The sequence below is a fragment of the Campylobacter sp. GTC17093 genome, assembly GCF_055397635.1.
Map to the genome: position 1 here is coordinate 1,211,103 of NZ_AP038832.1, position 115,343 is coordinate 1,326,445.

A 115,343-nucleotide genomic window follows, 5' to 3' on the forward strand; every position below is an offset into this window, starting at 1 on the left:
ACTATTTCCTACAAGTCAATATGTTCTTCTTGTGTGTTTTGTATATCTAGCTTAACTTTGGAACTTACAGCTTTATTATCTTGAAATACATACTCCACGTTTTTAGCCCCAAAACTTCTAGCTATTGCGCTTAGTGTATCTGTTGCGGATTTGTGAATTTTAGTTTCTAGATTTTTTATCATTGAAAGAGATAGAGCTTTTACTTCATTTTTAGCTTCATCTATGAGTTTATTTTTATCATCTTCACTAAAAGATACTCCCAGTAGTCCATTTATAGAATCAGGAAGTAAAAATGGTAAAAATTTAGAGTTTTTCTCATCATAAATTTTCATATCAGTTATGCTGTATTTATATTTGCATGGAGGCATTGTGATTTTATAGTCATCATTTTGAAATTCTTCTATCTTAAATTGGGAACTTCTTAAATCATAAATAAAGTTTATCTCAAAACCAAAAATAATGGCAATTTGCTTTTTAGAAAGTGACCAGCCAAGAAGAGGTTTCCATAAACCGCTCATTCCATCTGATTTTTTGGTAACTATTTCTTTGCTATAAATTTGAAAAACATTTAGCTCGCCAATGCTTTTAAAGTCTACTATTTTAGATTCAACTTGCGGTTTGTTTTTATTCATAGCTTTAAGTTCTTTTGATTGTCTATAAACAAAAGTTAGACTTAAAACAAGTAAAAAAGCAACTATAATTGTTAAAATTTCCATAATTTTCTCCCTTAGTATTTTTGTGTAAATTCATATCCAGCATCATGTAGCTTGCTTGTAACTAGATCTTGATGAGTTTTGCCTTTTGTCTCAAGCGTTATTGAAATTCTAGCATCGCCATAATCAAGCTCAGTTGAAAATCTATCATAATCAATCTTTACTATATTCGCATTTGCTTTTTTTAAAACATCTGTTAATCCCATAAGAGCTCCTGGTTTATCAACAAGAGTTACATTTATATACATTTTTCTGTAAGACTTTATAAGACCTTTTTCGATAATAATATTTAACATTTGCACATCTATATTTCCGCCACTTAAAATTATACCAATGTTACTACCTTTTTTGTATTTAAATTTTTCGCTCATTATAGCAGCTACTCCAACAGCACCTGCACCTTCAACAATTATTTTTTGTTCTTCAAGTAGATAAAGTATGGCGTTTGCTATCTCTTCGTCATCAACTTGAACAAACTCATCTACACACTCTAAAATGTGGTTTAATGTGATATTGCTCGCATCTCTTACGGCGATACCATCAGCTATTGTTCGCACACTTTTTGAGTTTATCTGTTTTTTTGCCTTGAAGCTATCAAACATAGCGGGTGCACCTTTTGCACCAACAGCTATAACTTTTATTTTTGGATTTATCTGTTTAACACAACTAGCAACTCCGCTTGCAAGACCACCTCCGCCAACAGGAAGAACTAAAATATCAAGATCGCTAACATCTTCAAGCATTTCTAGCGCTATGGTTCCTTGTCCAGCTTCAACAAATTCATCATCAAAAGGATGGACAAAAATTAGTCCATTTTCTTTTGCATATTGTTGTGCATAAGCATAAGCCTCATCGAAATTATCGCCTTTTAATATAACTTCAGCTCCAAGTGATTTCGTACCACTAACTTTAAGAAGGGGGGTTGCTTCTGGCATAACTATAACAGCTCTCATATCAAAGCTTTTTGCGCTTATAGCTACACCTTGTGCGTGATTTCCTGCACTTGCTGCGATAACGCCTTTTGATTTTTCATCTTGTGTAAGATTTGCTATTTTATTATATGCGCCACGAATTTTATAAGCTCCAGTTCTTTGAAGATTTTCTTTTTTTAGATATATATTGGCACCATATGTTTGACTTAATTTTGGCGCTATAGCACATGGAGTTTTATTTATAAATTTATCAATAGTTCTTTTTGCTTGTATTATTTTGTTTAAACTTACCATTGTTTTCCTTTTATTAGTTTGTGCTCTACCATTATACATCTATCTTCTATAAAATTTATGTCATTTTGACTAGCTATTTCCCTAGCTTCTTTGTTTGTTATACCAAGTTGTAGCCAAAGAGTTTTTACTTTATTTTCAATGCACTCTTTTATTAAATTTTTTGCATATACACCTTTTCTAAACATAACTACTATATCTATATGTTCTTTTATTTCATCTAGGCTTCTATACACTTTTTGATTTAGAATTGTTTCAAATTTGGGATAAATTGGAAAAACATTATAATTTTCTTTTATAAGATATCTGCTAATCATATTGCTTGGCTTGTCTTCATCTGGAGAAAGTCCTATGATAGCTATGTTTTTTGCACTATCTAAAATTTGCTTTATATCCATAATTTTCCTTTTGAATACAAATTTTATCATATTAAAATTAATTTAATTTAAGCAAAATATGACTTATAGATATAAATTATAAAAAGATATTTTTTTGTTTTAAATTTTCAAGGCACTCTTTTAAATATGATTTATCGTGTTCATTATAGATTGGATGAGGCGAGTTTGGTGGAATTTCTAATGCTAGATAGGGGGCAGATTTTTTACCACGATATGTTGGGTCTAGCCATTTTTTGTCTATATTATAACCTCTTTTTGTCATTTATGACATCACTAAAGAGTGATATAAAAATAGCTTATTTGGATTATATCTAAATACATACTCTACAGTAGAGTGTTTTTTACCCCAGCCATTTCCCCTTAATGCGCAACACTCTCTATGTTGTCCTAAAAGTTGAGCTCTTGGTAAAACATGGATTAATTCTTCGTGCCAAAGTCTCATTAATTTATCTTTTATAAAAATCAAAAATACTTGAGTTTTTCAAATACTCATTTGGATAAACAGTAAGAAGTTCTTGTAAAAAGTAAAAAACCTCGCTTTTATTTATTTTAGAGAGTTTGTATTCACCAAGTAGAAAGAAAAATTTATTCTTCTCATCTGGTTTAGCTTGCTTTTTAAAATAACCCCAGATATGCTCCAAAGAGTTTAATATTTGGGATTTATCTTCTTTTAAATTTAAAGCTAAAGAAATTTTATTTTTTAAAATTTCTAAATTTACATCATCTGATTTAAGATACTCTCTTATATCATTATAGATTTTTTGGGATTTGCTTAATACTAAATACTTTTGTGTTGCCCAAAGTTTTTCGCATTCTTTTTTCATGATTCAAGAATAACTCCACATTCTATATGATCTGTGTTTGCAAATTGATCAAATATTGCAAATTTGAGTATTTTATGAGTTCTAGATAGTTTTAGAATATCTCTTTTTAGGGTAGTTGGGTTGCAAGAGATATAAATTATATTTTTAAATTTGGTCCCAAATTTGCAAACTTCATCGCTAAGTCCAGCGCGAGGTGGGTCAACTAAAAGATGAGAGAAATTAAACTCATTTAGGTTTATGTCTTTTAATCTATTGAATTTTCTACCATCAAATGCATCTATTAGTTCATTTGCATCTAAGCGAACAAAATTTATATTTTTTGCACTATTTAACTCACAATTTGTTATAGCATTTGCTATAGATTTTTTAGAAATTTCAGTGGCTAAAACCTTTTTAAATTTCAAGGAAAGAGGAATTGTGAAATTTCCGTGTCCACAATACATCTCAAGAAGATCTTGCGTGTTTTTTACATTATTCATAGCCCAAGAAATCATTTTTTGATTTACAATTTTATTGGGCTGTAGAAAAGCACCTTCGCTTAGGTTATATAAAAATGCTTTATTATTTATTATAAGCTCTTCTTGTAATATCTCGCCATTAAAAACTAGTTTTTTCTTTCTAGATCTTGCAATAATTGAAATTCCAAGCTCATTTGCAAATTTTTCAAGCTCGCTATTTATTGTAAAAATATCTTTATGATAGAGTAAAATGGCTTGAGTTTGAAATTTAGTTGTTATAAACTCTATTCCAAAAAGCTTTGTCCTTAAATTTTCATTTTGATTTATAATATCAAGGATTTTTGGCATTAAATCAGCTATCTTGTTATCAACCTTTTGACATTTATTTATTATTAAAAAACGCTCATTTTTGCCATTCATTGCATAGTTTGCTTTATTATTTTCATGATAGATGCTAAATTCGGATCGTATTCTATAGCCAGCTTTTGGCGATGAAAAAGATTCTATTTCATCGCCGTAAAGGTCGCTAAAGTAATTTTTTATATATATTAATTTATCTTCGAGTTGCTTTTCATAAGGTTTATTTTTTGTGCAACTACCACACTCTCCAAAATATTTACAATCCAAATTAAACCTTTTTGCCAACAAATCTTACTAATAAAATTACACTTATTGATCCTAATAGTAAAGTTAGCCAAACATTTAGACCAAGTGCTGTTACTATATAGGCAACTATACTTATCGCACAAACGCTAATTGCGTATGGAAACTGGGTTGTTATGTGCTTCATTAAATCACAATTTGATCCCATAGCAGAGAGTATACTTGTATCTGATATCGGGGAGCAGTGGTCACCAAATATAGCTCCTGTCAAAACAGCACTGATGTTTAAAACCATATATGTATGTAGCGAGACTGTTTCAAAGCCACTAGCATTTCCAATAGCAGATGCTAAAGGTATGGCAAGAGGCATCAAAATTCCCATAGTTCCGTAGCTTGTGCCAGTAGAAAATGATATAAAGCTTCCTAGTATAAATATAAATACAGGCAAAATAAAATGCGGAGTATGTCCACTAAGAATAGATACTAGATAAGCAGAAGTTCCAAGCTCTTTTATAACTGAACTTAAAGACCATGCAAGGAGCAATATTACTATAGTTATAATCATGCTTTGCCAACCTTTTATCCATGTGTCTATTGCTTCTTGGATACTAAATATTTTTCTATATATCCCCATAAAAATAGCTACAACTGATGCAAAAAGAGCTGATTCAAAAAGCACTACAGATGCATCGGCTGCTCCAAATGTCTCTCTAAGAGCAAAAAAGCTAAATGGAGCATTTTTTACTTTTTCTAAAACTTCCCCTTGTAGTGAACTTAGACCATTTAGATAAAAGCCTATAAAAGAACCTAATATCAAGATAAGTACAGGTATTAGTGCATTTGATATTTTAAGATCTATGCCACTTTTTGCTTCTAATGTTTGATCGTCTATGTTTGATATTTTGTATTCTTTTTGATCTATTAGTCCTTCTTTTGCCCTTCTTTCTGCTTTAAGCATAGGGCCGAAATCTCTACCAAAATATGCTATACAAAACACAAAAAATAACATGAAAATATTGTAAAACCTATATGGTAAGGTTTGAACAAAAATTGTAAATGCATTTATATTTGTTATACCTATTATATGGTATGCATCTTTTATAAGAGAAATTTCTAATCCAACCCAGGTTGAAACAACTGCTATTCCAGTAACGGGAGCTGCGGTTGAATCTATTATAAAGGCTAGTTTTTCTCTTGAAATTTTAAATTTATCCGTAACTGATCTCATAATAGGACCAACGATAAGTGAATTTGCATAATCGTCAAAAAATACAAAAAGTCCCATAAGCCATGTTGAAATTTGTACAGAAGATCTATTTTTTGATTTTTGGCTTAACCAAATGGCAATAGCTTTAGTTCCACCCATTTTTGTAACAAGTGCTATTAGTCCACCTATGCACAATACTTGTAGCATAATTCCTGCATTCCATTTATCGGCCATTGAGGTAATAATTCTCATTGATATGTTACCAAATGCTGATACAAATGATTTTATGATAGAGTTATTGTTTAGTGCTATTAGGTATCCACCACTGAAAACGCCAATAAATAGTGACAAGGTTACATTTTTTGTTATAAATGCAAGTCCTATGGCTAGTAATGGCGGTAATAATGTCCATGCGCCATAAAGTTGTGCATTTTCATTTGCAAAAGCAAAAATTGGGAGAATTGCAAATAAAAAAACTTTTTTCATATATAAAACCTTTTGATATAAATTGTGTTGGTTTTTTCTCTTTTGATAAGTGTAGAGATTAACGTTATTTCGATATTTTGCTTGGTTTTTATTATTTATATGCCAAGTATTTTTAAAATTACGAAATTAAATTATCCTTTTTTATGGCTTTAATTTTGCTTAAAATTTGATTTATTACAAATATAAATTTATGTTTATTTTATTTACAATAAAGGTCCAATAAGTTTAAAAATCGAGTTTCTGATTTTTCCAAAAAAACGATCTTTTTTAAGATTATTAGTAGTTAGTTGTGTGCACTCTTTTAAATCTTTGTAAAATTGTGTTTTTAGTTCAAAGTTTATATTTTTATCATAAAAAATAGTATTGATTTCATAATTTATATTAAAACTTCTATTATCAAAATTGCATGTTCCTATTGTACTTAAATCATCATCGCATATTAAAACTTTACTATGTAAAAACCCTTTTTTATAACTATAAATTTCTACACCACATCTTAGTAGTTCTTCAATGTAAGTCTTTGTAACCCATTTTGTAACAATATTATCGGTTTTGTCCGTAATCATAATTTTTACTTTTTTTGATGATAATGCTGCTATTTTAAGCTGGATTAATATGCTATCAGTTGGTATTAAATAAGGAGTTTGGATAAGAATTTCATTTTTTGTATCGTCTATAATTTTTGTGTATAAATATTTTAAACTAGGGTAGTTGCTATCAGGACCACTTGAACTAACTTGAGCTAAAAATCCATCTTTTCTTTCATTTTTTTTTCTCTTTATTAGATCTTCGCTTAAATGTGCAAAATTTTTCTCTCCGCCACTGTTTAGCCAATCGGTCATAAAAATCGCAAGATAATAAGCAAAAATATCGCCACTTAATCTTATATTTGTATCTCTCCACTTCTCAAAATCATCACCGCCATTTATATACACATCAGCTAAGTTCATTCCACCCGTATGAACGATATTGTGATCTATAATAGTCATTTTTCTATGATTTCTATAATTTAGTTTTAGTATGGATGTTTTTATATCTAAAAAGTATAAAAATTCAACTCCAGCACTTTTTAATTCATCTCTATAAATTTTACTTATAGTTCTAAATGAGCCAAGGCCGTCAAAAATAAGTTTTATTTCTAGTCCTTCTTTTGCTTTTTCCAATAATATATTTTTAATTTTTGTGCCAAGTTTATCTGAATGCCAAATATAATATTCCATATATATTGATTGAGAAGCATTTTTTAAATCATTTATAAGGCTAGTATATGCGTCTTTTCCACTGTAGTAAATTTCATAACTTTGATTATAACAAGGAAGAGTTTTTTCGCATCTGTAAAGCAATCTTATGATAGATTTGTTGTTTTCAGATAATGTTTCATCGTTTTGAAATTTTTGTAAATCCTTTTTTTGTGCTGAATTTTTAGAAAAAATCATTTCACTATCATATTTGCTAAAATTTGCACTTAATATAGAAATTGTATCGGTTTTATTTTTTTTCCTTTTTTTGTTTATAAACTTTCTTTGTCTCCAGTTTATACCAAAAAGTAAATAAGCAATTATCCCAAAAACAGGTATAAGACAAATAGCTAAAAGCCAAGCAGCAGTATCTCCAGAAGATTTATTTGATATCAAAATGGAGAGCGAAAATATAACTAATATAACCATATAAATATGCTCAAATGAAAAAAGCCATGGGATAAAATTTTCCATTAACTATCTCCTTAAAAGATATTTTACTATGTTAGATATAATAAGATATGAACTATGATTTACACATGCATTCAAATTTTTCTGATGGCAAGGCAAATGTTAGAGAAATTTTAAACAGAGCTAAAGAGCTAAATATCGGTATTTCTATAACAGATCACAATGAACTAAGGGGTAGCATAATTGCTTCTCGTATAGCAAAAAAAGCTAAAATTCCTTTTATTATTGGTGTGGAGCTTGGTACAAAAGAGGGTAAAGAAATGCTGATGTATTTTAAAGATGAAAATTATGCAAAAGGGTTTTATGAAAACGAGATAAAGCCATTTAAAACTTCTAGAATGACTCGCATAAATAGACATATGATTGAGTTTTTAGACATAAATTTAAAGCATAAATATGGCATATTTTTAGCTATCATACCGCATCCTTTTGGAGTTTTGTATAAAAATATTTTTAGTGATATAAATCTTGGTGAAAAAATGCTAGAGTTTTGTGATGGTTTAGAGTGCATAAATGCCTCTCAAAGCAAAAAGTCAAACATTTTAGCGCATATTCTTTGCAAACAAAAAAATAAACTTGCATTTGCATCAAGCGATGCACATCTTATAAAAAATGTTGGCAAACTAACTACAAATTTAACTTTTAATGAAAAAGACATTGTCAAAACAGATATTTCTCATAACAAATATAAGGATAGTTTTTTAACTATAGTTCAAAGTTTATATCAAATTTCAAAGCGAAATTTTTATAACTCATTTTTAAAGAACAAAATGAGTTGATGCTCAAATTTGAGCATCTTAAATTTATAACCAGATTGGTTTTGTATTTTCTATTATTATGCCACCTGTTGCTGTGTATTGTGTAAGGCTATTTTCTTTAGCTTGTATGCAGATATATTTTATACCTTTATTTCCAGCTTTTATACATCTTTGCCCGTTTGGAGAGATTTTAAAAATATCATCTGTTTTTATGTCTAGCTCTTCGCCATCTATATATAATTTTCCATCACCTTGCAAAACCATATAAACTTCCTCATTTTGTTTATGAGTATGAACAAATGGAACACTAGCATTGCTTGGAAGTTCATTTATAGAAACTTCACAGCCTGTTGAAGCTTATTTTATCTTTTAACTCTATTCTATTATCGTGAGGTATAGAAAACAACTTGTAATTTGGCATTTTTTCTCCTTATAAAAGTAATTTTAGAAATTATAACTTATAAAAACAAACATTTATTTGACATTTTGATTTACAAAATTTTTCTAAGTTAAAGTGTGTTTTATAATATAAATACTTTTTTATATTAGATGTGATAAAATCATAAAATTTAATGTAGGATAGATATGAAAAGATTAGCAGTTGCATTTTCTGGACCTTCAAATAGTGGAAAAACTACACTTATAATAAAAGTTGCAAAGATTTTTTTAGAAGAAAAATTAAAAGTTGTAGTTATAAAACATGATCCAGCGGATAAAGCTAGATTTGATGTAGAAGGTAAAGATAGTTATAAATTTAGCGAAATTGGAGCAGATGTTGTAGTGCTTAGTCCAACAAGAAGCACTTATTTTTCACAAGAAAAAAAAGACCTAGACGATGTTATAAAAATGCTAGGGGATTTTGATATCTTGATAGTTGAGGGGTTAAAGACTCTACCTTTACCAAGAATATCTGTCTTTAGAGATAAAATAGATGAGAGCTATCTATCTTTTTCGGATGTGATTGTAACAAATGATATAAAATTTGATACCAATTTGCCGAATTTAAACATAAATAACGCTGAAGAAATTTGCAGTTGGATAAAAAATAATGCAAAAAAAGTTTGAAAAGATAAGGAAGACATATGCAAGAAATTTTTGACACTATAAAAAAGGCAACAATTCGTATAGGAGATGCTTTAAAATACTCGGATCTTGGCTATACTCACAATCAAAACTCGACAGGTGATACACAGTTAAAATTAGATGTTTTAAGTGATAATATTATAACAGAAGAATTTTCAAAAATAAATATAAAATCTTTAGTAAGTGAAGAAAAAGATGAGGCTTTAAGCATTAATGAAAATGGCAAATTTATTGTTGCTTATGATCCACTTGATGGAAGCTCGCTTGTAGATGTAAATTTTGCAGTTGGATCTATTTTTGCCATTTATGAAAATGAAATTTCTCCAAAAAATCTAAAAGCCGCAGTTTATAGTATATACGGACCTAGATTGGAGCTTGTAATTGCAACTGATAAAGTTAAGTTTTATAGACTTAACAAAGACTCGGAGTTTGTTTTTATAAAAGATTTAGTACTTGGCGAAAAAGGCAAACTAAATGCAACAGGGGCAACACAAAAAGGTTGGAGCGATACTCATAGAAATTTTATCAAATCACTATTTGATGAAGGGTATAGGTTAAGATATAGTGGCGCTATGGTTAGCGATTTGCACCAAATTTTGCTAAAAGGTGGCGGACTTTTTAGTTATCCATCTACAAGTGATACGCCAAATGGGAAGCTAAGACTTACTTTTGAAGTTTTACCTTTTGCTTATATTTATGAAAAAGCTGGTGGAAAAACAAGCGATGGAAAAAATAGCTCTTTATTAAATTTAGAAGTTTTAGCTATTCATCAAACAACCCCATGTTTTTTTGGCTCAAACTATGAGATAAATAAAATGCATGAGTATTATGGAAATTAGTGTATGGGTGAAGAAAACAACAATAAAAAGGACATTTATGAACAAAATTTTGAGGAAAAGCTCAAAATTTTAAAAGAGTGTCAAAGTTCTAAAAATCTTGATAGTTGCATGAAATGTGATAAAATGTATGAGTGTCAAACTAGAAAAGATTATGTAGATGCAACTTATCAAAGTATGATAAAAGGACAAAGCGGCGGCTTTGATTTTTAGGAGAAAAAATGGAAAAAAGATACATTACAACGCCAATTTATTATGTAAATGATGTTCCGCACATTGGGCATGCTTACACTACGATAGTTTGTGATACGCTAGCTAGATTTTATAGACTTCAAGGCCATGATACATATTTTTTAACAGGAACTGATGAGCATGGACAAAAAATAGAACAAGCTGCTGAAAAAAAAGGTTTTACGCCTAAAAAATACGCAGACGAGATAAGTGCTAATTTTAAAGATTTATGGGATTATTTTGAGATAGAATATGATCATTTTATAAGAACAACTGATGATTATCATATAAAAACTGTTCAAAATGCTTTTAATAAAATGTATGAAAAGGGTGACATTTATAAGGGCGAATACGAAGGGTATTATTGTGTTAGCTGTGAGGCGTTTTTCCCACAAACTCAGCTTTTAGATGATGAGTGTTGTCCTGATTGCGGTAGAAAAACAAGTCTTGTAAAAGAAGAAAGCTACTTTTTTAAACTCTCAAAATACCAAGATGAGCTTATAAAATGGTATGAACAAAGTGAAGATTGCATTATCCCAAAAAACAAAAAAAATGAAATTATAAATTTTGTAAAAGCTGGATTAAAAGATTTATCAATAACAAGAACGAGTTTTGATTGGGGCATAAAATTACCGCAAAATATCAAAGATGAGAAACATGTGATGTATGTTTGGCTTGATGCTTTGTTAAACTATCTTTCGGCTCTTGGATACAGCTTAAATAATGAAAAGATGGGATACTGGGATGAGGCTTTACATGTTGTTGGAAAAGACATACTAAGATTTCACGCAGTTTATTGGCCTGCGTTTTTGATGAGCCTAAATTTACCTTTGCCAAAGCACATTGCAGCGCATGGCTGGTGGACAAGAGATGGCGTAAAAATGAGCAAATCTTTAGGAAATGTTGTAAATCCAAAAGAAGTTGCAGATGCTTATGGAAAAGAGTGTTTTAGATACTTTTTACTTAGAGAAGTGCCATTTGGACAAGATGGAGATTTTTCTCAAAAAGCATTGATAGATCGGATAAATAGTGACCTTTCAAACGAGCTTGGAAATTTACTAAGTAGAATTGTGGGAATGAGCTCAAAATATAGTGATTATGATATCAATTCAAAAGATGTTTTGAAATTTTATAAAGATGAGTTTGATAGCATAGATAGCTTCGTAGAAAATGCAATTGCAGCTCTAAATGAAGTTGCAACCAACAGATACTTAGAAGAGCTTTGGAAAATATTATCTGTTGCAAATGGCGTTATAGCAAAATATGAGCCCTGGAATCTGATGAAAAACTCTAAAAATGATGAAGCGTTAGCTTTGGTTGCACTTTGTGCTAATTTACTTGCAAAAGTTGCAATTTTGCTTTACCCTTCTATGCCAAAAAGCGCTCTTAAAATAGCAGAAGTTTTGGGTTTTGAGATAAATACAAAAACTTACGAAAGTGTTATAAAATCTAAAAATTTACTAAATTTTAAAGCTAGAAAAACCGATCCACTTTTTGTAAAGGTTGAAAATGAGCTTTTAGCTAGACCAGAACCAAAACAAGAAGCCCTAGAACAGCAAAAAGATGATTTTATAGAGATAGATGATTTTAAAAAATGCGTTATAAAAGTTGGAACTATATTGGAATGTGATAATATTGAAGGTAGTGATAAATTGCTTAAATTCGGCATTGATTTAGGTGAAGAAAAACCAAGACAAATCATTTCAGGTATCGCAAAATATTACAATCCAAAAGATTTGATTGGAAGGCAAATTTGTGTTTTAGTAAATTTAAAGCCAAGAAAGATTTTTAAACATCTATCCGAGGGAATGATATTAAGTGCAGAAGATGGAAGTTTAACACTCCTTGGAGTTCATGCAAAAGTACAAAATGGTGCAGTAGTAGGATGAATATAGTAAATCTTTGCGGACTTTTAAATGCAGAGCTTTTAAATAAGCCCAAAATTTCAGCCGTAAATGGCTTTTGTTTTGATTTAAAAGAGTGTAAAGATCAGTGTGCTTTTATAGCAACAAACAATAGCGATGAAGATATAAAAAAAGCTATAGAATGTGGCGCTTATGCTATCATTTGTGAGTACGACACTGCTGTTGCAAATGATGAGATTGCTATCATGAAAGTTGGCAATTTAAAAACCGCTCTAACTAGGCTAATTCGCTTTGTAGCGTGTTATAAAAAGCTTAAATTTAGCGTTTTAAATACAGTTCAATACGCCACACTTTGTAAAATTTCGTTAGATAAAAAAGCTAAGATTTTAAAAAGCGATTTTAAAAAGCGATTTTTGGATATTATGAACGCAAATGAAAGTGATATATTTTTTAGTGATGATGAAAAGCTTCTTCAAAAAACTACAGCTTTTTATGATACGGTTTGGAGCGATGAAGATGCCCAAAATGTATCTGAGAACTCTCTTTTTTATCTAAGTTTTGTTTGCGATGATGTGTATTATCAAAACATAACATATCCTAAAGTTTTTCTAAGGTCACTTGCAGGGCTCATAAAATATTTAAATAAATTTGAAATTTCTTTTAAAATCCCAAAAGATCTGAGCATAGATGGGCATTTTGAGCCTATATTTGTGGATAAATTTTATAATATTAAGCCTTTTGGTGATAGTTATAGAGCTTTTATCGTTGAAAACGATCCATTTTTGTTTGAAATAGAAGCTAATTTTTTACGCTCTAAATTTAGTGGAAATATAATTATATGTGCACCCCATAATCTTGGAACAAGTATAGATGTTGATTTTCGCTTTACATCATTAAATGCTTTACAAAATTTAAACAACTTTTACTATGCTTTGGTGTATTGCGAAAAAAATGATTTGATTGATTCTTTAAATCAAAAAAATGATCAAAATACACTATTTTAATTCTACTAAAATAAGGAGAAAACCATGAAGGGAACAGCTTTTATAACAGGAGCAACCTCAGGCTTTGGTGAGGCAATATCAAGACTTCTTGCTAAAAATGGCTATAAACTTATACTTTTAGGAAGAAGAGAAGAGAAACTAAAGGCTCTTGCAAATGAACTTGGATATGAAAATATTTATACCATGACTCTTGATATACGCGATAAATCCCGTGTTTTTGAAGCTGTTAAAAGTATCCCTGAGAAATTTAGCGACATAGAAATTTTAGTAAACAATGCTGGTCTTGCTTTAGGGCAAGATAGTTTTATAGATGCGTTACTTGAAGATTTTGAAACTATGATAGATACAAATATAAAAGGACTTATTTATATTACCAAAGCAGTTTTACCTATCATGAAAGATAGAAAAAGTGGTTATGTATTTAATCTTGGATCAGTTGCTGGAAACTGGCCATATCCTGGTAGTAATGTTTATGGTGCGACAAAATCTTTTGTTAGACAGCTTAGTTTTAATTTAAGAAACGATTTAAAAGGTACAAATATAAGAGTTACAAATATTGAGCCAGGTATTGCAAAAACAGAGTTTAGTATGGTAAGATTTAAAGGTGATCAAGTAAAAGCAGATAGTGTGTATGAAAATACTGAATATTTAAGAGCCGAAGATATAGCTACTATTGTGCTAAATTGTATAAATATGCCAAGTAGGGCAAATATAAACTCTGTTGAGGTTATGGCTACAACTCAAACTTGGGCAGGACTTTTTATCGATAAAAAGTAATTTTTATGAGCTTTTGGCTCCTTATGGCATTTTTAAGACTTTAATTATCTCTCCTTTTTTAAGACCATCTGTTTTTTCTAATGGGCAAATAAGTAAAGCTGCATTATCATTTAAGTTGTTTACTATAGCACTTGAGCCACTTTTTTTATTTTGTACACTTGCATAAACTTTGCCCTCTTTATATATTAAATCGCAAGCACTAAATTCTAAAAACTCTGTTTTTTTAGGATAATCTTCGCACAAAATAGCTTCAAACTCATTTCTTTCGTCTATACATAAAAGCTTGTTTATAACAACTCTTACATATAAAACACACATTACCATGGCAGAGTAAGGAAAACCTGGCAGTGCAAATATGTATTTATTGTCAAATTTAGCTATCTTTATATGTCTACCTGGTTTTATAGCTGCACCATCTACTATAATTTCGCAGTTTTCTTTAAGAGATGATTTTACAAAATCATAATCCCCAACGCTAACTCCTCCAGTTGTTATAAGCATATCGCAGCTTTTTATGCCATTTATTATAGCTTCTTTAACTAGGAGTTCATCATCTTTTACAATTGGCAAAATAACAGTTTCACATCCCATGAGTTCAAGCATGGAAGCAATTGCTATATGATTTGAGCTATGAATTTGAGCAGCAGTTTCAAGTGGTTCCCCAAGGTCTCTTATCTCGCTTCCAGTTGCCAAAACGCCTATTTTTGGGCGCATGAAAACAGATACATGAAACTCTCCAAGCTCAGCAAGTAGAGCGATTTCTGAGTAGCTTAGTTTTGTACCTTTTTTTAACAAGGTATCATTTTTTTTATAGCTTTCACCAATTTTTCTTACAGCAAAACCTTGCTTTACACTTTTATTTATGATGATATATCCGTCTTTTACATCTACATTTTCTATAGGTATAAGTGTATCGCTATTTTTGCACATTAGTGAGCCAGTGAAAGTTTTTATGCACTCACCATTATTTAAACTTATATCAGAGATATTTGTTCCAGCTGGAATGTCTCCTAGAATTTTAAGTTTTCCAAGATCTATATCACTAAATTTGCAAGCATATCCATCCATTGCAGATGTTTCGTTTGTTGGGTAATTGTCTTTGGCAATTATATCTACTGCTAATATTCTATTTAGCGCTGAAGTTATACTAACTTTTTGTATTTTATTCCAAGGTTTGATAGAATCTTTTAGCTTATTTAGTGTTTCTTCATATGATTTAAATTTCATTTTATTCCTTAACTTAAAAGTCCAGCACTTGGCAGTTTATGAGATCTTTCTTGGGCATAAATTCTATTTCCATTTATAACATCGTATTTCCAAATTGGAGCGTTTGCTTTAAAGTCTTCAACAAAGTCATTTATTAATTTTAGTCCAAATTTTCGTTGCTTGCTTACAACACCGCTTATGTATGAACACTCATGAACTTTTACATCCCCAAGAGAATGTGCAAAAAGCACATATGCATCTTGAGCGCTAGCCATCTCTACCCATTTTTGATACCAAGATCTAAGGATTGGCTCATATATATCAAAACTAAGAGCGGATATTCCGCCTTCATCTCTGACAATTCCAGTAAATGTTATGAGTGCACCGTAGTTTGCATCTTTAAATTTATCATACCAAGTGTTATAAATTTTAGAGCTATCCAAATTTCCATTGTAAATTTCTATATCAGTTATAATTTTTTGCATATTTTTCCTAATTATCCACCACAAACTGGCGGTAAAATAGATATTTTATCTCCATCTTTTAACTCTATATCTAAAGAGGTTACCATTTTATCATTGACTGCAACGCTTGAAATTTCCAGCCACTCTTTTAAGCTTTTTTCTTTTAATAAAACTTCTTTCAATTCTTTTAAGCTTGATATATCTAAGAATATTTTTTCTTGTTTTATAGGACCTAGAAACTCAACTTCTACCATAATATTCTCCATATTTTAAATTAAATTATTTTAGCTAATTTTTCTAAATTTTAAATAATGTTAAAAGAGATATCATTTATTTTATTTTTATATAATAACAAAAAATAAAATTTAAAGGAAAAATCATGGCAAAAGGTTTGATTATATATGCATCAAAAGCAGGTGCTACTAAGACGGTTAGTGAGATAATAGCAAGAGAACTTGATTTTGATATATTAAATGCAAAAGATCTTACATCTGAAGTTTTTAGTAAGTATGATAATTTTATCTTTGCATCTTCAACTTACGGAGATGGTGCCTTAAATCCTGATTGGCGAGATAAACTTGATATTTTAGAAGATGCAACTTTAGAGTCAAAAACTGTAGCGCTTGTAGGTATTGGAAATCAAGAAAGACACGGAGAGCATTTTTGCGGTGGCATGGCTGAGTTTTTAGAAAAGATAAAAGGCGCAAATGTTATAGGACAAACAGAGCTTAATGGCTATAAATTTAATAACTCAGAATTTTATAAAGATAACAAATTTTATGGGTTAGCTGTTGATTTTAATGGAGATAAAGAGTATGAAAAAAGAATTATTAATTGGGCAAATAGTGTAAAATCTTATTTTTAAATCTTTCTTGAAACCTCTTATTTGGGATGTATCAAAGTTTTCTTAAATTGAATATTTAGTTTAAAAATGCTAGTATTTTATTAAGTTAACTAAAATACTTAGGAGATTTTATTATGAGTGGGACTTATCTTTTTATAGCGCTTTTTATAGCTATTATTCTTATTATCTATATGATAGCAAAACTAAAAATACATGCTTTTTTATCTTTAATGTGTGTATCTTTGGTTTTGGCTATTGCAGTTGGAATTCCTTTAGACAAAATTCCTAGCATTATTGGAAGCGGATTTAGCGCTATATTTTCAAGTATTGGTATAGTTATTATTTTGGGTGCTCTTATTGGAACTATACTTGAAAAAACTGGCGCTGCTTTAAAACTAGCTGATATGGTTATAAGTTTGGTTGGTGAAAAAAGACCAAATTTGGCAATGATGATAATGGGCTGGATTGTTGGAATACCGGTATTTTGCGATAGTGGATATGTTGTTTTAAATCCTATTAGAAAAGCAATATCACAAAAAATTCTTAGTGCAAATCCAATTGGTATGGCTGTTGCATTAAGTGGAGGACTTTATATATCGCATGTTTTAATACCTCCTACTCCAGGCCCAATAGCTGCTGCTGGAGCTTTAGGTGCAGGAGATAACTTGTTAATGGTTATTTTGGTTGGTATCATGGTAAGTTTACCTATACTTTTTGTTTTGTACTTTTTTTCTAAATTTATAGATAAAAAAGTATTTTTACAAGAAGATAAGCAAGAACTTATAAAGACTTATGATGAGCTAAAGAGAGAATTTAAACATTTACCAAGCGGATTTAGCGCTATTATGCCAATCTTAGCACCAATTTTATTCATGACACTTGGTTCACTTGCGGCTATTTTAAAGATAGATGGATTTATAGGAGAACTTCTTAAATTTTTAGGAGCTCCTATCATAGCTTTAACGGTTGGTGTTTTATTTGGTGTATATCAACTAGCTGAAGCTAAAAAGCTTGATGAGTTTAGTTTGATAACAGAAGAGAGTTTAAGAGTAGTGGGTCCTATCATTTTTATAACTGCAGCTGGAGGAGTTTTGGGTAAAGTTATATCTGAGGCCGGATTTGTTACTTTTATAAAAGAAAATGCGCTTTATATAAGTTCCATTGGTATCTTTTTTCCGTTTATTATAGCAGCTGTTTTAAAAACAGCACAAGGCTCATCAACAGTTGCGATTATAACAACTGCATCAATTTTGGGCTCATACCTTGATCCAAATTCTGTTATGAATGTTTTAGGATTTACTACAAGCATGAGCGCAGCACTTTGTGTAATGGCAATAGGTTGCGGTGCTATGTGTATTTCTCATGCAAACGATAGTTATTTCTGGGTTGTTACTAATTTTAGCGCTATGGATACAACAAGAGGCTATAAAACTCAAACGCTCATGACATTTGTTATAGCAATAGCTGGAATTTTAAGTATTTATATATTTAGTCTTTTTTTAGTGTAAGGCTTGTATGAAAAAAGTTGTAGTTGCTATTGATTCATTTAAAGGATGTATAAGTTCTCTTGATGCCGGACTTGCTATAAAAGATGGAATAAATGATTTTTGTGATGAGATTGTTGTTGTGCCTATAGCTGATGGAGGAGAGGGCAGTGTTGAAGCTATGAAAGATGCTTTGAATGCCAAATTTATACATGTAGATACTTGTGATCCCATGTTGCGTCCTATAAAAGCAAGTTATGCTACTAATGAGAGTATAGCTATAATGGAAATGGCTAGCTCTTGTGGGCTAGCATTACTTAAAGAAATTGAGAAAAATCCTAGAAAAACTTCTACCTATGGACTTGGCTTAATGATAAAAGATGCTTTGGAAAGAGGTATAAGAGAGTTTATAATAGGTATTGGCGGAAGTGCTACAAATGATGCAGGCACTGGAATGCTTGAGGCGCTTGGTTTTGAGTTTTTAGATATGCATGGTAAAAATCTAAATATGTGCGGAGAAAACTTAGCTAAAGTTTGTGCTATTAGTTCTAAAAATGCATTAAAAGAGCTTAAAGATTGTAAATTTAATATAGCTTGTGATGTTACAAATCCTCTATATGGTAAAAATGGCGCAGCTTATGTTTATGCAAGACAAAAAGGTGCAAATGATGAGATGATTAGTTTTCTTGATAACGCTCTTAAAAATTTTGCAGATGTAGTGTAAAAATTTAATGGTAGTGATTTTTCAAATTTACAAGGAAGCGGTGCAGCTGGGGGGCTTGGCTTTGGATTTATAAGTTTTTTAAATGCTAAGCTAAAATCAGGTTTTGATATCATAGCAAATGCTTTAAATTTGGAAAATATCATAAAAGATGCAAATCTTGTAATAACTGGCGAGGGTAAAATCGATTTCCAAAGCTCCATGGGTAAAACCCCCACAAGAGTTGCTACTCTTGCAAAAAAATATGGTATCAAAGTTATAGCTTTTGCTGGCGCAATAAGTGAAGATGCTAGAAATTTAAATGATAAAATAGATGCTTATTTTTGTATACAACAAAGTGCTATACCAATTGAAGATGCAATGAAAAAAGAAGTTGCAATAAATGGTTTAAAAAGCGTTTCAAATCAAGTTATAAGACTTTTGGTTTAAGACCCATTTTTGGGCCTTAAACTTATTTTACAAGCTCAAGAGTAGCTAGAGCTATTGCAAGTTCCTCATCCGTAGGTATTATCAGTGTTTTTACTTTGGCATCTTTAGAACTAATATCTCTTGGTTTTTTTTCAAAAACTTTATTTTTAGTTTTATCTATCTCAATTCCAAGAATTTTCATATCTTTACAAACAGTTTCTCTAGTAAGTGCATGATTTTCTCCAATACCAGCTGTAAATATAATAGCGTCAACTCTGCCTAGTGCTGCATAATAAGAGCCAATATATTTTTTTATGCGGTAGCAAAACATATCAAAAGCAAGCTTTGAATTTTCATTTGTTGCCATAGTTTTTTCTATATCTCTTATGTCGTTTGTTCCACAAATTCCAAACAGACCGCTTTTTTTGTTCATTATGTTGTCCATTTCTTCTACATCTATATTTGCCACTCTTTTTAGATACGGAAGAATTGCTGGATCTATATCTCCACATCTAGTACCCATTATAAGTCCAGCAAGCGGTGTTAGTCCCATGGAGGTATCAATACATTTTCCATTTTTTATAGCACTTACGCTAGCACCATTACCAAGATGAAGTGTAATGCAGTTAAATTCTTTAATGTCTATTCCAAGAAATTGGGCTCCTACATTGCTTACATACTCATGAGAAGTACCATGTGCACCATATCTTCGGATTTTGTATTTTTCATAATACTCATGAGGTAGTGCATATAAGTACGCATGTTTAGGCATTGTTTGATGAAATGCTGTATCAAAAATAGCTACATTTTTGACATTTGGGGCTTTTTTTATAACACTTCTTATGCCTATGGCGTGCGCAGGATTGTGAAGCGGTGCAAGGGGTATAATATCTTCTATATCTTGTATAACTTTTTCATTAACTAATGTGGGTTTAAAATATTTATTTCCACCATGGACTATTCTATGTCCTATACCGCTAAGTTCACTAAAATCATTAATTGTACCGCTTTGCTTAAAAAGCTCTTCCATAACCTCAAGGGCATCGCCATGGTCTTTTATTGGCTTAGATATTTCAAATATTTTTTCATTATTTTCTACTTTTAGCTTTGCTAAAGATGAATTTTCGCCTATTTTTTCTACTAATCCACTTGATATAACAGTTTTATCATTCATATCAAAAAGTTTGAATTTTATAGAGCTACTTCCTAAATTTAATACAAGTATTTTCATTTGTTATCCTCTGATTGAATTGCTGTTATTAAAACTGTATTTATAATGTCTTCTACCAAGCAACCGCGACTCAAGTCATTAACTGGTTTTTTAAGACCTTGTAAAATAGGTCCAATGGCAACTGCTCCAGATGTTCTTTGAACTGCTTTATAGCAGATATTTCCACAGTTTAAATTTGGAAATATAAAAACATTTGCGTTTCCTGCTACTTTTGAATTTGGCATTTTTTTGCGAGCTACTATCTCATCAAATGCAGCATCAAACTGAAGAGGACCATCTACACTGTTTCCTAGTTCACTTTCTTTTGCTAATTTTGTAGCTCTTTTTATGAAGTCCACATCATCCCCGCTTCCACTTTCACCAGTGGAGTAGCTAAGCATAGCAACTTTTGGTTCAAGTCCAAAGTTTTTAGCTGTTTTTGCACTTGATATAGCAATTCCAGCAAGTTGTTCTTCTGTTGGATTTGGCGTAATTGCACAATCTGCAAAAACAACAACCTCACTATCTAGGCACATTAAAAATGATCCACTTACAGTTGATACACCTGGTTTCATTTTTATTATTTGAAGTGCAGGGCGGATGGTTTCTGCTGTAGTTGTAGAAGCACCGCTTACCATGCCACTTGCAAGCCCAGTATAAACTAGCATTGTGCCAAAATATGTTCTATCTTTTACTAGTTTTGTTGCATCTTCTAAGCTCATGCCTTTTGCTTTTCTAAGCTCATAAAGAGTATTTGCAAACTCTTGTAAATACTCATTGTCTTGCGGATTGATTATTGTTATATTTTGTAAATTTAGATTTAATTTTGAAGCATCTGTTAAAATTTGTTCTTTTTCTCCTAAAAGGATCAGTTTTACTGCTTTGCTTTTTGCAAGAATATCAGCTGCTTTTAGAATTCTTTCATCATTGCTTTCTGGTAAAACTATAGTGCTATTTGCATTTTTTGCCATTTTATATAATTGTGTTTCAAATTTAAGCGGTGTTGTTATATTCTTGCGTAGTTTCGAGCATTCATCAAGTTTTGAAAATAGGTCTTTTATATCTTTTATATGTATAATGCATAAATCATCTTCATTTTGACTTTTTAAAATACTACTTTTTAACTCATTTGTACAAACTATAGGTAGATTTAAATTCTTTGCTATATCTATATCTAAAAAGCAAAAATTTGGATTTGACATAACGGCTATATTGTCACTTTGTGAAATTTGGCTAAATTCAATTATGATTTTTTTTAAAAATTCATTTTTTTTATCTGAAATAATCATATTTTTTGCTTCATCTTCGCTAAAAATCCCATTATGTTCATTGGAGATTGGATAAAAATATGTTATGTTTGTTGGTAGTTTTTTTAGCTCATCTTGTGAGTTTATAATAAAGTAAAAACTTTTTTCGTACATTACGATTCCTTTTATTGTAATTTTGGAACTATATTTGCTATAATTTATTATAGCATAAAATATTTTAAGGTTTTAATGATGAGAAAAAATTTTGTTTTGCTTTCTAGTGCTACGATGATACTAACTGGATGCACATATACAGTTGATCCTAAGATATCAATGGAACCACCCGTTTATGTTGAACAGCTTCCTCCAAAGCAAGTTGGCAATGATCTTCAACATCCAGGCAGCCTATTTGGTAGAGGTGAAAATCCTATTTTTTCTGATAGAAAAGCTATGAATATAAATGACTTGGTTACTGTTGTTATAAGTGAGAAAACAAATCAAAGCTCAAATGGCAAAAAAACTACAGGAAAAGATTCAACAACATCTTTAACTGGCGGCATTATAACTGCTGATTCGCCGTTATCTGGTGTTACAAATCAAATAAATAAATTTGGACATGTAGGTTTTTCTGGTGGTTCTAAAACCGGATATACTGGAAATGGAACAAATACTAGAACAGAAGCATTCAACACTACAATTTCAGCAAGGATAGTTAAAATTTTAAATAACGGTAATTACTTTATAGAAGGAAATAGAGAACTTCTTATAAATGGCGAAAAACAAATAATACAGCTTAGTGGAGTTATAAGACCTTATGATATTTCTAGTAACAATGAAATAGATTCAAGATACATTGCTGATGCCAAAATTTCATATAAAACTGAAGGCGATATCAATAAAGCAACAACAAAACCTTGGGGAACAAAGATCTTAGAGAGTATTTGGCCGTTTTAGTTTTTAAACTCACCTGTATGTTCAAGAGCATCTTTTGCTCTTTTGTACTCTTTTTTGCTTATAAATATTTTAGATACATTTTGGCATGCAAACTCTATATCGTTTTTACATGCCATTGAATAAAATTTTATAGCTTTATTTATATCTGGATTTTTGGCATTTTCATATACATATCCAGCATTTGCACATCCTTCAAAACTACCGTAGTCACAAGATAGTTTGTAATATTCTAATGCCTTTTTCATATCTTTAGCTATACCATCACCACTTTCAAACATCATACCGGTGTTATCGCATCCTACCGAGTTTTTTAATTCACACGCTTTTTTATAATATTTAAACGCTTCTTTATAATTTTGTGCTACACCTAAAGCTTTATCATTATAAAAACCTACAAAAACACAACCTGTACTATCTTCTAGCAAGCATGCTTTTTTAAAATAACGCATGCTTTTTTCTAAATCAATATCCACGCCATCAGCTTCTTTGTATATACTGCCTAAATTTAAACATGCTAAAGAATCGTTTCTATCGCATTGTTTTTCAAAAAGCTCTTTTGATTTTGTATAATCTCCAGCATTAAATGTATCTAGGGCTATTTTTGTTAAATTTTGATCATTTTGTGCGTATATTAAATTTATCATTAAACAAAACGGGATAAGATATTTTAACATAATTAATCCTTTTTATATAATAATATGTTTCAAAAATAAACAATATTATAGCATAATTGATAAAAGTGCGATTATACTATAAGTATATAAACTAGTTCAAATATTGATAGAGATATAATAAATAAATTTTTTTATAAAGGGTTTATAGTGAGAGAGATAACAGGTTCGCAAATGTTAGTAGAGGCTTTGCATCTAGAAGATGTTAAAGTTGTATTTGGATATCCTGGTGGTGCTGCACTAAACATTTATGATGAAATTTATAAACAAAAATACTTTAAACATATACTAGTAAGGCACGAACAAGCTGCTGTTGTAGCAGCAGATGGCTATGCAAGAGCAACTGGAGAAGTTGGCGTTGCTGTTGTAACAAGTGGTCCAGGTATTACAAACGCACTTACTGGTATCGCAACTGCTTACATGGATTCCATACCAGTAGTTATAATAAGTGGTCAAGTTAGTTCAAATCTTATTGGAACTGACGCATTTCAAGAAATAGACGCTATTGGAATGAGTAGACCTTGTGTAAAACATAACTTTCTTGTAAAAAATATTAAAGAAATACCAAAGGTTTTAAAAGAGGCATTTTATATAGCAAAAAGTGGTAGACCAGGACCTGTTCATGTAGATGTAGCAAAAGATGTAACTGCAGCTAAAGGTGTTTTTAAATACCCATCTTCTATAAATATGTTAACTTACAAGCCAAATTATAAAGGTCATGCTGGTCAGATAAAAAAAGCTGTAGATATGATTTTAAATTCACAAAGACCATTGTTTTATTTAGGTGGCGGTGCTGTTAGTTCAAATGCGAGTGAGGATATAAGAGAACTTGTAAAACTTACAAATATACCAGCGGTTGAAACAGTAATGGCTCTTGGTATTTTGAGTTGTGAAGACAAAAATTTGATAAAAATGGCTGGAATGCACGGAAGCTATGCAGCAAATATGGCTTTAAGTGAATGTGATTTACTTATTTGTCTTGGCGCAAGGTTTGATGATAGAATCACTGGTAATACAAAAGAATTTGCCAAGCATGCAACTATAATACATGTAGACATTGATCCAAGTTCAATTTCTAAAATCATACGCGCTCATTATCCTATAGTAGGAGATATAAAAAGCGTTGTAACTGATTTAATTAATGAGCTAAAACAAAATAAAATGAAAAATTATAAAGAGTGGCATAGCACTATAAAAACATATGATAAATTGCATCCACTATCTTATAAAGACAGCAATGAAACTATAAAACCGCAATGGGTTATAGAAGAAAGTGCAAAAATACTTGGCGATAATACAATAATATCAACAGATGTTGGTCAACATCAAATGTGGGTTGCGCAGTTTTATCCTTTTAAAGAGCCAAGAAGATTGCTAACAAGTGGTGGACTTGGAACAATGGGATATGGGTTTCCTGCAGCAATTGGTGCTAAGGCTGCATTTAAAGATGTAAATGTTGTAAATTTTAGTGGAGACGGATCTATATTAATGAACATACAAGAACTTGCAACTGCTAATGAGTATGGCATTCCTGTTATAAATATTGTTTTAAATAATGGTTTTTTAGGTATGGTTAGGCAGTGGCAAAGTATGTTTTATGAAGAGCGTTTTTCATCAACAGATTTAAAAAATTTGTCCCCTGATTTTGTAAAATTAGCAGAAGCGTTTGGTGGAAAAGGATACAGATGTGAGAGTAAAGAAGAGTTTAAAAAAGCTCTAAAAGATGCGATAAAATCAAAAAAAGTTGCCATTATAGATGTAGTTGTAGATAGATTTGAAGATGTTCTTCCCATGGTTCCAGCAGGTGGAGCAATCTATAATATGATACTAGAATAGGTGGATTTATGAGTGAAAGAAGAGTAATTTCTGTAGTTGTATTAAATGAACACGGGGTTTTAGCCAGGATTGCTGGGCTTTTTGCTGGAAGAGGATATAATATAGATAGTCTTACAGTTGCTCCTGAGCCAGAGAGTCAATTTTCAAGAGTTAGCATTGTAACAAACTGTGATGAAAGAGTATTTGAGCAACTTGTAAAACAGCTTTATAAACTTATACCCACATATAAGGTTATAGAAACTGATAATTTTAGTGAAAAGGAATTGGTTTTAGTTAAGATTCCTCTAAAAGAGGATTTTAGTGGACTAGATGCGATTTTAAAGTCATATAATGGTATAGTTGCAAATGCAAATGAACAGTATATAATAGTAATGGCGTGTGATGATGCAAAAAGGATAGACTGTTTTATAAAAGTTATGAAAAAGTACAATCCAATGCAGATTGTTCGTGGCGGTTCAGTTTTAATGGAGATGTGAAATGAAACTTAGTAGAATATTAAAAATTTTAGATTTAAAAATAGATATAAAAAATGATATTGACATCAAAAGCATAAACTCACTTTTAGATGCTAAATTTGATGAAATAAGTTATTGCGATGGCGCTAAAAATGAAGGCGATATAGCAAAAACTAATGCAGGGGCCGTTCTTGTTAGTAAGAATTCGGCTCACCTTGTAAGTGGAAATACACAAGCTTTGGTGTGTGAAAATCCACATCTTGCATTTGCTATTTTAAGTAAAGAGTTTTCAAATCCTCTTTTTTATTCAAAATCAAGTTCTTTTATAGATGTAGGTGCAAATATTATGCCAAATGTCCATATTGGATCAAGCTCAAAAATAGGCAAAAGTGTAGTAATGCATGGAGTTTATATAGGGGATAATGTTGTCATTGGTGATAATTGCATAATTCATCCAAATGTTGTCATTTACAATAATACAATTATAGGAAATTATTGTCACATACTCGCAAATGCTGTTATAGGTAGTGATGGTTTTGGATATGCACATAAAAAAGATGGATCGCATGAAAAAATTTACCACAACGGAAATGTTGTTTTGGAAGACTATGTGGAAATTGGTGCATGCTCTACGATAGATAGAGCAGTTTTTGGTTCAACCATCATCAAAAAATGCACCAAAATAGACAATCTTGTTCAAATTGGCCATAACTGTGAGCTTGGAGAAAATTGTCTTATAGTTTCCCAAACAGGTCTTGCAGGCTCAACCATACTTGGCAGAAATGTCATAATGGGTGGACAAAGCGGAAGTGGCGGACATATAAAGATTGGAGATTTTGCCCAAATTGCGGCTAGAGGAGGCATTTCAAAAAATTTAGAAGGTGCTAAAAAATACGCAGGCTATCCTATACTTGAGCTAAACGAGTGGCTTAGATTAAATGCTAAAATAACGAGATTTTTTAAAAAACAATAATATATGAAAACAATGGTGTTTCCACTAATAGCTAGTTTAATTTTTGTTTTTATAAATTTATATTCATATAAGAGATTTTTTAAGAAAATTTCTATTTTTTCTAGCGAAAAATGGTATGTTGTTGTTTTTATGATTTCTGTTTTAGAGGTATTTTATTTTTTTAATCTAAGAATGCAATTTTTAAATCAAACGGTGCAAAATTTTGCAGCTTTGCTAATTGGAATTAGTTTTATTGTATTTAGTTATGCTGTAATTTATGATGGTTTTTATATTTTTGTAAAAACTATAAAACTTGATGTAAGCAGACAAAAGAGGATAAAAAGTATTTTTAATGCTTCATTTATTATTCTTATTTTTGCATCTATTGTCATAGGGATGATAAATGCGCTTCATAAACCTACAATAAAAAACATTGATATAACTTTGCCAAATTTAAAAGAAAATTTAACTCTAGTTCAAATAAGTGATATTCATATAGGTGATTTTTTGGATTCAGAGTTTTTAAAAGAAGTTGTAGATTCTATAAATACATTAAATCCAGATATAGTTGTAATTACTGGAGATTTGATAGATATAGATCCAAATTTAATAGAACAAAAACTAAGCTCCCTAAATGATATAAAATCAAAATTTGGAACTTATTTTGTTGCAGGAAATCATGAATATTATATGGGAATTGAAAAGAGTTTGAAAAACTTAGGCAAATTAAGGTTAAATATTTTAGAAAATAAATCCTTTGATGTTGGTGGCATAAATATAGTTGGTGTAAATGACTTTTCTGGGTATAGATATGGATTTTACGAGCCTGATTTTAATAAAGCTATAAAAGATATAAATAAGCAAAAACCCACTATTTTGTTATCTCATCAGCCAAAAATAATAGAAAAGTTAAGTGATGAGGATTTATCAAAAGTAGATCTTGTATTGTGCGGGCATACTCATGCAGGACAAATTTTTCCATTTGGCATACTGGTAAAAATAGTGCATAAATATCTTTATGGAATGTATCAAAAAAATAATACTAAAATATATGTAACATCTGGAACTGGATTTTGGGGACCCCCAATTAGGTTTTTGACATCTAGTGAAATAGTTAAATTTAATCTAAAAGGGAAATAATGAGAAATTTGATATCACAACTTTTTGGCTATATTGCGGCTATGAATTTTGGTTCTTTGCAAAAATATATTAATAAATTTTATATAAATCTTTTCAAAATTGATATGAGTGAGTTTAAAAAACATGATGAATACAACAGTTTGAACGATCTTTTTACTAGAAAGCTTTTAAAACCGCGAGTTTTTAGTAGTGATAAAAAAGATTTTATAAGTCCAAGTGATGGGTTATGTCTAGAATGTGGTAAAAGTGTAGATAGCACAGCTCTTAGCATAAAAGGAAGAAGTTACGACATAAAAAGACTTCTTGACATGAGCTATCAAGATGCAGAGTTTGATTATATAAATATCTATCTTTCACCAAAGAATTATCACTGCTATCATGCACCTTGCGATATGCAAATTTTAAGTGCGCTTTATATACCAGGGGACTTAAAAAGTGTAAATCAAAAATCCTTGCTTCGATTTGAAAATATATATGAAACAAACGAAAGAGTTGTGCTAACTTGCAAAGCGGATTCTGGGTTTAGATTTTATCTAGTATTTGTTGGGGCACTAAATGTTGGAAGAATGAAATTTGTTTTTGATACAAACATTCAAACAAATGCAAAATACATGGATAAGGCACTTTATGAGTATGAAAATGTATTTTGCAAAAAAGGTGAAATGCTTGGAAATTTTGAGCTTGGCTCAACCATAATTGTTTTAAGCGAAAGCGGAAAAATGGAGCTTAAAATTCAAGCAGGAGAAGAGATCAAGTTTGGCGATACTATAGCTAAACTTTTATGATATCGGTACTGATGTTTTTGTGAGTTTTGTAAATTTCACGCCTTTTAAGCCGGCTATATCGTTGCTAAATTTTTCTATGTCTTTAGCTTCTCCTTTAAGACAGATTGTCTCTAAGCAGTTATCGTGATTTATATGGATATGAGTAGTGCAAGTTATGTCAACTTTTGCGTCGTGTTCTATTTGCATCATTTTTGATAAAACATCGTTTTGATGATGATTGTAGATTATCGTTAAAACGGCTATTAGCTCGCCTTTAGCTTCTTGCCATTCATCTTTTATGATCTGTTCTCTTATAAGATCTCTTATAAATTCACTTCTTGAGGCATAACTTTTGTTTTCGACCTTTTTATCAAGTTCGTTTAGTAAATTTTCAGGCAGTGATACGCTAAATCTTATTATATTTTCCATTTCGCTTCCTAATTATGTAATAAATTTATATTATATTTTATTATCTTGGGCTTTAAAATTACTTAAAAACCACTGCATCTGTCCGAGTGCTATAGAGCTATCATTTGGTGGAAATTTTGGGATATGATAAGTTATATTTTTATTCTTAAGGAGCTTAATAGTTCTATTTAGCAAGGTTTTGTTTTGAAAAACCCCGCCACTAAAGCAAATTTCAATATTATAATTTTCTGCTATGTTTACTATAAGATTACTTAGAGAATTTATAAAGGCAGTTGCAGCTGTTATTTTATCATCTTTTAGAGAGTTTATTAGTGTATTTTTGTAACAAATTTCATCATTTTGTATATCAAACTCATAGCTTACATCTAAAGTATCATCATAGAGTGCTTCTAATCTCATTCCAGCTTCGCCCTCATAACTTATCTGATTTAGCGAGCAAATAATACTTGCAAAAGCATCAAAAACCCTGCCAACTGAGGTTGTAAGGGGTGAGTTTATATTTTTTTCGTGCATAGCTTTTAAGCTTTGTAGTTTTGTGCTATCAAATTTAGCCAAAAAATCACTAGCCTCGTTTTGTAAATTCTCACTCAAAATAAGACTATAAGCTATTTGCCAGATATTTTTTATACTGCTTTCTCCTCCAAGAAGTTTAAATTCTTTAAAATGCAAAACTCTTTTTAGATTTTTGTTTTTATATAAAAATACCTCTCCACCCCAAATTTTAGAATCCTCGCCATATCCTGTGCCATCAAAACAAAAATCTAAGAACTCTCTATTTTCTAGCCCAAACTCATAAATATTTGCATAAGTATGTGCTTTATGGTGTTGTAGTTTTTCTATTTTAAATCCAAGTTTTTCAAAATATTTAGTGTGCAAAAAATGTGGATGTAAATCCCCGATGATATGATCAAATTTAAGTTCATAAGTTTTTACAAACATTTCAAGAAGAGAGTTAAAACGCTCAAATGTTGCAATATTTTTTAAATCTCCTATGTAAGGCGAGATAAAAAGTTGGGAGTTTTTATATATGACAAACTGGTTTTTTAGCTCTGCGCCAAGTGCTAAGAAAGTTTTTTCATGTCCAAATTTACTACTAAGCATCTTTGGATTTACTCCTCTACTTGTGCGTAAAAACATGGTTTTGTCATCTATGACTTGAACTATGCTGTCGTCTCCTGGATTTAAGATATCTCTATCATGATCAAGATAAAAATCAAAAACATCATTTAACTTTAAAAGTAAATTTTTTTCATCATATATGATAGGCTCACCACTTATATTTGCACTTGTTGCAATTATGGGATTTTTAAAATATTCAAAAAGTAAAAGATGAACACCTGTATTTGCTAGGAAAATCCCAACTTTATTTAAGTTTGGAGCTAAATTTCGAGGCAAAGAGCTATTTTTGTTTGTATTTAAAATAACAATTGGTTTTAGATTTGAGGCCAATTCTTTTTCTTCATTTGGATCTATAGTTGAGTAATGTTTTGCCATATTTAAATCTTTACACATTATAGCAAATGGCTTAGATGGACGTTTTTTTCTTTCTCTAAGCAAATTTATAGCGTTTTTATTTAGCGCATCAACACATAGATGAAAACCACTTAGTCCTTTTATAGCCACTATTTTACCATTTTGCAAAGCATTTGCTACTATTTTTATGGTATCATCTCCACTTGCTATGATGTTGCCAAGTTTATCTTTTAGGTATAATTTGGGGCCACATTTTGGGCAAGATATCGGTTGTGCATGATAGCGCCTATTTGTAGGATTTGTATACTCGCTTTTGCAAAACTCACACATCTTAAACTTGCTCATTGTTGTGTTTATTCTATCATATGGTAAGTCTTTTATAATGGAAATTCTTGGCCCGCAATTTGTGCAGTTTATAAAAGGATAGTGATATCTTGGATTGTTTTTATCATAAAACTCGGCTCTACATTCATCACATATCGCAAAATCAGGCAAAATAGGAGAAGTTTTTTGTGTAGATTTTGAGCTTAAGATACTAAAATTATCATAACTTTTCTCAAACTCATCAATTTTTTTTATGCTATCTATCCTGCATAAAGGTGGTAATGTAGCATAGAAAAGCTCAAAAAAATTTTCTATATCATCTTTGCTGGCTTGAAGTGTGAGTTTTACTCCCTCGCTATCATTATAAATTTCGCCCTTTAAATCTAACTTGGATGCTATTTTATATACATAAGGCCTAAATCCAACACCTTGAACTAAACCTCTAATGTCAAATTTATAGCATAACTGGGAGTTCGTCATCAAAGCCTGTGTTTAGATGTAAATTGAAAAGTGTACATAATGATTTACATTCTAAAAGTGAACCCAAAATATCTATATCAAAAATATTGTACTCTTGTTTTGCTATATCATATTGCTCATTTATGAACATAGTAAAAGATTCTATATATCCAAAACTTAGAGTTTTTTCATCAACTCCTGCAAGTTTAAAGCTCATACCGCTTCTAATAAATTTAATAAGATTAAATTTACCATTTTCATTAATTTTATAATCTATCATAGGGCCTTTTTTACCGCTATACGCATCAGCATTTTCCAATATATTTAGGCTAAAACCCAAGATATTTTTAGCTATATCAAAAAGTGTAAAAAAGTTTTTAGAACCTTTTATTTCTCCACTTGGTAAAGAAAATTGCTCTTTGAAATTTTTAAGAAGTTTTTCGCCATTTTCTTCTTGCTTAATGGTTTCAAAAATTTCTTCATAACTGCTTGGCAGTTCTATTTGAAATAAATTTATACTATTTTCATCGTCTAAAATTATAAATTTATCATCTATATTTTTATTTAATAAAACAAGTAAATTTTGTTTAGATAGTACACCTTTTTTATTTATATGTATAGCATATATAAGAAGTTCTGGGTGATCTTGTTTTGGTGCATTTAACATTTTTTGTATTTGATCGTTTAGATAATAAGTTGATGATAGTACAACTTGTGAATTTTCTAAAACAAAAACTTTAAAAAGTTCATTTGTTTTATTTAAAACATGTATATTTAAAAATGTTATACCATCTTTATGCAACTCATCGCACAAAACATATGTAAAAAGATCTCTAGCACCCTTTACCCAGAAATTGTGGGGAGCAATTTCATGGTTTTTTCTATAAATTGCATTTATTCTAAGATTTATAACAGGTTTTTCAAAACTTGCTATGCTAAATTGCGCTTTATCATCTGCTATAAAAATTTTATTTATATCTTTTAAATTTGTTGGCATTAAAAAATCACTATCAAAGCTTACGCCATTGTTTATTTCAAAAGTTCCAAAAGCGTCTTGAAGTAGTATTTTTTTAGATTCTTTTAAAGTGTTTAGACAAAATTCCAAAAGCATGAAAAAGTTGTTTTCATCTACATTTATAAATTTATTATCTATAAAGACCGAAATTTCACTTAAAATATCAAATTCGTTTTTTGAAATTTGAGATGAAGCATTATAAATTTCTGCAACCCTTGGGGTAATATTTGGATATTTTTTAGCTTCTAGAATGGTACCTTTTTTTACACTATCACACACTTCAACTTTAAAATCTTTTAAAAATATAAAGTGAGGAATTTTTGGCATCGATTCATCATTAAAAGCTATAATATCACTTTCTTGCCCTTCAACAAAAAGGATAGTCTTATCATCTTCTTCGCAAATTTCTATTTTTAAGTTGTAGTTTTTTGCATAAAAACTTAAAAAATAACTCAAAATATGATTCGAACTTTTGTATAAAAATTCATATCTTAAAATCATAATTCGCCTTTAGAAAATAAATTCGCGATATCTTGTATATCTTTATCGTCTTGTTTAATTATATCAAATTTAAACTTATCTTTTAAATGTTTAAGAATGGTTTTTTCAGCTAGATTTACACCATCTTTTATTTCGTTTGAAATTTCAAAGCTCAAAGGTTCTATCCTTTTGGGGATGATTCCTAAAATTTGAGTCTGAGGCATATCTCCTAGAAGTTCCATGTATTGTAGTGTTTGAAGCATTTCTACTTCGTGAGCGGAGCCATTCCATTTTATTTTTTTTGGCATATCATTATAATCAAAAAAGTACACATCACCAATATTTCCACCATTTGCATCTATGCAATCTATAATGATAGCATAATCGTATGCTACAATAATGGGGATAAGTTGCATTGCAAGGGTGCCACCATCAATAAATGTAATAGCATGTTTGTCTGAAACAAATTTGTAGTTATTTTCAAGAAGTTTACAAAGATGAACTCCGACACCTTCGTCGGAGAACATCACATTTCCTATACCAAGAATAAGAACTTTCACTAGTGATTATTTTCTTGTGGAAATTTATAACCACTAATAATTGCATCCATTGCTCCATTTTTACCTTTTACTGCATTAAATACAGCCATGTAAACATGTATTGGAACAAAAATCATAATAATCCACATACAAATATGATGAATTTCTCTTACATTTGCAAGACCACCCATCCATACCTCAACAACTCTCATTGGCTCATAAAATAGTCCACCAAGTCCATCGTGGTATACATGGATATATAAAACCATACCTGTTAAGCATATAACAAATACTACTACATAAAACATTAAATATGCTATGAATTGCAAAGGATTGTATACACCTCTTAAATGTGGATGCTCACCTAAAAATATGTAATATTTAATTTGTGCTATCCATATTTTTATGTTTAAGAAGTCATGCATACTAGCTAGCTCTTTTCTACTTAGTTTATCAAAAATAAATAGATAAAGTTTAAAAAATAGCACAGCGATAAGTACAAATGCTGCTATCATATGCACTGCTCTCCACTTTGCATTCATAAAGTTTACTGGTTCACTAGTAATAACTGGGCTTACGGATACATACGCTATGTAAAAACCACTAATTACTAGTATGGTTATAGCAAAAAATCTCACCCAATGAGTGAATCTATAGCCAATGGAGAACTCATATTCTGCAATACGATCTACTTCATTTTTCATAGATTTCTCCTTATAAATTTGGATTTACTTTATATTCGCTTATTTCATTTCCTTTTGTATCCATAACATGAACTGCGCACGCAATACAAGGATCATAAGAGTGAATTTTGCGAATAATTTCTAAAGGTTGTGTTAAGTCTGCAATTTTAAGTCCAATTAAGCATGCTTCATAGCTTCCCATTGTACCCCCAGCATCTTTTGGACTAGCATTCCAAGTTGATGGGACAACTGCTTGCCAATTTTTAATAACTCCTTTTTCTATTCTACACCAGTGGCTTAGTGTACCCCTAGGAACATGGCCAATGTATCTACCTTTATATTCTTTGTTTTTATCAATAACATATTTTGCACAAGTTTCTGTATCGCCTGATTTGATATTTTCTATTAAGCTATTTAGGGCCATTAAACCATTGTCTGCCACAATTTTTGCCTCTATCATACGGCAAGCTGTTCTTCCAAGTGTTGATAAAACTGCGCCCAAAGGAAGACCAGTATCTTTTAAGAATTTATCAACTACAGGAACTACGTATTTATTGCCTTTTGCATAGTTTACAACTATATTTGCTAAAGGTCCAACTTGCAATGGTTTACCGCCATATCTAGGAGATTTAATCCAAGAGTATTTTCCTGCTGTATCAAGAACTTTTGTATCTACCATCTCGCCTTTTGCATTTAAAGTTTTTTCATCTTTAAAGCCTGTATAATTTGGTTCTTGTTCACCATCATAAGGGTGAAGTGGAATGTTGTTTTTATACCATGAGTGAGTTGCTTCTTCTGTGATTCTACTCTCATCAAGTTCTTCAACTTTGCTTAAATCACCATTCATAATGATTCCGCTTTGGAATAACCACTCATTTTTTGCAACTTGGAATTCTTGGTGGGTAAATAAATTTGCAACACCAACATCATTCAAAACACTTTGTTCATTAGCGTAAGCTTTTCCAGCCATTACTAAGTCTGCATAGTAAGCACGATTTACGAAATCTTTAACTTCGTTAAATTTTGTCATATATTCGCCAAGTCTTGCTGGGCTTAGTATATCCATAACACAAGTTACTCCACCGACTGTTAAACTTTGAGGGTGAGGCTGTTTTGCACCAAAAATCGCCATCATTTGAGCCGCAGTTCTTTGAACCCTTAAGCATTCTAAATAGTGGCTAAGTGCTATTAAGTTTTGCTCTGGAGTTAATCTGTAAGTTTTGTGTCCATAATATGCATTTGCAAATGGTCCAAGATTTCCTTTATCAACGAAAGCTTTTATTTTTGTTTGAACTGTTTTTAAATGATCAGCGCCACATGCATAAGGGAAGTCTGTATATTTAAATGCTTCATCTTGGGCTTTAAATGGATCAGCACTTAATGCGCTTACTATATCAACAAAATCAAGACCATGGAGTTGATAAAAGTGAACTGGATGATCGTGTAGGAAAAGAGCATTGTTCATAAGTGTTCTTGTAAGTATAGCATTTAATGGAGGAGTTATACCAAGAGCATTCTCAACAGCCATGATACCAGCTTTATAGTGAGAAAATGTACAAACGCCACAAATTCTTTGCATTAAAAATCCAGCATCCCTTGGATCTCTTCCTTTTACTATAGTTTCTAAACCTCTCCAAAGTGTTGATGAGCTGTAAGCATCTGTTACAACATTATTATCATCTACCATAACTTCTATTCTAAGGTGACCTTCTATTCTAGTTATTGGATCTATTACTATTCTTTTGCTCATAATTCTTCCTTATTTATTTCTTGCTTGAAGCAATAACTGCATGAGCTGCAATAGCAACGCCTGCGATTGCTAAAATTCCTATGCCTATTTTATCAGCTGTAGCATCTGCGCCTAAGCCGCCAAATGTAGTTTTATAAAGCCTGTCTCCAAGCGGAACTTCAAATGGACCCATTTCATCCCAGAAATTTGGCTCGCTACACCCTATGCAGCCATGTCCTGCTTGGATTGGCCAGCTTGTATGAGAGTTGAATCTTTCTCTTGAACAGTTGTTGAAAGTATAAGGTCCTTTACAACCAACTTTATATAAGCAATATCCGTCTTTTGCGCCTTGATCTCCAAAATGTTGAACAAACTCACCAGCGTCAAAGCGACCTCTTCTTTCACAAAGGTCGTGAATTCTTAGCCCATAAGCCCATTTTGGTCTATTGTAAGCATCTAGGCTTGGCAATGTTCCAAAAAGTAAATAGTTTAATACGTTTCCAACTATATTTTTCTCGCTTGGAGGACATCCAGGGACATTTATAACTGTTTTATTTGTTATTTTACTAAGAGGTTGGGCATTTGTTGGATTTGGATGAGCAGCTTGAACGCCACCAAAACTCGAACAAGTTCCTATAGCAAATATAGCTAATGCATTTTCACTTGCATGTCTGCAGTGTTGCGCTCCTGTTGTTCCAACTGGTCCTACTGTTAGATAAAATTCACTTGATCCTTCAGGAATTCCGCCTTCAACCATAAGGACATATTTGCCTTTGTATTTTTCTATAGCGCCTTCTAAATTTTCTTCAGCTTGCCATCCGCTTGCTGACATTATAGTTTCGTGATATTCAAGTGAAATGTAGTCAAATATCAAGCTGTCAATAGTAGGTGTGTCTGTTCTTAGTAGGCTTTCACTACATCCAGTACATTCTGCCATATGCAACCAAATAACTGGCAATCTATCTGCTAACTCAGCAGCTTTTGCAACTTGAGGCATAAAAGATGCAGGAAGTGAAAGCATAGCAGTCATTGTTCCAGCCCATTTCATAAAATCCCTTCTGCTAAATCCGTGCTCTTGTAATTTTTGCATAATTGAACCATTATGCATTTTTGGCATATTTTGAATTTCGTCTAGTCTAGCACTGATTTGTGAGACAAGATCCTCTTGTTTCATGAATTCTCCTTTTTGGATTTATTTTATATTTATCTTATATATATTTGCAAATGAATATTAATTTAAAATTAAATAAATATTCAATAATAATGAGTTTACAATTATTTAAATTAAAAATACATTAGAAAATACGTCTAAAATAGGAAAATACACTAATAATATTTATATAAATTTAGTAATACAAATTTATAATTTTTATATGGATTTTTATAATATTATAATATCAACTATTTGATTGTATACTATAAATTTTATTAATATAAATTCTCATATTTGCTAAATAAAATTTATGAGGTGCATATAATATTTTGAAAAAACCGCTATGTAGGTGTAGGGGTTGTTTGTGGCTAAAGAATTTAATTATAATAAGGCCAATACTTATAATTTTTGATAATTTAGAAAATAAAGTAGGAACTTATGCCACAATGAGCGCGACAAATCAAAAAAATTATGAGGATAGTTTTTGTAGATTTATATCCAGATATTTAACTTTTCAATAGCAATTAAACTTCGCATAAGCTTTAGTGTCATAGATATACAAAAGCAAATCAAATTCTTAAGAAGTAACCAAAAGAAACTTTTTTCATTTTTTTTACTTCTTATTGTTTCCAATTTTCATCAAACAAAGTATTAATTATTTTTACATTCTTTGGCATTTGATTTTGCATATATTCTATGCTTTGCACATCTAATACAAGGCCATTTTCTATCTCTTGTTTTTTTGCAATTTTTGATAATAAATCATCATATATTGCCATATCTATATTGGCACTATTTTTAAAAGAGTTAACATATGCCTCATACTCTCTATCTGTATAAAAATCAAAAGTATCTCTACTGAGCAAAGAGCTAGTATCGCTCATATATTTTGCCAGCTTTTGTGTTTTTACAACTTGCCCATTTTTTAGGGATAGTCTTGCTGATTCCCAAAACTCGCTTCCAAAAATTTCCATATTAAAAAAGCTGCTTTTTAAAGCTGTAACCAATTTATATCTTGTCTTTTTATCTTTTATCTGATAGAGAATTTGCCAAATTTGATCGTGCATTTCCTTGCTTGCATATTCGTCATTAAGTGCTTTTTGTGTTATAGTAATTATATTGCTAAAGTCAATCTTTTCTATATTGTCCTCGAGTATATATTTAGTTCCAAATTTCGCTACGCTATAAGCTGTAATGCAAACCATAATACTTAAAAATGTTTTTAGAATTTTAATTATTTTTTCTTTTTTCAATGCTAGCTCCAGTTGTGTAATTTTGTTGTAAACTTAGTTCGAATATGCCTATAATCATAATAGTAAAATAAATTGTAACCATAAAATTTTAATGCTATTATTTATACAAAACTGTCAACTAAACACTATAAATTAATAGTATATAATATTTACAGATCCATTACTATACAAAATAAAATTTATCTTAGGATGTAACTCACAAGCATATATGATACGACAAAAGCTATTATAAATAATACCCACTTTACAATATTATTTTTATTCATTTTAAATTCCTAGTATTTTATTTTTATATTGTTTATAATATCTATAATTTGATTAAACATAAATAAACTTATTCTAAATACTGCTAATATAATAAAAAAATGAAATATAAACCAGTATTTAACATATTTTTCCACTAGATATGTTTTATTTTTTTATGTAGGCGTTATAAGCAAATAATGGATGCCCTAAGAGGATTCGAACCTCTGTTAGCTGATCCAGAGTCAGCAGTTCTACCGCTAAACTATAGGGCAATAATAAAATTGGGATTATAAATCACTAAACCATAAATTTAGCTAAATTTGGTTTATATGATTTAAAAAATCCTTAGAAGATATGAGACCTACTATCTGTTTTTCCTTTAATTCTATGCCATTTTTAAAAAATATAAGAGCAGGGGGGCCATAAATTTGAAATTCTTTCATCATCTCTTGGTCATCACTACTGCTATTTGTAACATCTATCTTTATTAATTCAAAATTTGAAAGTTTTTGTTTTACACTTATATCTGAAAAAACATTTTCTTCTAATTCTTTGCAATTTACGCACCATGATGCCCAAAAATCTATCATAACTGGTTTTTTAGAATTTTGTACCATACTTTTTAATTCTTGTAAATTTTTAGCATATTTAAAAGATAATTGACTATTATTTAGTGACTTAGTTGCTATATCTGATGAACCTATATTTTGTAGTGGTTTGGATAAATTTGTAGCTCCGCTTGCAAAACCTATGATTAAAAATATAGAATAAATAAAAACCAAAATACAAAGAGATTTTTTAAATTTCATAAAAACACTTTTTTCTATATCAAATATTCCCATAAAAACAGCAAAAAACACTCCAGCTATACCATAAAGAAGCATGGTTAAGTTTGCACTTATTATTCTAGAGAGCATCCAAATAGCCATAATTATCATTATAAAGCCAAAAAATTTGTTCACCTCTGTCATCCAAATACCAGGTTTTGGCAAAAATTTATTTCCACCAAATCCTATTAAAAGCAAAGGAATTCCCATTGCAAAACTCATTACAAAAAGAGCAGATCCGCCAAGAATAATATTGCCGCTTTGTGCTATAAAAAGAAGAGCTCCAGCAAGAGGAGCAGCTATGCATGGTCCAACTATAAGAGCTGATAAAAAACCCATTATAGCAACTCCTAAAAGACCATTTTTATCTTTTGTTTTTGAGCTTATAAAGTTTTGCACAAAAAGAGGCATTTCAAATTTAAAAACGCCAAACATTGCAAGGGCAAAAAATAAAAAAATAAGACTAAAAGATATGATAATAATAGGAATTTGAAAAAGTCCTTGAATTCCCATTCCAAAAAGACTTGCCAAAATTCCTGCTATAGTGTAAGCTATACTCATAGAAAATACATATATAAAACTTATTAAAAAACTATGATGTTTGCCAACTTCTCCTTTTGATACAATTATACTAGAAAGTATAGGGATCATTGGTAAAATGCATGGCGTTAAAGCAAGTAGTAGACCATATCCAAAAAATGTTATTAGACTAAAAAATATACTGTTTTTGGATAAATTTCCAGCTATATCTTGATGTGATATTTGGCTAGAAGAATTGTTTGTCTGAGTTTTTTCGCCTGAAGTTGGTGGTGAAAAATTTTTTAAATCGATTTGATAAGTTTTTATGTTGTAAGTATTGCCATTTTTTTTAGCATCAATTTGTTTTGCCATAGGCTCATAGCAAAAGCCATCATATGCGCAACCCATGTAATCAACTCTTAAAGAAAATTCATCTTTTGAGCTTATAAGCCCAAGCGGTATCAAAATATCAAATTTACCATCATAGATATGATAATTTTTATACGGTTTGCTTTGTGGAAAATTTAGAAAATTTGTTAAATCTTTATTTTCTGGTAGAATTTTAATTTTGATTTTATCTCTATACAAATATGTGTTTTGACTTATATTGAACTCTAAATTTAATCCAACTCCATCTAGAATTTTTCCTTCTAGGTTAAATGGTGTATTTGCAAGAAGGGAGGTAAAACTTAAAAATAAAAAAAATAAAAATTTATATAACATTTAAAACATCCAAAATATTTATAATTTATGATTTTATGATTATACTAAAACTTAATTAAGATTTTATTTATAGTGTTATAAAATAGTTTCAAATTTTAAAACAAAGGACTAGAAATGTCTGAAGATAAAAAAATGCAAAAAGATAAAAAAAACAATAAAGAAGCTAAGAAAGCATACAAAGAAGAACTCAAAAGACTTCAAGTTGAGCTTTTAAAAATGCAGTATTATGTAAAAGAAAAGGGGTTAAAACTTCTCATTATTATGGAAGGAAGAGATGCTGCTGGTAAGGGTGGAACTATAAAAAGAATAACCGAGCACTTAAATCCTAGAGGATGCATAGTTGTAGCACTTCCAAAACCTAGCGATGTCGAATCAACTCAGTGGTATTTTCAAAGATATGTTGCCCATCTTCCAAGTGCTGGAGAGATAGTAATATTTGATCGCTCTTGGTATAATAGGGCTATGGTTGAACCAGTTATGGGATTTTGTACGCCAGAAGAGCATAGAAATTTTTTGCAAGAAGTACCTGCGTTTGAGACATTATTAAGTAGATCAGGAATTGTGATATTTAAATTTTTCCTATCTATCAACAAAGATACCCAAGCAAAGAGATTTAAAAGCAGAAAAACAAATCCACTTAAGAGTTTTAAGATATCCCCCGTTGATGATATGGCACAAAATCTTTGGAACCAATACTCAATAGCTCAAAATAGCATGTTTTTACAAACAGATACAGATACAAATCCTTGGATTGTAGTTGATTCAAATAGTAAAAAACAAGCGAGACTAAATACTATAAAATGTATATTAAGCAAAATTGAATATTTTGATAAATGCTCTAAAGATAAGCTAAAAGTAGATAAAGAAAAAGTTAGAAGCGCTAGCGAAGAACTAAAAATGTTAGAAGATGCTATAAAAAAGATTAAAGTAACACTAGAGTAGTTTACTGCTCTTGCGGCTTTGGCATTATTGGAGCCATTTTACTAAAGTTTATAAGGTCGTAAGTTGTGATGATGTTATCTGGTATAAGATTAGCGCAGTGTTTGAAAATTTTTCCAGCAGATATGGCGTCATTCATTGCTCTATGATGAGAGTTGTTTATTTCTAGCATCTCTTTTAAATGCTCAAGCCCATACTTGCTTGATGATATAGTTCTTTTTGCAAATTCTATAGTGCAAATTCTTGGATTTAATAGTATCCCAAGTCCAATTTTTTCTAAGCTATGACTTATAAAATTATAATCAAATCTAACATTATGTGCTACGAATGTAGAGTCTTGTAAAAACACTTTAAATCTCTCTAAAGCTACTTTTAAATTTGGAGCATCTTTTAGGTTATGCGCATAAATACCTGTGAGTTGAGATATATTTTCTGGCACAAAAGGAGCATATACGAATGTCTCAAATTTGTCTATAATTTTAAAATTTTGAAGTTTTATGGCTCCTATTTCTATAATTTGTCCATCTTTTATACTTCCGCTTGTTTCTATATCTACAACACAAAAAATTTCATCTTTTATCGAAGTATATTTAAAAGTCGGTACAACTCTATTTAGATAATCTCTTTGCAAGTTTAGTCCAAGGGCATCCCATTCGCATAGATTTTTTACATTTATAAGATTATTTATCTCTTTAATACTACTTGCAATATTTACAAAATCTTTGTAATACAATGGGTTTGCTATAAAAAATTTTATAAAAGCGTCTAGTTGCAAGATTAAAGCTTTAGTGATTTTATGGATGTTTTATAGTCATTTGATGAAAATATATAGTTTCCTGCCACAACTATATCAGCTCCTGCAATATCTATATCTGCTACATTTAAGCCATTTATACCACCATCAACTTCTATCATGCATTTTATGTTATTTTTGTCGATAATTTTTCTTAATTTTGATATTTTATCTAAAACAAGCGGCATAAATGTTTGTCCTCCAAAACCAGGATTTACGCTCATTAAAAGCACCATATCTACTTTATCAATTATGTGTTCTATCATGGTAATTGGTGTATGTGGATTTAAAACTATACCAGGACTAATATTATGACTTCTAATATATTCAATCATTCTTAAAGGATGCTTTTCTTCTTCTATATGGAATGTTATAAATTTAGGCTTTATATCCAAAAAAAGATCTACAAAAAACTTTACATTTTCTACCATTAAATGTATATCAAGCGGTATGCTTGAAGCTTTTGCAGCTGCTTTAACAACCGCTGGTCCTATAGTTAAATTTGGCACAAAATGCCCATCCATAACATCTACATGTAAAAGGTCTGCCCCTGCATCGCAAACTTTTTTTATATCACTGCTTAAATTTCCAAAATCAGCTGAAAGTATACTTGGTGCTACATACATAATTTTTCCTTTTATTTGCTTAAAAACAAAATACAGCTTTTAGAGTTTACATCGAGCTCTAAAAATGCCCCTTTACTTTGATTTGCTTCAAATTCTTTTATATTTGTTATGCTTCTTGACATTGTTAATTCTACCTTATGCTTTTTTTCATTAAACATTATAAGTATATTTTCGCCTATAATATTCATAAATTCACCCAAAGCTGTAGCTATATCATGTCTAGAAATTTCTTTAGTTTCATCTAATAAAACTTTACAGATATCTTTGGCGCTATCTTCGCTCATGCATAGGAGTAACTTCCCATCTATATCTCCATAAAATGCTATATAAGCGCCAATATAATCTTCAAAACCAGTAGCCTTAAAGGGCATTAGGGATGCTTGTTTTTTTGTTATTTGTGTTTTTAATATCGAGGATATAGATGAACTTATAAGTGCTACGATGTTTGGGAGAATTTCTATCAAGTTTTTGCTGATATTATTTATCTTATTGCTAAGCATTCCAGCTCCACCACTTATAGTACTTTCATCATTGTAGAAATCTTGTGTACTATCATAAACTAAAATCCCACCATCTTCAAGCTCGTTTTTTAGCGTTTGAGTTGTATTTTTTATATTGCAAACAGCCATTACTACTCCGTATTCAGCACTTAAAACAGAGAGGCTTGCTAAAAAAGCAGTTCCATAAACATTAAAAGATGACACATTTGTTCCATCAAAAATGAAATATTTAAAACCGACTTTTAATAAATTCTCATAATATTTTTTATCAAAATTTTCTGCAAAACTAGAGTCTATATATCCATCAAGATTATATATAACAACACCATTTTTTATCTCTATTTGCATATTTTTTTCATCATTCATAATGTGTGTCATGCTTAATGCATAATCAAAATTGTTTATTTGAGTTTTAAAATCATCACAATCCTTTGCTATATGTGCGTCATAGCCTTTTTGCGCAAGACTTAATGCTAATTTACTATCTTGCTTTTGATTGGTGGTATATATCAAAACTTTGTTATTTTCGCCATTTGATTTGTTGAAAAAAAGCATTCCAATTTCAAGTGTTTCAAATAAAGAGTAAGTTATTTTTTGATCCGCCATATCGAAAAAAGACTTAAACATTTTTTCGTTGTAATCACAAAGAGCAATGCTTATTTTTAACTCTTCTTTTATGTTTTGTAGGGTATTTATGATATTGTTAAAGCCAATTTTATTAAAAAATATTACTTTTTTAAAAGATACAAAGACGCAAACTGGCATTTTTTCTTTTAAAAATGCCATATCGTTTGGTTCTATTATGGTTTTTGACATAGCACCATCAATAAATCCAGCAGGAGAAAAAATAGCGATGCTATTTTTTATTACAGGCGTCATACTTTCGCTTTCAACTTTAGAATTTTAATAAATTAATTTTTTGTATTTTATCTATAAAATGTTTTAAATCAGATAAAATTTATAAAAATTAATTTAAGTAAACATTTTGGTTTTTATGATATAATTGCAAGCTATTTTAATAATTTTATTAAGGAAAAACTATGTCAAAAAGATGTGCAATAACAGGAAAAGGTCCTATGGTTGGAAATAGTGTAAGTCACGCTAACAATAGAAATAAAAAAAGATTTATGCCAAATTTACGCTCTATCCGTGTTACTTTAGAAGATGGAACAACTAGAAGAATTAAAGTGGCAGCTTCTACTATTAGAACTATGAAGAAACATTCAAAATAAAAATTAAACTTAATAAAGAGGAGTATATGTCTTTAATAGAAAAGATAAAAAAATTCCTCAAATGGTCTGATGCCTCAAAGCCCGAAGTGGATTTGAGCACAGAACTATACGAACAATTACGCTTCTTCCGTCTTCCGCTTATAGCCGTTGTTATGCTTCTTTTATTTGGAACGCTTGGCTATGTTTTTATCAATGATTTTTCTTTGATGGATGCGATATATCAGGCAGGTATGACCTTTACAACGGTTGGATTTACTGAGATTGATTATATATCACCAGCTGGAAGACTTTTTACAATAGCACTTATTTTTATGGGATTTGCTGTTTTTTCATTTTCAATAGGTCTTGTTATAGAAGTGCTAAAAAAAGGCTCACTTATCAACATTTTTAAGGAAAGAAAAATGATAAATGATATAGCTAGATTAAAAAAACACTTTGTTATTTGTTATCACAATAACTATACAATCGAACTTACTAGACAATTTAGGGAAAATCATATACCTTTTGTGGTTGTTGATGATAGGGACGATTTGGCAGATTTAGCAGAAAAATATAGATATCCATATTTTATAAAAGCTGCCCCACATACAGAAATAGCTTTAAAAAAAACACATTTTTCAAGTGCAAAAGGTTTGATTTCGCTTAGTCCAAATATAGCTGATAATATTGCAATTATTGCAACTGCAAGGCTTTATGAAAAAGAACTTGGTAGAGAAGAGTATTTTATAATGAGCACCGCGGATAATGAAGATGATACAATAAAACTTAAAAAACTAGGTGCAAATTCCATTGTAACACCAACAAAACTAGTAGCTCAAAGACTTAGTGCGGTAAGCGTTAGACCTGATATGGAAAATATGCTGGAAGAATTTTTGTATAAAAAAGACTCACCTATGGATATAGAGGAAATTTTAGTTCCTGATTATTCGTGGGTTAGATTTAAAAGATTAAAAGATACTCATTTAAAAGAATTATCAAGCGCTCGTATTGTAGGTATAAAGGATCAAAATAATAAATTTATTCCTATGCCAAAAGATGATACTCTTATAGGAACTGGCTCTAAGCTACTTATAATAGGCACTGCAGATGGTATAAGAATAACAAAAAAGGTTGTAAGAAGTAAATATATGCCCGAGGAGTTAAAATATGTTTGATATCATCTCTTTAAAAAATGGACTTGAAAATATTGAAGGTTTTTATTTTGGTGGAGTAAATGCTGGATTTAAAAAATATGAGAATGATGTTGGCTTTATAAGAAGTGACATTGCCTATGATGTAAGCGCCATTTTTACTAGTAATAAATTTCAAGCAGCTCCAATTAGGCATTTTTTAAAATATCCAAAAAATTTTAAAACAAACTTTATATTATTAAATTCAAAAAATGCAAATGCAATGACAGGGCAGGGTGGTGTTGATGATATAAATTTTATTTTTGAAAATCTTTCAAAAAAGATAAATTTAATAAATCCTATAATGTGTTCAACTGGAGTCATAGGGTATAGACTAAATAAAGAAAAAATTATTGCATCTTTTGATAAAATAAATTTTACTTCTAGAAGTAGTGATGATACTGTAAGGGCTATTATGACAACAGATAGCTTTAAAAAAGAACTTGCTTTTAGGGTTGAGCTCGAAAATGGAGAGCATTTTAATGTTGCTTGTATTTGTAAGGGTGCTGGCATGATAAATCCAGCTTTTGCAACTATGCTTTGTTTTATACTTACTGATGCAAACATTCCAAAAGAAGATATGGATGAGATTTTGTCACTTAGCGTAAAGCATAGCTTTAACGCAGTAAGTGTTGATGGTGATACATCTACAAATGATACCTTGATGTTACTTAGCTCACGAAAAAGCAAAGCTTATGATAAATTAGCTTTTATTGAAGTCTTAAATCTTATAACTAAACAAATGGCATTGTATTTAGTTCAAGATGGCGAAGGCTCAAAAAAAGTTGTAGCATTTAGTGTAAGTGGTGCTAAAAACGATGATGAGGCTGAGATTGCCGCAAAAGCATTATCAAACTCACTCCTTGTAAAAACGGCTATTTTTGGAGAAGATCCAAACTGGGGTAGAATTGCTTCAACTATTGGTGCAAGCGGCATTGAGTGTTGTGAAGAAAGCTTGATTATAAAATATGATGATGTGATTGTTTTTAGTAAGGACTTTCCACAACTTGATGAGAAAAGAGAAAATCTAGCTCACGCTATTATGCAAAAATCAAGCTATAAGATAAGCTGTGAGCTTGGAATAGGTAGTGGTAAATTTGAAGCTTATGGATGTGATCTTGGTCATACATATGTAAATATAAACTCAGATTATAGGTCTTAATAAAAGTAGTTTTAAGCCATCAATAGATAGAATGCTAGTTATATAACATTTTATTTAAAGGAGCTACAATGTTTCATGAGTATAGAGATCTCATAAGTGAGCTAAAAACCAAAGATGCACATTTTGCAAAAATTTTTGATCGTCATAATGAATTAGATCAAAAAATTAAAGATGCAGCTGAAGGTAGAGAGCACATGGAAGATGTAGAACTTGATAAACTTAAGAAAGAAAAACTTCTTTTGAAAGATGAAGTATATGCAATTCTTTCTGCTTACGAAAAAGAAAATTAGTAATTTTTGACTCTAGGCAGGAGTATTCTGTCTAGACTATTTTTTATAGTTAAGGAATTTTTTTGGATAAAATAAGTGTTGCTATTGTTGGTTTTGAAAACATTACTAAGGCATATTATAATGATCTTAGACGATCTGACTATTTTGAGCTTGTTGGTATTTGTAAACAAGGAAGTAAAAAAATATTATCAGATGTAAAAGCAAACATATATGAAGATTTAAATGAATTATATTCTCATCACTCTCCTGAAGCTATAATAATAACAACACCTAGTAATTTGCATAAAAAAACATTTTTACAATGTCAGAAATATGCAAAAAATTTCCTAATACATGCCCCGCTTACTACTCATATGGGTGATGCAAATGAGATATCATATATCGCGAAAGAAAATAATTTAAATGTTTGTATCGGTTATAGCATGAGATTCAATCCAGCTGTGATTTCTTTAAAGCAGGCTTTAAAGAAAGAAGAGAAAATTTATAGTATAAATATAATTCACTCAAGTCCCTATCCATATGATACTCTTGATGGTATAAAAATGAGATTTACTATGAGTGATCTTGATCTCATAAGATATCTGTGTGCATCGGAAATAATTGAATTTGGTGCATCTACAAGTAGTATAGAGGATAGAAATATAGATGATGTTTTATGTGCTAGAGTAAAAACAGCAAATGGTGTGGTTTGTAGTATGATAAATTCATGGAATTATAAAATAAATAGATTTTATATTGAGATGTCTTGTTCAAGCGGTCATTATATGGCGGATTTAATATCCTTTAATCTGAGAAAAATGGATGAAAAAGGGCTTATAAACTTAAGAGTTGATAATGAAGATATGTCTATTAGATATCAAAATGGTGAATTTTTCGAATACTGCACTAGCGGTAAAATAGGAAATTTAGTTAGTATAAATGATAGTATAGCCATAACAAAAGTAGTTGTTTTATGAAAAAAGTTTTATTGCTTTTAAATATGGGCGGTCCTTCAAATTTAGATGAAGTAGCTGTTTTTCTAAAAAATATGTTTAATGATAAATACATAATAAGTGTAAAAAATAATCTGCTTAGAAAATTTATAGCTTATATGATAGTAAATGGAAGAAAAAATATAGCAAAGAAAAATTATGAAGCAATAGGTGGAAAATCACCAATTTGTGACATAACCCAAAGTTTAGTAAACAAGCTAAAAAATAGCGATTATGAGGTTGATTTTATTATGAACTATACACCTCCATTTGCCAAAGATGTGTTAAATAAATATAATGATGCAGATGAGTTTATTTTATTTCCGCTTTATCCTCATCATTCCGTAACTACTATCTCTTCTAGTTTGGATGATGTAAAAAATACTATGAAAGAACTTGGTCTAAAACAAAAGATAACGGAAATTCCTTATTTTTATGAAAATGAAATTTATAATGATGTTATATTAAACTTGATTTTGCGCAAAATATCATCTAAAAATTTAGATCCAAAAGATTTTATTTTGATATTTTCGGCTCATTCTTTACCAATTAAAATTATAAAAAATGGCGATTTATATGAAGAGCATATCAAAAAACATGTAGAAATTTTAAAAAATAAGCTTAAAGAAAATGATATTTTTTTTAAAGATATAAAACTTGCATATCAGTCAAAATTAGGACCAGTTGAATGGCTTGGACCAAATATAGTTGATGTTATGAAAAAATTAAATCACAAAAAAGTTATAGTTTTCCCAATTGCATTTTGTATTGATAATTCAGAAACTGTTTTTGAGATAGATATAGAGTACAGAAAACTAGCTAAAGAGCTAAATTATGAGTTTTTTGATGTTGTATCTTGTCCAAACGATAGCGATGAGTTTGCTAAATTTATAGATATAAGAACTAGGAATACTTTTTGCTTGTAATATACTATCTTACCTAAAAGGAGAATGTATGAAAATAGAACAGATTAACTCTTTAATATCTACATTAGATACTATAGGTAAAAATGTTCGAGGCGGTGATTTTGACAAAGAGCTTTCTATTGCTCTTGCTACTCAAAATCGAAAAAAATCAGATGATTTGAGAATTGATAACGTTGATGAATTTAGAGATCAGCTTACACAACTTGGATCTTATGCTTTTTTAAGTGTTCTTAATTCTCAGAAAATAGAAGAGAAAATTGAACAAAAAAGACAAGAGCTAAAAGAGCAGCTTGGTCTTAATAAGAAAAATCTTAGCAAAAGCGAAGCAGAAGGCTTAGAAAAGATTTTGGAAGAAATGCTAGGAGATTATAAAAAAGAGTTGATGGCGAGACTCCAAAATAACTCCATAGTAGAAAAAGCTCAAAACCTTAACGCTAAAAACAATGCAGCAAATTTTACTTTGTCTGATTTGATAAATTTAGTTTGACGTTGTTGGAATAAGTTGCTGTTCTTGTATTAAAAGTTCTACAATATTTTTAAATATAGGAATAGCGCTTTGTGATGCGTAAATTTTGCCAGCTTTAGGCTCTCTTACAAAAACTCCTATGGTATAGCTATGTCCAAATTTATCATCTGCAAAGCCAAAAAAGGAAGCATTATACATACTTTTTGAATATCCGCCACCAATAGCCACGCGTGAAGTTCCTGTTTTGCCACCTATATCTAAGCCGGCGATATCTGCTTTTTTACCAGTTCCATCTTTTACGACTTTTATAAGTATATTTTTCATTCTTTTTGCGATATCTTCGCTCAAGATTTGTTCTTTTGGAGGAACGGGTCTACCTTTATATAATTTTCCATCTTTTTGCAAGTTTGATACAAGTTGTGGTGTGACTAGATAGCCATTATTATTAAAAACTGCATAAGCTCTTAGAAGTTGCAAGAATGTGGTTTGTATACCATACCCATAGCTTGCAGTACCTCTGTAAATTTCAGAGTTAAGTTCTGAAAGGCTTGGTATCATACCTTTTTGCTCATAAGGCATATCAATTCCACTTGGTTTTGTAAAGCCAAATTTTATTAAGTTCATATAAAGCTCTTCACCACTTATTCTCTTAGACAATTCGACCATACCAATATTTGAAGAGTGTATTATAATTTCTTCTGCAGTCATTGTTTTTGCTGGATGACTATCTTTAATTATGCTTTTTCCGTGTTGGTACACACCATTGTGAGTATTAATAATCTCAAGGGGATTTACTTTATTTGCAGATAATAGATATGCAAAAACTATAGGTTTTACAACTGAACCAGGCTCGTATGCGTATTCTGTCGATGTTGAGTTTAATGCCCTGTATTCTTCTTTTTTTATGTTGGATGGATTATATCTATTTGTTGTTGCGAGCGTAAGTATTTCACCGGTTTTACTATCCATAATGCCAGCAACTATTTCCCTTGCTTCAATATCTTTTATCATTACATCTAAAATATATTCTGTCATCGTTTGAAGTTTGAGAGATGTATTTAGTATAAGATTATAACCATCTATTCTTTCGCCAAAATCACTTGGCTTTTCTATAATTATATTGTTACTTAGATCCCTTGATCCTTTTATGTCAGCATCTTTTATAGACGAAAGATAATCGTCATAATATTTTTCTATTCCTTTTACGCCTTCTCTTTTTATGATTCCATTTTTTACAGTCTCTTTTACATAACCAATAGCTGGGGTCAGACTATCTTTTGCCATATAAACCCTATATTCTCCTTTTTCTATAACACCCATTGCTTGGGGATCGTATTTTCTACCTTTATCGTCGCTAAATGGTATGAATACTGAGTTTGTAGAAAAAAATCTACTCAATTCTTTTAAGTGAGCAGCAGTTTTTGCAGATATATTTTTTGATAGTATAATGCCACCTTGTTTGCTATTTATCATTTTTTTTATTTTGTTTGGATTTTCGTCTGTATATATTGAGTAAAGTTGTATGAAAAGATCTTTTTTGTCTGGATTTAAGCTTCTTGTATCTATTTTTACATCATAAATTTTTTGTGTTGTAGCAATTTTAAAACCATCTTTTGTGATTATATCGCCTCTTATTGATGTATCACTGTCGCTTGCTATACGACCAACTATGCGTCTATCAAGAGTTGCTCTGTAAAAAAATACTAAGATAAGTATAGCAAAAGACGCAAAAACAAGCAAAAAAACGATAGTAACTTTAGATCGTTTAGATATCATTATAATTGTGTTCTTGAGATCTCTTTATATGCGCTTAGTGCCTTATTTCTTATTTCAAGCATAAGTTTCATGCTGGTTTCAGCTTTATTTATCGCAAGTGCTGCTTGATGAAGATCTTTTACTTCTCCTGTTGCAAGATCCGCGAGTGCTTTATCTGCATTAACTTGAACTTCGTTTAATTCTTTTAAGGAATTATCAAGCATTTTTGAAAACTCACCGCTATTATTTGATGACATTTTATTTATATTTTTATCATTTATCTTTGTATTAAGATCTATTTTATTTATATTATTCATTGTTATTATCCTTTTAATAAATCTATCGCACTTTGTGTTATGCTTTTAGTTGTTTGAAAAGCCGACACATTTGCTTGATATGCTCTTGTTGCTTCTATAAGATCTGACATTTCTATAACTGGATTTATATTTGGATATGCAACATATCCTCTTGTATTAGCATCCGGATGGGATGGATCATACTTCATTATAAAATCTTTGTCATCTCTTACTATTTTATCAACCACTACGCTCATTACTGAGGGATCAGCATTTTTTGGTGAATCTGAATCGCTAAGTGGATTGGAGTATTCTAGCATATTATGGCTTTTTTTTATCTGATTGTTTAGCTCTTTGTTAAAATCAAATGCTTTAAATATAACTTCCCTTCTTCTATATGGACCACCTTCTGCAGTTCTTGTGGTTTGGGAGTTAGCTATGTTTGAGCTAATAACATTCATTCTAAAGCGTTGTGCGCTAAGACCGTATCCGCTTATATCAAAATCACTTAAATATGCCATCTTTTATCCTTAAATTTTACCACTTGATTCAATCACTGCTTTAAATATGGCACTATTTTTGTTAAGCGCAGAATCAATTGCACTTATCATCATAGCATTTTTGCTAAGCTCTGAAGTTTCAACATCTAAATCAACAGTATTTGCATCATTTCTTGCCATATGACCATCTCTTAGGTATATAGTTCCAAAATTATTTTTTGGAAAATCAACTCTTGGAAAATGAGTTTCATGTGTTTGGGCTAGTTGTAAAGTTTGGTTTTGTTTGCCATTATACATTTCTTCTACTTTTTCTTTTAAAGCTGACTCAAAATCAACATCTTTTGCTTTGTAAAAAGGAGTACTGATGTTTGCTAAGTTACTAGAAATCATTTGATTTCTTAAATTTCTACCAGCTAATGCTTGATCTAAAAGTGGTTTTGCTTTTGTAGTATCAAATCCTGCAAACATTTTAATCCTTTCTATATTTTATTTTTAATATAAGCAAATTTTGTTCCAAATTTTGCCTTATTGTATGCAAAATTTGAGTATTTATAAATAAATTTATGATTTTTGATTTAAAAATTTATAGTATCCATAAATATATTCAAATCCAGAGTAAAGCGTCAAAATAACTGCAATCCAAAGTAAAAGTTTTCCACCATACCAATCCATACACAAAAATCCTATTGATATCATTTGTGAAACAGTTTTTACTTTTCCTGTCATTGATGCGGCTAGTTTTGCGCCATTGCTTGCTAAGAAAACTCTAAAACCTGTTATAAAAAACTCTCTTACAAGTATTAGATATACAGCCCAAGGATTTGCTCTATCTAACATCATTAGTCCCATAAATGCAGCTAAAGTTAGCATTTTATCTGCAAGTGGATCAATGATTTCGCCTAGCTTTGTTATTTGAGACCAGTTTCTTGCAATATAACCATCAAAAAAATCAGTTATGGAAGCTAGTACAAAAACAAGTGCTGCAAAATAGTTTAACCATGTTATATGTATACTTGGCGTTCTTGCTTCAAGAAGTATGTAAAACATAAGGGGCGCAAGGAAAATCCTTGTAAAAGCTAGTATATTTGGTAAGTTTAGCATATTATTTAAATGTAGTTCCACCATCTATTATGAATGTATGACCGGTTACCCAACTTGCATCTTTTGAACATAAAAATAGACATGCTCCAGCTAAATCTTCTGGTTTACCCATTCTCCCAAGTGGGCTAAGTTTAGCTGTGATATCTCTAACCTCTTCATAATTTGTAAATGCTTTTAGTGCGTCAGTATCGATCGGTCCCCCACTTACTGCATTTACTCTAATATTTTTTTCTCCAAGTTCGGTTGCTGCGTATCTAACCATAGCTTCCACTGCTGCTTTACAAGTACCATGACCTGAATAATTTTCTATAAAAACTCTATTTCCGGTGGAGCTTATTGATATAATAGATCCTCCGCCAACTTTTTCAATTCTTTTTGCGGCTTCTTGTGCGCCAACTACAAAAGCATTAACTGTTGCTGTAAAAATATTATTTATACCACGTGGTTTTAGTTTCATAAATTTAGTATATCCACCTGCAACTGCGCGACCTGAAATGATAGCATTTGAGATAAAAAAGTCAACTCTATCAAAATCTTCATCAATTTTTAAAAATAAATCTTTGTATGTTTCTGGTTCCAATATATTTAGCGCATAACATCTAGCTTTTATTTTATACTCAATTTCGAGTTCTTTTGCCTGAGATTGTGCTAATTCTTCATTTGAATTATAAGTAAAAGCTATGTTTGCACCAGCTTTTGCAAATTTAAGTAGTATAGCTCGCCCAATTCCGCGAGTTCCACCACTTATTACTAAAGTCTTGCCTTTATAAAAATCGTCCATTAAAATCCTTTTATATTGTATTGTTTCATAATATTTTCAATTTTTTTCATATTTTCATTGCTTGGTTCGCAAAGTGGTAATCTATATTCAAGTATAGGTATGAGTCCTGCTATGAACATAGCTGCTTTTACTGGTATTGGATTACTTTCACAAAACATAATTTTATTTATATTATATAACTTATCGTTTATTGTTTTTGCTTGTGAAAATTTCTCATCTAATGCAAAATGGGTAAGATTTGCAGTATAATCAGGAAGAAGATTTGAAGTTACAGAAATAACTCCTTTCCCACCATTACTTAGTATCGGATAGTTTATAGCATCTTCACCACTCATTACGACCATGTTTGGCTCATGAGCTAATAAATCAACACACTTGTCGATATTTCCGCTAGCTTCTTTTACTCCATAAATATTTTTACAATCATTAAATAATCTTATGGCAGTATCTGCTTGTATATCGCATCCAGTTCTTCCTGGTACATTGTATAATAAGATAGGAATATCAACATTTTTTGAAATTTCAGCATAATGCCTATAAAGGCCTTCTTGTGTTGGTTTATTGTAGTATGGCGCCACGGAAAGTATCCCATCTGCTCCTTGTGCTTGAGAAAATTTAGCGAGCATTATAGCTTCGTGAGTTGCGTTACTTCCAGCTCCAGCCAAAACCTTAGTATTTGTACCTTTGCATACATCAACCGCAATTTCTATGCAAGTTTTGTGTTCATCGTGAGTTAGAGTTGCACTTTCGCCAGTAGTTCCAGCAGGAACAACGCAGTCTATGCCGTTTGCTATTTGTCTTTTGATAAGTTTAGAGTATGTAACTTCATCTATTTTGCCATTTTTAAATGGAGTTATAATGGCTGTCATTGCGCCTATTAGTACTTTTTTGCTCACTTATTATCCTTTCTTAAAATTACTGTTGTAGATGTTTGTTTTACAAAATATTTTTGTGCACATTTTTGCAACATTTCTGAGTTTAAAGACTCAATCTTATCTTCTAGGCTCAAAAGTGGCCCTAAATCTCCTTTTGCGATATAATTTCCATATAAAGAACTCACTTTGCTAGCACTTTGAAGTGAGAATATAAGTTCTGCTTTTATATTATTTTTAATTTTTGTAAAATCATTTTCGTTCATTTTATCATTTTTTGTTTTTTCTATCAATAAATTTATCTCATTTTCTACAACTTCTGCTTTTATGTCATTATTACAAATTGCTATGATGATAAAAAGACTCTCATCGATATTGTCCATACTATAAGCATAGACTTGATTTACTAGCTTTTTTTCGTCTATTAAAACTCTTTGTAAAAGCGAGCTTTTTCCATTGCTTAGATATTCACTCAATCCTTCTAAAGATACGCTATCTATGTGATTAAACGGCGGAATTTTATAAGCAATTGCAATCATTTCAACATCACTCTGCTTTGTTAAATAAACTTTTTTTGCGCCATCTTGCAAAGGTTCTTTGCAGATATTTGTAGGTATTTTGGATCTGTTTTTTATATCCTCAAAATATTTTTTACTAAGATTAAAAACACTTTTTTTATCTATATCGCCACTAACTATTAAAAAGGCGTTTTGGGGTTGATAAAATTTAGAGTGAAAATCTTTAATATCGTTTATATCCCAATTTTGTATATCATCAAAAAAACCAATTGGTGTCCAGTGATAAGGATGGTGCAAAAATGCATGATTAAAAAGCCTAAAATACAAATAACCCATTGGAGAATTATCTGTTCTCCATCTTCTTTCTTCTAAGACAACATCTCTCTCTGGCTGAAATTCGCTATCTTTTAGATGTAAATTTTCCATAAGTTCACTAAAAAGATATAGTGATTTTTCCAAATTTTGTTTTGAACATTTAATGTAATAATGCGTATAATCAAAACCAGTAGATGCATTGTCAATACCGCCAAATCCTTTTACTATTTCATCAAACTCTCCGGCTTTTAAATTTTTAGTCGATTTAAAATTTAGATGTTCGATCATATGGGCTATACCGCTTTTGCCCATTATTTCATTTCTTGAACCAACTTTATAAAATATATCTACACTTATCACGTCTGAACCTAAATTTACAGGTATGTGATAAATTTCCATTTTATTTTTTAATATTTTTTTATTGAAATTTTTAATCATTACTTTCCTTATTTTAAATAAGCACCAATAGCTTGAGATATGGTTTTATATCCATCATCTTTTAGCATTTTTGCAAGTTTTGAATTAATGTTATAACAAATTTTTGGACCTTTAAAGATAAAGGAGGTGTAAATTTGAATTAAGCTAGCACCCATTTTTATTCGCTCATAAGCATCATTTGCATTATCTATGCCCCCAGAGCTAATGAGTATAGTTTTGCCAAAAAGTTCTTTTGATATTTCTTTTAGCATTATTTTTGATTTTTCTTTTAGCAGTTGACCACTTATTCCACCAAAATTTTTAGCTTTATTGCTAAGAGTGTAATCGATTGTTGTATTTGTAAGTATAATCCCGCTTGCTCCGTTTTGAACAGCACTAGAACATATCTCTAAGCTTTTTTCTATACTCATATCTGGAGATACTTTTAGTATAATTGGAGTTTTTGTTAGAGGTTTTATAGCGTCAAATAATTCATTTATAAAACTTATTTCTTGTAAATCTCTAAGATTTGGAGTATTTGGAGAACTAATATTTATAACAAAAACATCGCTTATACCATTAAAAGTTTGAACTAAATTTACATAATCATTTATAGCTTCTTCATTTGGCGTAATTTTATTTTTCCCGATATTGCAAAAAAGTGGTATTTCAAATGGAAAAATATTTTTTATCCTCTCTTTTATGATCTTTGCACCATCATTGTTAAAACCCATTGCATTTTGTATGCTTTGTTCTTCTATGAGTCTAAAAAGCCTTGGCTTTGCATTTCCGCTTTGTGGTTTTGGTGTAAGTGTTCCATACTCTATATACCCAAAACCAAGTGCATAAAGCGCTTTTATCATAGTTGCATTTTTATCAAATCCACCTGCAATGCCAATTGGATTTGGAAAATTTAACCCAAATATATTTTGAGCCAATATGTTGTTTTCATATGTAAAGTTTTTTTTAAGAACATTGATTCCAAGTGATAATTTTGTTGTAGTTTTAAGCCCAATTTCAGCGATATGATGAGCAGTTTCTGGATCAAATTTGAAAAATATATTTTTTATTGTATCGTAATGCATTAGTTCCCTTTTTCTTGGATAATAGTCCCTTTTAAATTTCTATAAATTTCGCAATTTTGATATAGCTCACTATCGCTTCCGCAAGCTACTATCTTGCCATTACTGACAACTGCTATTTTATCAGCATTTTCTACAGTACTCATTCTGTGAGCTATAACAAAGATTATCTTATCATCAGAGAGATTTCTTATTATACTTGTGATAACTTTTTCACTTTCATTATCAAGTGCGCTTGTTGCTTCGTCAAAGATTAGGATTTTTGGATTATTATACAAAGCTCTTGCTATTGTAATTCTTTGTCTTTGCCCACCACTTAAATTTGTGCCAAATTCATTTAAAACTGTTTGCATGCCGTTTTCAAGGCTATTTACAAACTCAAGTGCATTTGCCATTCTAAGCGCTTGTATAACTTTTTTTTCATCAAATTCATCACCATAGCATACATTTTTAGCCACAGTATCATTTAAAATATAGGCCCTTTGGGAAACGAACCCTATATTTTTTCTAAGTGATTTTATGTCAAACTCTGCAATATTGTGTTCGTTTATGAGTATATCACCGCTTATTGGATCATAAAAACGCATTAGTAGGTTTATGATCGATGTTTTGCCTCCACCACTTTTTCCAACTATTGCTATTAATTCGCCTTTTTTTGCTATTAAATTTACTCCATTTAATACAAGGCTATCATTATATTTTAAACATACATTGTTAAAAGATATAGAGTTTAGGTTTGTAGGAAATTCTTCATTTCCACTTACTATACTTGGAAACTTATCTATTAATTCAAATGTTCTTTCGCTTGCAGCAACTGCATCTTGCATACTATTGTGTAGTTTTGAAATTCTTTTAAGTGGCGTATAAAGCATAAAAAGGGCAGTTAAAAATGAAAAAAAGCTACCAACGCTTAGTGTTCCATCAATTACTTCTTTTCCGCCAAATATAATAACAACAGAAATTCCAATAGCGCCCAAAGTTTCCATTATTGGGCTAACAATCTCACCTATCTTTACGCTTTTTAAATTTAGTTTAAAAAATTTATCATTTTCTTTTGAAAATCTAGAAAGCTCATAATCCTGAGCATTTTTTGATTTTATAATCTCTATATTTGTAAAAATCTCATTTAAACATGAGCTTATATCTGAGGTTTTTTCTTGAGATGATTTTGAGATTTTTCTCATTCTTTTAGCAAGTTTTGATATAGGAAAAATGGCAAGTGGCATTATTATAAGAGCAAAAAATGATAGTTCCAAACTCTGATATAGCACAACACATAAAAGTCCTGCTATTGTTATAGTTTCTCTTATAAATTCTGGAATCATGGAAGAAACAACGCTTCTTATACGCTCTATATCGTTTATATTTCTACTTACAAGCTCTCCAACTCTATACTTACTAAAAAACTCTATATCAAGATGTAGTAAATTTCCAAGCAATTTTTCGCGAAATCTTCTTACAGTATCTTGTCCTATATAAGCTGTATAGTAGGCTTGCATATAGGTACCAAGGCTTTTTATAAAATAAATTGCGATAATTGCATAAGGTAAAATATATAACATATCTTCATTTTTTTCTACAAAAATTTTATCAAGCACTGGTTTTACTAGATATGCTGAAATAGCTGAACCAGCTGCTGCCATAATCATACCTAATATAGCCAATGAAAACTGTGGTACATAGTCTTTAAAGTATGGTAAAAATCTTTTGAAAATATCTCTTATACCATTCATAGCTTTTCCCAAATGGTTCCATTTGGTGTATCCATAATGGAAATTCCTAAATTTATCAAATTATCTCTAATTTCATCTGCTTTTTGGTAGTTTTTGTCTTTTTTTGCTTCGTTTCTTTGGTTTATCAAATTTATTATATTTTGCTTAGTTTCATTATCTACGCCAAATTGAAAATAAATTGTACTGTCAATTTGCAAAATACCTAAAATCTCTGTTACAAAGTTTAAATTTGCTAAAATTATCGCTTTATAGTTTTTATCCTTTGGATTTTTATCAAGGTATTCATTTGCTGAGTTTATCATGATATCAAGCGTTGCTAAGGCTAGAGAGGAGTTTAAATCATCACTTAGCGCATTTAAAATATCTTTTTTAAATTTCTCATCGACTATGCCTGCTGAAGCATCCAAAACCCTTTTTTTTAAGCGGTAAATTTTGTCAAGTCTTTTTTTGCTTGCTAGCATATCTTCTACGCTATAGTTAAAATTTGATCTATAATGTGTACTCATTAGATAAAATCTTAAAACTTCCCCACAAACTAAATTTAATGCATCTTTTATAAAAAAGCTATTGCCTAGAGATTTGCTCATTTTTTCGTTATTTACTTGTACAAAACCATTATGCATCCAATACTTTGCTAAGCTTTTACGCTCAGCACATCTACACTGTGCAGCTTCGTTTTCATGGTGAGGAAAAAGCAAATCCATGCCACCTGCATGAATGTCTATAAGTGTATTTTCATCATAGGCAAGATGTTTTTTTATCATTGCAACACACTCTGTATGCCAACCAGGTCTTCCTTTTCCAAAAGGGCTATCATAATATTTTTCATCAAATTTCCAAAGCACAAAGTCTTTTTCATTTTTTTTATTTTTGTTTGAATCAATTCTTGCAATGCTCTCTTCTTCGCCTTTTTTACCGCTTAGCGATAGATATTCATCGTCTTTAGATGTATCAAAATATATGCCATCATCAAGCTTGTAAGCGGAGTTATTTTTAAGTAAAAGCTCTATATAGGATATGATTTCGTTTAAATTTTGAGTAGCTTTTGGTTCAAAATCGGCTCTTAATACATTTAATTCTTTCATATCATCTAAATATCTTTGTGTATAAAACGAGGTTATGTCTTCTAAGCTTTTTCCGGTTTCATCTATTTTTTTTAAAATTTTATCATCTATATCTGTAAAGTTTTTTGCAAATTTAACTTTGTATCCAAGTGCCACTAAAACTCTTCTTAAAAGATCAAAGCTAACACTGCTTTTAGCATGTCCAAGATGCGCATCATCGTACACAGTTGGGCCGCACACATATATTCTTGCTTCACCATCTTTTATGGGTACAAAATCAACTTTTTTCTTTTTGGCACTATCGTATATAATCATCTATAAAACCCTTAAAAACTAATAATATCAATATTTCTAACATGCAAAGTGCAAAAATGATTAAAATTTTTTTAACTCTTATTATAGCCAAAAAATTATTAAACGAAAAAATCCTAATATTCATAAAAAGTAGATAAAATGCTGAAATAGAGCTAGCAAGCGCAAGACCTGCAGTGCCAAGAGGCTTTATTAGGGCAAAGCAAAAGATTAAATTTATCAGCATGCTATAAATTGATATCTTAGCTGCTAGTTTTTGCTGCATTTTTGCATATAGCCATAATGAAAAAAGCTTTGCTAAACCAAATCCAACAAGACCAATCATAAACATACTTAAAACTTGTGCACATTGTAAGGTATCTTGGCTATTAAATTCGCCTCTTTGATAAAGTAGCCAAGTTATCTCGTAACTTAGCATAATCCCACCAATGCTAGCAAAAAGCAAAAATCCTAGTAAAAAATGAAATCCTTTGCTCATTAAATTTAGTGCATCTTCATATGAGTTTGCTTTGATTTGTCTGCTGATTTTTGGAAAAATTGCCGTTGTTAGTGCAACTGCAAAAAGTGAGTATGGGAGTTGAAAAATTCTATTTGCATAATACAAATAACTAATACTTCCAGTTACTAAAAAACTAGCAAACCAAGTATCTATAAAAGCCCCAATTTGCGCAGAAGATGATCCTATAACACCGTGGTAAAAATTTTTCCAAAAACCATCAGTTTTTGCTCTAAAACCTTGTTTAAATTTTACAAATCCACCTTGTAAAACTTTTAGCATTTTTATCTTTTTTAAGGCTATTATGTGTGTTATTAATTGCAGTAGTCCACCAATTATTACACCATAGCTTAGATAATATGCTGCGGTTTTTTGATCATTACCATAAGATAATAATAAAGCAAAAATCATAGATATATTAAGAAGAACTGTAGAAAATGCAGTTGTTGCAAAATGACCTTTGTATTGTAGCATTGATGCAAAAAGAGTTACTAAAAAAATAAAGCTAAGATACCAAAAATTTATTTTTACAAGAGGAACTGCTAAGCTAATCATATTTTTATCAAAACCAAGTGCTAAAGCTTTTGTAAAAAGCGGAGCAAAGAGCATAACAGTAAAACTTAATAAAAGTATAAAGCCAAGAAATTTAATCAAAATTTCTACACTAAAAAGACCTTTTTTGTTTGTAGAAACGAAATTTGGTAAAAAAGCTTGCGTAAAAGCTCCCTCAGCAAAAAGTCTTCTAAAAAGATTTGGTAGTTTAAAGGCTATAAAAAATACATCACTCCATATACTAGCCCCTAAAACAGCCGCTGTTAGCATATCTCTAAGAAAGCCTAAAATTCTTGAAACAAGTATACCAAAGCTATTTGTAAAAAAGTGTTTTAGCATTATATTATTCTAAAATAACAGCAGCTATTGCAAAGCCACCATCATGGCTTATGCTCAAGCTTGCATTTTTGATATTAAAATTTGATTTTATTTTTTCATTTATTTCAAAAAAAGGAGCGCCTTTAACGGTTTTACAAATTTTTACATCATGAAAAGAAAAATCAGCTCCTATGCCACAACTTAAAGCTTTACTGAAAGCTTCTTTTGCAGCAAAAAAACCAGCTATACTAGCTTCGTTTTTTGCTATATTGATTTCGTCTTTGTTTAAAAATTTCTCTAAAAACTTTTGTCCGTATTTGTCTAATAATTTTGAAACCCTATCTATGACAATAATGTCTATGCCTATCATTGAATGATAAAGTCCGTAAAATAGATATTTTTAACATATCCATCTGTTAAAATCTCATTTATTTTGCTAACTATCTCATCTTTTAGGCGCTCTTTTCCTTTTGTTGTACTTATTTCCTCGATAGTTTTTGAAGAAAGAGATCTTATTATTATGTCTCTTACTATCGGTTTTTTCTTATCTATTTCAGGAGTTAGAGTTTGTATGCTGAGCTCTAAATCTAGTGAAATTTTTAAATATCTTGAACCGCTTTCACTGAGTAAATTTACAATAAATTGATCCATTGGGTACATGACTCCAATGTTCATAAAATCGCTATATCTTCCAGATGTATTTGGTTTTGGTGCCGGTTGTGTTCTGGCTTGTGTTTGTTTATTTGTTTCTGTTGTAGCTGCATCTTCGCTAGGATGAGAAGATAGCATAAGACCTACTACGATGCCCAGTACAAGTAAAATAATAAAAGATAGTATGATTACTATTATTAAAACTATTTTTTTGCTACTGCCTTTTTTCTCTTTAGTTTCTTCTTTTTTTTCTTCTTCAGCCATCATCATTCCTTGGAAATTTTAGTTTAATTTTTATATTATATCTAAAAAATATTTAAATAACTATTTGTTAATTTTCTATATACAAATATACAATATTAATTTTTGTTATTATAAATTTATTTAGTTTTAATAATTATGAAGAGCCAAATTTATATAAGAGTGCATAAATGCACTCAATATTTATAAGTTAAAATTCTTCTGGATGATCTAATGCATATCTAAATTGTGTTAAATCAACTTTTTTATCCCATATAGAAACAATCAAACAGCCTACTGCATTTCCGCAAAGATTACCAACAGCTATCATTTCGCTCATGAATTTATCAACTCCAAGTAAAACAGCCACAGTTGCTACTGGGATTATGTTTAGTGCAGAAAGAGTTCCTGCTAGGATTATAAAGCCAGATCCAGTAACTCCAACTGCGCCTTTGCTAGTTAACATTAGAATTAGAAGTGTCATAAGTAAATGCATAAATGTAAGATCTATATTAAAAGCTTGAGCAAGAAAAATAACGCTCATTGCTAAGTATATGTTTGTACAATCTAGATTAAATGAGTATCCTGTTGGGATTATTAATCCTACAGCACCACGCTGAATTCCTGCTTTTTCTAGTTTTGTCATAAGTGGAGCAAGAGCGGTTTCACTTGAGCTTGTGGCAAAAACTATTAGTACCTCTTTTGAAATAAATCGCATAAATTTAAATACATTTACTTTAGCAAAATAACATATAATTCCAAGCGCACCAAATATAAATATACAACAAGAAAGTAGCATAACAAGAAGAAGATTTATCATTCCCCATAGTGTACCAAGACCGAAATGTCCAATTAAATAAGCCATTGCTGAAAAAGCCGCGATTGGGCTAAACCACATAAAAATACTTAAAACTTTAAGTACAATGTGTTGTAAAGTGTATATTGGCTTCATAATTATGTTTTTATATTTATGAGAGAAAAAGGATATTATTACCGCACTTACTATTGCCATAAATAATACTTGAAGTGTATTGCCGGTTAAAAAGGGGGTTATAGGATCTGATGGAATAGCGCCTTTTAATATATGCCAAATTTCATTAATTATATTTTCTAAAGGACTTGCATTTGGATCAAGGGGAATGTTTTTTGATTGAGATATAAATTTATCAACACCTTTTGTATCAAGAGCTTCAATCTTTAAGTTCATACCAGAACCTGGTTGTAAAATTTTTGGAACAGTTATACCTATAGCAAGTGCAAGAGTTGAAACAACTTCAAAATATATAAAGGCTTTAAAACCAAGCGAACCAAGATCTTTTAGGCTGTGTAGCCCGGCTATACCAGAGACAATTGTTAAAAAAATGATAGGTCCTATCATCATTTTAAGAACTTTAATAAACAATACTGCCCCTTGCTTTACTGTGTGTGACTCTGCAAGTGGCGGATTTACTATACCAAGAATAATGCCGGCAATTATGCCAAATACAACCCAAAATGCCAAACTAGTTAAGATCTTTATAGCGCGAGATTTTTGTGTAATTGTTTCCATTTTTCTCCCATTTGTAAATTTACAAATTTTATTATTAGTTAAAAATCTTATTGTCAATTTTTATTAATAAGTATTATCTAAATGCAGAAAAGTTAACATATTTCTATAAAAATTAATAATTTAAAAACTATGGCTAGTAATATACATTTTTTTTTCTTAATTTAATATTATTCTATATATATCATATTTTGGGCTTTTGTAAAAATAATTTATAGGATTTTATAGCTTATAGATTATTGTATAAAATGTATTAAAATACCTATATTTTGGTAATTTAGAATATAGCAAGTATGTATTGATATTTTTAATGGAACTATAAAATATAAGTAATTTTAATAAAATAAATTAGTTTAAGCAGTTACATTTTTACCCATTTACCCAAAATAAAGAATTAATAATATAGATGTTTTAAAAAGATTTTATGGGTATTTTATTAAAATGGTGGTCAGAGGCAGAATCGAACTGCCGACACGCAGATTTTCAGTCTGCTGCTCTACCGACTGAGCTATCTAACCACGAAAAGAAATATAATTATATCTTTGTAATTATTAAAGTTTGTTTAATTATATCTAAAATTACATATTTTTATTAAATTTTATTTAAAATAAAAATAATCTTATGGGATTTTACAGTTTTGTTTGTTGTATTTAAATTAATAAAAAATAATTATAATTATTATAAATTTAAAATATTATAAGGTTACCTTATGAAAAAAATATTGATACTAGGTGGCGGTTATGGTGGGTTAAAATGTGCTACTACGCTTCAAAAAAATATAAAAGATCAAGAATTAAGTGTAACTTTGATTAGTAAACATGATTACCATTACCCCACAACTCTTTTGCACAAAGTTGCAGTTGGAACATATAGTGATAGGAAGGCTAGGATTTTTTATAGGAATTTATTAAAAAAAGTTAATTTTATAAAAGATAAGGTAACTAAAATTTCCATAAAAGATAAAAAAGTTTATGGCAAAAATAATAGCGTATATGATTATGATTATTTAGTTATAGGTCTTGGTTTTAAGGTAAATTGTTATGATGTAAAAGGAGCAGATGAGTTTGCTTATAAAATTTCTACACTAAATAAAGCCTTGCTTATTAGGGATAATATAGAAACTGGCTTTAAAAATTATAGTTTCACAAATGATAAAAATGCTCTTAGTTTTATTATTTGTGGAAGTGGATTTACTGGGGTTGAATTTGCAGCAGAGCTTGCAAAAAAGATTCCGCAACTTTGTAAAATAAGTGGCATAGATCCAAAGGTGCCAAAAGTTTATTTGATTGGTAGAGGTAAACGCATACTTCCAATGTTTGAAGAAAAACTTAGTTTAAAAGCGCAACAAAAATTACAAGCATGTGGCGTTACTTTAGTAAAAGGTAATGTAATTGAGATTAGAAAAAACTGTGTTTTTGTTAAAAATGAAGATGGAAATGTGGAAGAAATTTATGGTAATACTATAGTTTGGAGTGCTGGTGTAAAAGGAAGCCCTGTTATTTCAAACTCTGAATTAAAAAATAAGAACGATAGAATATGTGTTAATGAGTACTTACAAATGATAGAACATGATGATATTTTTGTTGTTGGGGATTGCGCTATTGCAAACGATAGAGATCTTATACATGCCCCAACCGCGCAACTTGCTTCTCAAATGGGTGAGTATTGTGCCTACAATTTATTAAAATTAACAAGTGGAAAAATTCTAGACAAACCATTTAAATTTATTCATCGTGGAACAGTTTGCTCCATAGGTCATACAGATGGCATAGGCTTAGCTTATGGGATAAATTTAAGTGGAGAGGTTGCTGCATTTTTAAAAAATATCATAGAAAATAAATGGATACTCTCTATATCAAACATAATTACGGTATTTAAAAAGGGGCAATTCAGATTTAGAAGCAGTGATTAAATTTGACCTTTTCAAGGTCAAATTTGTTTTATTTTACAAAAGTATGTTTTAGAACATCTTTTATATGAAGGACTGGTTTGATTTCTATACTATTTTTAACCTCATCTGGTATCTCGTCCAAATCTCTTTCATAGTTCTTTTGTGGGATTAATGCTAATTTTATGCCAGCTTTATGTGCTGCTATTAATTTTTCTTTTAAGCCGCCTATCGGAAGTACGTCTCCGCTTAATGTGATTTCTCCAGTCATTGCGACATCTGAGCGAACTTTTTGGTTTGTAAAAATTGATGATATCGCTGTTGCTATAGTTATGCCAGCACTTGGACCATCTTTTGGAGTTGCACCTTCTGGAACATGAAGATGAAGATCGTATTTGTGGTAAATTTCATCATTTTTACTTTTTTCATCATCTATTTTAGGTATAAGAGTTTTTGGAACTTTTAAGTATTTTTCATCTATTAAAACTTTTATGACACTATATGCAATTTGAGCTGACTCTTTCATCACATCTCCGAGTTGTCCTGTTAGTTGAAGTGTGCCTTTGCCACGTATTTTTATGGCTTCTATTTTAAGAACATCGCCACCAACGCTAGTCCAAGCAAGTCCATTTACTATACCAACTTGTGGGGCTCTTTTTATCTCATCTATTTCAAAAATTTTCTTTTCTAGATACTCTTTAACTTTTGCTTTTGTGATAGTTGTTTTTTTAATTTTATCTTCGCTTAAAACTATATTTTTCGCTACTTTTCTAAGGATATCTGCTATTTTTCTTCTTAAATTTCTAACGCCACTTTCTCTTGTGTATTCGCTTATTATTAGCTCTATCGCATCAGCTTGAAAAGTCACTTCTTTTGAATTTAGAGCATGCTTTTCTATCTCTTGTGGGATTAAATATTTTTTTGCTATCTCAAATTTTTCTTGTGGAGTGTAGGAACTAAGATAAATAAATTCCATCCTATCTCTAAGGGCTGGTGGTATCATGCTTACATCGTTTGCTGTTGCAATAAATATAATCTTACTTAAATCTATATCAAAATTTAGATAATAATCTCTAAATTTAGAGTTTTGTTCTGGGTCTAAAATTTCAAGCATAACGGCACTTGGGTCACCCCTGTGTCCACTTCCTATCTTATCAATCTCATCTAAAACCATTACAGGATTCATTTGTTTTGCTTCTATAAGACCTTGAACTATTCGCCCTGGCATAGCACCGATGTATGTTCTCCTGTGTCCTCTAAGTTCGTTTACATCTTCAAGACCGCCAAGAGCAACGCGTATAAGCTCTCTTTTTAGAGCTTTTGCTATAGAGTTTGCAAGACTTGTTTTACCGACACCAGGTGGTCCTGCAAAACATATAATAGCACCGTTGTTTAGTTTATTGTCGCTTTTTCTTTTTTCCATTAATTCTCTTAGAGCAAAATACTCTTCAATTCTCTCTTTTGGTTTTTTCAAAGAATAGTGATCTTTATTTAGTTGTTTTGAGACTTGAGCTATGTTAGAACGCTGTTTTGAGATTTTTTCAAAAGGAACTTCAAGTGTCCAGTCGAGATAGCTTTGCACCATTCCGGCATCAGCTGAGTCAGGATGAAGGCGAGAGAGTTTGTCTATTTGTTTTTTTATCTCTTTGTAACCTTCAGTTGAGATAAATTTCTTTTTGTTTTCTAGTTTTTTCTTATATTCGCTTATCTCTTCATCTTTGCTATTGTCAGTTCCTAGTTCTTCTTGAATTTGTTTTAATTGCTCTTTTAAAAAGTACTCTTTGTTTACTTTTTCTATACGAGAGTGAACCTTGTTTTTAATATCTTTTTCGATTTTATGGGATTTTATTTCTTCTGTTATATAATCAATTAACCTAAAAACTTTTTTTTCAAATTTAGTTTCTATGAAAAATTCATACGCTAACTCTTTTTTTAGTCTAAGTGAGCTTAGTATAAGATCGCAAATTCTTATAGGATCTATATTTTCTTCTATAGCTTTTAGCATTTCTGGCGGAAAATAATTTACAAATTTGTTTAGTGTTTTTACTTTTTCTATAAGTGTATTCATAAGTGCTTCAATGGTATTTGGATCAGGGAGAATTTCTTCTATGCCATCAATTTTTGCTAGCAAAGGTGAGTTTTGTACTTCAGAAATGATTCTTCCTTTTTGAATTCCTTGAAAAAGTATCTTTACTCGTCCATCAGGAAGAGTAGAGCGACGCATAACATTTCCTATAACACCACAATCAAATATATCGCCAAAGTTTCTGCTGCCATCATTTTGCGCTTTTGTTGTGGTTACAAATATGGGTTTTGAGTTTTCTTGAGCGTAATTTAGCGCTAAGATATTTTCTTCATCTTCTATAAAAATAGGTGTGATTATAAAAGGATACAAAAACAGGTCATCCTCTACTAAAACAGATATTTGTATTGGTAAATTTTCAATCTTATTTATCATTTTTTCTCCAATTATTCAAAAATGCTCCTATACCAAGGAAGTGTTGGTGGTATCAAATCTGCATCTTTGTATGGTGAGTTATTTATCTTATCTTTATAAATTTCAGCAGATACATCTTTGCCAGTTCTTTCGTATAAATCAAGTATTTGTAGATCAAGATAATGCATAGCAAGGTTAAATTTAAGCAACATTGTTTCAGCTAGTGGTCTATATATAGAGTTTGGATATGCATATAAAAAACTTTCTATTTGTTTGGATGTATCACTCATAAGCTTTTGATTCCTATTTGGTCTTATGAAAGAGTCAAAATTTGCTTTCATTTTTAAAAACTCGGCATATTCTGTCTTTTTATAATCTCCAAATTTTTTAATATATTCATCTAAATAGTAGTTTGCCAGCAAATATTCTTCATCTTCCATATGTGCTTGTGCTAAAATAATCAAAATTGGTTCTAATAGCGGAGAAGCCACATGTTCGCTTTGCATAGAAGTGTAGTGTTTGTCGGCTTTATCTAGGTCTCTATTTTTTATATCATTTATAATCAATGAATACCAAGCATCTGGAGAAAGATTGTAAATTTCATCTGATTTTGGAGAACATCCAGTAATTATAAAAACGGTTAATATCGAAATAATAATTTTATATGATATATTCATATATTCATTTCCCTTTAAATATTAAATTTTGGTATATTTTACACTTTTTTGTTTTATTTTTTGATAAAATAATAAGGCATTTATATATTTTTTGTAAAAAACATGATAAAATATCATAATTATATAAATTTATAAGGAGAGTACCATGATTTTTGATATAAAAAGTCCGATCTTAGGCTTTGAGCAGATAAAAAAGGCTAAAATTATTCAGATTGACGATTTTTTTGCAAGATTAGAAAGTCAAGATGATGAAACCACTTTTACATTAATAAATCCTTATGGATTTAGGGATTATGCTTTTGAAATTCCAGATTATTATATAAAGCTTATGGATATAAAAGAAAATAGCGAGATTAGGGTTTATGTCATAGTTGCCCTTAACTCTCCGCTCGAAGAATCAACTATGAATTTTGTTGCTCCAATAGTTTGTAATATGACAAATAATACTATTTCTCAAGTTATACTTGATACAGTTGGTTATCCACAATACAAACAAGCAGATAGAATAGCAAATTATATAAACAAAGATAACTAATTTATGGAGCAAATTTTTATACTTGGTAACGGAGCTATGGCTAGTGCGATGGCTTATGGTTTAAGAGATAAATATGATGTTACTTTAGTTGGAAGAAATGTACAAAAGCTTAAAAATTTAAAAGAAGATGGCTTTAAGACAGAGATTTATGGCGAAAAATTTGATATAAATGATAAAAAAATAATATTGGCTTTTAAGCCTTATGCCTTAAAAAGCGTAGCTGAAAAATTAATTGGAAAGTCCAATTTTTTAATTAGTGTGCTAGCTACTTCAAGTATTGATGATATTAAAGAATGTATAAATTCCAATATTTATATAAAAGCTATGCCAAATATAGCTGCTAAATTCAAATCTTCCATCACACCTTTTTGCTCACAAAATGATAATATTAATGATGCTATGGATATTTTATCTACTTTTGGTGAAGTTTGCAGGGTTGATAATGAAAATGAGCTAAACATAGCAATGGCTATAAGTGGATGTGCTCCTGCTTATCTAGCAGTGGTTGCTGAAGCTATGGCATGCGGCGTGGTTAGCGTGGGGCTAAAAAAAGATATGGCTCACAAACTTACAGCCGGTGTTTTTAAAAGCATTTCATCTTTGCTTGAAGACTCTCATCCAGCATTTATAAAAGAGTCCGTTTGTTCTCCAGCAGGAACAACGATAGCTGGTGTTGATGTGTTAGAAGAGTGTGCTGTAAGATCAGCTTTTATAAAAGCTATTAAAGCAAGTGTAGATAAAACAAATAAATAAAATTTAAAAAGATAAGGCAAGGATTTCTTGCCTTATTATAAAGTTATTTTTTATAATTCTCAGCAAATTTAGCAATTCTTTCAATTGCCTTTTTAATGCTATTTAAGTCTGTTGCATAAGATATTCTAAAATATCCGTCTAGCCCAAAGCCGATTCCTGGTACAGTTGCAACATTTGCTTCTCTTAATAAAGCTTGGCAAAATTTTATAGAGTCTTTTTCAATTTCGCTGCAGTTTATGAAAAGATAAAATGCGCCATCTGGTTTGATGGTTTTTAGACCTTTTATTTTGTTTATCGCATCAACTGCGTAATCTCTTCTTTCTTTGTAAGCTTTGTTCATTTTTTCTATATCAGCATTTGCTTCACCAAGTAGTCCAGGGATTGCCCCTGCTTGTACGATAGAGCTTATGTTTGATGTACTTTGACTTTGTATAGATTTAACAGCTTTTGTAAGTTCTGGTATTTTGCAAGCCATATAACCAAATCTCCATCCTGGCATTGCTCCACATTTGCTAAGTCCATTTATAGTTACGGTTCGCTTAAACATATCATCGCTTATGCTTGCTGTAGCACAAAACTTGCCATCAAATATAAGTTTTTCATATATTTCATCGCTTATAACAATGATATCAGTACCTTTTAATACATCGCCAATTTCACTTAATTCTTTTTTGGTGTATATTGATCCAGTAGGATTGCTAGGGGAGTTTAGGATTAATAGTTTTGTTTTTGAAGTGATGGCCTTTTTTAGTTGTTCTGCTGTGATTTTAAAATTATTATCTTCATTTGTATTTATAAAAACAGGTACTCCACTTGCAAATTTAACTATTTCTGGATAGCTAACCCAGTACGGCGCAGGTATGATAACTTCATCTCCTTCATCAATCATAGCTTGGATGATGTTAAATATGGAGTGTTTTGCGCCGATATTTGTTATAATTTCGCTTGTTTGATACTCTAAATTATTATCTTTTTTTAGCTTAGTTTTTATAGCTTGCAAAACTTCAGGTGTTCCTGGGATTGGAGTATATTTTGAGCAACCTTGAGAAAGAGCAACTTTTACTGCGCTTTTTATAATCTCTGGTGTATCAAAATCTGGTTCGCCAGCACTTAAACTTATTACATCTATACCGTTTGCCTTCATTTCTTTTGCTTTTACGCTGATAGCTATAGTTATAGATTCTTGTAAAGTTGACATTCTTTTTGCTAATTTCATACTTACCCCTTACTGGAAAATAAATTTATAATATTATAGCACTTAAATTTTTATATCATTCTTGTTTTTTTAATTTAAAAATATTCATTAAAATATAAGAAATATTGTAACAAAATGCTATTTATTTAATGATTTTAAATATTTGTCATACAATTTTTCAAGATCATCATCTTTTTGAATCATGTCATCATCTTTTAGTGTAGCTTTTTCTAAAATTTGCAATCTTTGTATCAAGTAAGCAAAAAGTTCCTTGTTTATATCTGGAATTTTATTATGAGAAAGTGGAGTTTTGTCACAGCTCCCAAGTACTCTCGCAGGAATTCCAACTGCCGTACAATTTGCGGGAACATTTTTAACCACAACAGAATTTGCTCCTATTTTAGAGTTTTTTCCAATGGTTATATTACCTAGGATTTTTGCACCACCACCAACTACCACGCCTTCTTTTAAAGTAGGGTGACGCTTTCCTTTATCTAGGCTAACGCCACCTAAAGTTACACCTTGATACAATAAAACTCTATCTCCAATCTCAGCAGTTTCGCCTATAACAATACCTGTTGCGTGGTCTAAAAATACTCTTCTTCCTAACTTTGCAGCTGGATGAAGATCAACCCCTGTAAAAAACCTAGAAATTCCAGCCATAATTCTAGCTATTCTTCTAAAACCTTTTATATAAAAAAAATGCGCAAAGCGGTGATTTATAACTGCCCAAACACCAGGATAGTTAAAAAATATCTCTATTATGCTGTTAAAAGCTGGATCTTGTCTTTTAGGCTCTAAAAAATCCTCTTTTATAATGTTCCAAAATTCCATGTTTTACTCTATTGTTTTTAGGTAGCCATTATCGTTTAAAAACAGATATAATTCACCTAAAATATGTTTTTTTTGCTTTTCATCTACAAGTTCTGATTTTTCTATTCTCTCATTTAATGTATCTCTTATCTCATAAACATCATAGTCCATATCTTCTAATATATCAATTACTGATTGTGATTCTAGTAAATTTGTTATCTCGTATCCGCCATTTTCTTTAAGCATTACGGTTGCTTCAGTTGGATGGGTAAAAAGATTGTGGCTCATTCCCAAAACTTCTTGGTAAGCGCCAACTAAGAAAAATCCCAAATAGTAATTTTCCTCTTTTACATCTATATCATGCAAAAAAAGTTGATTTTTTGTTACATCAAAAGGTATTTCTCCGTCGCTATCACAAGTTATATCCCAAATAGAAGCTGAGCGAGTAGGGCGTTCATCAAGTCTTTCAAGTGGCATTATAGGAAAATGTTGTTTTAATCCCCAAAAATCAGGCAATGATTGAAATAAAGAGAAATTTACCAAATATCTTTCTTGGACTTCATCTTGAATTTTTGCTAAGTCTGCAAAGTTTTGCTTGTTCCCAAGCATTTCTATGGATTTTTTCATGATAAGATGAACTAGAATTTCTGCATTTGATCTATCTTGTAAATCGGCATAACCTAGGTCAAATAGCGTTAATACACTTTCTACATGGGCAATTGAGTCATGAAGATATTCAAGTGCATTTGATGGTTTTATACTTACATAAAGGTCATAAAGTTCTGTTATGAGTGAGGGATTTGTCTTTTTTAGGCAAAGCTTATCTTCTGAATATTCTTGCGAGAAAAGTTCTAGAACCGGAGCAACTAAGACTGCGTGATTTGCTGAGACATATCTGCCTGATTCTATGAAGATATCTGGTTCGTCAACTTTCTTTTGATTTGCTATGGTTTTTAGCAAAAACACGACGTCATTTGCGTACTCTCTTAGTGTATAGTTTCTAAGGGCATTTTCTTTCATTTGTGAGTATTCTACGGCTAGACCACCACCTAAATTTATAGCTTTTAGGTTTTTTGCTCCCATTTTTCTAAGTTCTGCATAGATATTTCCAGCCTCTGTTAGTGCTTTTTTAAGCGGGTGAATTTCGTTTATTTGTGAGCCTATATGAAAATGAATCATTGTAAATTTATCAAGTAAATTCGCTTCTTTTAGCAGATTCATTGCTTCTATTAGTTCAGTTGAGGTTAGTCCAAATTTAGAGTTTATGCCACCGCTTTTTGCCCAAACTCCACTTCCTGAGCTATGAAGTCTTATGCGAAGCCCTATATTTGGCTTTGGTTTAAACCTTTCTTTTGCTGTTTCAATTATGCCTTTTAGTTCATTTAAACCCTCTATGGTTAAAGTGATATTATGACCCATTTCAGCTGCGATAAAACCTATGTTTATAAGCTCTTTGTCTTTAAAGCCATTTACTGTAATTGGTGCTTCAAAGTTATTATAAGCCATAGCAAGCAAAAGCTCAGCCTTACTACCAGCTTCTAAGCCGTATTTATAGGCATCTCCAATCTTTACTAGGTTTTTTACAAAGCCTGGATATTGATTTACTTTAAGTGGATAAACTGCATGAAAGTTGCCATTATACTCAAATTCTTTTCTAGCTCTTTCAAAATTTGCATAAATTTCAACTATCTGTTTTTTTATAAGATGCGGGAACCTTAGTAAAACCGGACCCCTGATGCCATCTCTTCTAATGTCATTTATAATGTCAATTAGTGCTGGCTTGAAATCAGTATTTAAACATACTCTTCCGCCGCCATCTATTGTAAAGTTAGAATTTCCCCAAATACTAAGACCATAATCATTCATGAGCATCTTCCCTTAATGTAGAATTTATATCTGAAATTTTTATCTTTTTATCTTTGCCATTTTTTAAATTTTTATACCAAATTTCGCCATTTCTAGCCTCATCTTCTCCTATACATAAAAATATGGTAGCATTCATAGAATTAGCAAATTTTAGATGTTTTATAGCATTTTTTGTTTCGTAAGAAACTTCTATTTCATGCTCATTTCTTAAATCTAACGAAAGTGAGTAAATTTGGTCTATAAATTTATCATCTAGTGTGCATAAATATATTTTTTGTTTTTGAGTTTTAAATTCTTTTAAAGATAAAATTTCCATTATTCTTTCTATGCCTAGTGCAAATCCTACTCCAAAAGTAGATTTTCCACCTAAAAACTCAACTAAATTATCATATCTTCCACCGCCCAAAACCGCACTTTGTGATCCTATCTCATCACTTACAAACTCAAAAGCAGTTTTTGTATAGTAATCAAGCCCACGCACAAGTTTTGGATCTATCTCAAATTTGATACCATTTTTTGTTAAAATTTCTTGAAGCTTTTCAAACCCATCTTTGCATTCTTTGCTAAGATTATCTATGATGAGTGGAGCTTCTTTTAAAATTTCTTTGCAATGTTCAACTTTACAGTCTAAAACTCTTATAGGATTTGTTTGTATGCGTCTTTGACAATCTTCACAAAGATCTTCTTTAGCATTATTTAAAAAATTAACAAGCTTAGTTTTATACTCTGGCATACAGTTTTTATCGCCCAAAGAGTTTATTTTAAGAGTTGTTTTTATGCCTAATTTTTGAAGTATTTTAGTTCCTATAATGATTACGCTTGCATCTTCATAAATGCTATCTTGTCCAAAACACTCTATACCAAATTGATGAAATTCTCTTAGACGCCCTTTTTGCGGTCTTTCATATCTAAACATACTTCCATGATAGAAGTATCTTTTTACGCCACTTGTTTTGTCAAATTTGTGTTCTATAAAAGCTCTAACAATTCCAGCAGTTCCTTCTGGTCTTAAACAGACATCGTTACCGCCTTTGTCGATAAACTCGTACATTTCTTTACCGACTATATCGCTACTTTCACCAACACTTCTTCTAAAAAGTGAAGTTGATTCTAATTTAGGTGTTTCTATGAAATTGTATCCGAAATTTGAAGCCACGCTCTCGCAAACTTGTATGATATGTTTGTAAATTTCAGCTTTCTCATTTAATATATCATTCATTCCTCTAAGTGCTTTAACCATTTATAAACTCCAAAATTTGTTTATGGATAGTTTGCATATCAAGAGTTGAATCAATACTTAAAACATCAAAGTTGCTGTTTTTAAATAAAATTTCCATATAATCTTCAACTCTTTTTAGATATTCTATTCCTCTTTTTTCTATGCTATCTAAATTTCTTTCTTTTAATCTCTCTTCTAAGATATCAAAATTTGCTTTTAAGAAAATAAATTTTTCTCCAAAATCCCCACATAGTGCAAACTCATTAAATTTTACAAGTTCTTCTATATAAAGAGTAGGGTTGTTTGCCATAGCATAGCTTATACCAGATATAAAACCTCTATCACTTAAAATAAGACTATCTCTGTTTGGAGCGATAATTCTATCATAATGTTCGGCTCTATCTGCTAAAAATAGAAAAATTTCACTTCTAAATGATATATCTTCGCTATTTAATAATATTTGTCTTATTTTTTTACCAAGATTTGTTCCACCTGGCTCTTTTGTGATAATGGCATCTTTATAAACATTAGCCAAAAGCGATATTTGTGTACTTTTGCCAACTCCATCAATTCCTTCAAAAGTTACTAACATTTTTTATCCAACATATGTAAAATTTCCCCTGGTACCACACTTGAAACATCTCCTCCGTGTAAAAATATAGATCTAACTACTGAACTGCTTATAAATGCATATTTTAATGATGGCATTAAATAAACCGTTTCAAAATCATTCCATAAGGCTGTATTTGCGTACCCCATTTGTAGCTCATATTCAAAATCGCTAACCGCTCTAAGTCCTCTTATTACTGTATTTATGCCATTTTGCTTTGCAAAATCAACCAGTAAATTATCAAAACCAACAACTTGTATATTTGGCATATCTTTAATCGCTATCTTAGTCATTTCAATTCTTTTTTGCAAGCTAAAATACGGTCTTTTGCTATCAGAAAGTGCAACCGCTACTATAATTTGATCAAATAGCTTTGTTGCTCTTTTTATTACATCCAAATGCCCATTGGTTATGGGATCAAATGTCCCAGGGTAGATACATGATTTCAATATTTTTTCCACTTCTAAAATGATTTATAATTTTACCTAAAAATTTATAAATACTAAATTATTCCCATTTTTTATACAAATTATGTTCTAAATCCATGATATCAAGCCATTTGCCAACAAAGAAATTTTCTAAATCATCAAGTGTCTTTATATTGGCATAATTTGCATAAATTGGGGGTGCAATACTAACCCCGATTGAAGATAGCATTGACAGTTGATTTAGTATTATATGAGAAAGTGGCATTTCTCTTATACCTAAAATAAGTTGTTTTTGTTCCTTTATAGCAACAGCTGCAGCTCTTGTAATAAGCGTGTCACTTATTCCAGATGATATTTTTCCAAGTGTGTTTATAGAACACGGCGCGATTATTGTTTTTTTTATACCAAAAGAACCGCTTGAGACAGGAGCAGCTAAATTCTCATTATCCAAAAAAGTTATATTTTTAAAACTTTTTTCATGAAAAACAACACCATTTTCCAATCTTAAAACATTTTTAGCACTTTTGCTAAGTATGGCAAAAGTTTCTAATGTTTTTGGCATACTTAAAAGAAGTTTTATGCCTAAATTTACTCCACTTGCACCACTTATACAAACTAGAATTTTCATTGTATTATCACTGTATTTTTTGAAATAATTTTTGCACTAAATTGCTTTCCATCGCTCATTCTTACCCTTATAACATCACCTATAACACCACTATCTAATGCCCTTACTTCTACATTTAAACTAAGTGAGTTATCTACAAAAATAGCATTTATGGTAGAGTTTTTTTTAACATCTGCCATTATACCAAATTGTCTTAATGTTAAAACACTACCTTTTTTAATTTTTTGTTTTGAGATCATTTTTGTTGTAGGTATATCGCTTAGTGCATTTAACCTATAGTCCCTTAAATCAACATATTCGTATGTATAATCACTTATATTTAAAACATGTCTTGTATTTATATTATTAGTCGCCACAAAAACACCTATTTTTGCATCAAGCTCATATTTAAAAAAAAGAGTTTTTTGGGTGTTTAGATTATCTTTATCTATTAAAACAAGTCTAAAAGAACCATTTTTCTTTCTAATATCTGTAATTTTTACTTCACTAATATTATATAATAAAACATCATCTGGTAATTTTGTTTGAGGTGCTATATTAAAGCTAGTTATTTTTAAATTCCCATAATTATCATAAATTTCTTTTAAAAATGCACTTTTTGCAAAATCCAAAAATGAACAATCTGTTTTAAACTCAATATTTCCTCCGCTAAAATCTCTATATGCTATTCCTCTTTTTGCAAGTTCTAGGCGTATTATCTCGCTATTTATGTTAGTTGAGTTTAAATCAATAATATTGTCTGTATCTTTTGGATTATCTGTTATGTCATAAAGCATTACAAAATTTGAATTTATGCAGTATTTTGGTAATATTTTTATATTAGCAAAACCAAACATAGGAATAAATAAAAATAAAATGATTTTTTTAATCATAAAGAGTATTTTATAACCTCTATTTCATTATAATTTGATATTATCTCATCGTTTTCATTTGACAAATAAATTGCATTATTTTGTATGAGAGGTTTTATCATACCTGAACCATAATTTTCTAAGTACGGAGTAAAAGTTTTTCCATCGTAAAAACCAAGAATTATATTTGTTCTACCTTTTTTAAGTTTTACTTCTTTAGATATGATTGTTTTATAAATTTGATGATTAAAACTTATATCTCCACTCATTTTTTTAAGTGTTGGAATGAGTGTTAAAAAGCATGTAAAAAACGCAGCCATAGGATTTCCTGGAAGAATAAAAACAAATTTATCTTCTTTTATAAAAACTTTAATAGGAGCACCTGGTTTTAAGTTTATTCTATCGAAAATTTCCTCATAACCTAAGCTTTTAAGTGCTTCTTTCATAAAGTCTTTATCACCTTTGCTAGCCCCTCCAGAACACACTAAAATATCGTAGCTTAAATTTGATAAAAACGCTTTTTTTGTATCTTCTAAAGTATCTTTGATAATCCCTTTATATGAACTTTTAAAACCATAATATGCAAGCAATGACTTGATAGCGGTTGCATTTACATTGTAAATTTGCTCATCACTCGCATTTTGCCAAATTTCAACAAGTTCATCACCGCTTGAAAATACTCCGATACTTGGCTTTGAGTTTACTAAAATTTCACTTATTCCCTGGCTTGATAAAAACATTATTTGAGATGGAGTGATTTTTGTACCTTTTTTTAGTAAAATTTCTCCACTTTTTATCTCTTCGCCTTTATATCTAAGGGCATTATGTTTTTTTGTTTTTTTATCTATAAAAAGCTTATTATCTTTTATAATAGCATCTTCAAGGCGTACTATGGTATCTGTATTTTTTGGCATTATTGCACCAGTCATTATGCGAATTGCTTCATTTTTGTTTGCGCTATATGTTTTTGTATCTCCGGCAAATATTATAGTTTTTGAGATGCTAAGTGCATCATCTTTGTCTCCATAATTAAAAGCATATCCATCAAGTGCGCTGTTATCAAAACATGGCAAGTCTTTGCAAGCATAGACATCATTTGCTAAAACTCTATTTAGAGAAGCGTTTATGTGTATGTATTCGGTTTTTTCAACAACTTTTCCTTTTGAAAAAAGCAAATTTAAAGCATCAATATAGTTCATTTATTCTTCTAGCCTTTTGATATTTGCGCCAAGTTTTGATAGTTTGATTTCAAGTTTTTCATATCCCCTATCAAGATGATAAATTCTATGAACCTTTGTGGTTCCATCTGCTACAAGTCCTGCTAAGACTAGCGCTGAACTTGCTCTTAGATCAGTTGCCATAACATCTGTTGCGTTTAGTTTTTCGCCACCGTTTATTGTTGCAATGTGAGTATTTAGTTTGATATCTGCACCCATTCTTGAAAGTTCACTAACGTGCATAAATCTGTTTTCAAAAAGTCTTTCATCTATAACGCTAGTTCCATTTGCTACTAAGCAAAGTGCCATAAACTGAGCTTGCATATCGGTTGGAAATCCTGGGTATTCGCTAGTTACTATTTCTATTGGTTTTATTTTTTTAGCGGGTATTATTGTTACTGAATCATCATCTGTTTTTATGCCAAATCCCATGCTTTCAAATTTATCAAGTACAGCTATAAGGTGGTTTGGATTTACATTTTTAACTGTAATTTGCGAGTTTGTTATAGCTCCAGCGCAAAGATAAGTTCCTGCTTCTATTCTATCTGGTATCACATTTATTTCTTTTATATCAAGAAGTTTTCCACCACTTCCTCTTATGGTAAGTTCGCTTGTGCCAATACCTGTTATATCAACTCCATTTTGCGCTAGTGTTTCGCAAAGGGCCATAACTTCTGGTTCTTTTGCGGCATTTATAATCTTTGTAGTACCGTTCGCAAGAGCCGCTGCCATAATGATATTTTCACTTCCAGTAACTGTTATTTTATCAAAAATTATATTTGCACCCTTTAGCCCATCTTTTGGCGCATTTGCTACAACATAACCTTCTTTTATATCTATTTTTGCCCCCATTTTTTCTAATGCACTAAGGTGCAAATCTATAGGTCTTTGACCTATCGCGCAACCACCAGGAAGCGATACTTCACAGCGATGAAACCTTGCAAGAAGTGGTCCAAGTACCAAAATAGAAGCCCTCATTTTTCTAACTATGTCATAAGTTGCTTTTGTGGAGTTTATCTTGCTTGTGTCTATTTTGACGCTGTGGTTTTTTGTAAACTTACAAGTTGAACCCAAATTTTCAAGTAATTTACATATTGTTTTTATGTCTGCAACATCTGGAATATTTTTTATATTTACTGGTTTTTTTGATAATATAGAGCAAGCTATTGAAGGTAAGGCCGCATTTTTTGCTCCACCTATCTTTACTTCTCCGCTTAGCTTAGCTCCACCTTTTATAGATAATAAATACATTTTAAACCTTGTTTTAAAATTTTTGTCATTGTAGCTAAATTTTCTTAACATTATTAAATTTTATTAAAATTTAATAATTATTTGTGTTATAATAAAAAACTGTAAAATTTATATTTAAGGTTATTTATGAGTATAAAAAATATTTTCATAACTTCTGTATTTTGTTTACTTGTTTTTTCTGGATGTTCTCAAAAACAGGAAGTGGTACAATATGATTTTAATGAACCTTATAACATTTACAATTACAATCAAAATAAACAATCTATTGATATTGCTTCTAATAATTATAAAACACAAATTTTTTCGCAAACCGATAAAAATATTCAACCATTAGATATGAATAAATACCCATATGAATTAACTAAAATGTTAGATAGCTATTTAAATACAAGGGTTGGCGGAGATTGTTCTGGACTAGTTTCTTTGATAAATGGAAGATATGATAATTTATATTTTAATGAAAAAGAGCTAAACTCTTATTATTCTAACCAAAGAAAATCGCAAGCCATGTATAATATGTATAAGGATAACCAAAAAATATCTCTAAAAGATCCAAAAGTTGGGGATTTAGTATTTTTTTCAAGCACTTTTACAAAAAAAAAGATAAAAGCCCCAAATCCTAAAAATGTAACTCATGTTGGTATAGTAAGAAGTGTGAATAAAGATGGAACTATTAAATTTATACACTTTTCAAGTGGTAAAGCAATTGCTAGTTTTATGAACTTAAGACAAAAAGATATATATATGAAAGATGATAAGGTTGTAAATAGTTATATAACAAGATGTTCTAGTTCTTCTTGTCTTGCTTCAAATAGATTTATAGGATTTGGAAAGGTAGATTGGGGAGAGTTTTTGTAAAATACGCTATGAGTAAAAAACTATATTTTTCTTCATTTATCATAGCTGTTAATTGTGTTGTTTATTTTCTGCACTATTTTGTATTTGATTCTTCGAAATTTGGAATATTTTTTGGACTTAATTCTCTTTGCTTATATTATGATTTTTATTGGCAATTAATCACATCTATGTTTTTACACGGTTCTTTTATGCATTTAGCTATGAACATGGTTGTTTTATATCAGTTTGGATCTATGCTTGAGCGGTTTTTAGGCGGTTTTAAATTTACACTTATTTATTTACTTGGCGGAGTTATAACAAATATTTTAAGTCTTGGTTATATTTGGTATATAGGAAAATACAAAGGAGTGGATATAAATACAATAGGTGCAAGTGGTGCGATATGTGTTTTGCTTGGATTTATGGCTTATATTGATTCGTATAATCGTAAAGGTTTATTGATAGCTTTACTTTTAATGAGCTTTGCACCACTTTTAATGGGGATAAATGTAGCCTGGTATGCACATTTATTGGGCTTTGGTATAGGATATGCATTTGGAAAAATTTTTAGCAAGAGAAGATAATGAGTGCTTTTTTTAGAGAACTTGAAAATGTGCTTTTTGAAAATGAACCACAAAAAAAGATTTATAAATTTAGAGCTTTTTATGATGAGTTTAAAGCTAATAATTTGTATCTAGAAAGTGATTTTAAATCAAAACCACTTATAACTCCTAGTTATGCATCGTTTTGTGATGTTAAATCAATGCGCGATATGAAGATTAAATATCCAAAAGATAAAAAATTCCCATCTTTTGTGCATTCTATCGCTCATATTGAGTATAGTGCCATAGATATAGCTTTAGATGCTGCTTATAGATTTACAAATTTGCCATATGAATACTATCAAAACTGGCTCGAAGTTGCAGAGGATGAAATAAGACATTTTGAGATGATTAGTAAATATTTGGATAATTTGGGTTATAAATATGGAGACTTTATAGTTCACGACGGACTTTTTATTGCAATGCAAAAAACTGAAAATTCTTTTATAAACAGAATGGCTCTTCTTCCTAGGTATATGGAAGCAAATGGTCTTGATGCGAATTTGCATATGGGTAGCAAAGTTTTAAGCTATGATGATGAAAAGCTTGCTGATATTTTGCAAGTAATACTAGATGAAGAAGTTTCACATGTTGCAAAAGGCGATAAGTGGTTTAAGTTTGCTTGTAAGCAAAACGGACTTGAACATAGTGTTTATATAGATATCATAAGGTCTTTATATCCAAACGCATTTAAGCAAAAAAGAGAGCTAAATGTTGAAGCTAGATTAAAGGCTGGTTTTAGTAAGTTTGAGTTGGAACAGATAATAAATTTGATGGAGGAAAGATGAAAACAGTTTATTTTATAAGACATGCAAAATCCTCTCATGATACCCAGAAAGACATAGACAGAAAGATAAATCAAAGAGGCGAAAAAGATATAAATTTTATGGCGACTTTTCTAAAGGAAAAGGGTATAATGCCAGATATTATCATTTCAAGTAACGCAACAAGAGCTATAGAAACTGCGCAAATTATATCAGATACATTAAATTTTAAAGATAAAATTTCAGTGCAAAAAGATCTTTATGAGGCAAATTTAAAAGATTTTTTAAAAGTTTTTCATGGCATTAAGGCTAAATTTAATACTATTTTTATAATTGCGCACAATCCTGCAATAACTGAAATTTGTGAATACTTAAGCAACTCCGTTATTAATCATATGCCAACTAGCTCTATATTTTGCATAGAGTTTGAAAGTGAAACATTTAAAGACATAAAAGAACATAGTGGAAAGGTCGTTTTTTTTGATTATCCAAAATTGCATAAAAACAAATAATTTAACATTTTATTCACATTATTAATATATAATCTTAAATATAAAATCCTCTAAATTTAAGTGTCTTATATGAAAAAAACTATTAAAGTTATTATTTTTCTGCTCATAATTATAGGTATTTGTTATATTGTATATGACAAGTTTATCAAAAAAGAAGAAAAAGTAGAGTTTATAATAGTAAAAGCTAAAAACGGAAACATAACTCAAAGTGTTGAAGCAACTGGAAAGCTTTATGCAAAAAATAGCGTTGAACTTGGTGCGCAAGTTTCAGGTCAAATAAAAAAGTTATATGTTGATATTGGCGATAACGTAAAAAAAGGTGATATGATTGCCGAGATTGATGATGTCAAACAAAAAAATAAATTAGATGATTTAAGAGCTTCTCTTAGTATATATAAGGCTCAGCTAAATTCTGCAAATATTGCAAAGCAAGTTTCTGAAAATAGATACCAAAGGGAACTGAGTTTGTATAAGTCTAATGCTACCTCTAAAGAAAATTTAGAAAAAGCAAAGGATGAGCTAAGCTTAGCTAGCGCTAAAGTAACTGAGGCTCAAGAACAGATTAAAAAAACCAATATATCTCTTTATACAGCTCAGACCGACTTAGGATACACTAAAATTGTATCATCTCTTGATGGTATTGTTGTATCTATACCTGTAAAAGAAGGGCAAACTGTAAATGCTGCTCAGACAACTCCAACCATAGCAAAAGTTGCTGATCTTAGCATAATGGAAGCTAGGATAGAGATACCAGAAGGAGATGTAAGTAAAGTAAAAGTAGGACAAAATGTAAAATTTGGCACTCTTGCTAATGCCAAACTAGACTATAATGCAACCATAGCTAGTATTGATCCGGCAGATAAAACATATAGTGATGAAAACTCAGTTACTACAAAAGCATCTACAGGTTCTACAAACACAAATACTGCCGTGTATTACTATGCTAAGTATTATATACCAAATGAAAATAACTATTTTAAAATAGGTATGACTATAGAAAATTCTATCATTATAAATAGTGCCAAAAATATCCTTATGGTTCCAAGTATAGCTATAAAACACGATGATAACTCATCTTTTGTTTTATTAAAAGATGAGCAAAATAATGTAAAAAAAGTTAGCGTTCAAATAGGTATAAGTGATGGTATACACACCGAAATACTTTCTGGATTAAAAGAGGGTGATGAGGTTATAACAAATAAACTGGACACCAAGGAACTAGAAAATTTAAATAAAAACAAAAAAATGAAAATAAGGTAAAGATTGAGTTTATTAAAACTTGTTAATATATGTAAAAATTTTGGAACGACCAAAAATGCTACAAAAGTATTAAAAGATATAAACTTAGATATAAATAGCGGAGAATTTATAGCTATAATTGGCCAATCTGGATCTGGAAAATCAACACTTATGAATATCCTTGGCTGTCTTGATAGTCCCAGTAGTGGTGAGTATTATATAGATAGCAAACTTATATCAAATTTAAATAAAGATAAATTAGCGCTTTTAAGAAGAAAGAAATTTGGTTTTATTTTTCAAAAATACAATCTTATATCAGACATGAATTCTACGCAAAATGTTGCACTTCCAGCTATATATGCTGGTCTAAGTTATGAAAAAAGAACCAAAAGAGCAAAAGAGCTTTTAGAAAGCCTAGATCTTGATCATAGGTTAAATTACTATCCAAGCGAACTTAGTGGTGGTCAACAGCAACGCATAAGCATAGCAAGATCTCTTATGAACGGTGGAGAGATTATATTAGCTGATGAGCCAACTGGTGCACTCGATTCAAAAAGCGGTGAGCTTGTGTTAAAAATTCTTGAAGATTTGCATAAAAATGGCCATACAATTATATTGGTAACACATGATTTAGGGGTTGCATCACACGCAAAAAGGGTCATAGAGATAAAAGATGGTGAAATTATAAGAGATGAAAATAAAAATGAAAGCTATGTGCCTAAAAAAACTCAAACCATACAAAACAAAAACTCACTTTTTGCAATCAAAGATATGGTAGTGGAGTCGTTTAAAATGGCTGTTGGTGCTATTTTATCACATAAACTAAGATCTCTTCTTACTATGCTTGGTATCATTATAGGTATAGCTTCTGTTGTATCTGTTGTTGCAATTGGCAAAGGTTCTCAAGAAAAGATCTTGGCTGATATTAATGCAATGGGAACTAACACTATAACTATTTATCCTGGTAAAAGTTTTGGCGATATGCGTGCAAACAATGTAAGATCATTGAGTATAAGTGATGCTAGGCTTCTTGATAAACAAAGTTATGTTATGAGTGTTACACCAAATACATCTACAAACGGAACCATTACATTTCACAATCTATCTTTTACAGGTATGCTTAGAGGTGGAAATGAGCAGAGTATAAATGTAAATGGTTTAAAATTAGAAGATGGAAGATTTTTAGATGCAAAAGATGTTAAGGAAAATGCCTCGGTTGTTGTAATTGACAGCAATACTAAAGATAGTTTTTTTTCAAATACCGATCCTATTGGAAAGATTTTACTTTTTAATAAGCAACCATTAAAGATTATTGGAATACTTAAACCAAATGACAATTTTGGCAGCAATGAAACTTTGCGTATTTATGCTCCTTATACAACTGTTATTAATAAAATTACAGGAGATAGAAATATAAACTCAATTACCATAAGGGTAAAAGATGATGTAAATATGCAACTTGCCCAGCTTGCGATAACTGAGTTAATTTCAACAAAACATGGCAAAGAAGATTTTTTTGTAAGAAACTCAGATAGTATACGTCAAACAGTAGAAAGCACTACTGGAACTATGAGAATTCTTATATCTGCAATAGCACTTATTTCGCTTATTGTCGGTGGAATTGGAGTTATGAATATTATGCTTGTTTCAGTTACTGAGAGAACAAAAGAAATAGGGCTTAAAATGGCAATTGGAGCAAGAAGTAGGGATATACTCACTCAGTTTTTAGTGGAAGCCATTTTGATATGTGTAATAGGTGGAATTTTAGGCTTAGTGTTATCATTTGCAATAGGTTTTATTTTTATGTATTTTGTATCAACATTTGCAATGAGCTACTCTTTGGCATCTATAATCATTGCACTCATATCATCTATGCTTATAGGTGTTATTTTTGGATTTATGCCTGCAAAAAATGCGGCAAATCTCAATCCAATCGATGCATTATCAAGGGAATAAAATGAGAAATTTGATTATATTTTTATTTGTGCTTATATTTAGCGGTTGTACTATGAAACAATATGACTTTACTTCTCCGCTTGGAGAGGCAAATGAAAGCTACTATGAGCAAAATTTATCTTGGTGGCAAGGTTATGAAAATAAGACGCTTAATGATACTATGCAAACAATACTCGCAAATAATCTTGATTTAAAAAAGAGTAATTTAAATATAGAAAAGTTTATGGCTTATCTTGGCCTATCAAGAGCGGATTTACTACCAACTTTTGGGGCAAGTTACAATGCGTCTGCAAAGAAAAATATATCTGAAAATTCTAATAGCATTATAAATTTTTCAAGTTCTTTAAATGTTTCATATGAGCTTGATTTATTCGGTAAATTTATGGATAAATATGAAAAATCAATTTTAGAGCTAAACGCTACAAGATTAGATTTACAAGCAATTGATTTAAGTATAAAAAGTGATAGCGTTAGTACATTTTTTAATCTTATGTATCTAAAAAATGCCAAAGAAAAAACATCTCAAATGAAGGAAAATTATAAAAGTTTAAAAGATATTATAATAGCTAAATTTAACTATGGTAGATCAGATAATTTAGAAGTAGAACAGATAAATCAAGCGTTACTTCAATCAGATGAAAAAATGCTAAAAATTAATACTCAAATTTATTCATCTGAGGAGAAACTAAAAAATTTAACCTACACACAAAATATTCCAAATTTGGAATATTATAATATTTTAGATGTTAAACTTCTTGGAATATCAAAAGAAATTCCACTTGAAATTTTATCAAACAGACCTGATATAAAAGCAGCAGAACTTAGGTTAAAAGCAACTTTTTATGATTATAAGTATACTTTTAAAAGTTTGTATCCAAATGTGAGTTTAGGTGCATCTCTTAGTTCAAATGAAAAAAAATTTGATGATAGTTTTAATTTAGAATTTTTAGGTGGAAATTTAAAAATTACACTTCCGTTTTTAGATTATGCAAGAGTTAAAAATAATATTAGAGTAAGTGAAGTAGAGTATGAGCTTGCAAAAAATGATTTTTTAAAAACACTAAATGTAGCTATAAATGAGTTTTATAGGGCATTTTTAAACTACGAAAATGATAAAGTTAAATTTAAAAATACAAAAGAAATTTTAGATCATAGTGTAAATATTACAAAATATTATCAGCTAAGATATGATAATGGTAAAAACGAACTATATGATTTAATAAATGCTAAAAATACAGAATTAAATTATGAGTTAAGCTTGCTATACGATAAATACATTCTGTTACAAAATGAAAATTTAATATATAAAATATTAGGTGGTAAAATTTAAAACCTTTCCTAAAAGTAAAATATTTTGATACAATTGTATAAAAATATTTAAATTTAGGAACTAATATGAGAGTTTTATTTTTGATATTATTATCATCTATTTTTGCCTTTTGTAATATTTTAGATGATGGTAAAATCACTTGCGATGAGATAAAATCAAACAAAAATCAAGTTTTTTCGGATTTGGAAATTGATTTTGTAAATACTAAAATAGATTTTTCTTGTGAAAATTCGCTTGTAAATGCTGATTTTTTGCAAAATTTATTTAATACAGTCAATGAAATTAGGGGAGATAGATTAAATTGTAAGGGCGCTTTGTATGAAGCAAAACAAAATCAGTTTAAATTTCTGCTTTTAAAATCAAGTATTGCTCCAGAAATTTATGCTAAAACCTTAAATGATGTCGATGGAAAAATAGCAGATGAAAATAGAGCATATTTTAGATTTTGGGCTTACAATAGTCTTTCAAATTTTGAACTCTTTAGCAAATTTTGGAGAGAATACAATGCAAATATGCCTAATCTTGTGTCATTTTACAAGCAAAAAGGTATAGATGAGGGAAGCGCTATATTTTATGCTACAAAAGTAATGAATGAGTTTTTAAATTTCTCAGTTGGCGATTTTTCATATACAATAATGGGTAAAGTTCCTGATATTAATGATTTTGAAAAACGTATAATAAATCCAAATTTCGATGTTTATGCCTTACAAGAAGAGCTTATTAAGCATAACTTTTTACCAAGCGAGCTTACAGGTGCTTTAGATGTCGCTCTTTTACATAAAAAAAATCTAGATATATTAGATGTACTTGTTAAAAGAGGGGCTAAAATAAACGAAGGAAGTGAATCCTCGCTATTTTTTGCACTAAGAGATAAAGAAAGTGTCAAATTTTTAATAAAAAATGGAGCGAATGTGAATTATAAAAACCCATTTGGTAAAACTCCTATTTTTTATGCGGTCGGTTTTAATGATTTAGATATGGTAAAGCTTTTAGTTGAAAATGGAGCTGATGTGAATGCTGTTTATATAGGTAAAAATGCAAAATTGGCAATTAGCTCTAATATGGGCATAGTTACTTTGCCATTTTATCAAAATTTATGCGATTTAGAACACACTTCTAGGACTCTTTTTATGCATGCTTCACAGCACTCAAATGTAGAGATGCTTGAATATTTGATAAAAAATGGAGCCGATATAAATGCGGTCGATGATCTTGGATTTAATGCTCTAGATTATGCTAAGATGGGCAATAAGATGGATAATGTAAAATATCTAGAAGAATCGGTATATAAAAAATAAATATTAAACTTAAGTTTTTATAAATTTAACTAAAATTTATTATAAAATAAATATAATAAATTAATTTATAAAACACTGTGTTGTTTTATTTAATTCGTATATACTTACATTAAACATTAAATTTAAAATTAATAAGGGAGTATCATTATCATGAATATTCATGAGTATCAAGCCAAAGAAATCCTTAGGGATTTTGGCATTAGTGTAGCCAATGGTAAAATGGTTCTTAGTTCTAAAGAAGCCGTTGATGCTACTAAAAGTATTGGAGGCAGCATTTGGGCTATAAAAGCTCAGATTCATGCCGGCGGAAGAGGACTTGGAGGTGGCGTAAAAATTGCCAAAAATTTAGAAGAGGTTGAAAAATATTCAAATGACATTCTAGGAATGAATCTTATAACTGCTCAAACTGGAAAAGAAGGAAAACTTGTCAAAAAAGTTTATATTGAGCAAGGCATGAATATAGCAAAAGAGTTTTATTTAAGTTTTACTTTTGATAGGAAAAGTGAGAAAATAGGACTTATTGCTTCTTGCGAGGGTGGAATGAGTATAGAAGAGGTTTCACACAATAGTCCAGAGCTCATAAAAAGTATTTTGATAGACCCGCAAATAGGGCTTTGTGATTTTCATGCTATGGAGGTTGCTTCATTTTTAAAATTTGATAAAGATCTGAGTATAAAATTTTCAAATTTCATAACAAAACTTTATAAATTATACATAGATACTGATGCAAATTTGGTTGAGATAAATCCGCTTGTTTTAACGACTCAAAATGATTTTATACCTCTTGATGCAAAGATGAGTTTTGACGACAGCGCTATGTTTAGGCAACCAAAAATTGCCCAGATGAGAGATTTGGACGAAGAAGAGGCAAGCGAAGTTGAGGCAAAAAATTATGGTTTAAGCTATGTTAAGCTTGATGGAAACATAGGCTGTATGGTAAATGGTGCTGGTCTTGCAATGGGTACAATGGATACAATAAACTCAGTTGGCGGTAAACCTGCAAATTTTCTTGATGTTGGTGGTGGAGCAAGCCCAGAGACTGTTGCAAAAGCTTTTGAGATAATTCTTAGGGATAAAAACGTAAAAGCTATATTTGTAAACATATTTGGCGGTATAGTTAGATGTGATAGAATTGCAAACGGTATTTTAGAGGCTACAAAACTAACAAAAGTTGAAGTTCCGGTCATAGTAAGACTTGATGGAACAAATGCAAAAGAAGCGATGGAAATTTTAAAGAGTGCTAATATAGAAAATATTATTTCTGTAAATGACCTTGAAGATGGCGCAAAAATGGCTGTTAAATTAGCCAAGGAGAGTAAATAATGAGCATTTTAGTAAATAAAAATACAAAAGTTATAGTTCAAGGTTTTACTGGTAAAGAAGGTACTTTTCATTCTGAACAATGTCTAGCTTATGGCACAAATATAGTTGGGGGCGTAACACCTTTTAAGGGCGGTCAAACCCATCTTGGAAAACCTGTTTTCAATACAGTAAGTGAAGCAGTTAATGCAACTGGTGCTGAGGTTTCATTAATATTTGTTCCTGCTAAATTTGTTGCAAGCTCTGTTATTGAAGCCGCAAGTGCTGGAATAAAATTAGCAGTAGTTATTACAGAACATACACCAGTTAATGATATGATAAAAGCAAAAAACTATGCAAATAAATGCAAAATGATGATAATAGGTCCAAACTGTCCTGGTATTATAAGCTCAGATGAGTGTAAGCTTGGTATAATGCCGGCAATGGTGTTTAAAAAATCAAAAACAAATATAGGTCTGATTTCAAAATCAGGAACATTAACCTATGAAGGTGCAAATCAGATAATAAATGAAGGCTATGGTATTTCAACTGCTGTTGGAATCGGCGGTGATAGCATTATAGGGCTAACTTATAGAGATCTTTTGCCTATGTTTGAAAAAGATAATGAAACAAAAGCTATTGTGATGATAGGTGAGATTGGTGGAAATTTAGAAACAGATGCTTGTGAAATTATAAAATCTCAGATTACAAAACCAATTATTGCATTTATAGCTGGACAATCCGCACCAAAAGGTAAGAGAATGGGCCATGCTGGTGCTATTATAAGCGGAGAAGATAGTACTGCAAAAGGTAAAATGAAAGCTTTAAGTGAAGCGGGAGTTCATGTTGTGGAGAGTCCAGCTCACATAGGCTCTAAACTAAAAGAGATACTTGGATAAAGGAAATTAATATGGATAATGAAAATAGGCCAGTTTGGGTTGATGAATCAAGATGTAAAGCTTGTAATATCTGTGTTAGCTATTGTCCTAGCGGTACAATAGCTATGAGGGAAGAGGTTCATGCTATAAGTGGGACTATGATAGAAGTTATAAATCCAGATTCATGTATCGGATGTAGAGAATGTGAAAATCATTGCCCAGATTTTGCTATATTTGTCGCAGACAAAGGATATAAATTTGCAAAACTTACAGAAGAATCTAAGTTAAGAGCTTCTCAGATAAAAGCAAATAATTATCAAAAATTACAAGGAGAGCTAGCATGAGAGAATTGATAACAACAGGAAATGCATTGGTTGCACAAGCTGCAATCGAGTGCGGTTGTAATTTTTTCGGCGGCTATCCTATAACGCCATCAAGTGAAATTGCTCATGAAATGAGTCATATGCTACCAAGAAATGGTGGACATTTTATACAAATGGAAGATGAAATTTCTGGCATTAGTGTCGCAATAGGTGCTTCAATGAGTGGAGCTAAGTCAATGACAGCAAGTAGTGGACCAGGAATTTCATTAAAAGCTGAGCAAATAGGTCTTGCTTTTATAGCTGAAATTCCTATAGTTATTGTTGATGTTATGAGAGGAGGACCTTCTACTGGACTTCCAACTAGAGTAGCACAAGGTGATGTTGCTCAAGTTAAAAATCCAACTCACGGAGATTTCCAAAGTATTACTTTGGCTCCTGGAAATTTAGATGAAATTTATACTCAGACTATAAAAGCCTTTAATCTTGCTGAGCGCTTTATGACTCCTGTATTTTTACTTTTAGATGAGACTATAGGTCATATGCAAGGAAGGGCATTTATACCAGATATTAATGATATAAATATAATAAAAAGAATAGAATTTACCGGTGATAGCAAAGAATACTATCCTTATAATGCTAAAGAAGATGAACCAGCTACGCTAAATCCATTTTTCAAGGGTTATCATTATCATGTAACAGGCCTTCACCATGGAATTACAGGTTTTCCAACTGAGGATGGAGCTATAGTTGATTATAATATTAAAAGACTTTTTAATAAAATAAATGCCCATAAAGATGAGATTGTAGAATATGAAGAGTATCTTCTTGATGATGCTGAAATTTGTATTATAGCTTATGGAAGCGTTTCTCTTAGTACAAAGGTTGCTATAGATGAACTAAGAAAAGATGGTAAAAAGGTTGGACTTTTCAAGCCAATTACACTTTGGCCAAGCCCGGAAGAAAAATTAAAGGAATTAAGCTCTAAATTTAGAAATATACTAGTTATAGAGCTAAACATGGGGCAGTATTACACAGAGATAAAAAAATGTATGCTAAGAGATGATCTAAAAACACTTCTTAAAGTAAATGGAAGACCGATTTCACCAAGTGAAATTATACAAAAAGTTAAGGAATTCTAAGATGGCAATTGATTATAATAAATATTTAAGAGTAAGTAAAATGCCAACACTCTGGTGTTGGGGATGTGGCGATGGAGTTATCCTAAAAAGCATAATAAGAGCTATTCATGAACTTGATTGGAATATGGATGATGTTTGTATAGTAAGTGGAATAGGCTGTTCTGGTAGGCTTAGTTCTTATGTGGATTGTAATACAGTTCATACAACTCATGGTAGGGCTATAGCTTATGCAACGGGCATAAAATTAGCAAATCCCAAAAAACATGTTATTGTAGTAACTGGCGATGGCGATGGTTTGGCAATAGGTGGAAACCATACAATTCATGGATGTAGAAGAAACATAGGACTTAATCATATACTTATAAATAACTTCATTTACGGTCTTACAAACTCACAAACAAGCCCTACAACTCCACAAGGTTTTTGGACAGTAACAGCTCAATATGGCAATATAGATCCTCAATTTGACGCAGCAAAACTTGCAATTGCAGCTGGCGCAACATTTGTCGCAAGAGAAAGTATTTTAAATACAAATAAGTTAGAAAAGACTCTTATAAAAGGTTTTGAGCATGATGGATACAGCTTTTTTGATATTTTCTCAAATTGTCATATAAATTTGGGTAGAAAAAACAAAATGGGCGATGCTACAAAAATGATTGAATGGATTAATAGCAGGATAGTAAATAAAATAAAATTTGATGGTATGGGAGAAGAAGAAAGAAAAGGTCTTTATCCTACTGGAATTCTTTTTGAAGATAATACTCGCATAGAGTATACTAAGGCATATGATCAAGTTATACAAGCTGCTCAAAATGGTACCGCAATAGATTGGGAGATGATAAAATGAGACGAAACTTAAGATTTGTTGGAGTTGGTGGACAAGGTGTAATACTTGCTGGAGAAATTTTGTCATCTGCCAAGATTGAAGATGGTGGATATGGTGTAAAAGCATCTACATACACATCTCAGGTTAGAGGTGGACCAACAAAAGTTGATATATTGCTTGATGAAGAACCTATACTTTATCCTTATGCGGACGAAGGAGAGATAGAATTTATGCTTGCTACTGCTCAAGTTAGTTATGATGCTTTTAAAGATGGCGTTAAACAAGGTGGAATTATAGTAATAGAGCCAAATTTGGTAAAACCAACTGATGAAGATAAAGAGCGTTATAAAATTTATGAGATTCCAATCATCTCTATAGCAAAAGATGAAGTTGGAAATGTTATAACTCAAAGCGTTGTTGCTCTTGGGATTGCAGTTGGATTTACAAATGTAATGGATAGGGATATAGTTAGGGAAAAAATGATAGCAAGTGTTCCTAAAAAATTTCAAGAACTAAATTTAAAAGCTTATGATTTGGGTTTAAAATACTCAAATACCTTATAATATCTATTTAAGTATAGGGTTGGAGCAAGAAGAAGCTCTCCTATACTTATCTCATCTTTCTTTTTATATATCTTATTCTTGTTTTCATTTTGTGCATTTTGCAGGAAAAATTTGAGTAAAAAGTTCTATAAAACTCTGTAAATCTACTATTTTTATTTACATATATTGCAGAAAACACTTGCTCTAACTCGATTTTTTCTTTACTTGTAAGCTTTTGCATTACTCTTGCATTCCTTTTTTTATTTTTGATAATACATAAATAATATCTTCTTCTTCAAGTTCACACAACATCTGGAAAGCAGCTTCAACTGCTTGGGGTTTTGAATTACCAAGTCTCCAATCTTGATATGTTCTCATTGACACATTAAGTTTTTTGGCCATTTGTGCATGAGAAATTTTTTTACCCATATGTTTTGATTCCACTGCATTATGTAAAAGATTAAAGATATCATTTGTTTGAATCATTTTGAAATTATACATATTATAATATTAAATATACATTAAATATTATATAAATTTATATATTTTGTATAAAAATATAATAATATAGAATATTAATAATATAAAAATTATAAAATATTATATTATATTATATAATTATACGGAAAAAATTATATAATATACATTATAAATGATTTAGTTATTAAGACTAAGATAAATTAAATATATTTATTAAATTAATCTACTTGACAAATATTCACTCAATGTTGTATAATAATACTAGCAATTAATCTTAGAGAGTGCTAGATAATGAAAATAAACAAAAGAGATTTTATACTTGAATCAATAATAAAATCGTATTTAAGCGATAATACGCCCATTGGATCTAATGAACTCTGTTTGAAGATAAATGAAAGCATTCCTCCATCAACAATTAGAGTTTATTTTAAAAAACTAAGTGATGAAGGTGCGATCACACAAATTCATATAAGTGGCGGTAGGATTCCGACCGTATGTGCTATGAATGAGTATTGGAAAAATGTCTTAAATTTAGAAGATTTGCTTGTTATAAATGACAAACACGCTCTTAGTTTTCTTATTAAGACATTTGGGATTTATTGTATTATTTTTGAAAATTGTAGACAAAATTTAAAAGATGTTATAAATTATAGAGATAAATTTATAATACTAGATTTTGATAAAAATGAAATAGTTTTGAGGTTTGATAATAGGATATATAAATTGCTTTTAAATTTAATAGGTGTAAGTTTGGATGAATTAGAGCAGCTTTGTATACAAATAGGTGCGAGCGAGCTTAGAAAAAAGATTTATGAACTTAAAACATCTAAAATTCTATTTAGAGACAATGAATTTATGCTATTTGATATATTTAAAGATGATAAATTTAAGCTTATGCTTGATTCAAATATTTTAAATTTTATAAAAGATGAAATATCTATGATACCAAATAGCAATGAGGGCTTTATGGGAATTAAACGAAATATTATTTTTGAAGAAGAGCAATCTACAATGATTTGTTTAGGAAGTGTTTATAATGATTATGATAAATTTTTTGAAAACTTAAAGGATGTTGCATGAGAGAAGAAAAGTCAGAAAGAGAAAATACGCAAAATTTAGACAAAGATTTAAATTTTAATGAAGATGAGAAGGTTGACTTTGAGAATTTAGATGAAGAAGATATAAAAAAAGATCAGGACGAAACAGAGACTAAAAACGATGAACTATCTGAGCTAAAGGTCAAATTTATAAGAACTGTTGCTGATTTTGAAAACATCAAAAAAAGAATGGAAAAAGAAAAAGTTGTCGCAGTTGAGTTTGCAAATGAAGGTTTTGCAAGAGATATGCTTCCTATTTTAGATGCGCTTGAAATGGCTATAAAAATGGAAGTATCTGGAAATGATCTTGCAAAAAACATAAAAGATGGTGTTGAAATGACAATATCTCTTTTTATTAAAAACTTTGAAAAATATGGAATAACTGCTATCAAAACTGATTCTAAATTTGATCCAGTTTTACATAATGCGATAAACATCATAGATGTGGAAGGAAAAGAAAGTGGAGATATAGTTGAAGTGTATCAAAAAGGTTATAAATACAAAGATAGGGTCTTGCGCCCATCTATGGTTGTAGTGGCTAAATAAATTAAATAAAAAATGAAAGGGTAAAAAATGGGAAAAGTTATAGGAATAGATTTAGGAACAACAAACTCTTGTGTTGCTATTTATGAGCATGGTGAAAGCAAAGTTATACCAAACAAAGAAGGTAAAAATACAACTCCTTCTGTAGTTGCTTTTACTGATAAGGGCGAAATTTTAGTTGGTGATACAGCCAAAAGACAAGCTGTTACAAATCCTAAAAAGACTATATATTCTATAAAAAGAATAATGGGTCTTATGATGAATGAAGAAAATGCAAAAGAGGCTAAAAATAGACTTCCTTATGCAGTAGTTGATAGAAATGGCGCTTGCGCTATAGATATTGATGGAAAAATTTACACTCCACAAGAGATTTCTGCTAAAGTTTTAATGAAATTAAAAGAAGATGCAGAAAGTTACCTTGGTGAAAAAGTTGTAGATGCAGTTATTACTGTTCCTGCATACTTCAATGATAGTCAAAGAAAAGCTACAAAAGAAGCTGGAACTATAGCAGGACTTAATGTTTTAAGAATTGTAAATGAGCCAACTGCTGCGGCACTTGCTTATGGTTTAGATAAAAAAACATCGGAAAAAATTGTTGTTTATGATCTAGGTGGTGGAACATTTGACGTAACTGTGCTAGAAACTGGTGATAATGTTGTTGAAGTTTTATCAACAGGTGGTAACGCATTCTTGGGTGGCGATGACTTTGATAATAAATTAATTGATTTCTTAGTAAGTGAGTTTAAATCTGAAAGTGGAATGGATCTAAAAAGCGATGTTATGGCTCTTCAAAGATTAAAAGAGGCTGCTGAAAACGCTAAAAAAGAGCTTTCAAGTGCAATGGAGACAACAATAAATTTACCATTTATCACAGCTGATGCAACTGGTCCAAAACACCTTACAAAAACTATCACAAGAGCTAAATTTGAAAGCATGATAGATTCTTTAGTTGGAGAAACTATATCAACATTAAATAAAGTTGTAAAAGACGCTGGTTTAAATAAATCAGATGTGAAAGAAGTGGTTATGGTTGGTGGTTCAACTCGCGTTCCTCTTGTTCAAGAAGAGGTTAAAAAAGCTTTTGGAAAAGAGCTTAATAAATCAGTAAATCCTGATGAAGTTGTTGCTATAGGTGCAGCTATACAAGGTGCTGTTATAAAAGGCGATGTTAAAGATGTTCTTTTACTTGATGTTACACCGCTTTCACTTGGTATAGAAACTTTGGGTGGTGTTATGACAAAAGTTATCGAAAAAGGAACTACCATCCCAACAAAAAAATCTCAAGTTTTCTCAACTGCAGATGACAACCAAAGTGCAGTTACAATCCATGTTTTACAAGGAGAGAGAGAATTTAGTAGAGATAACAAATCTTTAGGACAATTCAACCTTGAGGGTATTCCACCAGCACCAAGAGGTGTTCCTCAAATCGAAGTTGAGTTTGATATAGACGCAAATGGTATCTTGACAGTTTCAGCTAAAGATAAAGCAACAGGTAAAGCTCAAAATATCACAATCTCTGGTTCAAGCGGACTTAGCGAAGAAGAGATAAATAAAATGGTAAATGATGCTGAAGCCCACAAAGAAGAAGACAAAAAGCGCAAAGAATCAGTTGAAGCTAGAAACAGCGCTGATGCTTTAGCTCACCAAACACAAAAAAGCTTAGATGAGCTTGGTGAAAAAATCCCAGCTGAAGATAGAGCGAAAATCGAAGCAGCGTTGAATGACTTAAAAGAAACACTAAAAGATGAGAGTGCTTCAAAAGAGCAAATTGATGCTAAAGTTAAAGCACTAAGCGATGTTAGTCACAAACTTGCTGAGAGTATGTATAAAAACAAAGAAAGCGAAAATCCATCATCAGGGAAAAAAGATAAAAAAGATGATGATGTTATCGATGCTGAAGTAGAGTAATTATACCTTAATACAGCAAGAGAGCTTTCTTTTGCTGTATTTCTTGCAAAATTTTTAAATTTTCACACACTTGTCATAAATATTTTTTAAAATTCATGTTAAATTTAATGTTTTTAGTCTAGTTTAGTTTTTATTGTTGCTAATGATATTATAAATATTTTAGCAATAATATTTTAATAATTTATTAAAAAAATTATATTTTTATGATATAATGGATACTGATCAAATCTTAAAATTCGTAAGGAGAGTGGTATAATGGCTATGTTAAATAAAATTTCAAATAAATTAGCTATTTATATTTTATGTCTTTTAGTTGTTTCTTTTTCAATTTTTACTTTTATTAATTATGAATCGACAAAAGGAACTGTTCTTCATGTATCTGAAAGTGGTAATGAGGCTTCTGCTCTTGCCTTAGAACTATTTGTAGAAGAGTATTTTAATGCCAAAATAGAATCTATAACAAATTTAAAAAATAGATTTGAGTCAAAACCACAATTAACAATAGATAATAAAGATGCATTGGGTGAAGAGCTTATTAATGCTATTTTATCAAATGGTTTAAATGAAATTACCTTTGTATATAAAGATGATGGCACTGCATATAGTGTTTCAAAAGAAAAGGGTGAGAAAGTTAAATTCAATATAACAAGCCCATCAACTGGTCATGAGTATAGAGATTATGAATGGTATAAATTAGCTACTTCTGATGATAAAATGGTTTTAGGTAAAGCATATAAAACAGCAAGTGGACGCGTAGCAATTCCAATAGCAACACAGGTAAAAGTTAACGGAAATCTTGTTGGTGTCCTAGTTGGAAGAGTGTATGTTACTGTTCTTAGCGAGCCTATAAATCATTTAAAGCGTTCTAGTCCAACAGATGTAGCTGTTATAGTAGATCTTGATCTTATGCAAATAGTTGCACATAGAAACAAAGATTATATTTTGTCTGATTCTCCTGAACCAAAAGGGATAGCTACTGATTTTAAAGAAGAATTTCAAAAATCACAGGGTAATCCATTTGAGTATAATGTAAGAGGCGATAAAAGAGCAGCTTCCTGCCAAAAGCCAAAAATTGGTGTTAATTGGCTTGTATGTTCTGCAAATTCTGTAAGTGATTATGATGATAGTTTTAATGCTATTTTAATGTCACAAGGTACTACATCCGTTGTATTTATAATTGTTATAGTTTCTATACTAACATTTATAATTAAGCATTATCTAAAACCAATCTCAATCATCCAAAACGGACTTAACGATTTCTTTAAATTTATTAATCACGAAAAAAGCAGTGCTGAGAATATAAAAATATCTTCTAAAGACGAATTTGGAAATATGGCAAAAGCCATCAATGAAAATATAGAAAAAACAAAAATAAATTTACAAGAAGAAAATGAGTTTATAGCTAAGTCTAATAAATTTGTAGATGAGATAAAACAAGGTGATTTCCTAGCTACTATGGATGCAAATACTTCAAATCCATCTTTAAATAAACTAAAAGGAACATTTAAAGAGCTCCAAGAAGTTTTAAGTAGTAGGATTGCAGATGATAGCAATCGTATATTTAAACTTTTAGATGAATACAAAGGAAGTAATTTTACTTCTAGAATAGAAGATAAAGGAACTATAGCTCAAGGTATTAACTCTCTTGGTGATGTTGTATCAAACATGTTAAAATCAAATTTAGAAAAAGCAGAAAATTTACAACAAAAAGCAGATTCTTTATCTAAAGCAGTAGATCAAATAACCACTTCAGCCAACAAACAAGCAAATGCTCTAGAAGAAAGTGCGGCTGCAGTTGAAGAGATGAGTAGTTCTATGAACTCAATCAATCAAAAAACAACAGAAGTTATAGCTCAATCTGAAGAGATTAAAAATGTTATTACTATAATAAAAGATATATCAGAACAAACAAACCTACTAGCACTTAATGCTGCAATAGAAGCAGCTAGAGCTGGAGAAGCAGGACGTGGCTTTGCAGTTGTTGCAGATGAAGTTAGAAAACTAGCTGAAAAAACAGGTAAGTCACTTACTGAAATAGAAGCTAATGTAAATGTATTAACTCAAAGCATTAATGAGATGAGTGAAAGCATAAGAGAACAAACTGAAGCAATATCTATGATAAATAACTCTGTTGCAGATGTTGATGCTTTAACAAAAGAAAATGTAAGTATTGCTAATAATACAAACGCTATAACAAAAGAACTAGATACTATGTCTAAAGAGATAGTTGAAGGTGTAAGGAAGAATAGGTTTTAAAAATAAACAAAACATATATTCAAAATATACTTTCTAAATATATACCCCCTAGATGTAGAGATACATGTAGGGGGCTTTAATAAATTTTATATACCATATTTTTCTAGATTAATTTATCAATAATTAATATTTTTGATAAAAAACTATGTTATAATGCAAAAAATTTACAAGGATTATTAATGTTAAAAAGAGCCTTTGGGGAGTGGGAAGATCAAGAACTTCTAATGCTTTCTTTGCCTCATGAAAATAGTGATTGGAATGAGTATCTAGGTGAAATTTTATTTTCTTACGAAAATCTTGTAAAAGCAATTATTCCATATCAAAAAATACTTTTAATTGGTCCAAATGAAGATATTTTCAATGAAAGGTTTTCTAAATTTAAAAATGTAGATTTTTTTAAAATCGCCACAAATGATACTTGGATAAGAGATTATGGCGCAATAGATGTAATGAATCAAGGAAAAATTATAAGTTACGATTTTAAATTTAACGCATGGGGTGGCAAATTTAACAGTAGTCTTGACAATAGTGTTAACAATAATCTTTTTGAAAATTATTTTAAAACAGAATTAAAAGAGGTAAATCTCATACTTGAGGGTGGAAGTATAGATTTTAATGGAAATGGTGTTATGCTTACAACTAAAGAGTGTTTGCTAAACAAAAACAGAAATAGTTTGATGAGTAAAGATGAGCTTGATATAGAACTTAAAAATCTTTTTGGATTAAAGCAGATTATATGGCTTGAAAATGGCTTTATAGATGGCGATGATACGGATTGTCATGTGGATACTTTAGCTAGATTTATAGACGAAGATACTATAGCTTATTCTATCAGTGAAAATCCAAATGATAAAGAATATAACGCACTTTTAAAAATGCAAAAAGAGCTTAGAAAAACAGAGTTTACTCTTATCCCGCTTCCTTTGCCGCAGACAAAATTTTATAATGAAAAAAAACTAGGTGCAACTTATGCAAATTTTATATTTATAAATGGAGCTTTGATTGTTCCAACTTACAATGATAAAAACGATGAAGTTGTTATAAATAGACTAAAAAAAGCTCTACCTGGTAGAGAAATTATTGGAGTTGATGCAACTATTTTTATAAGACAAAATGGTTCTTTGCACTGCTCATCTCAAAATAGATTTTTAGGAAAAAGATAGAAGATGAAAGCCGAGAAATTAGAAAAAACAGCCCCTATTGTAGCTGGAACTACTGCTGTTCTTCTAGCTGTTATAAAACTAATTGCAGGACTTGCAAGTGGATCTATATCCGTTTTAAGCTCGGCAATTGATTCAATGCTAGATTGTTTGATTTCTGGATTTAACTACTTTGCGCTTAGAAAATCAAAACAAAGACCAGACGATAAGTTTAATTTTGGTTATGGAAAATTAGAGGCTTTGGTTGCGCTTTTAGAAGGTGCTTTTATTATAGGGATTGGTATATTTATTTGTGTTCAAAGCGTGCAAAAGTTTTATACAAATAATCTTGATTTTGATATAGATATTGGTCTATATATAATGATTATATCATTTTTGATAACAGGAGCTTTGATACTTTATCTTAGATTTGTTTCTAAAAAAAGTGGAAATCTCATTATAAAAACAGATGCGCTTCATTATCAGACTGATTTTTTAACAAATTTGGCCATAATTATTACTTTGCTTATTATAAAATTTACCGGTCTTACTGTCATAGATCCAATTTTGGGAATTGCTATTAGTATTTACATAGTATTTAGTGCTATAAAAATTATAAAAGAAGGCGTTTATACACTTCTTGATGGTGCTATAGATGAAGCTATAGTTGATGATATTACTAAATTTATACTTTCAAGAGACCATGTTACTAATTTTCATGATTTAAGGACAAGAAAAAGCGCAAAAACATGCTTTTTTTATATTCACATGGTATTTCATCCAGGAATTTCTCTTGCAAAAGCTCATGCTATAGGAGACGAAGTAGAACACTATATACAAACAAAATACAGCAGTTGGTCATGGGTTATAAATTTACATTTCGATCCTATAGATGATTCAGATGAATAGATTTTTGTTATAATTTGGAAAAAAGGTTAAAAAATGTCTAAAATATTAAAAGTAGGTATTGTTGCACATGAGTATTTTGGTAACAAAAACTTAACTATAGAAAAAACTGTTTCATTGATAGAACAATGTGTAAAAAATGGTGCAAATTTAGTTGTTTTGCAAGAGCTTCATCAAGGTCCGTATTTTTGTCAAACTGAAAATGTAAATTTATTTGATTTAGCTAATGACTATGAAAGTGATGTTGCATTTTGGTCAAATGTTGCAAGAGAGTATAAAATAGTTTTAGTAACATCTCTTTTTGAAAAACGCTCTGCTGGACTTTATCATAATACTGCAGTTGTTTTTGAAAGTGATGGTAGTATAGCTGGAAAATATAGAAAAATGCATATTCCAGATGATCCAAATTTTTATGAGAAATTTTATTTTGCGCCTGGTGATTTGGGCTATAAAGCTATACAAACAAGTCTAGGAAAACTAGGAGTTTTGGTTTGTTGGGATCAGTGGTATCCTGAAGCTGCTAGGCTTATGGCATTAAATGGTGCGGAAATTCTGATATATCCAACGGCAATTGGGTGGTTTGACGGCGATGAAGAAGAAGAGAAAAAAAGACAACTAGATGCTTGGATAGCTATTCAAAGAGGGCATGCGGTTGCAAATGGTGTGCCTGTGGTTGCAGTAAACCGTATAGGTTTTGAAAGTGATGAAAATGGTGGTGGTATTAGATTTTGGGGGAATAGCTTTGTTTTTGGACCGCAAGGTGAAGAGCTTTTTGTTTCAAATAATACAGATGAGTTGTCAAGTGTAGTTGCAATAGATATGCAAAGATCAGAAAATGTTAGAAGATGGTGGCCATTTTTAAGAGATAGAAGGATTGAGACTTATTGCGATATAACAAAACGCTTTGTAGATTAGATTTTATTTAATTCACCCTTAAGTTTAAAATTGTAAAATTATTTTTTATTCATATGTTTTTAAACAAGGGAATTAATTTGAAAACTTTAGTGAGAAATTTATTAAAAAGTGAAACAACTGGTGGCATTCTTTTGCTTATAGCAACAATTATGGCTCTTTTGTTTCAAAATTCATCATTAACTCATAATTTTTATAATGAAATCTTGGAATTTCCTATCGTTATTGGCTTTGGAAGTCATGTATTAAAAGAATCTTTTGAATTTTGGGTTAATGATGCTTTAATGGCTATATTTTTCTTTTCTATAGGTTTAGAGCTAAAAAGAGAAATGATAGAAGGCCAATTAAAGCATTTCTCGCAAGTATTTTTACCAAGTTTTGCTGCACTTGGCGGAGTTATATTTCCTGCTGTTATATTTAGTATTATTAACTGGGGAGATAGCTTTGCTATGAGGGGTTGGGCTATACCAACTGCTACAGATATAGCATTTGCTGTTGGTGTCCTTGCAATTTTAGGAAAAAGAATACCATCTAGTCTTAAAATTTTTATCCTAACTCTTGCTATAATGGATGATTTATGTGCAATAGTTATAATAGCACTTTTTTATTCCACTAGTCTTAAATTTGCATTTTTGCTTGGCGCTTTGGCATGTACGCTCTTACTTATTTTTATGGCAAAAAAAAGTATAGATAATAAATTTGCTTTTATTTTATTTAGTATAATTTTATGGATTTGTGTATTAAATTCTGGAATACATGCTACTATAGCTGGAGTTATAGCAGGTTTTACTATTCCAATTTATAACCAAAAAACAGGTACTTCTATGCTAAAGGATATGGAGCATGCCCTATATGTACCTGTAAGTTTCTTAATTTTGCCTATATTTGCTTTTGTAAATGCAGGCGTAAATTTGCAAGGTATATCGTTAGAGTATCTTCTTAATCCAGTTCCGCTTGGTATTATGGCAGGTTTATTTTTTGGAAAACAATTTGGTGTATTTTTATTTAGCTATATTGTTATTAAGCTTAAATTTGCATCTCTTCCGGAAAAGTCAAACTGGAAACAGCTATATAGCATAGCAATTATCTGTGGTATAGGTTTTACAATGGCTTTATTTGTTGATAATCTTGCTTATTTACCAGACCCTATGAAATATCATCAAACTGATAAGCTAGCTATTTTACTTGCTTCCACAATATCTGGAATAATTGGCTATATAGTTGCTAGATTTGTTGGAAATGAACCAGACGGTTCGCCAAAAAAACACTCATAATACCATCATATTTTGTCTTTTGACAAAAGATGATTTATTGCTTTTTAAGTTTTTTTAAGCCAAATTTAAATATAATCATTTTTCTGATTAAAATTTATTAATGATGAAAGGAAGTAATGTGCCAACCATAAATCAATTGGTTAGAAAAGGACGCAAGAAAATTACTGAGAAATCAAAATCTCCTGCGTTAAAAGATTGTCCACAAAGACGCGGTGTTTGTACTAGGGTTTATACTACAACTCCTAAAAAACCAAACTCAGCTCTTAGAAAAGTTGCCAAAGTAAGACTTACTAGTGGCTTTGAAGTAATTAGCTATATAGGCGGTGAGGGACACAACTTACAAGAGCACTCAATTGTGCTTGTTCGTGGTGGTCGTGTTAAAGACTTACCAGGTGTTAAATACCATATTGTTCGCGGTGCTCTTGATACTGCTGGTGTTGCTAAAAGAACTGTTTCTAGATCTAAATACGGTGCTAAACGCCCAAAAGATAGTAAATAACTATAGTTTATTTTAACAGACTTACTATTTTGAGTAATGTTTGAGTAAAATTTAATCACAAATTTGAAGGAATAAAAATGAGAAGAAGAAAAGCCCTTGTTAGGGAAGTAATGCCAGATCCGATTTATGGCAGTAAAATCATTACTAAATTTATAAATTCATTAATGTATGATGGTAAAAAGGCTGTTGCAACTGAAATTATGTATGATGCAATTGCACTTATAGACAAAAAAGGTGGCGAAGTTAAAGGAATAGATGTTTTTAACAATGCTATTGATAATGTAAAACCAGTTATGGAAGTTAAATCACGCCGTGTTGGTGGTGCTACATATCAAGTTCCTATAGAGGTTCGCCCTGCAAGACAACAAGCTCTAGCGATTCGTTGGTTGATAGCTTTTTCAAGAAAAAGAAGTGAAAGAACAATGGTGGAAAAATTAGCTTATGAGCTTATGGATGCTGCAAATTCAAAAGGTGCTTCATTTAAGAAAAAAGAAGATACTTATAAGATGGCTGAGGCAAATAAAGCATTTGCTCATTATCGCTGGTAATAAGGAGAAATAATGGCAAGAAAAACACCTTTCCATATGGTTAGAAATATTGGTATCGCTGCTCATATAGATGCTGGAAAAACAACGACAAGTGAAAGAATATTATTTTTCACAGGTATGAGCCACAAAATAGGTGAAGTTCATGATGGTGCTGCTACTATGGACTGGATGGAACAAGAAAAAGAGCGCGGTATTACTATTACTTCTGCTGCTACAACATGTTTTTGGAAAGATCACCAAATTAACCTCATAGACACTCCGGGCCACGTTGATTTTACAATAGAAGTTGAAAGATCTATGAGGGTTTTAGACGGTGCAGTTGCTGTATTTTGTGCAGTTGGAGGGGTTCAACCACAAAGTGAAACAGTTTGGAGACAAGCAAATAAATACCGTGTTCCAAGAATTGTTTTTGTTAATAAAATGGATAGAGTTGGTGCAAATTTCTTTAACGTTGAAAAACAAATCAAAGATAGATTAAAAGCCAATCCTGTTCCAATCCAAATTCCAATTGGCGCAGAAGATGATTTCAAAGGCGTAGTTGATCTTGTAAAAATGGCTGCTTATGTTTGGGAAGATGATAAAATTCCAACAAACTATACAGAAAAAGAGATACCTGCAGATTTAAAAGAAAAAGCGCAAGAGTATCGTGCTAAAATGATAGAAGCTATTTGTGAGACAGATGATAAATTATTAGAGAAATTTTTTGCCGGTGAAGAGCTTAGTGTAGAAGAGATAAAAGGTGGCATCAAAAAAGGTTGTTTAAATCTTGATTTGGTTCCTATGTTATGTGGAACTGCTTTTAAAAATAAAGGTGTTCAACCGCTTCTTGATGCTGTTGTAGACTATTTGCCAGCTCCAGATGAAGTTGCTGATATAAAAGGTGTTTATGAAGATGGAGCAGAAGTAACTGTTAAATCAACAGATGATGGCGAATTTGCTGGTCTTGGATTTAAAATAATGACAGATCCATTCGTAGGACAGCTTACTTTTGTTCGTGTTTATCGTGGTAAACTTGAGAGTGGAAGTTATGTTTATAATACTGTTAAAAATACAAAAGAGAGAATTGGTAGAATTTTAAGAATGCACTCAAATAAGCGTGAAGAGATAAAAGAGCTTTATGCTGGTGAAATTGGTGCAATTGTTGGTTTAAAAGATACTCTAACAGGCGATACATTAGCTAGTGAAAAAGATAAAGTAATTCTAGAAAGAATGGAATTCCCAGATCCAGTTATCAGCGTAGCAGTTGAGCCAAAGACTAAAGCTGATCAAGAAAAAATGGGTATAGCTTTACAAAAACTTGCTCAAGAAGATCCTAGCTTTAGAGTCGGAACAGATGAGGAAAGTGGTCAAACTATCATATCTGGTATGGGTGAGCTACATCTTGAAATTATAGTAGATAGAATGCTAAGAGAATTTAAAGTTGAAGCTGAAGTTGGTAAACCACAAGTTGCATACCGTGAGACTATTAGAAAAACAGTTGAGCAAGAGTATAAATATGCAAAACAATCTGGTGGTCGTGGTCAATATGGGCATGTTTTCTTGCGCCTTGAGCCAATGGAGCCAGGATCTGGTTATCAATTTGTAAACGAGATTAAGGGCGGTGTTGTTCCAAAAGAGTATATCCCTGCTGTTGATAAAGGCTGCCAAGAAGCTATGCAAGGCGGTGTTTTGGCTGGTTACCCTGTTGAAGATGTTAAGGTTTCACTATTTGATGGTAGCTATCATGAGGTTGACTCTTCTGAAATGGCTTTTAAGCTTGCTGCATCAATGGGCTTTAAAGAGGGTGCTAGAAAAGCTGGCGCTGTTATACTTGAGCCTATTATGAAAGTCGAGATTGAGACTCCTGAGGAGTATATGGGTGATGTTATTGGTGATATTAATAAACGCCGTGGTCAAGTAAACAATATGAGTGAAAGAGGCGGAAATAAAATCATAGATGCATTCTGCCCACTTTCAGAGATGTTTGGTTACTCTACTGACCTAAGAAGCCAAACCCAAGGTCGTGCTACATACTCAATGGAATTTGATCACTATGACGAAGTTCCTAAAAATGTTAGCGAAGAGATTATTAAAAAGAGAAATGGCTAATAAAATTTCTGTCAAAGGATTTATATCCTTTGACTTTTTTAAATACTTTAAATATTTTGTCCTCATAGCTCAGCTGGATAGAGCACAAAATTCCTAATTTTGAGGCCGTGAGTTCGAACCTCGCTGAGGACATTTTTACTCACTTTTATAAATTATTTTTCTAAATTTACTTTTATTATTTGTGTTTTATCGTTTTCTATGCCAAAGTCATTATCATTTATTAAAATCCAGTTATTTTTATCTATAATCGCTATAGCTTCTATTTTGGAAGGAAAGCCATCATAATTATCTGTGCTAAAAATCAGCTCTTTTTGTAAAACACCATTTTGAACATTTTTTGGGTTTATTTTATAAAATTTGGTTGTTTTACTAATCCTTTCAAGAACTACTAAATTTCCATCAGGTAGCGCTGACATTTCGCTTATCTTTACATCGTTTTGTTTTCTAATTTTCTTTTTATTGTCTTTAGTAAAACTTTTTACATCATCAAGTGGATACAAAAAAGTTTTTAATACTTCTTTTTTAGCTCTATCTATAACAAAAAATGGAACGATTTTTTTATCTATTTCATCTTTGTAAGGGCTTTGTAAAATTGTATAAAGCTTCTTTTCATCGTTACTTATAGCAATTGCTTCTAATCCTCTATTTAGTTGTCTTTCTCTAAGTTTAGATGGAAAACACTCTGTTATTTTATATGTTGCACCATTTAAAGTTTTTGCTACACCTTTAGGAACTAATCTTTCTGTTATAACTCCATTTTTGTCAGCTATAAATATACTAGGTCCATATTCGTCGGCTATATAAATGATTCCATCGCTTGCTATGGCTAAAGCTTCGCTATCCATGCCATTTACATCATAAATTTCTTTTTTATCTAGTGAAAAACTTGGTTCCGTATTAGGATTTGACACACCACTTATTAAATTATTTTCAGATGTTTTAAGTTTGATTTCTTGCAGTATTTCATATCCATTATCTGTTATTTTTAGTTTAAAAATAGTCGGACTAAACTCTGGATAAGGAAAAACCTTGCCTTCTTTGCAGTATTCATCCCCTAAAATCTTTTTCGTATCTTTGCAGTCGATATTTATGCCACGGTCTGTTATAGTATAAATGATATCTTTTTCATCATTTTTCATATGAAAAGCACCGCTTCCATAGCCTATATTAGGAACAAATGGTAGATTGAAATCTTTGTTAAATTTCATGTCTGCATCTATAACTTCAAATTTTATACCAAAGCAAAAAGTAGCTAAAATAAAGCTTAGTATTATTGATTTTTTCAAAATTCTTTCCTTAAAATTTTGAAATTAATGTTACATAAAATTGGAAACAATTTAAAAACTAAAATTTGATTTTTATAAATTTATAAAGTGGATCATATCTAAAAGTTATAAGATTTTGTAAGATTCCAAATAAGCACATAAAAGTTATAAAACTGCTTCCGCCGTAACTATAAAATGGAAGAGGAACTCCTACTACTGGAGCAAAGCCTATAGTCATTGATATGTTTACTCCAACATAAATAAATATCATTGAGGCTATGCCAACAGACATAACTATGGTGAAATAATCTTTTTTTCTCCAATATACTATACTAAAAAGATGAATTACAAGAAGAAAATATAACAACATAAGACAAGTTCCACCTATAAATCCAAATCTTTCTATTGTGTATGCAAATATGAAGTCGCTTGTTGCGATAGGTAAAAACTTGAATTTAGTTTGTGTTACTTCATCTTTTGGTTTACCGCTTATGCCACCGCTTCCTATTGCTATTATAGATTGTTTTACCTGATAGCTTGGTTCTTCTGATATGAAATCAACTATACGTTTTTTTTGATAATCATGTAAATTTTCATAAACTATAGGTGATAAAATTCCAACAATCATAATGAGCGTTATCCAGATTTTTTGATTTACTCCAACTATAAAAAGTATGCTAAAACCAACCAAAAATAAAATAATCGCTGTTCCCAAATCAGGTTCTTTTAAAATCAAAGCAAAAGGTAAGATTATGTAAAAGCTTATTTTTAAAAAATCTTTCAAGCCATATCCATTTGCTTCTGGCGGCTTTTGTTTTATGATATAAGCAAGCATTAGTAAAAATGCTGGTTTCATAATTTCGCTTGGCTGTATTGTAAAATGAACAAAAGGAATTTCTAGCCATCTTTGAGCTCCTAGTTTACTTACTCCAAAAACATCAACACTAAAAAGAAGAAATATATTTACCCAATATACTAAAGGTATTAACCATTCAAACCTTTTTATGGGAAATAAAAAGAAAGCAATAAAGCATAGTGCTCCTATTCCAAAATATACAAGCTGTTTGCTTGCTAGTATATCGTATGCATCTGAAACTAAAACATATGATAAAATTATTATAGGAATTACTAAAATTACCTGAATATAATCAAAATGTGTTAAAATACGCTTATCAAGTCTTATCAAAATTTGCCTTTCGTGCAAATTATACCATAAAAGAGAGATATATTGAAAGAAATTTATGTAACTTCTAATGATGAAAGATTGGATGTTTTTTTATCTACTATTTTGAGTGTTTCAAGGAATCAAATTTCAAATTTAATAAAAAGTTCAAATGTAAAAGTAAATGATATTTTAGCCATAAAACCATCTTTTAAGATATATCAAGATGATAAAATAACTATAAATTTTCCAGAAAAACAAGAGATTATTTCAGATGTGAAAGTTAATTTTGATATAGAAGTTATTTATGAAGATGATGATTTGCTTGTTATAAATAAGCCACCAAATTTAGTTGTCCATTCGGCCCCAAGTGTAAAAGATCATACTGTTGTTGATTGGTTAGTACAAAGAAAAACTTTACTTTCAAATATGAATGGACAAAATAGACCAGGTATTGTCCATAGGCTTGATAAAGGCACAAGCGGCGTTATGGTTGTAGCTAAAAATAACTATTCTCATGAGAAGTTAAGTGTACAACTTAGAGATAAGACAATGGGAAGAATTTATATTGCACTTTGTGATCATTCTTTAAAGGAAAATTGTATAGTAGAAAGACCAATTGGTAGAAATCCAACTAATCGTCTTAAAAAAGCTATTGTAAATGATGGAAGATACGCAAAAAGCGCTTTTGCAAATGTTTACAGCGATGGTAAAATAAATTTAATAGCAGCTAAGCTTTTTACAGGTAGAACTCATCAGATAAGAGTGCATTTAAGCTCAATATCAAGGCATATTTTAGGCGATAATTTATACGGATTTAAGAGCGATAATGATAAAATAAGCAGAGTAATGCTTCATGCGTATGAAATTTATTTTATACATCCAAGTACAAATTTACCTATGAGTTTTTGTGCTAGTTTATATGATGATTTTCTAAGTTTAATTAATTTTAATAAGGAGTTATTAGATGAAAATATGCAAATACCTAATATCAGGGGTTTGTTTTGTGGTATTGATGAGTGGATGTGCTACAAAATCTCCAAGTAATACAAGCTCAAACTTGCCAAAAGTTGAAAATATCAAAACCATAAGTGATATGACAGAAATTGGTTTTGAGTGGTCATCTCTTGGAGGTGATGAAAATGTTGAGGGTTATTATTTGTATAGAAAAGATAGTGGTTCAAATGGTTTTAATGTAGTTGCAAAGATACCAGATAGATATGCTACTCACTATGTTGATACAAGCTTATCGCCAGAGAGAACATACGATTATATGATGAGATCTTATGATGCTTCAAATAACGCCTCTGCACCAAGTGAAATTGTAACAGCTAGAACTCAAAACGTTATAGAATCAGTTCCGTTTGCTCAAACTATAGAGGGATTACCTGAAAGAGTTAAAATTCTATGGAGACCACATCCTGATTTAAGGGTTGATAGTTATATTATAGAAAGAACAGAATCTGGAACAAGCAACTGGAAAAAAATAGCAGAGGTAAAAGGTAGATTAAATGCCGAATATATTGACCGCGGTCTTAATTCTGGCAAGTCTTATAAATACAGAATTAGTGTAAAAACAAGTTCTGGTGTAGTATCTAGACCGAGTGATATTTTTAATGCTCAAACCAAACCAAAACCAAAACAAATATCTGGGCTAAGTGCTACAAGCACTGAGCCCAAAAAGATAATTCTTAACTGGAATCCTAGCTCAAGCGAGGATTTCTCTCATTATAATGTATACGCATCAAGCAATAAATTTTTACCAGCAAAACTTATAGCTAGTCCAAAAACAAATAGTTATGAGGATTTAATAAATGAAAATGGCGTTACAAAAACTTATACAGTTACAGCTGTTGATGTAACTGGACTAGAAAGTGATAAGCAAAAAGAGGGAATTGTGGGTAGTACGCTATCTGCTCCAAATTCTCCTACTTTTACAAAGGCAGATTATACTGGTGGTGCAGTTATGCTAAATTGGCAGCCAAAAGATAATAAAACAGTAAGTTATATTTTAAAGAAAAGTGGCAATGATAAAGAAAGCAGTTTTGAACTTACAGATACAACTTATACAGATAGTGATTTAACGATAGGTCAAAAATACACATATAAAGTAGTCGGAGTTGATGAGTATGGCATAAACTCTAAAGAATCTAATGAAGTTACGATTTTAGCGAAATAAATGCCAAATTTTGTTGCTACATTTATAAATGAGTCCTCATTTCCTTTTTATAAAGATGAAGTTCATTTTTTATGGTCTGCGAAAAGTAAATTTGATACTATAGTTTTAACTGAAGTTGAAAATGATCTTTTTTTTATAACTATAAAAAAAAGAAAAAATGATTTTGTTATAAAAGGCGAAGAGCTAACAAGGCCAGCTAAAGTTGGACTTTTGCAAAAGGCTTTGAGTGTTTTTAAAAATGAGTTTTGCAATGGCATCATATGCGATACAATTGCCATTAAACAAAATAGGTTAATAAAACAGACTTCTATTTTGGTTAATGAAGAAGATTTTTTAAGTACACTTGATAAAGCACAATTTAAAAAAGTTTTTATAGAAATTGGTTTTGGCTCAGGCAGGCATCTTTTATATCAAGCTAAGCAAAATGAAGATACTTTGGTAATTGGCATTGAAGTTTATAAACCTTCCATAGAACAAGTTGCAAAACTTGCTATGGCTCAAAATTTAAACAATATTTTGCTTTTAAACTCAGATGCAAGAATAATTTTTTCATTAATAAAATCGCATAGTATAGATAAGGTTTTTATGCATTTTCCAGTTCCATGGGAAAAGGCAGAACATAGAAGAGTTGTCTCTGAAAGCTTTGCCGATGAAACAAAGAGAATTCTAAAACAAAATGGTAAATTTGAGTTAAGAAGCGATGATAGAGATTATGTTGATTTTACTATAAAACATTTCTTAAATTTGAGATATTCGCATATTGAAATAAAAAAAGATGCAAATTTAGAAGTTAGTAGTAAATATGAAGATAGATGGAAAAAACAACAAAAAAATATATATGATATGATTTTTGTAAATTTAGAAGATGACGATATAAAAGATATAAAATTTGATATGAGTTTTGATAAAAGATACAATCCAGTTGCCATAAAAACTAACTTTAAAAATATCACTATAAAACGAGATGATCACTTTATACATTTAGAAAATTGTTATGAAAAATCAAATGATGAAATTTTAATAAAACTCTCTTTGGGTGCTTTTTATAAGCCAGAACATTGCTATGTTTTTATAAGTTTCCAAAAATGTGAATATATAATAAAAAAACCGCTTGCAACAAAAGAGAATTTTATGGCACACAATACGCTAAAGGAGTTTTTGGAAAAATGCCAGAGCCTATAATAAAAACAGAAAATTTGCTTCTTGGTTATGAAAAAGATGATATTGTTATAAATAGTGCAAATTTCGAGATATTTCCAAATGATTTTGTTTTTATAACAGGACAGAGTGGAAGTGGAAAATCTACAATTTTAAAATCTTTTTATGGTGAAATAGCTCCAAGAAAAGGTAGTTTAAATGTTTGTATGTATGAATTAAATGGGATTAATAAGTCAAATTTAAATTCTCTAAGGAGAAAAATTGGCATTATATTTCAAAACTACCGCCTTATAAACGAGTGGAGTGTTGAACAAAACGTCATGCTCCCTCTTTTGATTAAGGGATTTTCTAAAAATACTTGTAAAAAACAGAGTACAAAATTACTAAATCATGTAAATATGCTTCATAAAGCTGATAAATATCCATTTGAATTAAGTGGCGGTGAGCAACAAAGGGTTGCGATGGCAAGAGCATTAGCCCACAATCCTATGCTTATTTTATGCGATGAGCCAACAGGAAACTTAGATGATTATTCAAGCGATATTATATGGAGTTTATTAAGATCCGCAAGAGAGATGCTTGGTGCTACGATTATAGTTGTAACACATAGAATACCAACGCTTTTAAGGATGCAATATAGACATTTTACTATAGAAAAAGGAAATGTAAATGAAATCTTTTAAAAGTAATATGAGTGTTATTTTACCATTGTTTATTCTGCTTTTTTCACTCGAGGTTTCTTTTAATACAAAGAGTATAGTAAAAAATTATGAAATAGCTATGAACAATGATTATAATATTATAGTAGTTTCGAAAAATGATATTAACGAAACTGTTCTAAAAGAACAAATTTACACATTTGAATCAGTTCAAAAACTTACAACTGATCCTATTATAGATAAATTAAAAGAAGATATTTCATCAAAAAATTTATCAATTTTAAAAAACTCTCTACCTAACTTTTATTCAGTAAAATTAAATGCATTTCCTAGTACAAAATATATGAATGAAGTAAAAGCTAAACTTCTAAAAATAGATGGAGTTACAAGAGTAGAGACATTTTCAAAAACCCACGATAAAATTTATAAATTTCTTATAATATCAAAATATTTTTCATATATTTTTGCTGGTTTAATAATGTTAATAGGGCTTATTCTCATATATAAACAGATGAAAATTTGGTTATATGAACATAGGGAAAGAATTGATATAATGTCACTTTTTGGAGCTTCTTTTTGGTTAAAAGGCGGAGCATTATATAAAATGGCTTTTGTTAGTTCTTTATTTTCAAGCGTGTTTGTAATTGCTCTTTTTGTAGTTATTTTTAATATTGAATTAGTAAGAAAAGCCTTTTTTGAACTAGCCATAATGGTTCCTGATATTGATATCTTTAGCGATTTTGGTCTACTTTTTGGCATATCTTTGATATTAACACTTATTGCTGTTAGTTTTGTAATGATAAAAACATCGAAGTCTCGTATATGAAAAAAAATGTATTTCTCGCTTTTATTATTTTTGCTTGTTTTTGCAATGGCGCAACGTCTACAAAAGAAAAAATTGCCGATAAATCAAATACTTTAAAATCTACGCAAGAGCTTGAAAAATCTTTAAATAAAAAACTAGAAGAATTAGCTGATGATATAGTTAAAGGAGAAAAAAATATAGTTTCAACAGACGAACAGATCAAAAAATTAGAAACCCAGGTTGATGAGCTTAAAGAAAAATCCACTCTTGTACTTGGTGAATTGGACAAACTTACAAAACAAAATTCCGATCTTGTTCGTAGCAAACAAAATATGGAAGAAATGATGATACGCATAATGGCAGAGAATTTCTCTTTTGATTTGCTTTTAGGCGATGACATTGAAGATAGTGAAGAAAGTATAATAAGTAGAGAAGTTATATCAAATTTAAATAAAGATATGAAGTCAAAATTTGAACAACTTGCTAAAAATTATGAAGAAACAACAAATTTAATCAAAACACAAAATTCTAAAATAAAGAGCATAA

The 115,343-nt window shown here is 30.5% G+C and carries 114 protein-coding genes, 3 tRNA genes and 2 pseudogenes (1 of these 119 only partly in view); 59 read left to right on the forward strand and 60 right to left on the reverse strand.

The features are described 5' to 3' along the window. Positions 1-8 precede the first annotated feature (8 nt). The 9 genes from ACZ5VL_RS06350 to cls form a co-directional block, all read right to left on the reverse strand. Positions 9-716 carry a DUF4230 domain-containing protein gene (locus ACZ5VL_RS06350; protein WP_464198154.1) on the reverse strand — a complete coding sequence of 236 codons (708 nt, stop codon included), beginning with the start codon at positions 714-716 and terminating at the stop codon, positions 9-11. A gap of 11 nt (positions 717-727) precedes the next feature. After that, positions 728-1,939, reverse strand: coding sequence for a threonine ammonia-lyase (gene ilvA / locus ACZ5VL_RS06355; RefSeq protein ID WP_464198155.1), 1,212 nt, complete (start codon positions 1,937-1,939; stop codon positions 728-730). Beyond that, a complete protein-coding gene (locus ACZ5VL_RS06360) occupies positions 1,933-2,334 on the reverse strand; it encodes a CoA-binding protein (protein WP_464198156.1) in 402 nt (133 codons plus the stop codon). Before ACZ5VL_RS06360 ends, ilvA begins: the two co-directional genes overlap by 7 nt. A gap of 76 nt (positions 2,335-2,410) precedes the next feature. Next, complete coding sequence (locus tag ACZ5VL_RS06365) at positions 2,411-2,596, reverse strand: hypothetical protein (protein WP_464198157.1); 186 nt, start codon at positions 2,594-2,596, stop codon at positions 2,411-2,413. Then, positions 2,597-2,776, reverse strand: coding sequence for a pyrimidine dimer DNA glycosylase/endonuclease V (locus ACZ5VL_RS06370; RefSeq protein ID WP_464198158.1), 180 nt, complete (start codon positions 2,774-2,776; stop codon positions 2,597-2,599). A 4-nt stretch (positions 2,777-2,780) separates the two neighbouring features. Beyond that, positions 2,781-3,158: a DUF1722 domain-containing protein gene (locus ACZ5VL_RS06375; protein WP_464198159.1), complete on the reverse strand. Its 378-nt coding sequence runs from the start codon at positions 3,156-3,158 to the stop codon at positions 2,781-2,783. After that, a complete protein-coding gene (gene trmA / locus ACZ5VL_RS06380) occupies positions 3,155-4,243 on the reverse strand; it encodes a tRNA (uridine(54)-C5)-methyltransferase TrmA (RefSeq protein ID WP_464198160.1) in 1,089 nt (362 codons plus the stop codon). Before trmA ends, ACZ5VL_RS06375 begins: the two co-directional genes overlap by 4 nt. Position 4,244: 1 nt before the next feature. Then, positions 4,245-5,912, reverse strand: a complete 1,668-nt coding sequence (locus ACZ5VL_RS06385; protein ID WP_464198161.1) for a Na+/H+ antiporter NhaC family protein — start codon at positions 5,910-5,912, stop codon at positions 4,245-4,247. A gap of 203 nt (positions 5,913-6,115) precedes the next feature. Then, on the reverse strand, positions 6,116-7,624 hold the full coding sequence (cls, locus tag ACZ5VL_RS06390; RefSeq protein ID WP_464198162.1) for a cardiolipin synthase: 1,509 nt from the start codon (positions 7,622-7,624) through the stop codon (positions 6,116-6,118). Between the two features lie 47 nt (positions 7,625-7,671). Here cls and ACZ5VL_RS06395 point away from each other — a divergent pair, with 47 nt between their 5' ends. Then, positions 7,672-8,400, forward strand: a complete 729-nt coding sequence (locus tag ACZ5VL_RS06395) for a PHP domain-containing protein (protein WP_464198163.1) — start codon at positions 7,672-7,674, stop codon at positions 8,398-8,400. 24 nt (positions 8,401-8,424) lie between these two features. On the opposite strand, the gene ACZ5VL_RS06400 is transcribed toward ACZ5VL_RS06395, so the two are convergent. After that, positions 8,425-8,643: a cupin domain-containing protein gene (locus tag ACZ5VL_RS06400; protein WP_464198164.1), complete on the reverse strand. Its 219-nt coding sequence runs from the start codon at positions 8,641-8,643 to the stop codon at positions 8,425-8,427. A 321-nt stretch (positions 8,644-8,964) separates the two neighbouring features. On the opposite strand from ACZ5VL_RS06400, the gene mobB reads away from it, so the two are divergent. Genes mobB through ACZ5VL_RS06430 form a run of 6 tightly spaced genes read left to right on the forward strand, consistent with a single transcriptional unit; the run spans position 8,965 to position 14,175 of the window. Continuing rightward, positions 8,965-9,444: a molybdopterin-guanine dinucleotide biosynthesis protein B gene (gene mobB / locus ACZ5VL_RS06405; RefSeq protein WP_464198165.1), complete on the forward strand. Its 480-nt coding sequence runs from the start codon at positions 8,965-8,967 to the stop codon at positions 9,442-9,444. Between the two features lie 17 nt (positions 9,445-9,461). Beyond that, entirely contained in the window at positions 9,462-10,301 is an 840-nt protein-coding gene (locus ACZ5VL_RS06410; protein ID WP_464198166.1) for a class 1 fructose-bisphosphatase, read from the forward strand. A gap of 3 nt (positions 10,302-10,304) precedes the next feature. Continuing rightward, positions 10,305-10,511: a hypothetical protein gene (locus tag ACZ5VL_RS06415; RefSeq protein WP_464198167.1), complete on the forward strand. Its 207-nt coding sequence runs from the start codon at positions 10,305-10,307 to the stop codon at positions 10,509-10,511. 8 nt (positions 10,512-10,519) lie between these two features. After that, positions 10,520-12,418, forward strand: a complete 1,899-nt coding sequence (gene metG / locus ACZ5VL_RS06420; RefSeq protein ID WP_464198168.1) for a methionine--tRNA ligase — start codon at positions 10,520-10,522, stop codon at positions 12,416-12,418. Then, complete coding sequence (locus ACZ5VL_RS06425; RefSeq protein ID WP_464198169.1) at positions 12,415-13,398, forward strand: ferrochelatase; 984 nt, start codon at positions 12,415-12,417, stop codon at positions 13,396-13,398. The genes metG and ACZ5VL_RS06425 overlap by 4 nt, the downstream gene beginning before the upstream one ends. 24 nt (positions 13,399-13,422) lie before the next feature. Further along, positions 13,423-14,175 carry an SDR family NAD(P)-dependent oxidoreductase gene (locus tag ACZ5VL_RS06430; RefSeq protein ID WP_464198170.1) on the forward strand — a complete coding sequence of 251 codons (753 nt, stop codon included), beginning with the start codon at positions 13,423-13,425 and terminating at the stop codon, positions 14,173-14,175. Positions 14,176-14,196: 21 nt separating this feature from the next. Here ACZ5VL_RS06430 and ACZ5VL_RS06435 read toward each other — a convergent pair whose 3' ends face one another. From ACZ5VL_RS06435 to ACZ5VL_RS06445, 3 genes are read right to left on the reverse strand one after another with little or no spacing between them, the layout of a single operon-like run. Continuing rightward, positions 14,197-15,402, reverse strand: coding sequence for a molybdopterin molybdotransferase MoeA (locus ACZ5VL_RS06435; protein ID WP_464198171.1), 1,206 nt, complete (start codon positions 15,400-15,402; stop codon positions 14,197-14,199). Between the two features lie 8 nt (positions 15,403-15,410). Beyond that, complete coding sequence (locus tag ACZ5VL_RS06440) at positions 15,411-15,854, reverse strand: molybdopterin synthase catalytic subunit (protein WP_464200280.1); 444 nt, start codon at positions 15,852-15,854, stop codon at positions 15,411-15,413. 23 nt (positions 15,855-15,877) lie between these two features. Next, complete coding sequence (locus ACZ5VL_RS06445; RefSeq protein WP_464198172.1) at positions 15,878-16,099, reverse strand: MoaD/ThiS family protein; 222 nt, start codon at positions 16,097-16,099, stop codon at positions 15,878-15,880. Positions 16,100-16,224: 125 nt separating this feature from the next. Here ACZ5VL_RS06445 and ACZ5VL_RS06450 point away from each other — a divergent pair, with 125 nt between their 5' ends. The 3 genes and pseudogenes from ACZ5VL_RS06450 (at position 16,225) to ACZ5VL_RS06460 (ending at position 19,323) form a co-directional block, all read left to right on the forward strand. Continuing rightward, complete coding sequence (locus ACZ5VL_RS06450) at positions 16,225-16,710, forward strand: flavodoxin domain-containing protein (protein WP_464198173.1); 486 nt, start codon at positions 16,225-16,227, stop codon at positions 16,708-16,710. 113 nt (positions 16,711-16,823) lie between these two features. Next, positions 16,824-18,197: a GntP family permease gene (locus ACZ5VL_RS06455; RefSeq protein WP_464198174.1), complete on the forward strand. Its 1,374-nt coding sequence runs from the start codon at positions 16,824-16,826 to the stop codon at positions 18,195-18,197. A 7-nt stretch (positions 18,198-18,204) separates the two neighbouring features. Next, positions 18,205-19,323, forward strand: a pseudogene (locus ACZ5VL_RS06460) (glycerate kinase family protein). Between the two features lie 22 nt (positions 19,324-19,345). On the opposite strand, the gene ACZ5VL_RS06465 reads toward ACZ5VL_RS06460, so the two are convergent. Beyond that, complete coding sequence (locus ACZ5VL_RS06465) at positions 19,346-20,533, reverse strand: acetate kinase (RefSeq protein ID WP_464198175.1); 1,188 nt, start codon at positions 20,531-20,533, stop codon at positions 19,346-19,348. Beyond that, positions 20,530-21,933 (reverse strand): phosphate acetyltransferase, encoded by a 1,404-nt coding sequence (gene pta, locus ACZ5VL_RS06470; RefSeq protein ID WP_464198176.1) that lies wholly within the window; start codon positions 21,931-21,933, stop codon positions 20,530-20,532. The genes ACZ5VL_RS06465 and pta overlap by 4 nt, the downstream gene beginning before the upstream one ends. 78 nt (positions 21,934-22,011) lie before the next feature. Between pta and flgH the strand changes: the two genes are divergently transcribed. Further along, a complete protein-coding gene (gene flgH, locus ACZ5VL_RS06475) occupies positions 22,012-22,713 on the forward strand; it encodes a flagellar basal body L-ring protein FlgH (RefSeq protein WP_464198177.1) in 702 nt (233 codons plus the stop codon). Here flgH and ACZ5VL_RS06480 read toward each other — a convergent pair. Beyond that, a complete protein-coding gene (locus ACZ5VL_RS06480; protein ID WP_464198178.1) occupies positions 22,710-23,387 on the reverse strand; it encodes a tetratricopeptide repeat protein in 678 nt (225 codons plus the stop codon). The genes flgH and ACZ5VL_RS06480 overlap by 4 nt on opposite strands. Before the next feature lie 147 nt (positions 23,388-23,534). Between ACZ5VL_RS06480 and ACZ5VL_RS06485 the strand changes: the two genes are divergently transcribed. The 5 genes from ACZ5VL_RS06485 to ACZ5VL_RS06505 are packed head-to-tail and all read left to right on the forward strand — an operon-like array spanning position 23,535 to position 28,552. Continuing rightward, a complete protein-coding gene (locus tag ACZ5VL_RS06485; protein WP_464198179.1) occupies positions 23,535-25,220 on the forward strand; it encodes an acetolactate synthase large subunit in 1,686 nt (561 codons plus the stop codon). Between the two features lie 8 nt (positions 25,221-25,228). Next, a complete protein-coding gene (gene ilvN / locus ACZ5VL_RS06490; RefSeq protein WP_464198180.1) occupies positions 25,229-25,696 on the forward strand; it encodes an acetolactate synthase small subunit in 468 nt (155 codons plus the stop codon). Between the two features lies 1 nt (position 25,697). Beyond that, positions 25,698-26,648, forward strand: a complete 951-nt coding sequence (gene lpxD / locus ACZ5VL_RS06495; protein ID WP_464198181.1) for a UDP-3-O-(3-hydroxymyristoyl)glucosamine N-acyltransferase — start codon at positions 25,698-25,700, stop codon at positions 26,646-26,648. 3 nt (positions 26,649-26,651) lie between these two features. After that, positions 26,652-27,767 (forward strand): metallophosphoesterase, encoded by a 1,116-nt coding sequence (locus tag ACZ5VL_RS06500; protein ID WP_464198182.1) that lies wholly within the window; start codon positions 26,652-26,654, stop codon positions 27,765-27,767. Further along, the gene (locus ACZ5VL_RS06505) at positions 27,767-28,552 is read left to right on the forward strand and encodes a phosphatidylserine decarboxylase (RefSeq protein WP_464198183.1); all 786 of its coding nucleotides are present in this window, start codon (positions 27,767-27,769) and stop codon (positions 28,550-28,552) included. Before ACZ5VL_RS06500 ends, ACZ5VL_RS06505 begins: the two co-directional genes overlap by 1 nt. Here ACZ5VL_RS06505 and nikR read toward each other — a convergent pair. The 10 genes from nikR to dsbD all read right to left on the reverse strand — a co-directional run bounded on the left by nikR (position 28,547) and on the right by dsbD (position 40,383). Continuing rightward, positions 28,547-28,960 carry a nickel-responsive transcriptional regulator NikR gene (nikR, locus tag ACZ5VL_RS06510; RefSeq protein ID WP_464198184.1) on the reverse strand — a complete coding sequence of 138 codons (414 nt, stop codon included), beginning with the start codon at positions 28,958-28,960 and terminating at the stop codon, positions 28,547-28,549. The two genes, ACZ5VL_RS06505 and nikR, sit on opposite strands and share 6 nt — an antisense overlap. 30 nt (positions 28,961-28,990) lie before the next feature. After that, positions 28,991-31,237: a carbamoyltransferase HypF gene (hypF, locus tag ACZ5VL_RS06515; RefSeq protein ID WP_464198185.1), complete on the reverse strand. Its 2,247-nt coding sequence runs from the start codon at positions 31,235-31,237 to the stop codon at positions 28,991-28,993. Continuing rightward, positions 31,212-32,732 (reverse strand): hypothetical protein, encoded by a 1,521-nt coding sequence (locus tag ACZ5VL_RS06520; protein WP_464198186.1) that lies wholly within the window; start codon positions 32,730-32,732, stop codon positions 31,212-31,214. The genes hypF and ACZ5VL_RS06520 overlap by 26 nt, the downstream gene beginning before the upstream one ends. Then, positions 32,729-33,271 carry a HyaD/HybD family hydrogenase maturation endopeptidase gene (locus ACZ5VL_RS06525; RefSeq protein ID WP_464198187.1) on the reverse strand — a complete coding sequence of 181 codons (543 nt, stop codon included), beginning with the start codon at positions 33,269-33,271 and terminating at the stop codon, positions 32,729-32,731. Before ACZ5VL_RS06525 ends, ACZ5VL_RS06520 begins: the two co-directional genes overlap by 4 nt. Continuing rightward, positions 33,271-33,954: a Ni/Fe-hydrogenase, b-type cytochrome subunit gene (cybH, locus tag ACZ5VL_RS06530; protein ID WP_464198188.1), complete on the reverse strand. Its 684-nt coding sequence runs from the start codon at positions 33,952-33,954 to the stop codon at positions 33,271-33,273. The genes ACZ5VL_RS06525 and cybH overlap by 1 nt, the downstream gene beginning before the upstream one ends. A 10-nt stretch (positions 33,955-33,964) precedes the next feature. Beyond that, complete coding sequence (locus tag ACZ5VL_RS06535) at positions 33,965-35,683, reverse strand: nickel-dependent hydrogenase large subunit (protein ID WP_464198189.1); 1,719 nt, start codon at positions 35,681-35,683, stop codon at positions 33,965-33,967. 13 nt (positions 35,684-35,696) lie between these two features. Then, a complete protein-coding gene (locus ACZ5VL_RS06540; RefSeq protein WP_464198190.1) occupies positions 35,697-36,836 on the reverse strand; it encodes a hydrogenase small subunit in 1,140 nt (379 codons plus the stop codon). A gap of 599 nt (positions 36,837-37,435) precedes the next feature. Next, entirely contained in the window at positions 37,436-38,068 is a 633-nt protein-coding gene (locus ACZ5VL_RS06545; RefSeq protein ID WP_464198191.1) for a hypothetical protein, read from the reverse strand. Between the two features lie 444 nt (positions 38,069-38,512). Further along, positions 38,513-38,586, reverse strand: a tRNA-Gln gene (locus ACZ5VL_RS06550). 42 nt (positions 38,587-38,628) lie between these two features. Next, entirely contained in the window at positions 38,629-40,383 is a 1,755-nt protein-coding gene (dsbD, locus tag ACZ5VL_RS06555) for a protein-disulfide reductase DsbD (RefSeq protein ID WP_464198192.1), read from the reverse strand. A gap of 132 nt (positions 40,384-40,515) precedes the next feature. Here dsbD and ppk2 point away from each other — a divergent pair, with 132 nt between their 5' ends. Beyond that, the gene (gene ppk2, locus ACZ5VL_RS06560) at positions 40,516-41,325 is read left to right on the forward strand and encodes a polyphosphate kinase 2 (RefSeq protein WP_464200282.1); all 810 of its coding nucleotides are present in this window, start codon (positions 40,516-40,518) and stop codon (positions 41,323-41,325) included. A 1-nt stretch (position 41,326) separates the two neighbouring features. Here the strand turns inward: ppk2 and ACZ5VL_RS06565 are convergent, their stop codons facing one another. The 3 genes from ACZ5VL_RS06565 to ACZ5VL_RS06575 are packed head-to-tail and all read right to left on the reverse strand — an operon-like array spanning position 41,327 to position 44,120. Then, on the reverse strand, positions 41,327-42,097 hold the full coding sequence (locus tag ACZ5VL_RS06565; RefSeq protein WP_464198193.1) for a 3'-5' exonuclease: 771 nt from the start codon (positions 42,095-42,097) through the stop codon (positions 41,327-41,329). A gap of 2 nt (positions 42,098-42,099) precedes the next feature. Then, positions 42,100-42,741 carry a ribulose-phosphate 3-epimerase gene (gene rpe / locus ACZ5VL_RS06570; RefSeq protein WP_464198194.1) on the reverse strand — a complete coding sequence of 214 codons (642 nt, stop codon included), beginning with the start codon at positions 42,739-42,741 and terminating at the stop codon, positions 42,100-42,102. Between the two features lie 11 nt (positions 42,742-42,752). Beyond that, positions 42,753-44,120, reverse strand: coding sequence for a chemotaxis protein CheX (locus ACZ5VL_RS06575; RefSeq protein ID WP_464198195.1), 1,368 nt, complete (start codon positions 44,118-44,120; stop codon positions 42,753-42,755). A 161-nt stretch (positions 44,121-44,281) separates the two neighbouring features. Between ACZ5VL_RS06575 and rpmB the strand changes: the two genes are divergently transcribed. From rpmB to ACZ5VL_RS06610, 7 genes are all read left to right on the forward strand, one after another. Then, positions 44,282-44,473, forward strand: coding sequence for a 50S ribosomal protein L28 (gene rpmB, locus ACZ5VL_RS06580; RefSeq protein WP_464198196.1), 192 nt, complete (start codon positions 44,282-44,284; stop codon positions 44,471-44,473). A 26-nt stretch (positions 44,474-44,499) separates the two neighbouring features. Beyond that, a complete protein-coding gene (locus ACZ5VL_RS06585; protein ID WP_464198197.1) occupies positions 44,500-45,627 on the forward strand; it encodes a potassium channel family protein in 1,128 nt (375 codons plus the stop codon). Further along, positions 45,620-46,804, forward strand: a complete 1,185-nt coding sequence (gene argJ / locus ACZ5VL_RS06590) for a bifunctional glutamate N-acetyltransferase/amino-acid acetyltransferase ArgJ (RefSeq protein WP_464198198.1) — start codon at positions 45,620-45,622, stop codon at positions 46,802-46,804. Before ACZ5VL_RS06585 ends, argJ begins: the two co-directional genes overlap by 8 nt. Positions 46,805-46,872: 68 nt before the next feature. Then, positions 46,873-47,094 carry a YdcH family protein gene (locus ACZ5VL_RS06595; protein ID WP_464198199.1) on the forward strand — a complete coding sequence of 74 codons (222 nt, stop codon included), beginning with the start codon at positions 46,873-46,875 and terminating at the stop codon, positions 47,092-47,094. A gap of 62 nt (positions 47,095-47,156) precedes the next feature. Next, on the forward strand, positions 47,157-48,050 hold the full coding sequence (locus ACZ5VL_RS06600) for a Gfo/Idh/MocA family protein (RefSeq protein ID WP_464198200.1): 894 nt from the start codon (positions 47,157-47,159) through the stop codon (positions 48,048-48,050). Beyond that, positions 48,047-48,991: a ferrochelatase gene (gene hemH, locus ACZ5VL_RS06605; RefSeq protein ID WP_464198201.1), complete on the forward strand. Its 945-nt coding sequence runs from the start codon at positions 48,047-48,049 to the stop codon at positions 48,989-48,991. Before ACZ5VL_RS06600 ends, hemH begins: the two co-directional genes overlap by 4 nt. 28 nt (positions 48,992-49,019) lie before the next feature. Then, positions 49,020-49,478 carry a response regulator gene (locus ACZ5VL_RS06610; protein WP_464198202.1) on the forward strand — a complete coding sequence of 153 codons (459 nt, stop codon included), beginning with the start codon at positions 49,020-49,022 and terminating at the stop codon, positions 49,476-49,478. Here ACZ5VL_RS06610 and ACZ5VL_RS06615 read toward each other — a convergent pair. The 16 genes from ACZ5VL_RS06615 to ACZ5VL_RS06690 form a co-directional block, all read right to left on the reverse strand. Continuing rightward, positions 49,470-51,233, reverse strand: a complete 1,764-nt coding sequence (locus ACZ5VL_RS06615) for a peptidoglycan D,D-transpeptidase FtsI family protein (RefSeq protein WP_464198203.1) — start codon at positions 51,231-51,233, stop codon at positions 49,470-49,472. The two genes, ACZ5VL_RS06610 and ACZ5VL_RS06615, sit on opposite strands and share 9 nt — an antisense overlap. Further along, on the reverse strand, positions 51,233-51,529 hold the full coding sequence (gene fliE / locus ACZ5VL_RS06620) for a flagellar hook-basal body complex protein FliE (protein ID WP_464198204.1): 297 nt from the start codon (positions 51,527-51,529) through the stop codon (positions 51,233-51,235). The genes ACZ5VL_RS06615 and fliE overlap by 1 nt, the downstream gene beginning before the upstream one ends. A 5-nt stretch (positions 51,530-51,534) precedes the next feature. After that, the gene (flgC, locus tag ACZ5VL_RS06625; RefSeq protein WP_464198205.1) at positions 51,535-52,029 is read right to left on the reverse strand and encodes a flagellar basal body rod protein FlgC; all 495 of its coding nucleotides are present in this window, start codon (positions 52,027-52,029) and stop codon (positions 51,535-51,537) included. A gap of 9 nt (positions 52,030-52,038) precedes the next feature. Next, on the reverse strand, positions 52,039-52,476 hold the full coding sequence (gene flgB, locus ACZ5VL_RS06630; RefSeq protein ID WP_464198206.1) for a flagellar basal body rod protein FlgB: 438 nt from the start codon (positions 52,474-52,476) through the stop codon (positions 52,039-52,041). A 93-nt stretch (positions 52,477-52,569) separates the two neighbouring features. After that, positions 52,570-53,109, reverse strand: coding sequence for a CDP-diacylglycerol--glycerol-3-phosphate 3-phosphatidyltransferase (gene pgsA / locus ACZ5VL_RS06635; protein WP_464200284.1), 540 nt, complete (start codon positions 53,107-53,109; stop codon positions 52,570-52,572). 1 nt (position 53,110) lies between these two features. Beyond that, positions 53,111-53,890 carry an enoyl-ACP reductase gene (locus ACZ5VL_RS06640; RefSeq protein WP_464198207.1) on the reverse strand — a complete coding sequence of 260 codons (780 nt, stop codon included), beginning with the start codon at positions 53,888-53,890 and terminating at the stop codon, positions 53,111-53,113. Then, positions 53,890-54,759 (reverse strand): 4-hydroxy-tetrahydrodipicolinate synthase, encoded by an 870-nt coding sequence (gene dapA, locus ACZ5VL_RS06645; protein WP_464200286.1) that lies wholly within the window; start codon positions 54,757-54,759, stop codon positions 53,890-53,892. Before dapA ends, ACZ5VL_RS06640 begins: the two co-directional genes overlap by 1 nt. A gap of 23 nt (positions 54,760-54,782) precedes the next feature. Next, entirely contained in the window at positions 54,783-56,030 is a 1,248-nt protein-coding gene (locus ACZ5VL_RS06650; protein WP_464200288.1) for a M16 family metallopeptidase, read from the reverse strand. 11 nt (positions 56,031-56,041) lie between these two features. Further along, positions 56,042-57,097 (reverse strand): quinone-dependent dihydroorotate dehydrogenase, encoded by a 1,056-nt coding sequence (locus ACZ5VL_RS06655; RefSeq protein ID WP_464198208.1) that lies wholly within the window; start codon positions 57,095-57,097, stop codon positions 56,042-56,044. Further along, entirely contained in the window at positions 57,097-58,827 is a 1,731-nt protein-coding gene (locus ACZ5VL_RS06660) for an ABC transporter ATP-binding protein (RefSeq protein ID WP_464198209.1), read from the reverse strand. The genes ACZ5VL_RS06655 and ACZ5VL_RS06660 overlap by 1 nt, the downstream gene beginning before the upstream one ends. Further along, positions 58,824-60,206 carry a cysteine--tRNA ligase gene (gene cysS, locus ACZ5VL_RS06665; RefSeq protein ID WP_464198210.1) on the reverse strand — a complete coding sequence of 461 codons (1,383 nt, stop codon included), beginning with the start codon at positions 60,204-60,206 and terminating at the stop codon, positions 58,824-58,826. The genes ACZ5VL_RS06660 and cysS overlap by 4 nt, the downstream gene beginning before the upstream one ends. Further along, positions 60,190-61,593 (reverse strand): murein biosynthesis integral membrane protein MurJ, encoded by a 1,404-nt coding sequence (gene murJ / locus ACZ5VL_RS06670; RefSeq protein WP_464200290.1) that lies wholly within the window; start codon positions 61,591-61,593, stop codon positions 60,190-60,192. Before murJ ends, cysS begins: the two co-directional genes overlap by 17 nt. A gap of 1 nt (position 61,594) precedes the next feature. Further along, positions 61,595-61,939: a holo-ACP synthase gene (gene acpS / locus ACZ5VL_RS06675; protein ID WP_464198211.1), complete on the reverse strand. Its 345-nt coding sequence runs from the start codon at positions 61,937-61,939 to the stop codon at positions 61,595-61,597. Next, positions 61,936-62,484, reverse strand: a complete 549-nt coding sequence (fliL, locus tag ACZ5VL_RS06680) for a flagellar basal body-associated protein FliL (protein WP_464198212.1) — start codon at positions 62,482-62,484, stop codon at positions 61,936-61,938. The genes acpS and fliL overlap by 4 nt, the downstream gene beginning before the upstream one ends. A gap of 187 nt (positions 62,485-62,671) precedes the next feature. Then, complete coding sequence (locus ACZ5VL_RS06685; RefSeq protein ID WP_464198213.1) at positions 62,672-64,009, reverse strand: cation:dicarboxylate symporter family transporter; 1,338 nt, start codon at positions 64,007-64,009, stop codon at positions 62,672-62,674. Between the two features lie 439 nt (positions 64,010-64,448). Further along, positions 64,449-64,524: transfer RNA gene (locus ACZ5VL_RS06690), tRNA-Phe, on the reverse strand. 191 nt (positions 64,525-64,715) lie between these two features. Here ACZ5VL_RS06690 and ACZ5VL_RS06695 point away from each other — a divergent pair. After that, on the forward strand, positions 64,716-65,918 hold the full coding sequence (locus ACZ5VL_RS06695) for an NAD(P)/FAD-dependent oxidoreductase (protein WP_464198214.1): 1,203 nt from the start codon (positions 64,716-64,718) through the stop codon (positions 65,916-65,918). Between the two features lie 28 nt (positions 65,919-65,946). On the opposite strand, the gene lon is transcribed toward ACZ5VL_RS06695, so the two are convergent. Both lon and ACZ5VL_RS06705 read right to left on the reverse strand, forming a co-directional pair. Next, positions 65,947-68,352, reverse strand: coding sequence for an endopeptidase La (lon, locus tag ACZ5VL_RS06700; RefSeq protein ID WP_464198215.1), 2,406 nt, complete (start codon positions 68,350-68,352; stop codon positions 65,947-65,949). Between the two features lie 11 nt (positions 68,353-68,363). After that, positions 68,364-69,002 (reverse strand): outer membrane protein assembly factor BamD, encoded by a 639-nt coding sequence (locus tag ACZ5VL_RS06705; RefSeq protein ID WP_464200292.1) that lies wholly within the window; start codon positions 69,000-69,002, stop codon positions 68,364-68,366. Between the two features lie 151 nt (positions 69,003-69,153). Here ACZ5VL_RS06705 and fliW point away from each other — a divergent pair, with 151 nt between their 5' ends. Both fliW and ACZ5VL_RS06715 read left to right on the forward strand, forming a co-directional pair. After that, positions 69,154-69,543: a flagellar assembly protein FliW gene (gene fliW / locus ACZ5VL_RS06710; RefSeq protein WP_464198216.1), complete on the forward strand. Its 390-nt coding sequence runs from the start codon at positions 69,154-69,156 to the stop codon at positions 69,541-69,543. 3 nt (positions 69,544-69,546) lie between these two features. Next, on the forward strand, positions 69,547-70,296 hold the full coding sequence (locus tag ACZ5VL_RS06715) for a pyrroline-5-carboxylate reductase (protein ID WP_464198217.1): 750 nt from the start codon (positions 69,547-69,549) through the stop codon (positions 70,294-70,296). Between the two features lie 43 nt (positions 70,297-70,339). Here the strand turns inward: ACZ5VL_RS06715 and ACZ5VL_RS06720 are convergent, their stop codons facing one another. From ACZ5VL_RS06720 to murA, 10 genes are all read right to left on the reverse strand, one after another. Then, positions 70,340-71,512, reverse strand: coding sequence for a pyridoxal phosphate-dependent aminotransferase (locus tag ACZ5VL_RS06720; protein WP_464198218.1), 1,173 nt, complete (start codon positions 71,510-71,512; stop codon positions 70,340-70,342). 117 nt (positions 71,513-71,629) lie between these two features. Then, positions 71,630-72,325, reverse strand: coding sequence for a serine O-acetyltransferase (cysE, locus tag ACZ5VL_RS06725; protein WP_464198219.1), 696 nt, complete (start codon positions 72,323-72,325; stop codon positions 71,630-71,632). Between the two features lie 3 nt (positions 72,326-72,328). Beyond that, positions 72,329-74,170, reverse strand: a complete 1,842-nt coding sequence (gene speA, locus ACZ5VL_RS06730; protein WP_464198220.1) for a biosynthetic arginine decarboxylase — start codon at positions 74,168-74,170, stop codon at positions 72,329-72,331. Beyond that, positions 74,163-75,410 carry a histidine--tRNA ligase gene (hisS, locus tag ACZ5VL_RS06735; RefSeq protein ID WP_464198221.1) on the reverse strand — a complete coding sequence of 416 codons (1,248 nt, stop codon included), beginning with the start codon at positions 75,408-75,410 and terminating at the stop codon, positions 74,163-74,165. The genes speA and hisS overlap by 8 nt, the downstream gene beginning before the upstream one ends. Next, complete coding sequence (tmk, locus tag ACZ5VL_RS06740) at positions 75,403-75,981, reverse strand: dTMP kinase (protein WP_464198222.1); 579 nt, start codon at positions 75,979-75,981, stop codon at positions 75,403-75,405. Before tmk ends, hisS begins: the two co-directional genes overlap by 8 nt. Beyond that, positions 75,975-76,451 (reverse strand): pantetheine-phosphate adenylyltransferase, encoded by a 477-nt coding sequence (coaD, locus tag ACZ5VL_RS06745; protein WP_464200294.1) that lies wholly within the window; start codon positions 76,449-76,451, stop codon positions 75,975-75,977. The genes tmk and coaD overlap by 7 nt, the downstream gene beginning before the upstream one ends. Positions 76,452-76,506: 55 nt before the next feature. After that, positions 76,507-77,055: a UbiX family flavin prenyltransferase gene (locus ACZ5VL_RS06750; RefSeq protein WP_464198223.1), complete on the reverse strand. Its 549-nt coding sequence runs from the start codon at positions 77,053-77,055 to the stop codon at positions 76,507-76,509. Next, on the reverse strand, positions 77,052-77,927 hold the full coding sequence (gene flgA / locus ACZ5VL_RS06755; RefSeq protein WP_464198224.1) for a flagellar basal body P-ring formation chaperone FlgA: 876 nt from the start codon (positions 77,925-77,927) through the stop codon (positions 77,052-77,054). The genes ACZ5VL_RS06750 and flgA overlap by 4 nt, the downstream gene beginning before the upstream one ends. Further along, positions 77,924-79,105: a molybdopterin molybdotransferase MoeA gene (locus ACZ5VL_RS06760; RefSeq protein WP_464198225.1), complete on the reverse strand. Its 1,182-nt coding sequence runs from the start codon at positions 79,103-79,105 to the stop codon at positions 77,924-77,926. Before ACZ5VL_RS06760 ends, flgA begins: the two co-directional genes overlap by 4 nt. Then, positions 79,106-80,374, reverse strand: coding sequence for a UDP-N-acetylglucosamine 1-carboxyvinyltransferase (gene murA, locus ACZ5VL_RS06765; RefSeq protein ID WP_464198226.1), 1,269 nt, complete (start codon positions 80,372-80,374; stop codon positions 79,106-79,108). It abuts the gene before it with no gap. A 126-nt stretch (positions 80,375-80,500) separates the two neighbouring features. Here murA and ACZ5VL_RS06770 point away from each other — a divergent pair, with 126 nt between their 5' ends. The 14 genes from ACZ5VL_RS06770 to ACZ5VL_RS06835 all read left to right on the forward strand — a co-directional run bounded on the left by ACZ5VL_RS06770 (position 80,501) and on the right by ACZ5VL_RS06835 (position 93,940). Next, complete coding sequence (locus ACZ5VL_RS06770) at positions 80,501-81,232, forward strand: CHAP domain-containing protein (RefSeq protein WP_464198227.1); 732 nt, start codon at positions 80,501-80,503, stop codon at positions 81,230-81,232. A gap of 8 nt (positions 81,233-81,240) precedes the next feature. After that, positions 81,241-81,795 (forward strand): rhomboid family intramembrane serine protease, encoded by a 555-nt coding sequence (locus ACZ5VL_RS06775; protein ID WP_464198228.1) that lies wholly within the window; start codon positions 81,241-81,243, stop codon positions 81,793-81,795. After that, positions 81,795-82,601, forward strand: a complete 807-nt coding sequence (locus ACZ5VL_RS06780) for a ferritin-like domain-containing protein (RefSeq protein ID WP_464198229.1) — start codon at positions 81,795-81,797, stop codon at positions 82,599-82,601. The genes ACZ5VL_RS06775 and ACZ5VL_RS06780 overlap by 1 nt, the downstream gene beginning before the upstream one ends. Continuing rightward, entirely contained in the window at positions 82,598-83,089 is a 492-nt protein-coding gene (locus tag ACZ5VL_RS06785; RefSeq protein WP_464198230.1) for a SixA phosphatase family protein, read from the forward strand. Before ACZ5VL_RS06780 ends, ACZ5VL_RS06785 begins: the two co-directional genes overlap by 4 nt. A 69-nt stretch (positions 83,090-83,158) precedes the next feature. Then, on the forward strand, positions 83,159-84,349 hold the full coding sequence (locus ACZ5VL_RS06790) for an efflux RND transporter periplasmic adaptor subunit (protein ID WP_464198231.1): 1,191 nt from the start codon (positions 83,159-83,161) through the stop codon (positions 84,347-84,349). Positions 84,350-84,352: 3 nt separating this feature from the next. Beyond that, a complete protein-coding gene (locus ACZ5VL_RS06795) occupies positions 84,353-86,284 on the forward strand; it encodes a MacB family efflux pump subunit (RefSeq protein ID WP_464198232.1) in 1,932 nt (643 codons plus the stop codon). A 1-nt stretch (position 86,285) separates the two neighbouring features. Next, complete coding sequence (locus ACZ5VL_RS06800) at positions 86,286-87,614, forward strand: TolC family protein (RefSeq protein ID WP_464198233.1); 1,329 nt, start codon at positions 86,286-86,288, stop codon at positions 87,612-87,614. A 65-nt stretch (positions 87,615-87,679) separates the two neighbouring features. Continuing rightward, positions 87,680-88,912 carry an ankyrin repeat domain-containing protein gene (locus ACZ5VL_RS06805; RefSeq protein ID WP_464198234.1) on the forward strand — a complete coding sequence of 411 codons (1,233 nt, stop codon included), beginning with the start codon at positions 87,680-87,682 and terminating at the stop codon, positions 88,910-88,912. 150 nt (positions 88,913-89,062) lie between these two features. Continuing rightward, on the forward strand, positions 89,063-90,235 hold the full coding sequence (sucC, locus tag ACZ5VL_RS06810) for an ADP-forming succinate--CoA ligase subunit beta (RefSeq protein WP_464198235.1): 1,173 nt from the start codon (positions 89,063-89,065) through the stop codon (positions 90,233-90,235). Then, complete coding sequence (gene sucD, locus ACZ5VL_RS06815; RefSeq protein WP_464198236.1) at positions 90,235-91,110, forward strand: succinate--CoA ligase subunit alpha; 876 nt, start codon at positions 90,235-90,237, stop codon at positions 91,108-91,110. The genes sucC and sucD overlap by 1 nt, the downstream gene beginning before the upstream one ends. A gap of 11 nt (positions 91,111-91,121) precedes the next feature. After that, complete coding sequence (locus ACZ5VL_RS06820) at positions 91,122-91,433, forward strand: 4Fe-4S binding protein (RefSeq protein ID WP_464198237.1); 312 nt, start codon at positions 91,122-91,124, stop codon at positions 91,431-91,433. Further along, positions 91,430-92,551, forward strand: a complete 1,122-nt coding sequence (locus tag ACZ5VL_RS06825; protein WP_464198238.1) for a 2-oxoglutarate synthase subunit alpha — start codon at positions 91,430-91,432, stop codon at positions 92,549-92,551. The genes ACZ5VL_RS06820 and ACZ5VL_RS06825 overlap by 4 nt, the downstream gene beginning before the upstream one ends. A gap of 1 nt (position 92,552) precedes the next feature. After that, a complete protein-coding gene (locus ACZ5VL_RS06830; RefSeq protein WP_464198239.1) occupies positions 92,553-93,398 on the forward strand; it encodes a 2-oxoglutarate ferredoxin oxidoreductase subunit beta in 846 nt (281 codons plus the stop codon). Beyond that, on the forward strand, positions 93,395-93,940 hold the full coding sequence (locus ACZ5VL_RS06835) for a 2-oxoacid:acceptor oxidoreductase family protein (RefSeq protein WP_464198240.1): 546 nt from the start codon (positions 93,395-93,397) through the stop codon (positions 93,938-93,940). The genes ACZ5VL_RS06830 and ACZ5VL_RS06835 overlap by 4 nt, the downstream gene beginning before the upstream one ends. 219 nt (positions 93,941-94,159) lie before the next feature. On the opposite strand, the gene ACZ5VL_RS06840 is transcribed toward ACZ5VL_RS06835, so the two are convergent. Further along, on the reverse strand, positions 94,160-94,405 hold the full coding sequence (locus tag ACZ5VL_RS06840) for a helix-turn-helix domain-containing protein (RefSeq protein ID WP_464198241.1): 246 nt from the start codon (positions 94,403-94,405) through the stop codon (positions 94,160-94,162). 285 nt (positions 94,406-94,690) lie between these two features. On the opposite strand from ACZ5VL_RS06840, the gene ACZ5VL_RS06845 reads away from it, so the two are divergent. The 12 genes and pseudogenes from ACZ5VL_RS06845 to ACZ5VL_RS06900 all read left to right on the forward strand — a co-directional run bounded on the left by ACZ5VL_RS06845 (position 94,691) and on the right by ACZ5VL_RS06900 (position 107,701). Then, positions 94,691-95,479: an HrcA family transcriptional regulator gene (locus tag ACZ5VL_RS06845; RefSeq protein ID WP_464198242.1), complete on the forward strand. Its 789-nt coding sequence runs from the start codon at positions 94,691-94,693 to the stop codon at positions 95,477-95,479. Next, on the forward strand, positions 95,476-96,042 hold the full coding sequence (grpE, locus tag ACZ5VL_RS06850) for a nucleotide exchange factor GrpE (RefSeq protein ID WP_464198243.1): 567 nt from the start codon (positions 95,476-95,478) through the stop codon (positions 96,040-96,042). The genes ACZ5VL_RS06845 and grpE overlap by 4 nt, the downstream gene beginning before the upstream one ends. Positions 96,043-96,069: 27 nt before the next feature. Beyond that, on the forward strand, positions 96,070-97,947 hold the full coding sequence (gene dnaK, locus ACZ5VL_RS06855) for a molecular chaperone DnaK (protein ID WP_464198244.1): 1,878 nt from the start codon (positions 96,070-96,072) through the stop codon (positions 97,945-97,947). A gap of 1,854 nt (positions 97,948-99,801) precedes the next feature. Then, positions 99,802-100,203, forward strand: a pseudogene (locus ACZ5VL_RS06860) (methyl-accepting chemotaxis protein); the annotation flags it as partial. Positions 100,204-100,382: 179 nt separating this feature from the next. After that, on the forward strand, positions 100,383-101,366 hold the full coding sequence (locus ACZ5VL_RS06865) for an agmatine deiminase family protein (RefSeq protein ID WP_464198245.1): 984 nt from the start codon (positions 100,383-100,385) through the stop codon (positions 101,364-101,366). A 3-nt stretch (positions 101,367-101,369) separates the two neighbouring features. Continuing rightward, positions 101,370-102,251: a cation diffusion facilitator family transporter gene (locus ACZ5VL_RS06870; RefSeq protein ID WP_464198246.1), complete on the forward strand. Its 882-nt coding sequence runs from the start codon at positions 101,370-101,372 to the stop codon at positions 102,249-102,251. Positions 102,252-102,284: 33 nt separating this feature from the next. Further along, positions 102,285-103,163 (forward strand): carbon-nitrogen hydrolase, encoded by an 879-nt coding sequence (locus tag ACZ5VL_RS06875; RefSeq protein ID WP_464198247.1) that lies wholly within the window; start codon positions 102,285-102,287, stop codon positions 103,161-103,163. Positions 103,164-103,240: 77 nt separating this feature from the next. Further along, complete coding sequence (nhaA, locus tag ACZ5VL_RS06880; protein WP_464198248.1) at positions 103,241-104,434, forward strand: Na+/H+ antiporter NhaA; 1,194 nt, start codon at positions 103,241-103,243, stop codon at positions 104,432-104,434. 118 nt (positions 104,435-104,552) lie between these two features. Then, the gene (gene rpsL, locus ACZ5VL_RS06885; RefSeq protein WP_033916220.1) at positions 104,553-104,933 is read left to right on the forward strand and encodes a 30S ribosomal protein S12; all 381 of its coding nucleotides are present in this window, start codon (positions 104,553-104,555) and stop codon (positions 104,931-104,933) included. A 77-nt stretch (positions 104,934-105,010) separates the two neighbouring features. After that, positions 105,011-105,481 carry a 30S ribosomal protein S7 gene (rpsG, locus tag ACZ5VL_RS06890; protein ID WP_464198249.1) on the forward strand — a complete coding sequence of 157 codons (471 nt, stop codon included), beginning with the start codon at positions 105,011-105,013 and terminating at the stop codon, positions 105,479-105,481. 12 nt (positions 105,482-105,493) lie between these two features. Beyond that, positions 105,494-107,569 carry an elongation factor G gene (gene fusA, locus ACZ5VL_RS06895; RefSeq protein WP_464198250.1) on the forward strand — a complete coding sequence of 692 codons (2,076 nt, stop codon included), beginning with the start codon at positions 105,494-105,496 and terminating at the stop codon, positions 107,567-107,569. Positions 107,570-107,627: 58 nt separating this feature from the next. Continuing rightward, a tRNA-Arg gene (locus ACZ5VL_RS06900) sits at positions 107,628-107,701 on the forward strand. A 20-nt stretch (positions 107,702-107,721) separates the two neighbouring features. Here the strand turns inward: ACZ5VL_RS06900 and ACZ5VL_RS06905 are convergent. Continuing rightward, positions 107,722-108,855: an esterase-like activity of phytase family protein gene (locus ACZ5VL_RS06905; RefSeq protein WP_464198251.1), complete on the reverse strand. Its 1,134-nt coding sequence runs from the start codon at positions 108,853-108,855 to the stop codon at positions 107,722-107,724. 58 nt (positions 108,856-108,913) lie between these two features. Next, complete coding sequence (locus ACZ5VL_RS06910; protein WP_464198252.1) at positions 108,914-110,020, reverse strand: FtsW/RodA/SpoVE family cell cycle protein; 1,107 nt, start codon at positions 110,018-110,020, stop codon at positions 108,914-108,916. 42 nt (positions 110,021-110,062) lie between these two features. On the opposite strand from ACZ5VL_RS06910, the gene ACZ5VL_RS06915 reads away from it, so the two are divergent. The 6 genes in view from ACZ5VL_RS06915 to ACZ5VL_RS06940 are tightly spaced (each overlapping or abutting the next) and all read left to right on the forward strand, a layout consistent with a single transcriptional unit that may run on beyond the window. Next, positions 110,063-111,043 (forward strand): RluA family pseudouridine synthase, encoded by a 981-nt coding sequence (locus tag ACZ5VL_RS06915; RefSeq protein ID WP_464198253.1) that lies wholly within the window; start codon positions 110,063-110,065, stop codon positions 111,041-111,043. Next, positions 110,964-112,175: a fibronectin type III domain-containing protein gene (locus ACZ5VL_RS06920; RefSeq protein ID WP_464198254.1), complete on the forward strand. Its 1,212-nt coding sequence runs from the start codon at positions 110,964-110,966 to the stop codon at positions 112,173-112,175. The genes ACZ5VL_RS06915 and ACZ5VL_RS06920 overlap by 80 nt, the downstream gene beginning before the upstream one ends. After that, on the forward strand, positions 112,176-113,357 hold the full coding sequence (trmB, locus tag ACZ5VL_RS06925) for a tRNA (guanosine(46)-N7)-methyltransferase TrmB (RefSeq protein ID WP_464198255.1): 1,182 nt from the start codon (positions 112,176-112,178) through the stop codon (positions 113,355-113,357). Further along, the gene (locus ACZ5VL_RS06930) at positions 113,342-114,016 is read left to right on the forward strand and encodes a cell division ATP-binding protein FtsE (protein WP_464198256.1); all 675 of its coding nucleotides are present in this window, start codon (positions 113,342-113,344) and stop codon (positions 114,014-114,016) included. The genes trmB and ACZ5VL_RS06930 overlap by 16 nt, the downstream gene beginning before the upstream one ends. Continuing rightward, positions 114,003-114,818, forward strand: a complete 816-nt coding sequence (locus tag ACZ5VL_RS06935; RefSeq protein WP_464198257.1) for an FtsX-like permease family protein — start codon at positions 114,003-114,005, stop codon at positions 114,816-114,818. The genes ACZ5VL_RS06930 and ACZ5VL_RS06935 overlap by 14 nt, the downstream gene beginning before the upstream one ends. Continuing rightward, positions 114,815-115,343, forward strand: the 5' portion of a protein-coding gene (locus ACZ5VL_RS06940; RefSeq protein ID WP_464198258.1) for a murein hydrolase activator EnvC family protein. 701 nt of this gene lie beyond the right edge of the window; the window shows 529 of its 1,230 coding nt (coding positions 1-529); its start codon is at positions 114,815-114,817; its stop codon lies off the right edge, out of view. Before ACZ5VL_RS06935 ends, ACZ5VL_RS06940 begins: the two co-directional genes overlap by 4 nt.

Bases quoted from the DNA above. Each gene is read 5' to 3' on its own strand.
- flgC (WP_464198205.1), bottom strand. From the start codon at position 52,029: ATGGCATATTTAAGTGATTTTGATATAAGCGGATACGGTCTTAGCGCA.
- ACZ5VL_RS06785 (WP_464198230.1), top strand. From the start codon at position 82,598: ATGAAAACAGTTTATTTTATAAGACATGCAAAATCCTCTCATGATACC.
- pta (WP_464198176.1), bottom strand. From the start codon at position 21,933: ATGTACGAAAAAAGTTTTTACTTTATTATAAACTCACAAGATGAGCTA.
- fliW (WP_464198216.1), top strand. From the start codon at position 69,154: ATGATTTTTGATATAAAAAGTCCGATCTTAGGCTTTGAGCAGATAAAA.
- ACZ5VL_RS06540 (WP_464198190.1), bottom strand. From the start codon at position 36,836: ATGAAACAAGAGGATCTTGTCTCACAAATCAGTGCTAGACTAGACGAA.
- ACZ5VL_RS06760 (WP_464198225.1), bottom strand. From the start codon at position 79,105: ATGAACTATATTGATGCTTTAAATTTGCTTTTTTCAAAAGGAAAAGTT.
- ACZ5VL_RS06480 (WP_464198178.1), bottom strand. From the start codon at position 23,387: ATGTTAAAATATCTTATCCCGTTTTGTTTAATGATAAATTTAATATAC.
- ACZ5VL_RS06800 (WP_464198233.1), top strand. From the start codon at position 86,286: ATGAGAAATTTGATTATATTTTTATTTGTGCTTATATTTAGCGGTTGT.
- rpmB (WP_464198196.1), top strand. From the start codon at position 44,282: ATGTCAAAAAGATGTGCAATAACAGGAAAAGGTCCTATGGTTGGAAAT.
- ACZ5VL_RS06615 (WP_464198203.1), bottom strand. From the start codon at position 51,233: ATGATATCTAAACGATCTAAAGTTACTATCGTTTTTTTGCTTGTTTTT.
- acpS (WP_464198211.1), bottom strand. From the start codon at position 61,939: ATGATAGGCATAGACATTATTGTCATAGATAGGGTTTCAAAATTATTA.
- grpE (WP_464198243.1), top strand. From the start codon at position 95,476: ATGAGAGAAGAAAAGTCAGAAAGAGAAAATACGCAAAATTTAGACAAA.
- ACZ5VL_RS06400 (WP_464198164.1), bottom strand. From the start codon at position 8,643: ATGGTTTTGCAAGGTGATGGAAAATTATATATAGATGGCGAAGAGCTA.
- dnaK (WP_464198244.1), top strand. From the start codon at position 96,070: ATGGGAAAAGTTATAGGAATAGATTTAGGAACAACAAACTCTTGTGTT.
- speA (WP_464198220.1), bottom strand. From the start codon at position 74,170: ATGAATGATTATGGTCTTAGTATTTGGGGAAATTCTAACTTTACAATA.
- dapA (WP_464200286.1), bottom strand. From the start codon at position 54,759: ATGACAGCCATTATAACTCCATTTAAAAATGGCAAAATAGATGAAGTT.
- hemH (WP_464198201.1), top strand. From the start codon at position 48,047: ATGAAAAAAGTTTTATTGCTTTTAAATATGGGCGGTCCTTCAAATTTA.
- trmB (WP_464198255.1), top strand. From the start codon at position 112,176: ATGCCAAATTTTGTTGCTACATTTATAAATGAGTCCTCATTTCCTTTT.
- ACZ5VL_RS06430 (WP_464198170.1), top strand. From the start codon at position 13,423: ATGAAGGGAACAGCTTTTATAACAGGAGCAACCTCAGGCTTTGGTGAG.
- fliE (WP_464198204.1), bottom strand. From the start codon at position 51,529: ATGAATAATATAAATAAAATAGATCTTAATACAAAGATAAATGATAAA.
- ACZ5VL_RS06770 (WP_464198227.1), top strand. From the start codon at position 80,501: ATGAGTATAAAAAATATTTTCATAACTTCTGTATTTTGTTTACTTGTT.
- hypF (WP_464198185.1), bottom strand. From the start codon at position 31,237: ATGACGAACTCCCAGTTATGCTATAAATTTGACATTAGAGGTTTAGTT.
- ACZ5VL_RS06875 (WP_464198247.1), top strand. From the start codon at position 102,285: ATGTCTAAAATATTAAAAGTAGGTATTGTTGCACATGAGTATTTTGGT.
- fliL (WP_464198212.1), bottom strand. From the start codon at position 62,484: ATGGCTGAAGAAGAAAAAAAAGAAGAAACTAAAGAGAAAAAAGGCAGT.
- rpsG (WP_464198249.1), top strand. From the start codon at position 105,011: ATGAGAAGAAGAAAAGCCCTTGTTAGGGAAGTAATGCCAGATCCGATT.
- ACZ5VL_RS06410 (WP_464198166.1), top strand. From the start codon at position 9,462: ATGCAAGAAATTTTTGACACTATAAAAAAGGCAACAATTCGTATAGGA.
- ACZ5VL_RS06695 (WP_464198214.1), top strand. From the start codon at position 64,716: ATGAAAAAAATATTGATACTAGGTGGCGGTTATGGTGGGTTAAAATGT.
- ACZ5VL_RS06425 (WP_464198169.1), top strand. From the start codon at position 12,415: ATGAATATAGTAAATCTTTGCGGACTTTTAAATGCAGAGCTTTTAAAT.
- ACZ5VL_RS06790 (WP_464198231.1), top strand. From the start codon at position 83,159: ATGAAAAAAACTATTAAAGTTATTATTTTTCTGCTCATAATTATAGGT.
- hisS (WP_464198221.1), bottom strand. From the start codon at position 75,410: ATGGTTAAAGCACTTAGAGGAATGAATGATATATTAAATGAGAAAGCT.
- ACZ5VL_RS06845 (WP_464198242.1), top strand. From the start codon at position 94,691: ATGAAAATAAACAAAAGAGATTTTATACTTGAATCAATAATAAAATCG.
- ilvA (WP_464198155.1), bottom strand. From the start codon at position 1,939: ATGGTAAGTTTAAACAAAATAATACAAGCAAAAAGAACTATTGATAAA.
- ACZ5VL_RS06445 (WP_464198172.1), bottom strand. From the start codon at position 16,099: ATGGTAGAAGTTGAGTTTCTAGGTCCTATAAAACAAGAAAAAATATTC.
- murA (WP_464198226.1), bottom strand. From the start codon at position 80,374: ATGTATTTATTATCTATAAAAGGTGGAGCTAAGCTAAGCGGAGAAGTA.
- ilvN (WP_464198180.1), top strand. From the start codon at position 25,229: ATGAGTGAAAGAAGAGTAATTTCTGTAGTTGTATTAAATGAACACGGG.
- lon (WP_464198215.1), bottom strand. From the start codon at position 68,352: ATGATAAATAAGATTGAAAATTTACCAATACAAATATCTGTTTTAGTA.
- ACZ5VL_RS06455 (WP_464198174.1), top strand. From the start codon at position 16,824: ATGAGTGGGACTTATCTTTTTATAGCGCTTTTTATAGCTATTATTCTT.
- ACZ5VL_RS06415 (WP_464198167.1), top strand. From the start codon at position 10,305: ATGGGTGAAGAAAACAACAATAAAAAGGACATTTATGAACAAAATTTT.
- ACZ5VL_RS06465 (WP_464198175.1), bottom strand. From the start codon at position 20,533: ATGAAAATACTTGTATTAAATTTAGGAAGTAGCTCTATAAAATTCAAA.
- ACZ5VL_RS06640 (WP_464198207.1), bottom strand. From the start codon at position 53,890: ATGGACGATTTTTATAAAGGCAAGACTTTAGTAATAAGTGGTGGAACT.
- ACZ5VL_RS06865 (WP_464198245.1), top strand. From the start codon at position 100,383: ATGTTAAAAAGAGCCTTTGGGGAGTGGGAAGATCAAGAACTTCTAATG.
- ACZ5VL_RS06920 (WP_464198254.1), top strand. From the start codon at position 110,964: ATGAAAATATGCAAATACCTAATATCAGGGGTTTGTTTTGTGGTATTG.
- flgB (WP_464198206.1), bottom strand. From the start codon at position 52,476: ATGTTTGCAGGATTTGATACTACAAAAGCAAAACCACTTTTAGATCAA.
- ACZ5VL_RS06365 (WP_464198157.1), bottom strand. From the start codon at position 2,596: ATGACAAAAAGAGGTTATAATATAGACAAAAAATGGCTAGACCCAACA.
- ACZ5VL_RS06750 (WP_464198223.1), bottom strand. From the start codon at position 77,055: ATGAAAATTCTAGTTTGTATAAGTGGTGCAAGTGGAGTAAATTTAGGC.
- ACZ5VL_RS06360 (WP_464198156.1), bottom strand. From the start codon at position 2,334: ATGGATATAAAGCAAATTTTAGATAGTGCAAAAAACATAGCTATCATA.
- flgH (WP_464198177.1), top strand. From the start codon at position 22,012: ATGAGAAAAAATTTTGTTTTGCTTTCTAGTGCTACGATGATACTAACT.
- cysS (WP_464198210.1), bottom strand. From the start codon at position 60,206: ATGATTATATACGATAGTGCCAAAAAGAAAAAAGTTGATTTTGTACCC.
- sucD (WP_464198236.1), top strand. From the start codon at position 90,235: ATGAGCATTTTAGTAAATAAAAATACAAAAGTTATAGTTCAAGGTTTT.
- ppk2 (WP_464200282.1), top strand. From the start codon at position 40,516: ATGCAAAAAGATAAAAAAAACAATAAAGAAGCTAAGAAAGCATACAAA.
- ACZ5VL_RS06820 (WP_464198237.1), top strand. From the start codon at position 91,122: ATGGATAATGAAAATAGGCCAGTTTGGGTTGATGAATCAAGATGTAAA.
- cybH (WP_464198188.1), bottom strand. From the start codon at position 33,954: ATGAAAAATGAAGTAGATCGTATTGCAGAATATGAGTTCTCCATTGGC.
- dsbD (WP_464198192.1), bottom strand. From the start codon at position 40,383: ATGTTATATAAATTTTTATTTTTTTTATTTTTAAGTTTTACCTCCCTT.
- ACZ5VL_RS06505 (WP_464198183.1), top strand. From the start codon at position 27,767: ATGAGAAATTTGATATCACAACTTTTTGGCTATATTGCGGCTATGAAT.
- ACZ5VL_RS06370 (WP_464198158.1), bottom strand. From the start codon at position 2,776: ATGAGACTTTGGCACGAAGAATTAATCCATGTTTTACCAAGAGCTCAA.
- ACZ5VL_RS06585 (WP_464198197.1), top strand. From the start codon at position 44,500: ATGTCTTTAATAGAAAAGATAAAAAAATTCCTCAAATGGTCTGATGCC.
- ACZ5VL_RS06685 (WP_464198213.1), bottom strand. From the start codon at position 64,009: ATGGAAACAATTACACAAAAATCTCGCGCTATAAAGATCTTAACTAGT.
- argJ (WP_464198198.1), top strand. From the start codon at position 45,620: ATGTTTGATATCATCTCTTTAAAAAATGGACTTGAAAATATTGAAGGT.
- ACZ5VL_RS06450 (WP_464198173.1), top strand. From the start codon at position 16,225: ATGGCAAAAGGTTTGATTATATATGCATCAAAAGCAGGTGCTACTAAG.
- ACZ5VL_RS06385 (WP_464198161.1), bottom strand. From the start codon at position 5,912: ATGAAAAAAGTTTTTTTATTTGCAATTCTCCCAATTTTTGCTTTTGCA.
- pgsA (WP_464200284.1), bottom strand. From the start codon at position 53,109: ATGCTAAACTTACCAAATATACTAGCTTTTACAAGGATTTTCCTTGCG.
- ACZ5VL_RS06660 (WP_464198209.1), bottom strand. From the start codon at position 58,827: ATGAATGGTATAAGAGATATTTTCAAAAGATTTTTACCATACTTTAAA.
- nikR (WP_464198184.1), bottom strand. From the start codon at position 28,960: ATGGAAAATATAATAAGATTTAGCGTATCACTGCCTGAAAATTTACTA.
- ACZ5VL_RS06835 (WP_464198240.1), top strand. From the start codon at position 93,395: ATGAGACGAAACTTAAGATTTGTTGGAGTTGGTGGACAAGGTGTAATA.
- rpe (WP_464198194.1), bottom strand. From the start codon at position 42,741: ATGTATGTAGCACCAAGTATACTTTCAGCTGATTTTGGAAATTTAAGC.
- sucC (WP_464198235.1), top strand. From the start codon at position 89,063: ATGAATATTCATGAGTATCAAGCCAAAGAAATCCTTAGGGATTTTGGC.
- ACZ5VL_RS06870 (WP_464198246.1), top strand. From the start codon at position 101,370: ATGAAAGCCGAGAAATTAGAAAAAACAGCCCCTATTGTAGCTGGAACT.
- metG (WP_464198168.1), top strand. From the start codon at position 10,520: ATGGAAAAAAGATACATTACAACGCCAATTTATTATGTAAATGATGTT.
- ACZ5VL_RS06775 (WP_464198228.1), top strand. From the start codon at position 81,241: ATGAGTAAAAAACTATATTTTTCTTCATTTATCATAGCTGTTAATTGT.
- ACZ5VL_RS06780 (WP_464198229.1), top strand. From the start codon at position 81,795: ATGAGTGCTTTTTTTAGAGAACTTGAAAATGTGCTTTTTGAAAATGAA.
- ACZ5VL_RS06395 (WP_464198163.1), top strand. From the start codon at position 7,672: ATGAACTATGATTTACACATGCATTCAAATTTTTCTGATGGCAAGGCA.
- ACZ5VL_RS06655 (WP_464198208.1), bottom strand. From the start codon at position 57,097: ATGCATTACGATACAATAAAAAATATATTTTTCAAATTTGATCCAGAA.
- ACZ5VL_RS06595 (WP_464198199.1), top strand. From the start codon at position 46,873: ATGTTTCATGAGTATAGAGATCTCATAAGTGAGCTAAAAACCAAAGAT.
- ACZ5VL_RS06610 (WP_464198202.1), top strand. From the start codon at position 49,020: ATGAAAATAGAACAGATTAACTCTTTAATATCTACATTAGATACTATA.
- lpxD (WP_464198181.1), top strand. From the start codon at position 25,698: ATGAAACTTAGTAGAATATTAAAAATTTTAGATTTAAAAATAGATATA.
- mobB (WP_464198165.1), top strand. From the start codon at position 8,965: ATGAAAAGATTAGCAGTTGCATTTTCTGGACCTTCAAATAGTGGAAAA.
- ACZ5VL_RS06840 (WP_464198241.1), bottom strand. From the start codon at position 94,405: ATGATTCAAACAAATGATATCTTTAATCTTTTACATAATGCAGTGGAA.
- ACZ5VL_RS06435 (WP_464198171.1), bottom strand. From the start codon at position 15,402: ATGAAATTTAAATCATATGAAGAAACACTAAATAAGCTAAAAGATTCT.
- ACZ5VL_RS06500 (WP_464198182.1), top strand. From the start codon at position 26,652: ATGAAAACAATGGTGTTTCCACTAATAGCTAGTTTAATTTTTGTTTTT.
- tmk (WP_464198222.1), bottom strand. From the start codon at position 75,981: ATGTTAGTAACTTTTGAAGGAATTGATGGAGTTGGCAAAAGTACACAA.
- cysE (WP_464198219.1), bottom strand. From the start codon at position 72,325: ATGGAATTTTGGAACATTATAAAAGAGGATTTTTTAGAGCCTAAAAGA.
- ACZ5VL_RS06720 (WP_464198218.1), bottom strand. From the start codon at position 71,512: ATGAAATTAGCAAAAAGAATGTCAACTTTACAAGAATCTATAACTATA.
- ACZ5VL_RS06935 (WP_464198257.1), top strand. From the start codon at position 114,003: ATGAAATCTTTTAAAAGTAATATGAGTGTTATTTTACCATTGTTTATT.
- ACZ5VL_RS06830 (WP_464198239.1), top strand. From the start codon at position 92,553: ATGGCAATTGATTATAATAAATATTTAAGAGTAAGTAAAATGCCAACA.
- ACZ5VL_RS06825 (WP_464198238.1), top strand. From the start codon at position 91,430: ATGAGAGAATTGATAACAACAGGAAATGCATTGGTTGCACAAGCTGCA.
- fusA (WP_464198250.1), top strand. From the start codon at position 105,494: ATGGCAAGAAAAACACCTTTCCATATGGTTAGAAATATTGGTATCGCT.
- cls (WP_464198162.1), bottom strand. From the start codon at position 7,624: ATGGAAAATTTTATCCCATGGCTTTTTTCATTTGAGCATATTTATATG.
- ACZ5VL_RS06715 (WP_464198217.1), top strand. From the start codon at position 69,547: ATGGAGCAAATTTTTATACTTGGTAACGGAGCTATGGCTAGTGCGATG.
- ACZ5VL_RS06375 (WP_464198159.1), bottom strand. From the start codon at position 3,158: ATGAAAAAAGAATGCGAAAAACTTTGGGCAACACAAAAGTATTTAGTA.
- ACZ5VL_RS06805 (WP_464198234.1), top strand. From the start codon at position 87,680: ATGAGAGTTTTATTTTTGATATTATTATCATCTATTTTTGCCTTTTGT.
- ACZ5VL_RS06535 (WP_464198189.1), bottom strand. From the start codon at position 35,683: ATGAGCAAAAGAATAGTAATAGATCCAATAACTAGAATAGAAGGTCAC.
- ACZ5VL_RS06930 (WP_464198256.1), top strand. From the start codon at position 113,342: ATGCCAGAGCCTATAATAAAAACAGAAAATTTGCTTCTTGGTTATGAA.
- flgA (WP_464198224.1), bottom strand. From the start codon at position 77,927: ATGATTAAAAAAATCATTTTATTTTTATTTATTCCTATGTTTGGTTTT.
- ACZ5VL_RS06575 (WP_464198195.1), bottom strand. From the start codon at position 44,120: ATGACGCCTGTAATAAAAAATAGCATCGCTATTTTTTCTCCTGCTGGA.
- ACZ5VL_RS06520 (WP_464198186.1), bottom strand. From the start codon at position 32,732: ATGATTTTAAGATATGAATTTTTATACAAAAGTTCGAATCATATTTTG.
- ACZ5VL_RS06350 (WP_464198154.1), bottom strand. From the start codon at position 716: ATGGAAATTTTAACAATTATAGTTGCTTTTTTACTTGTTTTAAGTCTA.